Annotated in this window: 66 protein-coding genes and 1 riboswitch; of the genes, 40 read left to right on the top strand and 26 right to left on the bottom strand. The window is 59.3% G+C overall.

What is annotated here, in order from left to right:
* Both AB1S50_RS06260 and AB1S50_RS06255 read left to right on the top strand, forming a co-directional pair.
* A partial coding sequence (locus tag AB1S50_RS06260) for an IS3 family transposase (protein WP_367149665.1) occupies positions 1-109 on the top strand: 109 nt, incomplete at its 5' end.
* A 53-nt stretch (positions 110-162) separates the two neighbouring features.
* Positions 163-1,383 (top strand): helix-turn-helix domain-containing protein, encoded by a 1,221-nt coding sequence (locus AB1S50_RS06255; protein WP_367149664.1) that lies wholly within the window; start codon positions 163-165, stop codon positions 1,381-1,383.
* Between the two features lie 701 nt (positions 1,384-2,084).
* Here AB1S50_RS06255 and AB1S50_RS06250 read toward each other — a convergent pair.
* From AB1S50_RS06250 to AB1S50_RS06225, 6 genes are all read right to left on the bottom strand, one after another.
* Complete coding sequence (locus AB1S50_RS06250) at positions 2,085-2,777, bottom strand: aspartate/glutamate racemase family protein (protein ID WP_367149663.1); 693 nt, start codon at positions 2,775-2,777, stop codon at positions 2,085-2,087.
* A 47-nt stretch (positions 2,778-2,824) separates the two neighbouring features.
* Positions 2,825-3,439, bottom strand: coding sequence for a DUF1287 domain-containing protein (locus tag AB1S50_RS06245; protein WP_367149662.1), 615 nt, complete (start codon positions 3,437-3,439; stop codon positions 2,825-2,827).
* 727 nt (positions 3,440-4,166) lie between these two features.
* On the bottom strand, positions 4,167-5,012 hold the full coding sequence (locus AB1S50_RS06240) for a universal stress protein (protein WP_367149661.1): 846 nt from the start codon (positions 5,010-5,012) through the stop codon (positions 4,167-4,169).
* 327 nt (positions 5,013-5,339) lie between these two features.
* Positions 5,340-7,217 carry an alpha-amylase family glycosyl hydrolase gene (locus tag AB1S50_RS06235; protein WP_367149660.1) on the bottom strand — a complete coding sequence of 626 codons (1,878 nt, stop codon included), beginning with the start codon at positions 7,215-7,217 and terminating at the stop codon, positions 5,340-5,342.
* A 51-nt stretch (positions 7,218-7,268) separates the two neighbouring features.
* Entirely contained in the window at positions 7,269-9,662 is a 2,394-nt protein-coding gene (locus AB1S50_RS06230; RefSeq protein ID WP_367149659.1) for a glycoside hydrolase family 31 protein, read from the bottom strand.
* Positions 9,663-9,996: 334 nt separating this feature from the next.
* Positions 9,997-11,853: a glycoside hydrolase family 13 protein gene (locus tag AB1S50_RS06225; RefSeq protein ID WP_367149658.1), complete on the bottom strand. Its 1,857-nt coding sequence runs from the start codon at positions 11,851-11,853 to the stop codon at positions 9,997-9,999.
* A gap of 408 nt (positions 11,854-12,261) precedes the next feature.
* Here AB1S50_RS06225 and AB1S50_RS06220 point away from each other — a divergent pair, with 408 nt between their 5' ends.
* The 3 genes from AB1S50_RS06220 to AB1S50_RS06210 all read left to right on the top strand — a co-directional run bounded on the left by AB1S50_RS06220 (position 12,262) and on the right by AB1S50_RS06210 (position 17,587).
* The gene (locus tag AB1S50_RS06220; protein WP_367149657.1) at positions 12,262-14,403 is read left to right on the top strand and encodes an alpha-amylase family glycosyl hydrolase; all 2,142 of its coding nucleotides are present in this window, start codon (positions 12,262-12,264) and stop codon (positions 14,401-14,403) included.
* A gap of 144 nt (positions 14,404-14,547) precedes the next feature.
* Positions 14,548-16,056, top strand: coding sequence for an MFS transporter (locus AB1S50_RS06215; RefSeq protein ID WP_367149656.1), 1,509 nt, complete (start codon positions 14,548-14,550; stop codon positions 16,054-16,056).
* A 130-nt stretch (positions 16,057-16,186) separates the two neighbouring features.
* Entirely contained in the window at positions 16,187-17,587 is a 1,401-nt protein-coding gene (locus AB1S50_RS06210; protein ID WP_367149655.1) for an alanine/glycine:cation symporter family protein, read from the top strand.
* Between the two features lie 73 nt (positions 17,588-17,660).
* Here AB1S50_RS06210 and AB1S50_RS06205 read toward each other — a convergent pair whose 3' ends face one another.
* The 3 genes from AB1S50_RS06205 to malT all read right to left on the bottom strand — a co-directional run bounded on the left by AB1S50_RS06205 (position 17,661) and on the right by malT (position 23,392).
* The gene (locus tag AB1S50_RS06205; RefSeq protein ID WP_367149653.1) at positions 17,661-18,422 is read right to left on the bottom strand and encodes a L,D-transpeptidase family protein; all 762 of its coding nucleotides are present in this window, start codon (positions 18,420-18,422) and stop codon (positions 17,661-17,663) included.
* A gap of 513 nt (positions 18,423-18,935) precedes the next feature.
* Positions 18,936-20,579 (bottom strand): alpha-amylase family glycosyl hydrolase, encoded by a 1,644-nt coding sequence (locus AB1S50_RS06200; RefSeq protein WP_367149651.1) that lies wholly within the window; start codon positions 20,577-20,579, stop codon positions 18,936-18,938.
* A 92-nt stretch (positions 20,580-20,671) separates the two neighbouring features.
* The gene (malT, locus tag AB1S50_RS06195) at positions 20,672-23,392 is read right to left on the bottom strand and encodes an HTH-type transcriptional regulator MalT (protein WP_367149650.1); all 2,721 of its coding nucleotides are present in this window, start codon (positions 23,390-23,392) and stop codon (positions 20,672-20,674) included.
* Positions 23,393-23,615: 223 nt separating this feature from the next.
* Between malT and AB1S50_RS06190 the strand changes: the two genes are divergently transcribed.
* The 7 genes from AB1S50_RS06190 to AB1S50_RS06160 all read left to right on the top strand — a co-directional run bounded on the left by AB1S50_RS06190 (position 23,616) and on the right by AB1S50_RS06160 (position 28,468).
* On the top strand, positions 23,616-24,512 hold the full coding sequence (locus AB1S50_RS06190) for a hypothetical protein (protein ID WP_367149649.1): 897 nt from the start codon (positions 23,616-23,618) through the stop codon (positions 24,510-24,512).
* A 120-nt stretch (positions 24,513-24,632) separates the two neighbouring features.
* Positions 24,633-25,283, top strand: coding sequence for an MBL fold metallo-hydrolase (locus AB1S50_RS06185; RefSeq protein WP_367149648.1), 651 nt, complete (start codon positions 24,633-24,635; stop codon positions 25,281-25,283).
* A gap of 45 nt (positions 25,284-25,328) precedes the next feature.
* On the top strand, positions 25,329-25,757 hold the full coding sequence (locus AB1S50_RS06180; RefSeq protein WP_367149646.1) for a hotdog fold thioesterase: 429 nt from the start codon (positions 25,329-25,331) through the stop codon (positions 25,755-25,757).
* Positions 25,757-26,464 (top strand): M48 family metallopeptidase, encoded by a 708-nt coding sequence (locus AB1S50_RS06175; protein ID WP_367149645.1) that lies wholly within the window; start codon positions 25,757-25,759, stop codon positions 26,462-26,464. Before AB1S50_RS06180 ends, AB1S50_RS06175 begins: the two co-directional genes overlap by 1 nt.
* A gap of 255 nt (positions 26,465-26,719) precedes the next feature.
* On the top strand, positions 26,720-27,088 hold the full coding sequence (locus AB1S50_RS06170; RefSeq protein ID WP_367149644.1) for a DUF2750 domain-containing protein: 369 nt from the start codon (positions 26,720-26,722) through the stop codon (positions 27,086-27,088).
* A gap of 52 nt (positions 27,089-27,140) precedes the next feature.
* The gene (locus tag AB1S50_RS06165; protein ID WP_367149642.1) at positions 27,141-27,533 is read left to right on the top strand and encodes a VOC family protein; all 393 of its coding nucleotides are present in this window, start codon (positions 27,141-27,143) and stop codon (positions 27,531-27,533) included.
* Between the two features lie 5 nt (positions 27,534-27,538).
* Positions 27,539-28,468 (top strand): SDR family oxidoreductase, encoded by a 930-nt coding sequence (locus AB1S50_RS06160; protein ID WP_367149641.1) that lies wholly within the window; start codon positions 27,539-27,541, stop codon positions 28,466-28,468.
* Between the two features lie 29 nt (positions 28,469-28,497).
* On the opposite strand, the gene mnmH is transcribed toward AB1S50_RS06160, so the two are convergent.
* Positions 28,498-29,580: a tRNA 2-selenouridine(34) synthase MnmH gene (gene mnmH, locus AB1S50_RS06155; protein WP_367149640.1), complete on the bottom strand. Its 1,083-nt coding sequence runs from the start codon at positions 29,578-29,580 to the stop codon at positions 28,498-28,500.
* An 85-nt stretch (positions 29,581-29,665) separates the two neighbouring features.
* Between mnmH and AB1S50_RS06150 the strand changes: the two genes are divergently transcribed.
* Positions 29,666-31,549 carry an SLC13 family permease gene (locus AB1S50_RS06150; RefSeq protein WP_367149639.1) on the top strand — a complete coding sequence of 628 codons (1,884 nt, stop codon included), beginning with the start codon at positions 29,666-29,668 and terminating at the stop codon, positions 31,547-31,549.
* A 19-nt stretch (positions 31,550-31,568) separates the two neighbouring features.
* On the opposite strand, the gene AB1S50_RS06145 is transcribed toward AB1S50_RS06150, so the two are convergent.
* Positions 31,569-32,015 carry a CBS domain-containing protein gene (locus AB1S50_RS06145; RefSeq protein ID WP_367149638.1) on the bottom strand — a complete coding sequence of 149 codons (447 nt, stop codon included), beginning with the start codon at positions 32,013-32,015 and terminating at the stop codon, positions 31,569-31,571.
* A 673-nt stretch (positions 32,016-32,688) separates the two neighbouring features.
* Here AB1S50_RS06145 and AB1S50_RS06140 point away from each other — a divergent pair.
* The gene (locus AB1S50_RS06140) at positions 32,689-33,159 is read left to right on the top strand and encodes a hypothetical protein (protein WP_367149637.1); all 471 of its coding nucleotides are present in this window, start codon (positions 32,689-32,691) and stop codon (positions 33,157-33,159) included.
* Positions 33,160-33,445: 286 nt separating this feature from the next.
* Here the strand turns inward: AB1S50_RS06140 and cobB are convergent, their stop codons facing one another.
* The 3 genes from cobB to selD form a co-directional block, all read right to left on the bottom strand.
* Positions 33,446-34,162, bottom strand: a complete 717-nt coding sequence (gene cobB, locus AB1S50_RS06135; RefSeq protein ID WP_367149636.1) for a Sir2 family NAD+-dependent deacetylase — start codon at positions 34,160-34,162, stop codon at positions 33,446-33,448.
* Between the two features lie 71 nt (positions 34,163-34,233).
* Positions 34,234-35,541 carry an NAD(P)/FAD-dependent oxidoreductase gene (locus AB1S50_RS06130; RefSeq protein ID WP_367149635.1) on the bottom strand — a complete coding sequence of 436 codons (1,308 nt, stop codon included), beginning with the start codon at positions 35,539-35,541 and terminating at the stop codon, positions 34,234-34,236.
* A 134-nt stretch (positions 35,542-35,675) separates the two neighbouring features.
* Positions 35,676-37,991 carry a selenide, water dikinase SelD gene (gene selD, locus AB1S50_RS06125; RefSeq protein WP_367149634.1) on the bottom strand — a complete coding sequence of 772 codons (2,316 nt, stop codon included), beginning with the start codon at positions 37,989-37,991 and terminating at the stop codon, positions 35,676-35,678.
* A 192-nt stretch (positions 37,992-38,183) separates the two neighbouring features.
* On the opposite strand from selD, the gene AB1S50_RS06120 reads away from it, so the two are divergent.
* From AB1S50_RS06120 to AB1S50_RS06100, 5 genes are all read left to right on the top strand, one after another.
* The gene (locus tag AB1S50_RS06120) at positions 38,184-43,340 is read left to right on the top strand and encodes a DUF748 domain-containing protein (RefSeq protein ID WP_367149633.1); all 5,157 of its coding nucleotides are present in this window, start codon (positions 38,184-38,186) and stop codon (positions 43,338-43,340) included.
* A 183-nt stretch (positions 43,341-43,523) separates the two neighbouring features.
* The gene (gene parC, locus AB1S50_RS06115; protein WP_367149631.1) at positions 43,524-45,770 is read left to right on the top strand and encodes a DNA topoisomerase IV subunit A; all 2,247 of its coding nucleotides are present in this window, start codon (positions 43,524-43,526) and stop codon (positions 45,768-45,770) included.
* 922 nt (positions 45,771-46,692) lie between these two features.
* The gene (locus AB1S50_RS06110) at positions 46,693-48,018 is read left to right on the top strand and encodes a S8 family peptidase (protein WP_367149630.1); all 1,326 of its coding nucleotides are present in this window, start codon (positions 46,693-46,695) and stop codon (positions 48,016-48,018) included.
* A gap of 631 nt (positions 48,019-48,649) precedes the next feature.
* Positions 48,650-49,591, top strand: coding sequence for a DUF5996 family protein (locus AB1S50_RS06105; protein WP_367149629.1), 942 nt, complete (start codon positions 48,650-48,652; stop codon positions 49,589-49,591).
* Positions 49,592-49,856: 265 nt separating this feature from the next.
* Positions 49,857-50,363 (top strand): YybH family protein, encoded by a 507-nt coding sequence (locus AB1S50_RS06100; RefSeq protein WP_367149627.1) that lies wholly within the window; start codon positions 49,857-49,859, stop codon positions 50,361-50,363.
* A gap of 324 nt (positions 50,364-50,687) precedes the next feature.
* Here AB1S50_RS06100 and AB1S50_RS06095 read toward each other — a convergent pair whose 3' ends face one another.
* On the bottom strand, positions 50,688-51,983 hold the full coding sequence (locus tag AB1S50_RS06095; RefSeq protein ID WP_367149625.1) for a hypothetical protein: 1,296 nt from the start codon (positions 51,981-51,983) through the stop codon (positions 50,688-50,690).
* A 502-nt stretch (positions 51,984-52,485) separates the two neighbouring features.
* On the opposite strand from AB1S50_RS06095, the gene AB1S50_RS06090 reads away from it, so the two are divergent.
* The 6 genes from AB1S50_RS06090 (at position 52,486) to AB1S50_RS06065 (ending at position 60,273) form a co-directional block, all read left to right on the top strand.
* Positions 52,486-54,276, top strand: coding sequence for a VCBS domain-containing protein (locus tag AB1S50_RS06090; protein WP_367149623.1), 1,791 nt, complete (start codon positions 52,486-52,488; stop codon positions 54,274-54,276).
* 107 nt (positions 54,277-54,383) lie between these two features.
* Positions 54,384-54,683 (top strand): hypothetical protein, encoded by a 300-nt coding sequence (locus AB1S50_RS06085; protein ID WP_367149622.1) that lies wholly within the window; start codon positions 54,384-54,386, stop codon positions 54,681-54,683.
* Positions 54,684-54,971: 288 nt separating this feature from the next.
* Positions 54,972-55,445 carry a MarR family winged helix-turn-helix transcriptional regulator gene (locus tag AB1S50_RS06080; RefSeq protein WP_367149621.1) on the top strand — a complete coding sequence of 158 codons (474 nt, stop codon included), beginning with the start codon at positions 54,972-54,974 and terminating at the stop codon, positions 55,443-55,445.
* Positions 55,446-55,480: 35 nt separating this feature from the next.
* On the top strand, positions 55,481-56,560 hold the full coding sequence (locus AB1S50_RS06075) for an HlyD family secretion protein (protein WP_367149620.1): 1,080 nt from the start codon (positions 55,481-55,483) through the stop codon (positions 56,558-56,560).
* A gap of 151 nt (positions 56,561-56,711) precedes the next feature.
* Positions 56,712-58,211: a DHA2 family efflux MFS transporter permease subunit gene (locus AB1S50_RS06070; RefSeq protein ID WP_367149619.1), complete on the top strand. Its 1,500-nt coding sequence runs from the start codon at positions 56,712-56,714 to the stop codon at positions 58,209-58,211.
* Positions 58,212-58,281: 70 nt separating this feature from the next.
* The gene (locus tag AB1S50_RS06065) at positions 58,282-60,273 is read left to right on the top strand and encodes an alkyl/aryl-sulfatase (RefSeq protein ID WP_367149618.1); all 1,992 of its coding nucleotides are present in this window, start codon (positions 58,282-58,284) and stop codon (positions 60,271-60,273) included.
* A 50-nt stretch (positions 60,274-60,323) separates the two neighbouring features.
* On the opposite strand, the gene AB1S50_RS06060 is transcribed toward AB1S50_RS06065, so the two are convergent.
* The 3 genes from AB1S50_RS06060 to AB1S50_RS06050 all read right to left on the bottom strand — a co-directional run bounded on the left by AB1S50_RS06060 (position 60,324) and on the right by AB1S50_RS06050 (position 63,796).
* Positions 60,324-60,740 (bottom strand): DUF2147 domain-containing protein, encoded by a 417-nt coding sequence (locus AB1S50_RS06060; RefSeq protein WP_367149617.1) that lies wholly within the window; start codon positions 60,738-60,740, stop codon positions 60,324-60,326.
* A gap of 126 nt (positions 60,741-60,866) precedes the next feature.
* Positions 60,867-62,333 carry a protein adenylyltransferase SelO gene (locus tag AB1S50_RS06055; protein ID WP_367149616.1) on the bottom strand — a complete coding sequence of 489 codons (1,467 nt, stop codon included), beginning with the start codon at positions 62,331-62,333 and terminating at the stop codon, positions 60,867-60,869.
* The gene (locus tag AB1S50_RS06050) at positions 62,330-63,796 is read right to left on the bottom strand and encodes a Ppx/GppA phosphatase family protein (RefSeq protein ID WP_367149615.1); all 1,467 of its coding nucleotides are present in this window, start codon (positions 63,794-63,796) and stop codon (positions 62,330-62,332) included. Before AB1S50_RS06050 ends, AB1S50_RS06055 begins: the two co-directional genes overlap by 4 nt.
* A gap of 205 nt (positions 63,797-64,001) precedes the next feature.
* Between AB1S50_RS06050 and ppk1 the strand changes: the two genes are divergently transcribed.
* Positions 64,002-66,059 (top strand): polyphosphate kinase 1, encoded by a 2,058-nt coding sequence (gene ppk1 / locus AB1S50_RS06045; RefSeq protein ID WP_367149614.1) that lies wholly within the window; start codon positions 64,002-64,004, stop codon positions 66,057-66,059.
* Positions 66,060-66,087: 28 nt separating this feature from the next.
* Here the strand turns inward: ppk1 and AB1S50_RS06040 are convergent, their stop codons facing one another.
* Both AB1S50_RS06040 and aceK read right to left on the bottom strand, forming a co-directional pair.
* Entirely contained in the window at positions 66,088-66,567 is a 480-nt protein-coding gene (locus AB1S50_RS06040) for a hypothetical protein (RefSeq protein WP_367149613.1), read from the bottom strand.
* 198 nt (positions 66,568-66,765) lie between these two features.
* On the bottom strand, positions 66,766-68,520 hold the full coding sequence (gene aceK, locus AB1S50_RS06035) for a bifunctional isocitrate dehydrogenase kinase/phosphatase (protein ID WP_367149612.1): 1,755 nt from the start codon (positions 68,518-68,520) through the stop codon (positions 66,766-66,768).
* Between the two features lie 88 nt (positions 68,521-68,608).
* Between aceK and AB1S50_RS06030 the strand changes: the two genes are divergently transcribed.
* Positions 68,609-69,217: a MarC family protein gene (locus AB1S50_RS06030; protein WP_367149611.1), complete on the top strand. Its 609-nt coding sequence runs from the start codon at positions 68,609-68,611 to the stop codon at positions 69,215-69,217.
* Between the two features lie 35 nt (positions 69,218-69,252).
* Here the strand turns inward: AB1S50_RS06030 and pstS are convergent, their stop codons facing one another.
* Positions 69,253-70,407: a phosphate ABC transporter substrate-binding protein PstS gene (gene pstS / locus AB1S50_RS06025; protein ID WP_367149610.1), complete on the bottom strand. Its 1,155-nt coding sequence runs from the start codon at positions 70,405-70,407 to the stop codon at positions 69,253-69,255.
* Positions 70,408-70,810: 403 nt separating this feature from the next.
* Entirely contained in the window at positions 70,811-72,727 is a 1,917-nt protein-coding gene (locus AB1S50_RS06020) for a PhoX family protein (protein WP_367149609.1), read from the bottom strand.
* A 195-nt stretch (positions 72,728-72,922) separates the two neighbouring features.
* On the opposite strand from AB1S50_RS06020, the gene AB1S50_RS06015 reads away from it, so the two are divergent.
* Positions 72,923-75,529 (top strand): TonB-dependent receptor, encoded by a 2,607-nt coding sequence (locus AB1S50_RS06015; protein ID WP_367149608.1) that lies wholly within the window; start codon positions 72,923-72,925, stop codon positions 75,527-75,529.
* Positions 75,530-75,664: 135 nt separating this feature from the next.
* A complete protein-coding gene (locus AB1S50_RS06010) occupies positions 75,665-77,605 on the top strand; it encodes a phytase (RefSeq protein WP_367149607.1) in 1,941 nt (646 codons plus the stop codon).
* 57 nt (positions 77,606-77,662) lie between these two features.
* On the opposite strand, the gene AB1S50_RS06005 is transcribed toward AB1S50_RS06010, so the two are convergent.
* From AB1S50_RS06005 to AB1S50_RS05995, 3 genes are all read right to left on the bottom strand, one after another.
* Positions 77,663-78,379, bottom strand: a complete 717-nt coding sequence (locus tag AB1S50_RS06005; protein WP_367149606.1) for an outer membrane beta-barrel protein — start codon at positions 78,377-78,379, stop codon at positions 77,663-77,665.
* 160 nt (positions 78,380-78,539) lie between these two features.
* A complete protein-coding gene (locus tag AB1S50_RS06000; RefSeq protein WP_367149605.1) occupies positions 78,540-79,187 on the bottom strand; it encodes a replication protein P in 648 nt (215 codons plus the stop codon).
* The gene (locus AB1S50_RS05995; RefSeq protein ID WP_367149604.1) at positions 79,096-80,424 is read right to left on the bottom strand and encodes a DnaT-like ssDNA-binding domain-containing protein; all 1,329 of its coding nucleotides are present in this window, start codon (positions 80,422-80,424) and stop codon (positions 79,096-79,098) included. The genes AB1S50_RS06000 and AB1S50_RS05995 overlap by 92 nt, the downstream gene beginning before the upstream one ends.
* 159 nt (positions 80,425-80,583) lie before the next feature.
* On the opposite strand from AB1S50_RS05995, the gene AB1S50_RS05990 reads away from it, so the two are divergent.
* From AB1S50_RS05990 to cobO, 10 genes are all read left to right on the top strand, one after another.
* Positions 80,584-82,824: a heavy metal translocating P-type ATPase gene (locus AB1S50_RS05990; RefSeq protein WP_367149602.1), complete on the top strand. Its 2,241-nt coding sequence runs from the start codon at positions 80,584-80,586 to the stop codon at positions 82,822-82,824.
* Complete coding sequence (locus AB1S50_RS05985) at positions 82,821-83,189, top strand: cupredoxin domain-containing protein (RefSeq protein ID WP_367149601.1); 369 nt, start codon at positions 82,821-82,823, stop codon at positions 83,187-83,189. The genes AB1S50_RS05990 and AB1S50_RS05985 overlap by 4 nt, the downstream gene beginning before the upstream one ends.
* 180 nt (positions 83,190-83,369) lie before the next feature.
* Positions 83,370-84,152, top strand: a complete 783-nt coding sequence (ppk2, locus tag AB1S50_RS05980) for a polyphosphate kinase 2 (protein WP_367149600.1) — start codon at positions 83,370-83,372, stop codon at positions 84,150-84,152.
* A gap of 400 nt (positions 84,153-84,552) precedes the next feature.
* Complete coding sequence (locus AB1S50_RS05975; RefSeq protein WP_455363738.1) at positions 84,553-85,932, top strand: catalase; 1,380 nt, start codon at positions 84,553-84,555, stop codon at positions 85,930-85,932.
* Between the two features lie 434 nt (positions 85,933-86,366).
* Positions 86,367-87,740 carry a DNA repair protein RadA gene (gene radA / locus AB1S50_RS05970; protein WP_367149597.1) on the top strand — a complete coding sequence of 458 codons (1,374 nt, stop codon included), beginning with the start codon at positions 86,367-86,369 and terminating at the stop codon, positions 87,738-87,740.
* Complete coding sequence (locus AB1S50_RS05965) at positions 87,737-88,552, top strand: ABC transporter substrate-binding protein (protein WP_367149596.1); 816 nt, start codon at positions 87,737-87,739, stop codon at positions 88,550-88,552. The genes radA and AB1S50_RS05965 overlap by 4 nt, the downstream gene beginning before the upstream one ends.
* Positions 88,542-89,537 carry a FecCD family ABC transporter permease gene (locus AB1S50_RS05960; RefSeq protein WP_367149594.1) on the top strand — a complete coding sequence of 332 codons (996 nt, stop codon included), beginning with the start codon at positions 88,542-88,544 and terminating at the stop codon, positions 89,535-89,537. The genes AB1S50_RS05965 and AB1S50_RS05960 overlap by 11 nt, the downstream gene beginning before the upstream one ends.
* A complete protein-coding gene (locus AB1S50_RS05955) occupies positions 89,534-90,307 on the top strand; it encodes an ABC transporter ATP-binding protein (RefSeq protein WP_367149593.1) in 774 nt (257 codons plus the stop codon). Before AB1S50_RS05960 ends, AB1S50_RS05955 begins: the two co-directional genes overlap by 4 nt.
* 88 nt (positions 90,308-90,395) lie before the next feature.
* Positions 90,396-90,560, top strand: a riboswitch (cobalamin riboswitch).
* 122 nt (positions 90,561-90,682) lie between these two features.
* Complete coding sequence (locus tag AB1S50_RS05950; protein WP_367149591.1) at positions 90,683-92,542, top strand: TonB-dependent receptor plug domain-containing protein; 1,860 nt, start codon at positions 90,683-90,685, stop codon at positions 92,540-92,542.
* 48 nt (positions 92,543-92,590) lie between these two features.
* The gene (gene cobO / locus AB1S50_RS05945) at positions 92,591-93,220 is read left to right on the top strand and encodes a cob(I)yrinic acid a,c-diamide adenosyltransferase (RefSeq protein WP_367149590.1); all 630 of its coding nucleotides are present in this window, start codon (positions 92,591-92,593) and stop codon (positions 93,218-93,220) included.
* 45 nt (positions 93,221-93,265) lie between these two features.
* Here the strand turns inward: cobO and AB1S50_RS05940 are convergent, their stop codons facing one another.
* Positions 93,266-94,285 (bottom strand): AraC family transcriptional regulator ligand-binding domain-containing protein, encoded by a 1,020-nt coding sequence (locus tag AB1S50_RS05940; protein WP_367149588.1) that lies wholly within the window; start codon positions 94,283-94,285, stop codon positions 93,266-93,268.
* Positions 94,286-95,334: 1,049 nt separating this feature from the next.
* On the opposite strand from AB1S50_RS05940, the gene AB1S50_RS05935 reads away from it, so the two are divergent.
* The gene (locus AB1S50_RS05935; protein WP_367149587.1) at positions 95,335-96,036 is read left to right on the top strand and encodes a glutamine amidotransferase-related protein; all 702 of its coding nucleotides are present in this window, start codon (positions 95,335-95,337) and stop codon (positions 96,034-96,036) included.
* The last annotated feature ends 871 nt before the right edge of the window (positions 96,037-96,907 follow it).

Genomic DNA, 96,907 nt, shown 5'->3' with positions numbered 1-96,907 from the left:
GGAGTACATCGAGATTTTTTATAACCGCCAACGTCGCCACTCACGGCTTGGCAACTTGGCCCCAACTGAATTCGCCAAGAAGTATTGGGAATCAGCCAAAGCGGCTTAAAGCGGGACTGTCCAGTATTGTCAGGACACCCCACAAAACCAAGGAGCCAACTGATGAGTGACCAGCCGATTCTCTTTTCTCTCAATATTGCAACGCTTTGCATCATCCTTTTTAGCACTCATCAACTGGTTTTGCGTGCACATGGCAGGCAGATGTACTGGCCACTGGCGCTGTGCTTAATGTCTATTGGTATGGTCATTTGTCTGCCTTCAGTTCAGCGGCTGATACCTCAGTTTCAAGTGATCAGCTTGATACTTTCAATGCCCGCGCTACTGTTGATTGCCCCTTGCTTATGGCTCTATACCAATGGCCTGACCAGCCAGATACCATGGCAGCTTAAACTAAAGGACGGTATGCATTTAGCACCCGCAGCTTTTGGCTGTTTGATAGCTTTAGTCGCGCTTTGCTTGCCAGCACAGTACTTAAATGCAATATTAGTCACAGAAGAACACAGTGTTATTGAGCAAGCACCTGGCCTTGTTCGCAATACCATCTATGGCTTGCTGATCTCAGCGTTTCTGATTGTATTAGGCTGGGTATTGCAGTCTGCTTGGTACGCCTGCAAAATCGTCTTTAGGCTAAGGGTTTATCGTGCTCAGCTTCAGGATGTATTTGCCTCCACCGAACAAAAAGAACTGCGTTGGTTAAACTGGCTATTGATAGTAGTGGGCGGAGTTTGGATGTTTACCGCGTTCAATTTGGTGCTCGACAACCTTTTCAGTCCAATGCACTTTGACGCTCGGCTTTATGCTTTGATGATTTTTATGGTGATCTATAGCCTCGCACTTTGGGGGCTAAGACAAAAACCAGGTTTTGCAGAGCTTTATGTCGTATCGCCCTCTGCCGGCAGCACATCTATCGAACTGAAATCCATCAGTGGAAGTTCAGATAACGGTGAGCAAAAATACCAGCGCAGTGCATTGAGTGCGAAGCAGGCGACCAAAATTGCGGAAAAAATAGAGCTTGCCATGAAGAGTGATAAACTCTACCTTGATGCAGCTTTATCACTCCCAAAACTGGCTACACATATCCACACTTCACCAAACTATATATCACAAACGTTAAACGAAACATTGGACGTGCGTTTTTTCGATTACGTAAATCAATATCGAGTATCAGCGGCTAAGACACAGCTAAGAGAAACGGACTCCACGATACTCGAGGTGGCCATGGCAGTTGGTTTCAACTCAAAGTCGGCATTTTATACTGCGTTTAAGAAGTACGTCAAAATTACACCTAGCCAATATAAAAAGCAATATCACCCAGCCAATTAGTAAAGTAGGCGGATAGGTTTTATTTAAGCTAGTTTTTCTAAATCGTCTATCCCATTTTGGAAAATTGACGATTAAGATTAATTATTGATTAGGTATAAAAAATAAATAGGCACTTTAATGCTTTGGCTTATACTATATTTAATTCCGGTAACTTAGCCTTGAAATGCTGGGTATGTTTTTTTGTGTCTAATGGAATTAAATGTTTCAAATCGACAAATTTCTTAATAGTTTGGATTGATTGAAAAAAACAGCCAAAAGTATGACGAGTCGAAAACTAGAATAGATTTGAAAAATTGTCCTTAGACAGCGCTATCTGGAGGGGCTACATCTGAAGAGGTTTATGTGGTGTCAAGACACAATGGGTATCCAGAATCCGTTAAAAAGGGCGAAAGCCACGCAGGTGGCGGTTAAAGGGTAAGCGTGGTCCGGGAACACTCGAAAAGGAGAAGCTACTGACTGGGGGTGATCCAGAGAGGCAGTGCGGTTGTTATTCGTATGCTTGAGAATGTTAAACAGGAGATCATTCGCCCAATTCTAGAAAAATATGCCGGAAAGAGAACAAGCGCCTATACAGATGAATATGATATTAATAACCGGGTCAATGACTGGGAATATAAGCGACTTTCAGTTTGTTATTCGGATGGTTGATATGTAAAGGATTATGGTCGCGATGGGTTTAAGGGTAGGAAAAATCTTGCATTTTATTTGATTGCCAATTCTACAGCTTTATCCGCATGGATTTTCATTGTATCGTAAAGCGGAATGCGAGTGTGTTGTTGTTTAACTAGCAGTGCGATTTCAGTGCAGCCAAGAATCGCGGATTCCGCGCCTTTTAAATGTAAGTTATCAATTATCTGAAGATAAGCTTGTCTGGATGAATCACTGATTTTACCGAGGCATAGCTCTTTATAAATCACCTGATGAATGATCTCTTGTTCATGATTATCTGGTATAACGACGTTAATCCCATACTTTTTTGATAATCTGGTTTTAAAAAAATCTTGCGTCATAGTGAATTTTGTTCCAAGAAGACCGACTTGCCTGATTCCCTCAGAGATAAGTTTTTCGGCTGTTGCATCCGCGATATGGATGAGAGGAATAGAAATGGCAGATTGAACCTCCTCTGCCACCTTGTGCATAGTATTTGTGCAGATCAGAAGGAAGTCGGCTCCACCTGCCTGGACAGATTGCGCCGCCCTGGAAAGGATGTATGCAGTTTCTTTCCAGCAACCTTTGTGTTGCAGTTTTTCTATTTCATGAAAATCAACACTGTAGAGACAAATTTTTGCGGAGTGTAATCCACCTAGGGCTTGCTTTACGCCTTCGTTTATGGCTTTGTAATAGCTCAAAGTTGACTCCCAACTCATTCCCCCTAGCAGGCCAATTGTTTTCATTGCTCACCTAATGAATTCATATGTCAGATAAATTTCCTGGTTGTGGTTTATTCATTAGTCCCCTGGCTAACAGCTTGATATGTCTCTGGAATATAACGAAAATGTCCAGTAATTTCATAGGTAAAGAGCATGTCATCCAATACTGGACCTGCGCCAATGTTGTGAGCGACAAGAGGATTTCCGCTGTGTTTGGAAATTCTGTCTGTGATGATACCAATATGGGGTAAATTGCCTGGAAGCATCCAGGTAACGATATCCCCTGGAGTATAATCTGTGGGTAATTGGCTTATCTTCAATGTGATCCCCTGTCGGGAGAAAAATGACTGAAGGTTTGGTACCCGTCGATGATCTATATTGCGATCTGGCTTATTGAGCCCCCAAATTCGCTTCGAAGGATAGTCATTAAAATGAGCCGAAATATCCTCGTGGACAAGTTTTTGCAAATCGACGCCGACTGCGCGATAGGATCGTATAACTACATCAGTGCAAACCCCAATATGGCTTGGTACATCGCCGTTAGGATAAGGGATTGAGTGGTAAGAGCCGTCATAGACAATTTGTTGAGTGGTCCGAAAGAGAGCTGCTTCGACCAGCTTGTCTTCAAAGCTGGCGTATGAATTTTGCGAAAACGCTAATATTATCAGAAGCAGGAATTTACGCATAAAGCCCCCTCTCTCAATATTTGTATAATAAATCTACAAAGTTTTTAAAATGGCAATGTTCAAATTAGAGGCACAATAGCTGTTTGCAATTTACCAGCTCATGACTTACATGGAAGATTAAATTTCTAAGTTTATAAGTCGGTTTAATGGGCGACGCGTCTATTTGCCGGTTTCCCAGCTGTCAATCTATTATTGCTTTCTATATTTCCAAATAATTGATTAGTGCGTCAGGCAATGTATCCCACCAATTCAAGTGGGAGTGCCCCTTTTGTACTCCCTGTAACTTAGCTTATATCCTTGATGGTTATGGATGGATTTACCATTAATCCTTTTTGCGAATTTGCTCAAAGAGAAAATAATCAATCAGTTAACAGAAATTGGCACAAATGTCCCATATAGAAAACTGGTTATTGTTACCAGTATTCCAAAAAATGGTATTGAATGTCACCCCCTGTATTTATTGGTTTTTTGGGGGCGCTGTTCCTTTTGCAGAGGAACCGTTGCGATGATCGAAAGTGCCCCTAAAGCGGGGTTCAGTTAAAAAGGGATCACGGAGTCCAGTATCACCCAGCCTATCTTTTCGGGTGACTACTTGTGATTGGATGGGTATGGGAGATGACACGGGCCTTTATTGACCCTCGAAGTGTCATTGGTAAATTGGATCAGGTTGCTTGGGAGCTGGTGGACAAGCCGGAGGGTGTCGGCTTCTCCACCATGGTCTGGGGAGTCAGTCGGCCTCGGTAGTGGTGAATTCGTTACACACCACCACGTCCACGTCCAGGTTGCCGATGACGCGTTCTGCTGTGTTGCCGCGCAGCAGGGAGCCGGTGGCCCCGTACTGGTTGAGGGTGCCCATGACCACCACATCCGCATTGATTTCGCGGGCCACTTCGGCCACCACGTCGCTGGTGTAACCCTGTTTGACGTGGATGCGGTCAGTGGGGACGCTGGTCTTTTGAGCCAGCTTTGCCAGGGCACCGCGATCCGGGTAGAGCATGGAGTCCAGGTAGGCATTGACCAGGTGCAGCTCGGCACCGTAGTTGGCGGCGATATAGCGCGCCCGCTCGCTGACCTGGCGGTTGAGCTGGCGCTGCTGGGTGGTCTGCGCCTGGTAGTTGACGGTAGCCAGTACCACCTGGCGCCGGTCTTTGGCACCGGGGCGGATCAATACCACCGGACACTTGGCCTGCTTGAGCACCTGCCATTTGGACTCGGCAAAGGTGAAGCGGCGACTGGCCTTGGCGTGTACCGGCAGGTAGATCATTTCGGCGTTGCAGCGCTTGGATTCCTGGATGATGGCGTCCTGCCAGTCACTGGACCAGCAAACGGTGATTTCGCACTCAAGCCCGGCGCTGGTGATGGGCTCGCGAATCTGCTCGCGAAACCAGGATTCATCGCGGAACAGGTGGTCGTTGACGGCTCGGGTGTCGACGGCTTCGCCATCGACGGCCACAAATACGGCGAGGCGCGGTTGCGGGTCGCGCAGCTGTGAAGTGGCCAGGGCACGTTCCAGTGCAACATGCCGGTCATCATTGGGGTCGACGACGACGAATAAGGTGTGCTGCTGTTGCATTTTTCCTCCAAGTATCGCTGAAAATAGAGATCAGGCGGCCATCCCTCCGGTGGAGATCTTTGTCCCCGGAGCCGGTATTGGTATCGCGTGATTCGCAGTCCGGTAAGCCAATATAAACCCGGATAAATCCCGTGAAGCGAGGCATTTGTGTCTGGGCCTGCCGGGAGTGGGCACTGGGTGGGTCTGTTGCACTGCCGGATGCAGAGTATCTCCGCCGGATGTTGTTACTTTGTGGCGGGATGATAGCAGATCCCGGGGGAGGGGTCTTGAGGCAGGTCAACGGAAATGCGAACCGCGGCTGGCCGCGGTTCGCGGGCGATTGAGGGATTAGTGACCGACCCGAAATATACGGTAGCCGAGAGGCGCCAGGTGGACTGTGACACTGCCCTCGCCGTTCTCCACCTTAAGCTCAGCGGTAGCGGTCTCATCGAGCTGGCCTGTCAGCGGATAGCTGCCATCCGCCAGTTGCCACGCCTGGATCAACTGCGGGGGCAGGCGCAGGGCGATCCGGGTCTCCTGAGGGGCAAAATTGGCGATGACGATGAGCCGCTGGGCACCGGACCAGCGTGCGAAACTGTAGAGTTTTCCGGTGTAGTCGCTGTTGTGCCTGCGGTTGAATTGGTGCAGGTCGGCGAACTCCCCCCGCAGGGCCGCACTGTGGGTGGAGAATCTCAGCAGGCGGCGGTAGAAGTTCCGCAGGGCTCTCTCGTCACCGCTCAGCTGGCCGCCGTCGAAGCGGCCGTGGTTGTTCCAGCGGCGGACGCTGGGTACCGAGCCATAGTCGAAGATGGAGGTGCGGCCGGCCTTGCCGAAACCGGCGTCCTCGCTGGCGGTCTCGCCCAATTCCTGGCCGAAATAGATTAGGGTGGGGGCGGGGGAAAGCGTGGCCGAGACCACCATTCCGGGCTTGCCCGCCGCGGCGCTGCCGGCGAAGTCCGCGCTGGCAATACGGTGCTCGTCGTGGTTTTCCAGGAAGTGCAGCATATGTGGGGCGATATCGGTCAGGTCGGTTTGAACCCGGGCGATGGCGTCGGTGCTGCCCCCGCCCTCCATCACCGCGCGGATTGCATCGTAGGTGCCAACCTTGTCGTAGAGGTAGTCCATTTTGCCCAGGTAAATGTAGTCCCGGTAGCGGTCGGGATTGTATATCTCCGCCAGCAGCAGTGCCTGGGGGTTGCGCATCTTGATGGCGGAGTTCAGGTAGCTCCAGAACTCCACCGGTACCATGCCGGACATGTCGAAGCGAAATCCATCCACACCGAAGTCGAGCCAGTAGAAGGCGATATCGCGGAATTTGTGCCAGGAGTCGGGCAGGTCCTTGTCCGCCCAAAAAGCCGCGTGCTCAGCGACCGTTTTGTCGCCGTATCGGGGCGGAAGTTTGGGAAAATCCCTGCTGCCGTCCGGGCGCAGGCCAAAATTGATCTTGACGGTTTCATACCAGTCGTCGATGCGCGGCTGTGCGGCCCGGGCGCCATTGCCGGTCCATTTGGCCGGGCTCTCCGCGAAGGCGCCGTCCACCAGTGGGTGCGGCTCGCCGTTGAGTGGTCGATAGTCCCCACTGTCGGGAACCCTGAAATCCTCGCCGGGGACATAATAAAAGTTGTTGTCGCGGGCATAGGTGACCGAGGTATCGTCATCCGCCCCGAAGTCGCGCACCCCCTGGGGTTTGTCCAGGGAGTGGTAGGCGCGCGCCACATGGTTGGGCACTATATCGATGATTACCCTTAGGCCGGCATTGTGGCTGCGTTCAACCAGTGCGCGAAATTCTCCCAGGCGTTGCGCCGGGTTGTCGGCCAGATCGGGGTTCACACTGTAATAATCCCTGATGGCGTAAGGGGAGCCCGCCCGGCCCTTCACCACGTCCGGGTCGTCACTGTCGATGCCATAGGCGGTGTAGTCCCCCACCAGGGCGTGGTGCAATACCCCCGTGTACCAGATATGCGTGGCTCCCAGATCGCGAATTTCCGCCAGTGCCCCAGGGGTGAAATCACTGAACTTGCCGACGCCATTGTCCTGGATGGTGCCCCAGGGTTTGTTGGTGGCATTGGTGTTGCCGAACAGGCGCGTCATCACCTGGTAAATCACCGGTTTTTGCACCGGCGCGCCTGCCGCAGCGGTCTGTCCGGTGTCCGGGTCCCCGCCGTCGCAACCCAGGGCGATCAGTGCCAAACCCGCGGTAAAAAGTTTTTTTAGCATCATATCCATGGCAGTAACGTCGTTGTTGTCATCAGTTGCAATCGGACTTGGTGGCGTCTGTCAGAACTCCACTTTCAGGGTGCTTTGTGTTTGCTTCCAGTCGAACTTGATCCGCAGCTGCCGGGCTCGCCAGTCGAACCAGGCACCGGTGGTCGCTCGGGCAAATTCCTTTTCCCGCTGGAACAGTGTCAGTCGTCCACCGTTGGCGGTCACTTGTGCGGGCGCATCTGTCCAGTTGTGCAGATTCAGGCTTACCCGGCGTTGCTCAGGCTCCCCGGTGTAGCCAGCCCCCTCCCGGTGGAATAAAAACCGGATTCCGCTCTGCTCCCGGTTGGCGTCGAAGTGCAGTTTGCGATAGCGGCCGGCTGCAAAGGCATTGACGGTCTCGCCGTCGTCCTCGTAGATATAGCCACTGGAGCGCGGGGACGAGGGATGGGCATAGTAATCCAGCGTGAGTTCCGCGCTGGAATAGTCCCGTGTGTTGGCCATGTCGGCCACGGTTGGGATAAAGGCGCCGGCACGCACCAGCACCGGGATTGTCTCCAGGTCTGCGGGGATAGAGGCGGTATCACCGGAATATTGATTGTCGTTCCAGTAATCGAACCAGACACCGCCGGGCAGCTTCACGTCCACTTTTCGGACGCCGGCGGCGGTGATCGGTGCCACCAGAAATTCGTCGCCCCACAGGTAGGCGTCATGGCGATCCATCAGCTGCGGTTTGTTTTCATCAGTGAAAAACAATGGGCGCATCAGCGGCATACCCGTCTGGCTGTTTTCGAATGCCAGGGTGTAGTTGTAGGGGAGCAGTCGGTAGCGCAGTTTGATAAATGCGCGGGTGATATCGCGGGTTTTGCGGTCGTGGAATACCGGTTCAGAGGCGATGTGTTCCTGCGCATGGGGGCGGTAGACGGGCTGAAAAACTCCGTATTGCAGCCAGCGGATATAAAGCTCCCGGTCAAACTTGTCGCCGCCGGCGAAGCCGCCCAGGTCCGAGTGGGTGTAGCCGAAACCCAGCAGACCCATGGACAATGCCAGTTCCACCTGGGGTTGCAGGCCGCCCCAGGAGCGCGCCACATCGCCGGTCCAGGGAATCATGCCGAAGCGCTGGGAGCCGGCAAAGCCGGCGCGCATCATAATAAAGGGGCGGCGCTGCGGGTAGGCGGCGGTTTGCCTATCGTGTAGCAACTGCGCCCAGCGGTGGCCGTAGGCATTGTGTATTTCGTCGGCCATGCCGATGGCGTGCACCGTGTCCGATGGGTGCACCTCCGGCTCGCCGAGGTCGCCCCACCAGCCGCTGACGCCCTGTTGCAGCAGGCCATCGTAGATATTCCAGAACCAGTCGCCGGCACGCTCGGAGAAAACGTCGATCAGTCCGGTGTTGCCAAAGTAGAAATCGAACCGCTTGGGCTGCCCGGCAAGGTTTTTTGCCAGTGCGCCGGCAGCCACCGCCTGGTCCCATCGTTCCGATGTAGAGAGTACAAATGGCTCGGTGACGAGAATGGTATGGATTCCGCGCCGATTGAAATCCGCTATCATTTCTTCGGGCTGCGGGAAGGCGTTTTTGTCCCAGGCCAGGTTGCCCATATGGCCCTGGATATCCACGCCGAACCAATAGAGATCCAGTACCACCGCATCCAGGGGGAAATCCTCCGCGGCGAATTTATCCACCGTAGCCCTCACCTCCGCTTCGCTGTGGTAGCCGAAGCGGGAGGCGAAATTACCCAGTGCCCAGCGCGGCGGCAGTGGTTGCCTGCCGGTCACATCCACATAGTTTTCCATCAGTTGAGGATAGCTTTTGCCGGTGGCGATAATGTAGGAGGTGCGGCCGCCGACGGCCTCGAACTGCAACACATCGTCTTCGCTGGCACCGAGGTCGAGATTGCCGGTGGCACTGTTGTCAAACAGCAATATATATTTGTTGCTGGACAGTATCGCGGGCAGGCCAAAATACATTTGTTCCGATTCGGTGCTGTAACCATAGTGTGCCCGGTTGTAGAGGGGCAGGCGTTTGCCGCGGCGGTCCATACCCAGTACCCGCTCGCCGCCACCGAGCAGCTTTTCCCCTTCTTCCAGCGAAAAGCGGAAACCGCGCAGTGTCTGGTTGGCGAAAAATCCCGACTCCTCCTGAGTCAGCAGCTTGCTGCCGCGATAGTACTGGATTCTGAAAGGTTGTTTGTGAATAACGGCGCTGAGGCCGGCGAGGCTATAGGTGAGCTGGTCAGGTTGCTCACTCAGCTGGGCGGTGAGCGACGCCCGCTGCCCTCCGGCGATGGCAAAGGAAGGCAGTTGCCGGACGCCCTCGCGCTGGTAGTGTACCTCCAGGGCGCTGTCGTTGAGGGGCCTGAGGCTGACGGTGGCATCGCTGAGTTGCACAGTCAGTGCACCCTCGCTCAGCCGGTGGTGGAGGTAGTGGCGTTCGCCGGCATTTGCCAGCCCCGCGATCAGCAGGGCCATTATTATTGTGCAGCTGCGTATTACATTTTTGCCGGTCATCGTCACCTCTTATTTTGGTCTTAGCGGTTGTTGTCCTCACGGCAACCCTCCAGGAAAATTATTACCTGCGCGCCCTTTGCTGCCTGGACAGTGGCTGGGGCGGCAGGGTATCGCCTGTATTTCTGCAGCGGTGCAATTGATCCGCCGGGAAAATCCTCGCAGGTTGCTGCATAATCTTTTCCTGGCTTTCCTCAATGCGGGTTTGAGGTGCATGTCCGCAAACCCTTTGCGATAAATCGAGCAGCTACACGCTTGATTTGCTGATCCTTACTTTGTTCCTGGATGGGCTGGGGGCTCAATAGATCTCAGCAACCAGAACGTCCCTGGCGGGCAGCTCCAGACGGGTCAGGGGGTATATGTTGCCGCTCACGATATCGCGGGCTCTCTTTTTCCCCGCGAGGACCTCGGAAAAACGATCGATATCCACTGTTGCCGGCTCGCTGCCTTTGTTCATGGCCACCATGACGATTTTTTCGTCGTCGTAGCGGAAATAAACATAGGTATTGTCGTGGGGCGCAAACTGCATCAGGCTGCCCCGGTGAATGACCGGGTTGTCCCGCCGCCAGCGAAACAGGCTCCGGACAAAATCCTGGGCCTGTTTCCGCTTGCCACTGAGCCCTTTGCCGTTAAAGGCATTGACGGAGTCTCCCTTCCAGCCGCCGGGGAAATCTCCGCGCACAACACCATCGTCGCGGTGCTTGGGGCTTTCCATCAGCACTTCATCGCCGTAGAAAAACTGGGGTATGCCGCGCATGGTGGCGAGATAGGCGATCGCCATGCGATAAAGCCCCGGGTCGTCGTCGAGTTGGCTGAAGAGGCGGCTGGTATCGTGGTTGCCGCCAAAGATCACCAAGCGCTGCGGATTGGGGTATACGAAATCGTGGGCCAACCCCTGGTAGAGGGAGGTCAGTCCGCTGTTCCAGTTATCGTCCTGGGCCAACCCCTCGCGCAAGGCGTAATGCAGGGGGAAATCCATCATGCTTTTCACGCGGCCGCCGGTGACTTCGCCGTTTTCTTTTCGCTGCCAGCGGGCGATTAGCGGGGCGCTGCGGGTCCACTCCTCACCCACGATATTGAAGTTGGGGTACTCGCGGTGGACACGCTCGGCCCAGGACTGCAGAAAGTCCGGGTCCGGGTAGGTATAGGTGTCGGCGCGAATACCACTCAGGCCCGCAAACTCTATCCACCAAATGGTGTTCTGAATCAGGTAATTGGCCACCAGTGGGTGGCGCTGGTTCAGGTCGGGCATGGAATCCACGAACCAGCCGCGCAGAAACTGGCTCTTGTCGGTTTCGCTTGCATAGGGGTCTGCCAGTGCAATCAGGGCGTGGTTGGTGATGGTGATCTCATCCGCGCCTGTGCCGTTGAGCCAGTTCTGGTCCGGTAAGTCGTCCATCCACCAGTGCCCGTCGCCAATATGGTTGAGGACCATATCCTGGATAACGCCAATGCCCTTGGCGTTCGCAGCGGCGACAAACCGGCGAAAATCCTCGTTGGTGCCAAAGCGCGGATCGATACGGTAGTAGTCTGTGGCGGAGTAGCCGTGGTAGGAGTATTCCCTCTGGTCGTTTTCCACCAGCGGATTGGGCCACAGGGCGGTAAAGCCCAGGTCGGCAATGTAGTCCAGGTGCCGCTGCATACCGGCGATATCGCCGCCGTGACGGCCGCCGGGAGCCTGGCGGTTTGGGGCTTCCTGCATCCCGGGCACTGTGTCGTTATCCGGATTGCCGTTGGCAAAACGGTCCGGCGTGATCAGGTAGATGGCGTCGCGACTGTCGAAGCCGCGGCGGCCGGCGGAGCCCGACCCACGCTCGCGCAGGGAATAGGCGAAGCTGGCGGCGATCCGCTCACCGTCGAGCAGGGCTATGTCCACTGTGCCCGGCGCGGCCTGCGCGGAAATGGACAGGTTGATGAACAGGTAGTTGGGGTTGCCCAGGGTTTCCGAGCCCAGGAGGGTGACTCCCGGGTAGGACAGGCTGGGCTTCAGACCGGCCAGATTTTCTCCGTAAAGCAGCAACTGGAGCTGCGGCTCATGCATACCCGCCCACCAGAAGGGAGGCTCCACGCGCTCCAGCGGATCCGCCGGGCGGTCTATTGAAACCTGCGGCAGGCAGAGCAGCGCAACAGCCAGGCCCCAGAGCGCTTTTGTCATGGATTACCTCCAGGTGCCACCTCGGCACGAATTTATTCTTTTAAGCCGCCAATCCAACCGATGGTCCACACATCGTTTGGATTGACGCCCTTGAAAACCTGCGTAATTACGTAAAATCGCCCGCTTTTCAAGAGGTTGCGCCGGCCTCTGTCCGGCGACGACACATCCTCGTACCCCATTAACCCGGCAACTTATAGAGTCGCCGGGTTAATAACAGCCCATTGTTGCCCAGTGGCACAGCTTTTCACTCCCCCCCGGCACAGGGGGAGTCTTGGCGCATAAATCATCCACCACCCCCGGGGGGAGGATGTGTCGCTCGATTCGGGTACTTGAAACTGCCGCTGAGGTTCGCGGGGTGGTCGGCCGCGAGGGGCAATGCTGAGACACATAGTAATGGTGAGAAACCCTATGAATAGAATCTTTTGGACAGTGGCGCTGATGACTGTCAGCCTGGCCGCACAGGCGGAATGGTACCTGCGGGGCACACACAACAACTGGCAGGCCGACCCCATGCAGGATGTCGGTAGCAATACCGTCGTCACCAACAGTGTGGTTTTTATGACCGCCGGGGAAATCAAGTTCGACCGCTGGGGGGACTGGAGCGAGAACTACGGCGCGAACCAACAGCAGAATGGCGCCAATATTCCAGTCGCTGCCGGCACCTGGGACATTTCCTTTTATACCGATACCAAGGATTACCGCATTGACCCGGCCAGTCCGACCGGTGGCGGTCTGCAATTGCACCTGCGCGGCACCCACAACGGCTGGGCAACCGGTGATCTGCTCAGTGACCTGGGTGGCGGCCAGTACGGGGCCTGTCGCAACTTCGTCGGTGGGGATGGAAACGGTGGCCCGCGCTTCAAGATTGACCCCAACGGTGGTTGGGGCGGTGACGAATTCCCAGCATCGGATGTGGCAGCGAGTGGCTGGACTGAAATAGTAGTGGATGGAAACAGCCTTTCGCTGGTTAGTGTCACCACTGATCTTGGCGAAAACTGTGGTATGACGGACTTCCGTTCGCGCAGCATGTATTTTGTGTTTGTGGATCGCTTCGCGAACGGTGATTCCACCAACGACAATGGCAACAATGCTGCCGCCACCTCGACAGTGAAACAGAACGGTGGCTTGTCCGAGTGGAAGAAGTACTGGGGTGGCGATATCCAGGGGTTGATCGATAAGCTCGATTACCTGCAGGCCCTGGGTGTCTCGGCGATCTGGGTCACGCCCCTCAATAACAATATCGACAACTCTGGCAGCGATGGCGCCTACCACGGCTACTGGGGCCGCGACTTTTACGAAGTGGATGAACATTTGGGGGACTGGGCGCTGGTGGACCAGCTGGATGCGGCGATGGAGGCGCGCGGCATGAAGCTGGTGTTGGACATTGCCCTCAACCATTCCAACCAGGATGACCAGTACGAGTTCGGTGCCCTGTATAAAGAGGGCGTATTTGTTACTGATTATTTGCAGGATAATGGTACCTGGTATCACCGCAACGGCGCTATCGCCGACTGCGGTGACAGTGACCCGGCCACCCAGTGCCCCGGCGAATGGAACGACCCCTGGTCCTTTCGCAACAAGACTTTGTTCAACCTCACCGATTTCAACCATGGAGTGAGCGCAAACAGCACTGCGGACCAGTACCTGATCGATGCGGCGCTCAAGTGGATGTCCCACGGTGTCGACGCTTTTCGGATCGATGCGATCAAACATATAGAGCCGGGTTTTATCAATCGCTTTAGCGCAGCGGTACGGGCAGTGAATCCGGATGTATATATTTTTGGTGAATGGTATGGCGCCGGTGCCGGTGACAGCCTGTCGATGCAATTTCTCAACGAGGGTCGGGGTTCGGAGTTGCTGGACTTCCGCTTGCGCGACCATATAGAGAACGCAATCGCCGGTGACATCACCATGACCGCACTCAATGCCCATATCGAATCGCGCACCGGTGCCATGGGTGGTCGCGAGAGCTGGCAACCGATATTTCTCGACAATCACGATGCCACCCGCACCAGTGTCTATCTGCAGACCAGTGGTCCGGTGGACAATGGCCGCACCGGTAAGGGGTTTAGCAAGGCACTGGCGGATGCGCGCCAGAACCTGGGTATGGCACTGGTGATGACGCTCCCCGGCATCCCCACCGTTTACTACGGCAGCGAGCAGAACTCTACCTGGTTTACCGCCAATGGCGATGGTCAGATAGGGCACGACCCCTACAACCGCGAGGCCATGCCGTCGTTCAGCCAGACCACCACCGCATTTCAGTGGATCAAGGCGCTGGCGGAATTGCGCGCCCAGAGCCCGGCGCTGGCAAGGGGCAGTTACACCGAGCGCTGGATCAATAGCGATATCCTGGTATTCGAGCGCCAGGCCGCCGGTGACTCCGTGGTGGTGGCGGTCAATCGCGGGGGCAGCACTTCCATAACTGTCAGTGCCTTGGGACTGGCGGACGGGCAGTACAATAGCTTAACCAGTGCCGATGTGGTGAATGTCAGCGGTGGCTCGGCGGTACTGAATCTGGATGCCAACGAAGTGATAGTGTTGCACTGATAACCTGCTGTTGAGGAAAGCCAGGGAAGGCTTTTTCAACAACCCGGCCCTCCACCCCCGGTGGGGAGGAGGGCCGGGTTGTCCGCGCCTGCGACAATCCGGGCATAACCATAAGCGCGTGCAACAGATTCAGCGGTGATTGCTATGTCCGATCCGGTAGCCGGGGCCCCGGCCCAGCCCAAACTCCCCTTCTGGCAGGTGTGGAATGTCAGCCTCGGATTTCTCGGGGTGCAGTTCGGTTTTGCCCTGCAGAATGCCAACGCCAGCCGGATTCTGTCCGACCTGGGGGCGGACCTGCATTCGCTATCGCTGTTCTGGATAGTGGCCCCACTGATGGGGCTGATTGTGCAGCCGATCGTAGGCTCCGCCTCCGACCGCACCTGGAACCGCTTTGGCCGCCGCAATCCCTACATACTGTTTGGCGCAGTCGCGGCGGCATTGGGGATGGCGTTTATGCCCAATGCCAGTATCGCCGTGGTCTTTATTGCACCCATCCTTTTCGGTGGTGTGATGCTGGCGCTGATGGATGCGGCCTTTAATGTCACCATGCAACCCTTTCGCGCCCTGGTATCCGATATGGTGCCCTCGCAGCAGCGCACCCTGGGCTATTCGGTCCAGTCCCTGCTGATTAATATCGGCGCCGTGCTGGGTTCCACGCTGCCGTTTATTCTCACCAATGTGGTGGGGCTGGAGAATACTGCGCGGGCCGGTGAAGTGGCGCCCTCGGTGATTTGGGCCTTCTATGTGGGTGCTACCGTGCTGCTGGGCAGTGTCCTGTGGACGGTGGTGCGCACCCGGGAATACCCGCCCAAACAGTACAATGCTTACAAGGGCATCGATGAGGCACAGCTTGCCCGGGAGCTGGCGGAGCGCCAAACCCTGTGGCAACGGCTGCGGGGTTTCATGGGGTTGCTTTGGGATATGCCTAAAACCATGCGTCAACTGGCGCTGGTGCAATTCTTCTCCTGGTTCGCGCTGTTTATCATGTGGGTATACACCACCCCCGCCATTACTCAGCATGTGTGGGGTGTGGAGGCCAAATGGTTCGATCACGATTACCTGGCCACCCTGGACCAGATCCCCGCCCATATCGCCGCGGCCAAAGGGGCAGCCGGAGACTGGGTGGGGATTATCTTTGCCGCTTACTCGCTGTTTGCGGCGGTTTTTTCTATCGCGCTGACCCGTATCGCCACTGCGCTGGGCCGCAGGGCGACCTACTCCCTGTCCCTGTTGCTGGGCGGCCTGGGGTATATCAGTTTCCTGCTGTTTCGGGGTGGTGAGGCGATCCAGGTCAACCTGCTGATTACCCAAGTGACCGTGCCCTCCGGTGCGCTGGGTCTGTTGCTGCCCATGGTGGGCGTGGGCATTGCCTGGGCGGCGATCCTGGCCATGCCCTACGCGATCCTGTCTGACGCCCTGCCCGCCAGTAAAACCGGTGTCTACATGGGCATCTTCAACTTCACCATCGCTGCGCCGCAGGTTCTGTCCGCCCTGGTGGCGGGCCCGATACTGCACGGTGTGTTCGACAACCGGGCCATCTACATCATTGTTTTGGCGGGGGTATTTATGCTGTGCGGTGCCGTATCTGTGTGGTTTGTGCGGGAAACGGGCACTGCGGCGGGTGAGCTGGAGCCGGGGGCGGCCACTGCCTGACTCAAGATTCTTCCGGACAGGTTTTGCGCTGTCTCAATGGCGGTTCCCTTGGCGTTGGCGCGGCAGTTTTGACAGAGGCGGGTGCCTCTTCATAGACTCGTTGGTTTGCTGACTGGCACCCGAATTTCCTATGTCTTTGTTAGAGTCCATCGATGCGGCGCTGGCCGCCTTCGCTTCCTTCGTCTGGGGCACGCCCCTGCTGGTACTGCTGGTGGGGGGCGGTCTGACACTGCTGCTGCTCTCCCGGGGCAGGCCTTACCGGCATCTCGGCCACAGTGTCGACTTGCTGCGGGGAAAATACGACCGCCCGGATGACCCCGGACAGGTACCGCACCGGCAGGCACTGTCCACCGCCCTGTCGGGCACCCTGGGCCTGGGCAATATCGCCGGTGTGGCGATAGCCATCAGTACCGGTGGCCCCGGTGCCATCTTCTGGATGTGGGTAACGGCGGTGGTGGGCGTGGCCACCAAGTTCTATACCGCGACGCTGGCGGTTATGTACCGCGGCCACGATGCCTCCGGCGAGCTGCAGGGCGGCCCCATGTACGTGATCCGCGAGGGACTGGGGCGGCGCTGGATGCCGCTGGCGCTGCTGTTTGCGGTGGCGGGCCTGTGCGGCATGTTGCCGGTTTTTCAGTCCAACCAGACGGCGCAGCTGCTGCGGGAATCCTTCGCGGTACCGCTGGGGATCGTGGGCGGGGATGGCTCACTGTGGTTCGATTTTGCCATAGGTCTGGTGCTGGCGCTGGCGGCTGCGGTGGTGATTGCGGGCCGTATCCAGCGCATCGGCAAATTCGCCGAGCGATTGGTGCCGTCCATGGTGCTGTTTTACCTGGCGCTGACCGCTATCGTAATCGGTCACTTCTGGCGCGACGTGCCGGCGGCCCTGGCAATGATCTTTGATGACGCTTTTTCCGGTCAGGCGGTGGTCGGTGGCACACTCGGTACCGTGATTGCCACAGGTATCAGTCGCGGAGCCTTTTCCAACGAGGCGGGAATCGGCACTGAGTCGCTGGCGCACGGTGCGGCCAAGACCAGCGAGCCGGTGCGCGAGGGTGTGGTGGCCATGGTGGGGCCCATCATCGACACATTGGTGGTCTGTACCTGTACCGCCCTGGTGATTCTGCTCACCGGGGTATGGCAGCAGGGAGTGGGCATGGAGGGGATCTCGCTGACCGCGGAAGCCTTTTCACAGGTCTTCGGCCAGTGGGGGCCGCTGCTGCTGCTGGCCATGGTGTTGCCACTGGCGTTCAGCACCATCGTCACCTTTTGGTACTACGGCGTGAAGTGTTTTGTGTTTCTGTTCGGAACCCGCTTTCAGGCTTTCTACACTGCGCTCTATATCGTCCTGATTGTGATCGGCGCCGTGGCGTCCCTGGACGCGGTCAACAGCATCATTATCGGTATGTACGCGATTATGGCGATACCCACCATGACCTCTACGCTGCTGTTGGCGGGCAGGGTCAACCGCGCGGCGCACGACTATTTCACCCGTCACCAGTTGGAGGCCCCGCCGGTGGCGGCGAATTAAGGAACTCAGCACAGCAAGGCCGGGGTATATACCCCGGCCTTTTTGGTTGCGGAATCCGAATCGCGAGCCTTTATCAGGGCACCACGCTGACCTTGGTGCCCATGGGCGCATTGGCGAAGAAGACCTGCGCCATATGCCAGGGCAGCCGTATACAGCCGTGGGAGGCGGGATAGCCGGGCACATAGCCGGCGTGCATGGTGATGGCGCCGTTGATACGCATCATGTAGTCCATGGAAGCACCGCGGAACACCGAGCCGGGAGGGCGCCGGTGGCGGCGTACATCCACATTGCTGCGCAGCACATAGCCCCGCCGGCTCACATAGTGGCCGTAGAGGTTGGAGCGGTGGTTGAGTTTCTTTTCCGACACGCGAAAGCTGCCGGTGGGGGTGCGGTGGCCGGCCATACCGGTGGAGACCGGAGACATGCCCACCAGGCGGCCGCCCTTGTAGAAATAGGCCGCCTGCTCGCTCAGGTCGATACGGATGTGCGCCGCGCCGCCGCCCGCACCGTGGCGCCACCAGGAGCGGGCCGTGTACCGGGAAGCACCCTGTTGCATATGGCGGGGGTTGCGGTAGGAGCGGTTATAGCGCCCACCGTAGTTGTTGGAGTTGCGAAAGTAGCGTTGGCCCCGGTAGCCGCGGGGATTGCGGTAGGCACGACCGTGGCGGGCATTCTGTTGGTTCAGTTGCCGGTAATACTCGCGCACATAGGGCGGTGGATTGTTGGGGTCGCGGTAATCCCGGCCCTGCGCCTCCGGCGTCATCAGGGGCGTACCGCCGAGAAGCAGCAGCGCGACCAGTGAAGATCGGGTTAACAGTGATGAACGGCTTTGCATTGCGCACCTCTCTGTTGGGCAGAAACGGCGGGTTGCGAGCTGCAGCTTCGGCGCGCGCCGTCGCGGGGCACAAAGTGACCCGGCGCCGGGGCGGCGCGGCAACAGGCATTGATTTCCCCAGTACAGCGCCGGTGTCTCCCGACTTGTGCCGCTGAATGGGCCCGCAGTGGTCGCAACCGCAGCGGGTGCGAACGATGTTAGGGTGGCGCAAATTGCCCCATTACAACGAATGGGTATGAATGGCGTTGTGGATAGTCCGAAAGGGGCGTTGGCGGACCCAGGGGCGGACCACTCAGGGGGAGTGCGGGAAAAAGTGCTTCTGCCGCGTCTGGGCTGTGTCGGAAGTCCCCGCCGATTTATTTGGTGACCGGATTAATGCGCTGCAAGGAGGTACTGCCGTCGGGCGGGGGCCGGCGCAAGTCCATGAGCAGCCAGTGATTTTGCGGAGTTGTGCAGGCTTTCAGGAGCGACAATCCAACGGATAAGAGATCGCCTATTGGATTGCCGGGTTCCCTATTGGCTTATGGGGCGGCGCAATACCCGCGCGCCGGCCATGGGCAGGTCCAGTTGGCCGGCACTGCAGCGGCCGGGCAGTATAGCGGGGGTGATGTCCTCAGCGTCGGCAAACCGGGCCGGCAGGGTCAGGGTTTCGTCGCCGGCGCCCAGGTTCAGGCCCACGAAAAATTCTTCGGTTTCAGCGCGGCGACAGAACAACAGCAGCGCGCCGCCATCTTCAATGGCTTCCTGCTCCGCCACCGCCAGCCCAGGCCACTGGCGATGCCAGTTGAGCAGGGCGCGAAACTGGTTCAGCGTCGAGCCCGGGTCTTCTTCCTGAATACTCACCGCCTTGCCGCGATGCACCGGCGGAACCGGCAGCCAGGGCTTGACCCTGGAGAAGCCGGCGTTGATCTCGCCGTGGTCGACCCAGGGCATGGGGGTGCGGCAGCCGTCGCGGCCCTTGAACTCCGGCCACAGGCTGATGCCGTAGGGGTCGCGCAGATCCTCGAAGGCGATATCGGCCTCCTCCAGGCCGAGTTCCTCGCCCTGGTAGAGACACACGCTGCCGCGCAGGGTCAGTTGCATCAACAGGAACAGCGGCAACCGGGCCCTGGCCTGTTCGTTGCTGAAGCCTTTGTTCCAGCGGGTCATGGGGCGCGGTACATCGTGGTTGGCGATGGACCAGCAGGGCCAGCCCTGAGCGATTACGCGGCGGTTCTTGTGCAGGGTTTCGCGCAGAAAGTCGGCGCTGCAATCCTCCGCCAGCAGGTCGAAGGAATAGGCCATGTGCAGCCGCTTGCCACTGGTGTAGTCGGCCATGATCTCCTGGGTTTTGTCGTCGCACACTTCACCCATGGCCACCGCGCCCGGATACTGCTCCAGCAGCTGGCGCACCCGTTGCAAAAACAGGAGGTTTTCCGGCTGCGACTTGTCGTAGACATGCCACTGGTAGCGGTAGGTGTTGACGGGCGGCAGCCCTTTCTCGTCCAGTGCCGGCGGTCGTGGGGGGTTGTCGGCCAGGGACTGGTGATGGAAGGCGTGGTTGATGGCGTCCAGGCGAAAACCATCCACACCCCGGTCGAGCCAGAATTTCAGGTCCGCCAGCAGCTGCGTCTGCACTGCCGGGTTGTGCAGGTTCAGGTCCGGCTGCTGTTCGAGGAAGTTGGTCAGGTAGTACTGACGGCGGCGACTGCACCAGCGCCAGGCGGTGCCGCCGAAATTGGACATCCAGTTGTTTGGCACACTGCCGTCCGCTTTGGGGTCGGCCCAGACGTACCAGTCGGCGCGGGGGTTGTCGCGGCTGGAGCGGCTCTCCCGGAACCAGGGGTGCTGATCGGAGGAGTGGCTGAGAATCTGGTCGATAATGACTTTGAGATGGCGCTGGTGAGCCGCCTCGATAAGACGGTCGAAATCGTCCAGGTCGCCGAACAGCGGGTCCACATCCCGGTAGTCGGATACGTCGTAACCGAAATCCGCCATGGGGGATTTAAAAAACGGCGATATCCAGATGGCGTCGACCCCGAGAGACTGCACATAGTCGAGTTTCTGCGTTATGCCGGGCAGGTCCCCGATACCGTCGCCGTTGGCGTCGCAAAAGCTGCGCGGGTAGATCTGGTAGATAACACTGTTGCGCCACCATGCGGTGCTTTTACCACTCATGACTACTGCCCATAGGATTGTCGCTTCCAGGATTGATTATGGCGCTCCCCGCCGGGCCTGTGCCTCCTCCCTGGGTGGGGGAGGAGAGGGCATCAATCCAGAGGCCGGTCCTGGATCGAGCGCAACATCTGTTCCGCCAGGGCTATGGCCTCCTGCCGGTCCTTGACGTCCAGCTTTTGGTAGAGGCTGCGAATGTGGGTCTTGATGGTACTCGGTGCCACTTTGAAATGACGGGCGATGCGCTCGTTTGACAGCCCGGAGTGGATGGCATTCAACACCTGCCACTCCCGCGGAGTCAGCGGGGAGTGGCGCAGAAAGTCGGGTACTGCGTCGCTGTCGAGTATCTCGCGGATAATGGTTTCATCCAGCTCGATACGGATACCGCCGTCCAGCTCCGGCTGCTGTTGCGCCAGGCGGATCAGCCCCTGGGCCTTGTCGCGCTGCGCATCGCTGAGATCCCGGTCCGGCAGCGCTTTCAGGATGACGATCAGGGGCTTGCCCAGCTGCAGGAAACTGGCGGTAAAGTCCCGCTCCACGGCGATGCCCAGCGCCTCGCGCATGGCTTCCAAAGCGTTATCGCGCTGCCCGCGCAGCCACAGCAGCTGCGCTTCCAGCACAAGGTTGCGCAAACCGTCCGTGACCAGTCCACACTCGCTCGCCATCTGCTGCAGGCGGCTCAGCAGCCGGTTGGCATCGGACCAGCGGTGGAGCTCGATCAGGGCGCGCACATGGTTGCGCCCGTGGCACTGTTCGAAGTGGTTGCTGGGGCGGTCGGACACCGGCTGCGTCTGTTCCAGCCAGGCGGCGATGTCGGCCTGCTGGCCCAGGACGCGCCAAACGCGGATTCGCACGGCGTCCGCGTTGGCGACCCAGTCGCGATGATAGCGCTCGCCCGCCAGCAACCGGTCGATACGCGCCAGCCACTCCAGGGACTCGCCGCGCTCGCCCCGGGCAGCCGCCACCTTCAGCAGGGTGGTGTATTCCGGCAGCAGCCAGCGCTCCCCTACCTTGCGGTTGATCTGCATACCGCGGCGGGCGGAATTGGCGGCCGCGTCCAGGTCGCATCTCTCCCACTCCAGCAGGCTGCGTAGCCGGTAGATAAATTCCGAGATCGGCAGGCTGCCCAGCCGCTGGTCTTCCACCAGCTGGTGGGCGCGTCGCTGCAGTCCGGCGGCCTTTTTCCACAGGCCCTGGGCGATGGCGATCTCGGCCTGCTGGCAGATGGCCCAGGCGGCGCTGGGGTAATCCTGTTCCGCTACTGCCAGTGCCTCCACTTCGAGCAGGTGGGTGTTGGCGGTCTCCACCTCGCCCAGGCAAAAACCGGTTTCGCCGGTGACTAACAGGGCGGCGATACGCTCGCCGAGCTGCTCCGGCCGCAGCAAGCCCAGGGCCTCCTGGGCGTATTCCTTTGCCTGCAGAGTCTGGCCGCGGGCCACGGCAGTCTGGGCGCGCATGGTGGCGAAGGCGCCCTCGAAGTCGCGCCACTGTTCTGGGTCCTCCCGCTGCAACCAGCTCTCGGCGGCGGCGAGGAATTTTTCGCACTGGGGGTATTCGAAATTGTCCCTGGCCATCTTGGCGGCCAGCAGGGTAAAGCGGGCGCTGCGCTGCAATTCGCCGGGCCCCAGCCAGCGCAGACAGTCGCTGAGCAGGCGTGTCTGCCCCTCGCGCAGAAACTGTTCGCCACGCTCGCTCAGGAGTCGCTGCAGTCGCTCGCCATCCTCCGCCGCGCGGGCGTGGCGCAGCGCTTCCAGGGGCTGGTGCAGCTGCAGCCAGGTGTCGCTGGCGCGGCGGTGCAGATCCTGCACGCGGCTCGCGTCGGTGAGCTGGCGCTGCAGGAAGCGGGCGAAGACCGGATGGTAGCGGAACCACTGGCGGCTGGAGTCCTGAGCCTGCAGAAAGAGACCCCGCTGAGCGGCCTGTTCCAGCAGCAGCTGTCCGCCGCTCTGGCCGCTGAGCGCCTGAGCCAATTCAGCGTTGATCCGGGTGAGAATCGAGGTACAGGCGAGCAGTTCGCGCAATTCCGGTTCGAGTCGTTCCAGCACTTCCTCGGCCAGGTAGTCGAGGATATGGCTATGCCCCTGCTCCAGCTCGCCCAGGTAGCGATCCACCGCCTGGCGGTCGCGCACGGACAGGGCGAACAGCTGTACCGCCGGCGGCCAGCCCTCGCTCAATTGCAACAGCTGTTCGACGCGATCGCTTTCCAGTGTGAATGGCAGGCGTTGCCGCAGCAGCTGTGCAATCTCCCCGCTGTTGAGCGCCAGTTCGGCGCTGTCCAGTTCCAGCAGGCGCCCCTGCACCCGCAGCGCGGCCAGGCCCAGCGGCGGCTGGCTGCGACTGGTGAGGGCGATGCCCACGCCGGCAGGGGCGTGTCGCAGCAGGAAGCGGGTGGCGCTGTGTACTTTGTCGTTGTCGATATGGTGATAATCGTCCAGCACTATGCGCAATTCACTGGGCAGGCTGCGCAGCTCCGCCAGCAGCTGGCTGATCATCAGCGCTGGGTCTGGACGCTGCTGTGCAGCGAGCAGGGCGTGGGTCTCGGGTACGCCATTGCCGGTGGCCCTGTGCACACTCTCCACCAGGTAGCGGCAGAACTGGCGGGGGTCATTGTCGCTGGCATCCAGGGAGAACCAGGCGATCGGGGATTCCAGGCCCGCCGCCCAGGAGGAGATCAGCGTGGTTTTACCGTACCCGGCGGGTGCCGTGACCATCAGCAACTGGTCAGCGGAGGTTTCCCTCAACCGCGACAGCAGGCGGGGTCTTTCCAGCGTGTGTTCGGGGCAGTCGGGCAGGCTGTATTTCGAGGTCAGTAACATCGCTCAGCGCGGATCGCTCGCATGGATTGAAGTGGTGGCCACATTATGCACCAAGAAACCGGCTTGGCTATTACTGCCGCCCACCCCGGGGTGCGTGACCGCTCGCTTTTCAACTGTCGGTGTAAGTGTTACTTTCACTCGATTCAGCGGTGCCGGCTTTCTAACAATAACGAAAGGCACTGAACGGTCTTCCTCAGTGCCACAATATCTATCAGGGGCGAATATGGCCGATATAGTCATCCTGGCGGCACAGGGTATGGGTGCGGTGGACGAGAACGTTGCCGAACCTCTGTTTACCGCACTGCGGCAGGGTCTTGGGGATGAGGACTGGTCGCGCTTGTACTGCGGCAGCATTCTGTGCAAGGGACATCTGCAAAACAATATCGAGCGGGTGGGCGAGGCGATGCAAAAGCGCGATATGGATTTCATACGCGCGCGCAAATTCCTGCTCCACGGTATGGCCGAAAGCGCCGCGCAGCTGCAGGATATACAGCAGCGCGGCGGCAACTACGACAAGGGCCAGCAGGCGATCTACGCCGGTTTGGAGAAGGCCGCTGCCGCGGCGGGCGACCAGGCGCCGGTGATCCTGCTGACCCATTCAGTGGGTTGCGTGAACCTGTCCAACTACCTCTGGGACGCACAGCGCCCCACCGTCAACCATGGCATCTGGCGCGACGGCGGCCCGCGGGGCGTGCACAAGGGGTCGGGGCGGGATCTGTTCCTGCGCTTCAAAACTCTCAGCCATTGGTACACCCTGGGGCCCACCAATCCGCTGTGGTGCGCGGGCCTGCCGCGGGACCAGATCCAGGCGGTCACTGCGGATACCCGCGGTTATCATTTCCGCTGGAAGAATTTCTATCACCCGGACGACCCATTCGGCTGGCCGCTAAAGCCGTTGAGCCCGTCGTACAACCAGGCAGTTTATCGCGACTACGAGACCCGGCCCTTGTCCGATTGGAGCGGCGGCCACTGGGGGCCGCAATGGACTGCCCACGCTGGCTACTGGGACAGTGCACTGGTACAGCAGGCGCTGTTGGAGGACCTGCGCCAGTTGTTAAAAAAGGCCGGCGACAGCGGCCGCTCCTCGCGCAGGGCTGGAGTTGTAGAGGCGGTAGTATAATATTGTCGCGCATATTTTCCGGTTAGCAGGTTGCTGCAAGGCTTCTCTGGCTTTTAAGCCCGGATTTGCGGCCTATGTCCGCAAGCTCTCCACAACAAATCAAGCAGTTACAGGCTCTAGATGGCTCTTCAATTTCACACGGTTCCGGTTACCCCGTTTCAGCAGAACTGTACCCTGTTGTGGTGTGAGGACACCAAGCGCGCAGCGGTGGTGGACCCCGGCGGCGATGTCGAGCGGATTCTCGCCGCGGTGGCGGAGCGCGGACTGAAGCTGGAAAAAATTCTGCTCACACACGGCCACCTGGACCATGTGGGTGGCACAGTGGAACTGGTGAAACAGTTGCAATTGCCTGTGGAAGGGCCCCACAAGGAAGATGCTTTTTGGATCGAGCAGTTGCCTTTACAGGCACAGATGTTCGGATTTCCCGCAGTGGAGGCGTTTACACCGGACCGCTGGCTGCAACAGGGCGACACAGTGACCCTGGGGGACGAGACATTGGAGGTCCATCACTGCCCCGGCCATACCCCGGGGCATGTGGTTTTCTTTTACCCACCGGGCAAGCTGGCGCTGGTGGGGGACGTATTGTTTGCCGGTTCCATCGGCCGCACGGATTTCCCCCGCGGTGACCAGGATACCCTGATCCGCTCCATTACCGAGCGGCTGTGGCCACTGGGGGATGCGGTGCGCTTTATTCCCGGCCACGGTCCCATGTCCACTTTTGGCCAGGAGCGTCGCAGCAACCCCTTCGTGGCGGACAAGCGCTTCGGCTGAGAAGGGTGATGGGTGCGGCGGCAACCACAAGGAGCCTCTGTAGAAATGGCAATCTGGAAGAGTCGGGCTTCCCTTGAGGAACTGAACCTGTTGGTCGCCGATGTGATGCCCGGCCTGCTGGGCATGGTATTTACCGAGTTGGGTGACGGACACCTCACGGCCACTATGCCGGTGGACCGGCGCACCCGTCAGCCCCAGGGGATTCTGCACGGTGGCGCCAGCGTGGTGTTGGCGGAAACCCTGGGCTCCGTTGCCGCCAACCTGGTGGTGGACGCCGCGAGCTTTTATTGCGTCGGTCAGGAAATCAATGCCAATCACCTGCGCCCGGTGGCGGAGGGATTGGTGACGGGCACGGCCAGGCCGGTGCATATAGGGCGCAGCAGCCAGGTGTGGGAGATTCATATCAGCGACCCCCGTGGAAAGCTCTGCTGTATCTCCCGCATCACCATGGCGGTGGTGGCCTACCAGCGGTGATGAGCGAAGCGCAGCGGTTTACGTTTGCAGGCATACCCTATCGGCTGGTCCGTTCGACCCGGCGCAAACGGTTGGGTTTGGTAATGGCGGCGACAGGTGTGGAGGTGCGCATTCCGCAACGCTGCGCCGAGCGCCACGGACACCAGTTTTTGCGCGACAATATCCAGTGGGTGCGCGCCCAGCTTGTACGCGCCGATGAGCGCGCGCGGGAAATCCCCTCCTATCTCTACCAGTTGGGTGAAACTATTCCCTGGCTGGGGCGTGCACACCGTTTGCAGCGCGCTGCAGACCCCGCCGACAGCGGAGTGAAAGACGGCGTCCTGGCGGTGTTCACCCGGGCGCGGAAACCGGATGCCGCCCAGCTGCGCCCGGCCCTGCACCGGTTGTTGAAGCGCGAGGCGCTGGCGCTGCTGACACACAAGTCGCAGGAGCTGGCGGCCCTCACGGGGGCGCAGTTTTGCGCGGTGAAAGTGCGGCGCACCAAGACCAAATGGGGTCATTGCAGCCTGGGCGGCGAACTGCAATACAACTGGCTGGTGTGCCTGGCCCCGGAGGCGGTGGTGGATTATCTGGTGGCACACGAGGTCAGTCACCTGCACCATCACAACCACAGCCGCGCCTTCTGGCGGCAGGTGGAGAGTGTCTGCCCAGATTACCGCGAACTGCGGCGCTGGCTGCGCGACAATGGCCACCGGCTGGTGGTCTAGGGAACCTCTGATTAAGTCAGTACTGTCTCAGCGGAGCCTGTGGCACCGCTTGGCAAGGCGCTGCGCGAAGGTCAAGGCTGGTTGTCCTTGACGAGCGGAGCAACAAGGTCCAAGTGGCGCCACAGGCTCCGCTGAGACAGTACTGACTTAATCAGAGGTTCCCTAGGGCCTGTGGCACCGTTTAAAGCTGCTGAGCCCTTACCCAGTGGCGCCGATCTGACGTACACTGCGAAAAACTCCCGAGGTCCCGGTGCCATGCAAGTCGAGCCCCTGACAGACGATTTCGAAGCCAACTGCGCGCGCTTTCTACCGGAGGCGACCGCCCAGGGCTGTGTCTGGGCACTGCAGGGGGAGGAGGGATTCGCGCTGTGCGAATCCGAGCGACATCCGCAAACCGATGTCATGCCCTTCTGGTCCCTGCAGGCTTTTGCCGAGGTGCACGCGGGTGGCGAATGGAGTGGCTACCAACCGGTTGCCATAGCCCTGGAGGAATTCATGGACGACTGGCTGACGGGTATGCACGAGGATGTCCTGCTGGTGGGTATCAACTGGAACGGCGCCCTGGAGGGTGTGGAGCTGGAGCCGCTGGACCTGCTGGAACAGCTGGAGCAGGCGCTGTCCTGAGTGGGAGCCTCCCCGAGCGGGGGGAGAAAACAACAAGGCACGAGGTCTCGGGATGGGACAGTTTCTCGGTTTGCGCACGGTGATTTACGGTGTCACGCGGATCGCCGACGCCAGGGCCTGGTACTGCGAATTGCTGCAGCAGGAGCCCTATTTTGACTCTGAGTGTTATGTCGGCTTCAACGTCGGTGGCTATGAGCTGGGGCTGAATCCGGACGCTCGCAGCGCCACCAGCCGCGCGGATGGCGTAGTCGCCTATTGGGGTGTCAGCGATATGGCCGCCCAGGTCGAGCGTATCAGCGCCCTGGGGGCCAGGCAGCACAGCGAGGTGGTGGACGTGGGGGATGGCATTCTGATGGCGACTTTCCTCGATCCGGACGGCAATATCTTCGGGATCATAGAGAACCCTCATTTCCAACCGGGGGTAGGCGAGACACAACCGGAGTAGTTTCTGTGAGCAAGGCACCGGCGTCCAGATTTCGCCCGTCCGATCACCAGTTTGCCGCCGACAGCCTGGCGCAGATAGGGCGGGGCTATGTGGTGCCGGATAGGGTCGCACTGATCACCGGCTGCTCCAGCGGCATCGGGCGCGAACTCGCACTGGCCCTGCACCGCCGCGGCACCATAGTGATCGCCACTGCGCGGCGCCCGGAGAGCCTGCAGGAACTGGCGGACCTGGGCATTGCCACCGAGGCGCTGGATGTGAATTCACCGGCCGATATCAGTCGGGTGGTGCACGCCCTCCGGGCCGCCTACGGCCGTCTCGATATCCTCATCAACAACGCTGGCTACGGACAGATGGGGCCGCTGCTGGAGTTGGATACCCGCACCTTCGAACACCAGTTCCACACCAATGTTTTTGCACCCATGGCGCTGATCCGCGCCTGTACGCCGCTGATGCGCTTGGCGCGGCGCGGCATCATCTGCAATATCGGTTCCGTGTCCGGCGTGATGCCGACCCCTTTCTCCGGCGCCTACAGCGCCTCCAAGGCGGCGCTGCACTGTCTCTCGGATGTGCTGCGGCTGGAGCTGAAACCTTTCGGGATACGGGTGATGACGGTTCAGCCGGGCGCCATAGCGTCGGAGTTCGGCCGCCATGCGGAAGTGTCCCTGCGCGGTTTGCTGGCGCCGGACTCCTGGTACAAACGCCAGGAAGAGGCGGTGCGCGCGCGCGCCCAGCTGTCGCAGCAGGACGCCACCCTGGCCAGTACTCTGGCGCGCAGGCTGGTGAGCGAGCTGCTGCGCAAGCGCCCCCCGGCAGTGGTGCGGCTGGGGAACAAAAGCCGCCTGTTGCCGTGGATGGTGCGCTGGCTGCCGCGGGGCCTGCGGGACTGGATCATGGCGCGGCGCTTTGGGTTAAACCGCAGCGCGGCCAGCCCCTAGCAGGCCATTTTAATGTCAACAGGCCCTGGCTAGGAGCCTGTCACCAGCCACTGGGCCACTTCATCGAAGTCGCCGCGAAACAGAATTTCCCCGGGCCGCTTCTGCATCAGGTAGTCGTAGGCGCCATCGTAGTAGTCCGTCAGCAGCGCCATCACCAGCGGGATAAAGGCTTCGGTGGTGCCGTTTTCACGCAGCTCCCGGTTGGCGTCCTGCAACTGGGCGTCCAGCTGCCGGTGGCGCAGGTCGCCGAGGCGCTTGCGAATCCGGCCCAGGCTCTCTCTCAGTTCCTCTCCCAGGGCCAGCTCGGGGCCCTGATCGGCATCCGCAAAACGCTCCAGGGCGTCGGCGACGTAATCGCGGACTATGCGCCGCGCGCGTTTTTCCACCGACTCCAGCACCAGCACCCTGGGCGCCGCCGCCATGGCCTGCTGCAATACCGGCGGCAGTGCGCAGCGGCCGATCAGGCGGCTCTCGTCCTCGACAAAGACAGGTCCTCTGCCCTGCGCGAGTTTCAGCAGGTCGATGCTGACCCGGTTTTCAAAATCGATCTGAGCCGGTTGCGCATGTCGGGTGCGGCCAAAACTGGAGCCACGGTGGTGGGCTATGCCCTCCAGATCCAGTGCGCGGCCGGCGCGCCGGATCAAATCCGTCTTGCCGCTGCCGGTGTGGCCGCCAATCACCACCAGCGGTAACCCGGCGCAATGTGCTTCCAGCTGTTGCAGCAGAAAGGCGCGCATGGCCTTGTAACCACCCTTCACCAGCGGCATTTCGATACCGCTCTGCCGCAGCAGTTGCTGGGCGGTGCGCGAGCGCAGACCGCCGCGGAAACAGTAGAGGTGAGCAGCCCGATGGCGGGCTGCGAAGGCGCGCCACTGCGCCAGCCGCTGCGCCAACACCTCCTCGGTGGCCAGCTTCCAGCCCAGCGCCACCGCCGCCGCCTGGCCGGCGCGCCGGTACTCGGTACCCACCAGCTCGCGCTGCCGGTCGTCCAGCAACGGCAGGTTGCGTGCCTGGGGAAAGGCGCCGCGCGCGAATTCCACCGGCGCACGCACGTCCATCAGCGGAGTATCGTCGAGAAAAAGCTGTCGATAGTCAGCCGTGTTCTGGCACAAATTACACCTCCCAATTTCCCCCGCCAGTGTAACCTGAATGAATGGGTTTCTCTCCTGTCACCGGCGTGGGTAAGAAGTGCCGCTTATGACCGCAGCTCAACTGATCATCCTGGTGATTCTCGCTGTTACCGTGGCCCTCTTCATCTGGGGGGCCTGGCGGCACGATATGGTGGCCCTGGCATCCCTGCTCGCCTGTGTCTTTACCGGCCTGATCGATCCGCAGGACGCGTTTGCCGGTTTTGCCCACCCGGCGGTGGTTACCGTGGCCTGTGTACTGGTGCTCAGCCGCGGCCTGCAGGGCACCGGGGCACTGGATGCGCTGGCCCAGCGGATGATTCCCAGCGGTGGCGGCAAGGTGCTGGCGATCGGTGCGCTCACCGGCGTGGGAGCGTTGCTATCGGGATTTATGAATAATGTCGGTGCCCTGGCGCTGCTGATGCCGGTGGCCGCGGATGTGGCGGAGAAGCATGAATTGCCGCCCGGCAAAGTGCTGATGCCCCTTTCCTTTGGGACCATCCTCGGCGGTATGACCACTCTCATCGGTACGCCGCCAAACCTCATAGTGTCCGGGTTTCGAGCCACCGCCGGGGTCGGCAGCTACGGCATGTTCGACTTCACGCCGGTGGGGCTGGTGGTGGCTATGGTGGGGGTGCTGTTCGTGTGCCTGATCGGCTGGCGGCTGGTGCCGGCACGGGGTCAGGTGGGTGCCGCCACTTTTGATACCGGCACCTACCTTACCGAGGCATTGGTGGGGGAGAAGAGTGCCGCCGCGGGCAAAACGGTGTGGGAGATCACCCGCCTGCTGGTGGAGGAGGACGCGCAGGTGGTCGGTATAGTGCGCAACGACGCGCGGGTTGCCGCCGCCCGCGCGGGGCAGCGTGTCAACGCCGGTGATATTCTCGTGATCGAAGCGGAGCCGGAGGCGCTCTCATCGGTTATATCGAGCCTTGGTTTAACCCTGGCCGGGGGGCCGGCCCAGGGCGATGCGCAAAAGGGGGCGCGGGAGGCGGAGGCCAGGGGCAGTGCGGGGAAGTCCGTCGCAGCGAACGCCGACGGGAAAACAAGCGGCGCGACCAAGCGCGGCAAGGAAAGGGACAGAGCGACCGGTGGCGAAGAGGTACAGTTGCGGGAACTGGTGGTGATGCCGGATTCGTCCCTGATCGGCCGAACCGTCCAGCACCTCCACCTGCCCAGTCATTACGAAGTCAATTTGCTCGCCCTGTCCCGCCAGGGGCGGCGCACTGTGCGGCGACTGCGTTCCACACCGCTGCTGGCCGGGGACGCGCTGCTGATGATGGGCACCGACGACGACATCAATACGTTGGCCGCCGACAAGGGCTGTGTGCCGCTGGCGTTTCGCGATATCAGTATCCCCAACAAGGAAAAGGCGGCGGTGGCACTGGTGGCGATGGCCCTGGCGGTGGCGGGGGCCACCTTCGGCCTGCTGCCTGCCGCCATCTCCTTCGCCACCTGTGTACTGGCTTTCATGGCCCTGAAAGTGGTGCCCTGGCGGGGTGTCTACGACGCCATCGACGGCTCTGTGCTGGTCCTTTTGGGTGCGCTGATCACGGTGGCGCAGGCGATGGAGACCACCGGCGCCGCGGACCTGGTGGCCCGGGGCCTGCTGGATACCCTGGCTCAGGGAGAGCCGCTGGTGGCGCTGGTACTGATTCTGGTGATCACTATGACCCTGTCGGATTTTATGAACAACGCCGCCACGGCAGCGGTGATGTGTTCCATCGCCATCGGTGTCGCGGAGCAGCTACAGGCGAATCCGGACAGTTTCCTGATGGCGGTGGCCATAGGCGCCTCCTGTGCGTTTCTGACCCCGGTGGGGCACCAGAACAATATGTTGATACTGGGTCTGGGGGGATTCCGTTTCGGCGATTACTGGCGCATGGGCCTGCCGCTGGAAATTCTGGTGGTGCTGGTCAGCGTGCCCATGCTGTTGTGGGTGTGGCCGCTGTAACTGCGGCCGGCGCCAGCTGTCAGGCGACGGAGTCGTCCACCGGTTGCGCCAGCTCGGCGAGATAGTTGCCACAAAAACGCAGGGCGTCGGTGACTGTGACAATGCCCGCCAGGTCGCCCTCGCGCATCACCAGGACCGAGCCAATACCGGTATCGGCCATCGCCAGCAGTATGCGGTCCAGGGGGTCGTGAATGTCGGCTATGTAGGGGCGTCGCGCACAGAGGTCGGAGACATAGAGTTGCTGTTCCTCCAGCCGGTGACCGGGGGAGCTGGCCCGCTCGATATTGTTGCGGGATATGACCGTTTCCAAGTCGCCGTCGCGGGTCACCGGCAGATGGTGCACATTGTGTTCTTCCATCAGCGCCAGCGCCGACTCCGCAGTGGCGTTAATATCGATATGGTAGGGAAACGGCGTCATTAGTGCCGCCAGGGTCGGAATATGGTGCATATCTCGCTTTCTGGACATGGCATCTGGAGCTGTTGTGGTTCGAATTGAAGCTTAGGTCAGTAATGGCGTTCGACCAAGCTTCAAATATCACATGTATATCACAGGTGTCACATATCCCCTTATCAAATGGTAATTGCCGGCTACAATAGTGTCATTAGCGGTTGATATCTGACGCAAAGCCCTTATTATGCGCAACGACGACCAGGGGAATTTACTTGCAGTCGGTCGTGGTGCCTTGAATGTTTTGCGTAAGGCGACTCCAAACTCCGGAAAGCGAAGTAACGGTATTGCAAAGGCTCATGTGGTTATATCAGTGCCGTTAATTCCACTGACAGTTTAATTAGGATGATACCCGTATAGCCATTGCACATTGCAATCGCGACGTCAATACGGTTTTGTCCGCAATGACAATAGCTGTTAATCCGGGGATCAAATAAGTCGTATATGACTTATCTGATGATCGCTCTTGAAATACCGGCGTAATCCTGAGGATTTGCCTGTATTTCAGGGGTCAGCCGGCATTTGGCTGGTTGTGGCACCGCCCTGTGCCGCGTTGATCCGACGAGTGGTTTGTTTGTCGGGTCAATAACCCGGGCAAATGTTCGTTATTACGAATAGCCGGGCCGCAGTCAGGTGGTGCCCGGAATTTATACTTAATTATCAAAATTATGGTCCCAATGAGGTTGTTTTAATGTTTCAAGAGTACGATCAGATCGAGATGCAGATTGCTGAACACCAGGCAAAGATCGAGGAATTGCAGGAGCAAAAGGCCCTGGCGGAACACAGGAAGGCGGGTGTGATCGCTTTTGATAAAGCACTGGTAAACCTGGCAGCCGAATACAAAATGGAGGAGGAGGAGCTATACGTCGCGCGCGGGGAGCAAATCGTTGAATGGCTGGTGGCGCAACTGGATAATGAAAACGCGCCGGATTATGTCCAGACCCTGAAGACGCGTGTGGCCCGCTCGCTTAAGAGAAGCAGCGAAACGCCCCGCCGTAAACGCGCCGCGACCGCCAAGCCGAGTGAGCCAAAACTGGAGACCGGCCACTATCGCAATCCCTATACCGGTGCCACCATCGAGAAGAAAAAGCGCAATCCCAAGCAATTGAACGAATGGATCGAGGAGCATGGTCTGGAAACTGTGCAGGAGTGGAAGATCTGAATTCCCGGGCCAGGTAGGGCAATCAAATAGATTTGTATAATTATTTTATTAATGCGGGACCCTAATAAGGTGCCGCATTAATCGGGTACCAGGATATGCCGCCGCTGAAAGGCTGGTGTAGTTGGTAACGGATTGCTTCCATTTTGCCATTTCGAAATCAAACTGCGCGCTATCAGCTCTTATAGTCTGTTTGGCACTTAGAGAAGCTCTGATTAATTCAGTACTGTCTCAGAGGAGCCTGTGGCACCGCTGGCAAGGCGCTACCTTGCCCAGCGCGACGGTTTTTCTATGGGTTGCGGGGTTCCAGTAACTGCTGGACAAATGTTTCCACCACTTCTGAGGCGGGGCCGTAGCGGTGCTCGGCGAAAGCGTCGCCCACCTCGGACTGCTCCAGGTTCAGTTCGACACTGTGGGCTCCGGCCAAGTTAGCGCATTCGACGAAACCCGCCGCCGGGTACACATTGCCGGATGTCCCTATGCTGACAAACAGGTCGCAGTGGCTCAGCGCTTCATATATCCGCTCCATTTCCAGCGGCATTTCACCAAACCAGACCACATGGGGGCGCAGGGTGCCGGCCAGCTGGCAGCATTGGCACAGGGCTTCTGTGGACAAGTCTTCCCGTAACGGAAACAGGGTGCCGCTGCTGCTGCAGCGGGCCTGCAACAGCTCCCCGTGCATATGGATCAGATTGTGACTGCCGGCGCGCTCGTGCAGGTCATCGATGTTTTGCGTGATCAGTAAAAACTCGCCGTTAAATTCCCTTTCCAGTCTTGCCAGTGCCCTGTGGGCGGGGTTGGGCGCCGTGTCCCCACACAATAGCTGCCGGCGGCGCGCATTGTAAAAACGCTGTACCAGTGCCGGGTCGCGCAGGAAGGCCTCCGGTGTGGCTACATCCTCAAGGCGGTGGTTTTCCCACAATCCGTTGGCGTCGCGAAAGGTGCGGATGCCGGACTCGGCGGAAATCCCGGCGCCGGTCAGGACCACTATCTGCTGGTATTGCATTTGCTCTCCGGGGTGCAAGGCCGGGGTGACAGAACAGCGCCCCGGCGTTGGATGGGATTCTAGCGCGCTACTCAGTGCAGTTTCAGCGGCGGCTTCACAAAGCGGTTGGCCTGGCCGATCAGGTAGATCAGCATCGCCTTGGGCCAGCCGTGTATCGCCGCCAGGTGCATACGGTAGAGGGAACGGTAGGCGAGACCCGCCAGACGCCCCTCGATGGTCAGGCTGCCCTTTACCAGCGCGCCCATCAGGTTACCCACCGCAGTGTACTTGCTGAGGGATACGAGAGAGCCGCGGTCGCGGTAGCGGAAAGGTTGCAGAGGCCGGCCTTCGATCCTGGCGATGAGATTTTTCTCCGCAGTGACCGCCATCTGCTGGGCGGATTGGGCGCGCGGTGGCACCCGCTGCGAGGCGCTGTCGATACACCCGGCACAGTCCCCGATGGCGAATATATCCGCATCGGTGGTGGAGACCAGCTCGGGGGTGACTTCTATCTGGTTGAGGCGGTTGGTGGCCAGCCCGTCCAGCTGTGAAAGGAAGTCGGCGGCTTTTACCCCCGCGGCCCAGAGACGCAGAGAGGCTGGAATGAATTCCCCCTCCGTAGTGACCAGCCCCCTGTCGTCGGCCCGCGCCACGGTGCAGCCGGTCAACACACGCACACCCAGGCGGCTCAGCTCGCGCTCGGCATTGTTGCCCAGACGCGGCGGCAGCGCCGGCAGCAAGTGGGGCCCGGCCTCGAGCAGCGTCACCTGCAGCGAACCCCGCGGGATATGTCCGTAGCGGCCGATTTGGCGCGTCGCATCCATCAGCTCCGCGGCCAGTTCCACCCCGGTGGCCCCACCGCCGACAATGGCGACTTGTATTTGCTCGGTGATGTGGGTTTCCAGCTGCAGGAACCGGTCCAGCAACTGGCGGTGGAAACGGCGCGCCTGTTCGGCACTGTCCAGAAACACACAGTGCTCCCGCACACCGGGGGTATTGAAATCGTTGCTCTGGCTGCCCAACGCCAGCACCAGCAGGTCGTAGGGGATTTCGCGGGCCGGGACCAGCTCGCGGCCATCCTCGTCCTGCACCGGCGCCAGTTCGATGGCTTTGCGTTCCCGGTGGAGTTTTTGCAGCGCGCCCAGTTCAAACCGGAAGCCGTTGCGCCGCGCGTGCACCTGGTAGTTGAGGGCGTCCAGGCTGGTGTCCAGTGCCCCGGTGGCGACCTGGTGCAGCAGGGGTTTCCAGATATGGGTGCGATTTCTGTCCACCAGGGTCACACTGGCCACCGGTGTCTGGAGGCGCCGCTTCAGCAGGGGCGAAAAGTTGAAGTAATGGCCCAGGCGGGTGGCCAGTTGCAGGCCGCCGGCGCCACCGCCGACGATCACGATATTTTTCATTGGGGTTCTCCCTGTCGATTACCTAAATCCGACTCCCACAGCGAAGATAGCGGTGCAGTTTTGCCGCCGATAACGGCCGGGCTTTCGCCCAACAGCTTTGCTCCCAGATTATCGGGGTCCGGGCCTGCCTTACCTCACCGGCTGGGGGGGTAATTGTGGGTTAGCAGCTGCCGCCAGTCGCCGCTGCGCAGTAACCGTACAGGCCGCTGGTTGGATGTGTCATCCTCCCGGTCGGCCTGGTTGATTTCAGTGACACATCCTACAATGGCGGCGCTTTCCAGTCCCGCCTGGTGCAATTCCCGCAGGCATGCCTCCGCCCCGGCCGCAGGCACCGCTGCCAGCAACCCACCGCAGGTTTGCGGGTCTATCAACAGCGCGGCCTGCGGTATGCACTGCCACTCCCGGGGGTTGGCAATGCGGTCCATGGCCTCAGCGTTCTGTGGCGCCAGGCTGGACAGCCAGCCCTGTTCGATGCAATAGGCTGCGCCTTCCAGCAGCGGCAGCCGGTCCGCAATCAGCGTCACGCGCAAATCGACCCGGTCGCCCAGCATCTCCAGCAGGTGTCCCAAGAGTCCAAAGCCGGTGACGTCGGTCATGGCGTGAGCGCTGTGGGCAGCGAAAACGCGGGCGGCCGTGTCGTTACTTTGCAGCATGGAATCGATCGCCCGGGCGACCCAGCGGCCCTGTGCCTGGCCCTGTCCCTCAGCGGCGAAAATAGTGCCGACTCCCAGGGGTTTGGTGAGAATAAGACAATCGCCAGCACGCAATCCGGTCTTCTCTACAACCCCACCCGGCTGCGCCAGTCCATTCACTGTGAAACCTAGTTGCAGATCCGTGCCTTCCGCGGAGTGGCCGCCGCTCAGGACACAGTGGTGTCGGTTGAGTTCGTACACTGCCCCCCGCAGTAACTGGTACAGGTCCCGCTGGGTGAGTTCCGCAGCGGCGGCGGGCAGGGTCACCAGTGCCTGGGCGGCAATGGGCTGAGCGTGCATTGCGAACAGGTCCGAAAGTGCGTGCAGCGCCGCCAGGCGGCCGCATAGCCAGGGGTCGCTGACCGGCGCCCGCAACTGGTCGGAACTCTGTACCAGCAGCTGGCCCGGGGGCAGCTCCATTACCGCGGCGTCATCGCCGGCTCCACGCAGCAGGTAACGCGACTGTTGCCGGGGCAGACGCCGGAGTGCAGCGGACAGAACTCCCGCCCCGATTTTCGCGCCGCAACCGTTGCAGCGCATAGCCGCCAGACTGACTCCCTCCCGCTGATCGATGCTCTGCCGGTGGCGCGGTTGAGCCGCCCCGGCGGTGGACTCACTCATCGACACCGGCAGATCGCTGAAGCGGTGCATAAATTTTTGATCGATGGCGTCTTTCCAGCGCCAGGGGAGTTCACCCGCGAACGCCAGTCCGTTGCGCACCGCGACCGCGCGCCTGCCGCCGCAGGACAGCAGGCTCAGAAAGCGCTGTTGCGGGCGGTATTGCCGCATAGGACGATTAGTGAGGGCGGCGCGCAAATTGTGAAATAACACAGGTCCCTGGCGCACAGCATAGACCCCCGCCTTGGGCAGCGGAGAGGCGGCAAAACTGGCCACATCACCGACGGCGAAAACCGTCGGCTGCCCCAGTGCGCGCAGCTGCGTATCCACCAGAACAAAGCCGCGCTGATCCAGTTCCAGTTCCGAGTTCGCCAGCCAGGCCGGCGCACCGGCCGGTGTACACAGCAGCACCTCATCCAGTTGCAGCAGCTCGCCGCTGTCGCTGACCAGGCCCTCGGCGGTGATGGCGGACACCTTCCAGTTGCGGTGGACGTGCACCCCTAGCCGGGTCATTTCCCGCGCCACCTGCCTGCGGGCCATGGGCGGATAGCCTTGCGGTATCTGTTCACCGGAGTGAATCAGGTGGACCTGCACAGCGCCGGTCTCCACAGGTTCCCGCAGTGCCCAGGCCAGGGCCATGGCCAGTTCGCAACCGCCGGCGCCGCCGCCGACGACGCCCAGGCTGGTGGGGGTGGGGTTTTCCCTCAGCCGCTGTTGAAGGCTTTGCCAGCGGGCATAGAAACGGCCGACGGGCTTGATCGGAGTGGCGTGCTCAGCGCCGGGCAGGTTCTGCACCGGCGTCGAGCCCACGTCCAGCGACAGCAGGTCGTATTCCAGCTCCGGGCGCCCCTGCAGGTGAATTCTCCTCCGCACCGGATCGATATGCTCCGCCGCCGCGCGGATAAAGCGCGCTCCCGCCGCCCGACACAGCCGCATCAGATCGATATGGGTTTGGTCGAACTCGTAGTGCCCCGCGATCAGGCCCGGCACCATGCCGGAGTAGGGCGTCTGTATCTGCGGCGAAACCAGGGTCAGGCGTGCGCCCGGCAGCGGGTTCATGGCCCACATCTGCAGCACTATGGCGTGGGCGTGTCCGCCGCCTACGAGGACCAGGTCCTGATAATTTGGGTGCGCCTGCATCAACTGTCGTCTCCGTCTGGGTTCGATCGGTTCGGCACCTGCCACAGGGGTCGCCACAAGTGCGGGTGCATTATGGCGAAAAGGAAGCGGTGGCCCCAGTGGCGCTGGTCTTTAATTAAGTGGCACAAGTGCAGCCGCGACTTGCGTGAAATTCATTTCTGTAAGCCTTAACTGATAATGCCAACACCCTATATGGCTAATTCGACACACCGTCATGTGCGCCTGTTGTGGTGGCTCCTGGGTCTGTTGCTGGTGGTCGGCATCCTAAACATTATGGCCGGCGCCCTGTTGGTGAACCGTCTGGAAGCCTGGCTGGAACAGCGCGGCCTGACGCTGGAAGTGGGGTCTCAGCAGTTGTTTCTGCCCGAATTGCGTGTGCAGATGCAGGGGGTGTCTGTGCGCGGTGCAAGGGGGAAGCGCTTCACTGCCCGCGAGCTGATGCTCGATTACAGCTGGTGGCAACTGTTGCGCGGGCGCCTGCGCGCACAGCAGGTCTACCTGCGGGGCGTATCCATGGAACTGGAGTCCAGCCCCAGTGAATTTGGACGGGCCTGGGATATCGGTGGCTGGTCGCTGGTGCCGGGCGGCGAGCGGCGCGACCGCAACCTGCGCCTGGAGATCGGGCGGCTGGATATTCGCGACAGCCGTGTTTGCTATCGACACCGACCCCAGTGGTCCACCCCGAGCTGTGTGGGTGTTGGTCAACTCAGCGCCGCAGACTGGGTGCTGGACATGCGCCGCAGCGGCGACCAGCGCTTGCAACTGCAGTTGGGCGCGGATGCAGTGGACCTGCGCGACCTGCTGGCGGAGGAAGCGGGCAGCGGGAGGGCCGACGCCGTGCTGGTGCGGGCGCAGTTGTCGCGAAGTTTTTTTACCCGGCCCGACAACCGGATCTCCGTCGGCCATGCGCGCTTCAGCCGGTTTGGCAGCTGTCCGCCTCAGCGCTGGGCCGATGCACTGCCGGCGCTGGGGCGTTTGATCGGCCACTGCGCCACCGCCCGGCGGTTGCAGCTCAGCGGGGGGGCTGAGTTTGGTTTTGGTCCCGGCGCCGAGGTGCGCTGGCACAGTGCCGAGGGGCGGGACCTGGTGCTGCGCTACCAGAACCGCCGCTGGCAGAACTGGCGCGCCGGCTCGGTGGCGATCGGTGATTTTTCCTATGTGCGCGCGCAAAAAAAACTCGATTGGCAGCTCGGCCTGGCGCGGGAGTTCGACTGGTGTCCAAAACAGTGGCGCAACCACCGGCAGCATTTCTGTGTGCGCGCTGGCAAGCTGCAACTGCCGGCTCCTGTAAGCTTCGACTGGAAGGATTCCCTCCTTGTGGCGGTGGGACCCGGCCGCCTGCGGCGAACGCAGGTACTGGACGTCGCTGGGGACAACAGCGACCCCTTCACCGTCAACGCCGTGCAATTGGAGGGTGTCGGCTACCGCGCCGCCAGCCGTCAACTCTCCCTCTCGGGACTGGACCTGGACAGCGCCGCCGGCTGTCTGCCGGGGCGCCTGTCGCAGGGGGATTTTTACTGTCTGCGGCTGGAGAGTTTGCACGGGACTGAAGGTCTGGATCTGCGTTTTCCCTCCCGGGCCGCAGACAGCTCCTGGGGGCTGTCCGGCGGTCCCTTGCAGCTGGCCGGGTTGTGGTTGCAAAAGGGTGGTGAAACACAGTTGCAGTTGCGTGCGCTGCATTGGCGGCAGATTGATGCCATGCGCGGAGAGGGCCCTCTGTTGTTGCAGGACTTTTCCGCGCAACTGCTGCGGGGATGTGTACCGGCCGGGATCTGGGGGCAGGTCGACGAGCCCCTCTGTGCCGATGTCAGTGCGCTCAGTGGCGATGGGGGCTTTGTCTGGCAGCCGGGAGCCAGGGGTTATTGGGTAATGGGGGAACTGCGCGCCGAAAGAGCGCTGTTTGCCGATAGCTTGCGGGGCCAGGGGGGCCTTTTAGTGGAGAAACTCCACACCGGGGCGGGATTCTATCGTGTGCGGACCGGTGCCAAGGGCCTTTGGCAGCATTCCCCCGGGCTCGCGTCCGGGACAGTTGCGGGTGCGGCCGGGATTCGCTCCAACGCCGGTGTGCCGGGGGCGGAAAAGGGCCTGTTGCCGGAGGAGCTGGAGCGGCGCCGCGCCCGGGGCAGCAAGGCGGCCGGTGGGCCTGGTTCGATTGCGGACCCCAGCGCCGAGCTGCACAGTCTGTCCCTGTCGCGGGTGTCCGGCTGCCTGTCGCGGGGCTGGGCCGAGGCTTTGTACCGGGATTTTACCCATATGCCCACCTGTATGGACCTGATTAATCTGCACCAGCGCCGGCCGTTGCGACTGGCCTGGAACCGCGCGGGGGAGGATACGGCAGCCGGTTTTGCGCTGGAGGGGGCGGAGTTGTCGCTGGATGAGGCTAGGGCGCGCAGCTACGGTGGCGAGCAGCTGCTGGAAGTGCAGGCGTTGCGTATGCCGGCAATGCGCCTGGGTTATGCCCCCGGGGACTTTCGCTTCGAAGCGCCGGACCTGTCCCTGCAGCAGTTGGAAGCCTGTCGACCCGGTGGCATGGCGACGCCGGGCAGTATTCGCTGTGTCGAGGTGCGGCGCGTCCGCTTTGGCAATCCATTTGCGCTTGTGATGAGCCGCCAGCAGGTGGTCGCCAAGGTGACGGAATCCTCTGTGTACCTTATTAGGGCGACAGATATAGATGGCACCGAGCTACTGGGTATGGAGCGGCTGCTGGTGCCGCGCTTGGAGGTGGCCTGGCATCGGCGGAGCGACAGCCCCGCTGAACTGGCGGTGGAAAAACTCTCACTGGAAAAACTGCACGGCTGTCTGCCGCCCGCCGGCGATACGGAAGGGACGCCCTACTGTTTGAGTTTGCGACAGTTAAACAGTACCGGGAACAACGGGTTCGAAATGGCGGACATACAGTTGCGCTCCGCGGTGGATAAGGAGGCCTGGGGTGTCGCCGGTCTCGCGGTGGACGCGCTTACCCTGTCCCCACAGGCGCTCGGGTTTGGCGCAGTACAGCTGACGGACCTGCGGGGATGTGGCGGCGCCGGGTGGCCCTCCACCGAGTCGCCGGAGGCCTGCCTGGAAATGCAGAGTCTGCACCTGCGGGCGGACAGCCGTATAGGCTTGATCGATGGCCTGCCACCGCTGCAGTTGGCGGCCCTGGAATCATCGCCGCTGGTCTACCGTTCAAGCGGCCTCGACGAAACTCAGTTGTCGCTGAAAAGTATTTCCTGGGAACAGATGCAGTGGCTCGGCGGTAGCCGCTACCGCCTGCAGGATTTTGCCCTGCGGGACTTCGACGGTTGTTTGCCGCCCTCCACCAGCGGTGGCCAGCGGCGCTGTGCCGCCTTGAGTGAGTTACGGCTGGCCGGTATCCAGACACTGTCCCTGGAAGCGCCTTTTTCGACCACCGGGGTGATTTCCGTGCGTGAGGCCAGTATCGGCAGTGGTTCGGATGCCTGGCGGATTGAAGAGGCCTACCTGGAGCAGCCGGTGCTGGACCAGAGCGCGGACCGGGTACTGAGCGGCAGCCTGACTCAGTTGCGCGGCTGCGCCACCTTAGTCGGCCCGGCGGGCCGGCGGATGCACCCATGTTACCGGATTGGTCCGGTCCGTTTCGCCGCTGTGGAGCGCGCCGACTCACAACTGGTGGTGCGCGACCTGGCGGTGGATGGAGTTCAAGTAACCCAGGCCGATCCTCCACTCGGCCTGCCCGCCCCGCTGTTGCAATTGGGCGCAGTGGCGCTGACGCGACTGACCATTGGAGATGCGGGGGTGGAAGTGGGCGGCATGCGGGTCGCAAATCTGGAAAGCTGTATACCCAATGGGGTTTTTGCGCGGGTGAACCACTGTGTGTCCGCGGAGCGCCTGGCCGCGAACGGGCGTATGGCGGACGGCGGGAAGTTTTTCCTGCAGGAGTTGCAGCTAGGGGAATTGCAGCTGCAAAACCACACTGGATGGCAGCTGTCGGAATTGCAGTCCGCCAGGTTGCAAGACTTCTCCTGGGATGGCGACAAGCTGACACTGGCCCTGTTGCAGGCGGCAGACTTAAAATTGATCGCCAGGCCAGCGCGCGGAGCTGAGGCTGAGCGGGATCCCTGGGTCATCGAAGTGGGGGGCTTGAGCATGGAACAGCTGCGGTACGGGCGCAGCGGCCGGGCACTGCAGCTGTCCCGTATCGCCCTGGGACAGCCCAAATTGATACTGGAGCGGGACCGGGATGGACATCTGCCGGTGAGAGCCGGCTTTGCGGCGCTGACCGGGGGGGACAGCCGGGCGGACAGGCCCGCGCGGAAGGCGGAGGGGCCGCGGTTCCGCTATCGCCTGGAGGAACTGGCGGTGCAAGAGGGGAATTTTGTCTGGCTGGACCGTTTGGGTGAGTTCGGTGCCCGGGTGCCGGTGGACGGCATAAACCTTTTATTGCGCGGGGCCAGCAATTACCCGCACCACGCGCCCGCGAGACTGTTCGTCAGCGGTCATCCGGGGCAGCAGGGGAAACTGCAGGTGCAGGGGGAAATCGACTATCTGGCAAATAAAAAGTGGGATGCGAGCCTCAGCGGTTATCTGCTCAACGCCAATCTGATTCCCGCCACACCTTATATTGCCAATCTGCTCGGGTTTAAGATTTTGCAGGGGCAGATGGACGCACAGTTCGAAATTGCAATCCGCTCCAACAAGGTGGACGCCAGCGTTGACATCACGCTGCACAAGCCGCGGGTACGGCGGGTGCGCGACAGCGACCAGTTGCAGGTGGAGTCCAGCATGATACCGCTCAACGTGGCCCTGCTGTTGCTGGAGGACGGTCAGCAGAACGTCAAATTTTCCATGCCCGTTAGCGGCGATCTGTACGACCCGAAATTTTCCTTCAGCTTTATTTTCAGCCACCTGCTGCAACAGGCTATCCTCGAGACCCTGTTCAGCTATTTCACACCCCTGGGCTTTTACACCCTGGCGAAACGGGCCTGGGCCAGATTCCAGTGGGTGCGCATAGCGCCGGTGGACTTTGCCCCCGGTAGCGCAGAGCTGGATAACGACGCCAAAGCGCAACTGGCGCGGGCGGTTGAAATTTTGCGCAGGCACCAGGTGGCACGCCCGGGGGTGTGCGGCATCGCCAATGCCCGCGACTGGCAGGCACTCTATCCCGGCCAGGCCGTCAGCCTGCGCGCCGCGCGCAAGGTGCGGGAGCGTTTTTACCGCGCGCCGAGCCCCGACAAGTATCGGGAGTTCGAGTGGCTGGCGGAGCAGAGGAGCCAGGCGGTAAGCCGCTATCTGCTGGATGGCGGTATACTCCCGGACCGGTTTATTCAGTGTGCGCCGGACTATGACGGCGGGGACTTCGGGCGGCCGCGGGTGGAGTTTTCCCGCTGAGAACGTCGCCGGCGGCCCTGGGGGTGGGAAGCCGTGAAAGCCCAGTGCAGACGCCGCTTGGGGGACTATCGGCGCGGGGAATATCTGTATTCCCGCGCGACCCGCCGCCCTGCACTTTGAACCCTCCGTCAATCGCCGCCATAATTCGTCTTTTGGCGAACCCTATATTGAGATCGACGCAGTATGACCGACACTTCCGTCTATGAGGCTTCCGAGCGCCTGTCGCTGAAGGAGTACACCGAGAAGGCGTACCTGGACTACTCCATGTACGTGATTCTGGATCGGGCCCTGCCCAATATCGGCGACGGCCTGAAACCGGTGCAGAGACGAATCGTCTACGCCATGAGCGAACTGGGGCTGAAGAACTCCGCCAAACACAAGAAATCTGCCCGCACCGTCGGCGACGTGATCGGTAAGTACCACCCGCACGGCGACAGCGCCGTCTACGAAGCCATGGTGTTGATGGCGCAGTCCTTCAGCTACCGCTATCCGCTGATCGACGGCCAGGGCAACTGGGGGTCGCCGGACGATCCCAAGTCCTTTGCTGCCATGCGCTACACCGAATCCCGCATGGGCAAGTATTCCGAGGTGCTCCTGTCGGAGCTGGGGCAGGGCACTGTCGACTGGCAGCCGAACTTTGACGGCACTATCGACGAGCCAATGGTACTGCCCGCGCGGGTACCCAATATCCTGCTGAACGGCACCACCGGCATCGCTGTGGGTATGGCCACCGACATTCCGCCGCACAACCTGCGCGAAGTGGTCGACGCTACCGTAGCGCTACTGGAGAACCCCAAAGCCTCGGTGGCGGAACTCTGTGGCTATATCCAGGGCCCGGATATGCCCACCGAAGCGGAAATTGTCACCTCTCGCGAGGATCTGCTGAAGGTCTACCAGCGCGGCCGCGGTTCTATCAGGATGCGCGCGATCTGGAGCAGGGACGAGGGCGACATAGTGATCACCGCGCTGCCTCACCAGGTGAGCGGCGCCAAGGTACTGGAGCAGATTGCCCAGCAGATGCAGGGCAAGAAGCTGCCGATGATTACCGATCTGCGCGATGAGTCGGACCACGAGCACCCCACCCGCCTGGTGATAGTGCCCAAATCCAACCGCGTCGATCTGGAGCAGGTGATGAGTCACCTGTTCGCCACCACCGACCTGGAAAAGAGCTACCGCGTCAACCTGAATATGATTGGCATCGATGGCCGGCCCCAGGTAAAACCGCTGGACAAGATCCTGGGGGAATGGCTCAGTTTCCGCACCGTCACCACCCGTCGCCGGTTGCAGTTTCGCCTCGACAAAGTGGAAAAGCGCCTGCACCTGCTGGCTGGTTTACTGGTTGCCTTCCTCAACATCGATGAGGTGATTGAGATTATCCGCACCAGCGACGAGCCAAAGCGGGAATTGATGGACCGCTTCCAGCTCAGCGAGGCACAGGCGGACTATATCCTCGATACCCGCTTGCGCCAGTTGGCGCGTCTGGAGGAAATGAAGATCCGCAGCGAGCAGGCGGAGCTGGAGAAGGAGCGCGATACGCTTAGCAAAACACTCGGCAGTGCGCGCCGCCTGAAGACCCTGATCAAGCGGGAACTACTGGAGGCCGCCAAAGAGTTCGGCGATCAGCGCCGTTCGCCCATTGTCGCGCGAACTGAGGCCAAAGCCTTCAGCGAGGAGGAGCTGTTGTCCTCCGACCCGATTACGGTGGTGCTGTCGGAGAAGGGCTGGATCCGCGCCGCCAAGGGCCACGAGATAGATCCCTCTGCACTCAATTACAAGGCGGGCGACGGGTTCAAGTTCGCCGCCCGCGGCAAGAGCAACCAGCCGGTGTTATTGCTGGACAGCAGCGGCCGCAGCTATTCCATCGCCTCCCACACGCTGCCCTCGGCGCGCGGTCAGGGGGACCCGCTCAGCGGGCGCATCAATCCGCCTTCCGGTGCCACCTTCGAGGGGTTGTTGATGGGGGCCGAAAATCAGCGTGTGGTGCTGGCCAGTGATGCCGGTTACGGTTTTGTCGCCAGGTTCGCGGACCTGCAATCGCGCAACAAAACCGGCAAGGCGCTGTTGACCCTACCCAAGGGTGCCCGTGTATTGCCTCCCTGCAATGTCGAAGACCCGGCCTCGGCCCTGCTGGCGGCAGTGACCAATGAGGGCCGTATGCTGGTGTTTCCGGTCGCGGAACTGCCGGAACTGGCTAAGGGCAAAGGTAATAAGATTATCAATATTCCGTCTGCGCGGGCTGCCAGCCGTGAGGAAACTGTAGTGGGCATTGCGGTTTTGGAAGGCAGTGCACAATTGGTAATTCACGCTGGCAGACGCCACACCAAAATCAAAATGAGTGAACTGGAGTACTACCAGGGAGAGCGCGGTCGCCGTGGCAACAAACTGCCGCGCGGCTTCCAGAAAGTGGACCGGATAACAGTGATGGAGTGAATAGGCTGCACCAGGCGGCGCTGTGACGATTACAACGGATAACCGGTAGCCTCCGGACTGCCAGGTACAAAGCAGTGTTCCGCTTGGAGTTGTCGCTATGGTTATGTGCCAGTCTTGAAAGATTGTTGCAAAACCTTGCCAGGCTTTCCTCGACCCGGGTTTGCGGAACGTACCCGCAAGCCCTCCACGACAAATCAAACAGTTATATGCCTGGTTTGCGACCCGAGCATCCCTGTTTTTAATAAGCTGCTGTAGGCTCACCGGAAATATGAATCCATGCTGGGGCCGGAGAGCAATTGTCTGCCCGGTGACTGGGTATTGGAAAAGGAATTGTAAACAATATTTCTGCGACAGAATTGAAGTTTGTTGGGCGTTGTTACCTTTTCAGCCTCACGCCAATAACCCTCTGCAATTTGGTAGCTTATGCAGACGCACTTTAAGTTTCGGTGTTTAAGAGTCTCCGTTCCGTGGGCCGGAAACGTCAGTGTTGAAGTAAAATTATACTTGTCAATAATTTCACGAAAATATCAACTCTAGCCGAAAACTTTACGACTGGAACAAATGTGCAAATCAGAGTCTTGCATACTTCACATTAAAAGAATCGTGCGCCGACCTTCTAATTTCTATCCTAAAAATATAAAAAAATAACACTCTATATTGCTTTTAGTGTGAGATGCATTTACTTCCAATATCTGCTCCGGGTTAGATAGCTTGATTGTGTTGGGTGTGCCGCTGTTACATGGAAGAGGGCTGGGCTCTCAGTGCTTGAAATTTTTTTGGTTATTCGGGTTTGTCACTACTCGATCATTGGCGACATCTGATGCAATTCATCCGGCAATCGCTATAGCCGCACAATTGAAAAATCATCTCCCAGTAGTTTGCAATAGGGAAGCCAAAAACAACTACTTTGACCGGAGGTTGTATGTTTAACAGAAGCTGTATTGCTCTATTTTCTTCGCTTGCTCTCTCCTCGGTGATTTCTGTCTCAGCCCAGGCAGATTCCTGGGTGCTGGTATCCCATGGCAATAGTATCCAGGAGGATACGCTCAGCGATATTCAGGCAGCCGGGGGCCAGGTGCAAAGGGCAGTCCCGGAAATTGGTATTTTACTGGTGGAGGCCGATGCGGAATTTGGTGCGCACGCCAATACAATTTCGGGCGTCAAGTATGTGGGGGCCAATTCCACGTTTGACTTTCAGTTGCCCGTGGCTACCGAGGGCCCTGGGTTCGATGATGTGGGCAATCCACCCAACAGCGGTGACGATGATTTCTACTTTGATCTGCAGTGGGGGCATGATGCAGTCAATGCTCCGGAAGCCTGGAACAAAGGTGTAACCGGTAATGGCGTAAGGGTCGCGGTGATTGACGGTGGCTATGATCTCGATCACCCGGATCTGATGCCCAATATCGACTTGGCTGCCAGTATGGACTTTACCGGCGAGGGACTCGAATACGCCCCGGCCGATACCTTTAGCCATGGCACCCATGTGGCGGGCACTGTGGCTGCGGCAGACAATGGCTTTGGCGTTATTGGAGTTGCGCCGGAAGCGACTTTAATTCTGTTAAAGGCACTGGGCGATGCGGGTACCGGATCATTTGGCGATGTGGCTGCGGCTATAGTACACGCCGCCAATATGGGTGCGGACGTGATTAATATGAGCCTGGGAGCTTCATTTCCCACCAGCGTGGAGGGGGCCGCCGCACTCAGAACTTTGATGTCCCGAGCCACCAACTACGCCTATCAGGCCGGTGTGACCATTATCACCTCTGCCGGCAATGACGCCAGGGACGGTGACAAAGATAGAGATACCATTACCCTGCCCGCCGATTCCCCGCATGTCATTTCTATTTCCGCAACCGGACCGAGGGGATGGGCTGCGGGCAACAGCGATTTGAATCAACTGGCCATCTACTCCAACTATGGCCAGTCCCTGATCGATTTTGCCGCACCGGGTGGCGATCCCGAGTACTTTCAGCAAAATAACGATGTGTGCCAAGTGGCAGGCGTCGTACAGTTTTGCGGAGTATTTGACTTTGTTTTCAGTACCGGCAACGGTGGCTGGTACTGGTCAGTGGGCACCAGTATGGCCTCCCCCCACGCCGCAGGAGTGGCAGCGCTTATCATTCAGGAGAATGGTGGCGAAATGCACCCCGCGCAAGTGGAAGCCAGGATGGCCAGATTATCCGCTGACCTGGGCAAGCCCGGCAACGACGATGATTATGGAGCCGGTCTGGTCCAGGCTCCTTAGCAGGCTGTTGAAATTCGAAGAATTTCGACACCTAACTTGCTGCCGGAATATGGATGTTCCGGCAAAATCGGCGACGCACAAACCGTTGATTTTGGGAAAAAAGTGCAAATCATATTTTTCGCTTTTGGTATTTTGAAACAGGCAGGATGCCTTTTTCAGCAGCCTGTTAGGGTAGTGGAGTTTAATCTTCAAGTAGCCGCTATCAATTGACAGAGTAAACGATAACTCCAAATCGTACCCCTTCCACTGCAAAGACAAAGTCCGCCGCTCGCCGTGGACTTTGTCTTGTTTGCTGAAAAACCTCCACCCTGTGATCTGGCGCCGACAACGGATGTCTATCTACTGCACAGGCCCCCTTCTGTTTCCCGTCCGGGGTATCGCGAGACCTGTTGCGCCGGAAAGGTTATGAGCCCTGTGCTGTCCGGATTTTCGGGCTGATAAAGTGAATGAGCGTTGAAGTACTTTATTGTAAGTTTGGAGAGGAGTTAGGGAATTGTCGCTTTTTAGCACACAGTCTGCACTACTCCAAAGCGTATATAGCCCAATAGAGCGCCAGATTGCCACTGTGCCTTGAGCTGCCCGATTTGTACTACACTGGTGTAGCTCAAAATAGCAGGAGGCTGAATTGACTATGAGCTTGCCAAACCGGTCCCATACCGCAGACTGGCCGGATCTCTCCTTAAAAAGTGGATCGGATACGGCAGCAACCCTCCATATGTTGACTCAAATTGTTGGCAAGATCCGACTGGCACAAACACCCTGGACAAACCACTCCTGGCATGTCCCCCTCTATATGACAGCGCGGGGACTCAGCTCGTCCCTGGTTCCCTATGATGGCAAGGCATTTGAAGTCAACTTCAACCTGCTCGACCACCTGCTGGTGATCCAGACAACGGATGGGGGGCAGGAGTCTATAGCCCTGGAGCCCCGGCCTGTTTGCGACTTCTATGGGGATATTGTCGGGGTGCTCGAGAAACTTGGGCTGGATATAAAAATCTTTACCGTACCGAGTGAAGTAAGTGATGGAATTCCATTCGAAAAGGATACCAAGCACTGTCACTATGACCGGGAATTCGCCACCCGCTTTTGGCGCGCATTGGTACAGATTGATCGGGTTTTCAAAGAGTTTCGCGCGCGCTTTATGGGAAAATGCAGTCCTATCCACTTTTTCTGGGGCAGTTTCGACCTGGCAGTAACACGATTTTCCGGTAAAGAGGCGCCGGTTCATCCGGGGCATGTTGCACACTGCCCGGACTGGGTGGCCCAGGAAGCCTATTCCCACGAAGTAAGTAGTGCCGGATTTTGGTTGGGCGGAGGCCCAATCAAGGGGCCATCCTTCTACTCCTATGCCTATCCCACACGGGGGGAATTCCCCAAAGCCAAAGTTGCACCGCCGGAGGCCTACTATTCCAGCGAAGTGGGTGAATTTATTCTTTCCTACGAGGATGTACGAACAGCGGCATCTCCTGACGAAATGCTACTGGAGTTTCTGCAAAGCACCTATGAGGCAGCCGCTGATAGCCTGGGCTGGGATAGATCCAGTCTGGAGTGTAAGCCTGTGCCAAGCCGTTAGCTTAATATTTGCAAAGCGGAATTTCTGTGAAATCTCGCGAGCGAAATTTTAAGTTATTTTCGTTCTGAAATAACTTATAAATAAATTTCTACGCATATCGATCAAGCTTAGAAGAGAAAATATATTCGATGGCGCGATATTATTCTGTGAAAATAGAAGGGTCATTTGATATTTAGAAGTGCAGGCAAATAAGATCTGAGGTGCTATATTATGCACAATCAGAGAGGTTTTCCTGTTTTGGCACTATAGACGGTGGTAATGCTTAATGTTTGTCCGGCAATTATTCCTTTCCCTTTTGGTTGCTTTTGCTGTCAATTTTGTTTCTGCGGAATCCTTTCCTGAGGAGCTGCGCTCTGATGACCCCGATGTCGCCAAAGAGCAAAATGCGATTTATGATCTGATTTTGAAATATCAAACGGCTTTGAATTCAGGAGATACAAAAACAATTCTAACCTTGTTTTCCCCTGAAAGTTATTCCCAATGGAATAATAAGCCGACGGATGATACCACTGAAGAGCGGCGCAAGCGATATAAGCGTCTGTTTGAAGAGGAAAAATTTGAAACGAATTTTCAATTTGACAGTATTGAGGTTCATGGAAATATGGCTTTTGTGCGTACCCACCATGAGCGCGGCGCCACGGTGGTGAATATAAAAACAGGGTATACCTCCATAGATCTAAACCGGGAGTTGTTTGTTTTGCAGAAGATAAATGGGGAGTGGCTTATTCGCGTTTATATGTTTAATACGAATCCCATTCAGGGGGAAGCCTAGCAGGTTGTTGAAAAAGGCATCCTGCCTGTTTGAAAACACGAAAAGCGAAAAATGTGATTTTCACTTTTCTCCCAAAATCAACGACTTAAGAGTCGTCGATTTTGCCGGAACATCCATATTCCGGTACCAGGCGTCGAAATTCTTCGAATTTCAACAGCCTGCTAGAGTTACCGAGCTTTAACGGGGGTAAGCTATAGTGGTATTAAATCCGGTTTCGAAAAATAAATTTTTATGTTTTTAGGTTTTATTTAAAATCTCGACCATTTTTAATGGTTGCTCTATAAGTTCTATTGTGTCATTCTGCAAATAATGAGTAAACAAAGGCTATCGCGGGTGCCGTTCCCGCCTGTTAACCCCGGAAGCTTCAAAAGTTACATTTTTCGCGACAGACACTGCATTGGAACCTTTGCCGAATGCAACAATCTCTTCCCCCACGTTTATTGATTTGATTTCTCCATTAACTTCAAGGGTGGGTGTATCATCCCCCATCGAAATCAGCGATCCTCCAATATTCAGTTCTTCCACAATACCCCCTTCTTTAATACTTACCGCAATGGCTTTAAGGTTAACGACAACACCCTTGACCAGGCTGGAACCGGACTGGCCGTAGGTTTTGACATCTTCGCAAATGGTGATGCGATTGAGTGGCTTGCTGATCTGAAGGCCGACACTACCGTCGCCATGAGTGGTGATTGAATGGATTTCGAGTTCCTGCAGAGAGCCGTCATACAGGTTAAAACCCCGTGAGCCATCGCCCCTTGTGATAATCTCTGCATCGATTTTAAGTTTGTCAATATTGCCAAAGTTCACAAACCCTATTGCGCTGGGGCCATAGGAGAGCAGTTGGTCTAAAACATGCCAGTTTTTGACATCGCCCCACAGGTCGAGCACCATATCGTTAGGGCCGAAAGTGACTACTCTTTCCTTATTCACCACTTTCTCAAAAAAGCTGCCGTAACAAATGAATACCCCGCCACTAATCAGGTTGGGTGTTGCCGGTGATATACCCCCATCGGTAAATATTTTCTTTGTTGATATCTCCTTTCCTTTAACGATGCCTCCTGCACCACTGCTTTCCGAATAGCCAGATACGAATATTCCACTACCTCGAACCGGCGTCGCCTGGGTGCAAATGGCAATATTGGTTAAACGAACCGTCAATTCCGTATTTTCGGGGCAGCGATTCCATACGTTAAATCCACCTTGCAGGGTCTCCACAGCATACTTAAACGGGCGCTGTTCCCGACCTCTAACATCGGCTTCAACCACATGGACGTCTTCAGCCACTAGAGTGCCCTTGTGGAAGCCCTGTGCTGCGATAATATTGACTTGGCCATAAGTCTGAACATGATTCATCGACAGTGTTCCGAAATCCTCGATTTCGGGGTGATTCCAGATGGCCTGCTCGACCGGAGGGCAAACTATGATGATATTCTTTAAGATATTATTCGACGTCAATCCAAGGCCTTTGGACTTAAATTCAAGGCGCCCGCCGGAAAGGCACTGGCTGTCGCCAAGTACCAGCACGCCAACGTCGGATATGGTTCCTTCTATCCGTATGTCCTTTTCTTTCTTTTCTATGGCTAATTGCAATTCGGACAGTGAGTGAACCCTCTTCATCTGCAATCTCCTTCGTATATGAGCCCAGCCCCTAATTACGTTAGTTGAGCAGAAGATTATTGTCCAATAGCTGCATCGGGAGTTTGCCGGTATGAGGCGATGCTCGAAGCGCAAGCAGTAGGGTAGGTAGCATTTATGCCTTTGGGGCATCGGATGGAAGGGAATTGGTAGAACTCCATGGTCCTGTTGCTGGACCTGTATCACAAATCCTGGCTCACTGCCGGACACCGCCCTTCTTCGGATAGCGGATTTTTCGGGAACTTTTATGCCGCAAGGTTTACATAGCTCCATGTCAAAGAAATTTCAGCATAAATGACAGTTTAAACCCCGGGGCGGCAATCCAATCGATGAGTAATCATCCATTGGGTTGCCAGGTTAACAGGCCCTGTCAACCGCTCTGTCGATTTGGCAATCTGTAGCCGGCGTCACAGAACAGCCCGGAGGGCCTCCCTATAATTTTGCTCTGATCCTGTCGCATACAACCAGATTGGTCGGAACCGCTATGAACAAGCCCTTGAAGTCATTCGCCTTATGCAGCCTGTCCGCGCTCCTTGTCGCCTGTGGCGGTGGTGGTAGTTCAGACAATGGGGATGATGCTGAAGAGGTTCCAACCAGTGTAATCAGTGGTGGAGAGGGCAGTGTGGTGGAAAACACCACAACCACAGCCTCCGGCAGGCTTGTGGACAGTGCCGATGGCGGCAGAGCTTTTGAGGCCAGTCACTTTCAGGGACTTTACGGTGAACTGGAGACATCTGCGGATGGCAGCTGGACCTATACGCTGGACAGTGAACTGGCGGACCCCCTGGACGGAGGTGAGCAGGTGGTGGATGCGTTTACTGTGGGTGTGGATGGCAGCGGCACAACTGCCACCGTTACCCTATCGGTCACTGGCTACGACGATCCTTACAGCTTTCAGCCTGAGTCGCCCCTGGCGTTGGTGGTCGCGGGCACTAAGACATTTGCTTCTGGCACCCTGACCCTGGAGGATGTGGACGGCAATACTCCGGAATTCACTCCGGGTGTCGTTTCCGGCAGTTACGGCGATTTCCGGCTGGACGCAGGCGGCGCCTGGGAATATAGCCTGAATAGCAACGTGGACAGCCTCAATGCCGGTGAGTCCGCAACGGACTCCGTCACTTTTACACTGAGTGATGGTTCAGAGCAGACGGTGGTCTTTTCTGTTTCCACCCTGGAGGCGACGGAAAACACTATTGTGTTCGTGCTGATGAATTTTTCCGACGGGTCGGCGACGGACAGGGCCAGTATGGCGGATATCGCGGATATGGTATTTAACGACGTGGATTCGCTGGACAACAGTTACCGGAAAAACTCCCTGGGTCAGTTGGGCTTCCTCCGCCATCGCACCAACGACAATTCCCTGGATTACTACTGCTATGGGGAGCCGGGTATCGAAGAGAGCTCCCTGGACTGTTTGAGTTTCGATATTCCCGACAGTCAGAATGGCGGTATTCTGAGTATGCAGGATGCCGCGGACCGCGCCGGTCTCGGCGGCGAGTATACCGACCGGGGGTTTACCTGGCGGGACAAGGCCTATCAGTGGGCGCGGGATAACTTCGTGGACGACCAGGGCCAGCCCTTGAATCTGCGCGACTGGCGCCATCAGGTGTTTATCTACCCACAGGCCGCCAGGACAGCGGGACTGGTGGGGACCGGCATCGCCAGCGTGACAGGCGGGATGAGCATGGTGGTCTCGTCTTCGGACCAGAATATCCTGGGGCATGAGCTGGGTCACAACATCGGTCTGGGCCATGCCGGCTGGGACAGCAACAATGACGGGGATGTCGAGGATAGCGGCGACAGTGAGTATGGTACCGACGGCGCATTTATGGGCAATCGCTTCCAGTCACGGCTTTTTGGCGGCGCGCACCGGGATTACCTGGAATGGTATAGCCTGTTTCCGCAATACAGCGTCAGCGTAGAGCGGCTGGCAAATAGCGCCCGGGATCTGGAGATACAGGCAATTGAGCTGACGGCCGGTGAACTCGCGGGCGACCTGCCCCAGCAGGTGAAGGTGGCGAGCGCCGGCAGCCGCAACGGTCAAAGCTATTATTATGTCAACTACCATGTGGCCCATGAGGTGCTCAATCCCCGGCCGCATTTTCAGCATTCAGTGACGGTTCACTATCTCAATGGTAGAACTTCCAACCATGTCGCTGTACTCAAAGAACCCGGCGACAGTTTTAGCGATGAGTCTGCCGGACTCAGTATCGCCTACAAGTCCAGGGATGCGGCCAGGCAGTCGGCTGTGATCACCGTTACCTATGGCGAGTGACAGCCCGGTGGTTTGCGCTGGTATTGCAGCGGTGGCGACTAACAAGAAGAGCGGGGGACCTTTTGATTGCCCGCTCAATGGGACAGAAAATAGACGGGGTGCAGAGTATGTTTAGAGTTTTGGCACTGACAGCAGGGTTGGCTTTTAGTCTCCTCGCCCAGGCGGAAGAGGTGGTTACCGGAACCCTGGAGGAGCTTATCTTCGAAGACTTTGAGAGCGGGAAGGTGGAGCGCCGCTTTTCCCTGAAGGATGAACAGAGCGGTAACTACTATTTTCTCGACGCTGGTGAACTCAAACGCAAGGGCATGAAGTCCGGGGACCGGGTAACCATCCGCGGTGAAATGGACAGCCGGCGCATTCTTCAGGTTCGGGAGACGCAAAAGCTCGAAGCTGTCCAGGAGGAATAGAAAAAAGGCGCGTGTCGCCGGGTCTGGTCCGGCAGGGTGCAATGCCGGGTCCACTTGCAATAGTGGTGACTGCAGTACCTTCAGCTCGGCGTCGCGGGCCCTTGCCCTGTTGGTGACATCGCCGGGCCCTGGGCGCCATTGTGCCTGCCTGGGGACACACAGGGTTTCCCGTATTTTCCCCTCTTCCTTGTTTCCCGCCATTTCCGGATGCCGCTGCACATATAGTTAGTCGGTTTGCGCAAATCATAAGGATGCTTATAATACGCGCCATTAAAATAAGGGAATATTATGAAAATCGACAACGAAAGCGCCCTGGGCGAGCCGGAGCCGCAACAGCCAGTGCAAGAGAGTGCGGCCAAAATGAGCTTCGAACTCCACAGTGCCGCGCGCCTGATGCGGCGCGACTTCGACCGGCGTGCCGGGGCCCACGGCCTCAGCCGCTCGCGCTGGCAGGTGTTGTGGCAGCTGGCGCGGGACCAGGGAGTGAAGCAGGCGGAGCTGGCCGAGCGTATGGATGTGGCGCCCATCAGTCTGGCGCGACAACTGGATAAATTGCAGGACGAGGGGTTGATAGAGCGGCGCCAGGATCCCAGCGATCGCCGCTGCTTCCGTATTTTTCTCACTGAAAGCGCCACACCGGCGCTGCAGGTGCTGGGCGATCTGGCGCTGAAGACCCGGGCCAGGGCACTGACAGGCTTCTCGGCCGAAGAAATACAACTGCTGCAGACGCTGCTGGGGCGGTTGCGGCTCAACCTGACGTGAGTTCTCTGAGCGGGGCCGAGCGGAGGAATATTCGCGTGATTAAAGAATGGACGAAAGTTGCGGCCCGGGTTTCACCCCGGCGCCTGGGGTTTGCCGCCGGAATTCTGCTGGCGGCACTGGTGACGGCCTGGTGCCTGTTTGGTGGCCGCGGCAGCGTATATACGGAGAACGCCTATATCAAGGCGGACAAGCTGTCGCTTTCATCGGAGGTGAGCGGCGTCATCGCCACAGTGGCGGTGAAGGCGAATCAACAGGTGGTCAGCGGTGAGTTGTTGCTGCAGCTGGACGAGACACCATTTCAACTGGCGGTGGAGGAAGCGGAGGCGCACCTGAGCCAGATACGCAATCGACTGTTGGCCCGCCGCGCCGACTATGCGGAGGCGGTGGCCACTCTGCAACAGGCGCGCAACGATGCGGACTACTTCCGGCGCCAACTGGAGCGCAACGAGAAGCTGGGCCGGGTGGCTCTGTCCGAGTCCCAACTGGACGACTCGCGCCAGCAACTGGAGCGGGCACAGGCCAAGATTGCCATCAACAGTGAAAAGCTGGCCAGTTTGCGGGCCGAGTTGGGGGGCAATCCCCAGGCGCCACTGGAGGCGCAGGCGGACCTGAAAGTGGCCCAGGCGCAGCTGGACAAGGCGCGCTATGAACTGACGCAGACCAGAATTCTGGCGCCGGTAGATGGGGTCATCGCCAATGAGGTACCCCAGGCGGGTGAGATGGCCCGCGCCGGTGTCGGCCTGATCAGTATGCTGGCGGCGAAGGGTATCTGGGTGGAGGCAAACCTCAAGGAGACCCAGCTGGCGCGGGTGCGCGCCGGCCAACAGGCCGAAGTGACCCTGGATGCCTATTCGGACTTTACCTGGCAGGCGCAGGTGGAGAGCCTGAGTCCTGCCAGCGGCAGTGAGTTTGCGCTGATCCCACCACAGAATGCCAGTGGCAACTGGGTCAAGGTGGTGCAGCGGGTACCGGTGCGCCTGCGTCTTTACCCGGTCCAGGATGCGCCGCCGTTGCGTGCGGGTATGAGCGCCCAGGTACGCATCGATACCAGTGAGGACGACACAGTGGTTTCGGCCCGTTCCGCCACGGATGAAAAAGACCGGGTGGTGCTTTAACTGGATTGGCCTTGTTGTGATAGAAAACGCGCCAATCGAGGCAGTAGGAGAGCGGTTTGGTTGCTCCAGATGAACCACAGGTAACGAAGGGTGGCGCTTTTCCCGTCGCAACCCCAAGGGTTGGCTCAGTTAGTGTGAGCAGGCCCTAGGCGTGGGGCCCGCCGCCGGCAGCCGGCGCGGCAATGAGCTGATGATCACGGTCAGTATCATGCTGGCCACCGTTATCCAAGTGTTGGACACCACCATCGCCAACGTGGCCCTGCCCCATATGCAGGGCAGCCTCGGCGCCGGCAGTGATCAGATCACCTGGGTGCTCACTTCCTATATCGTGGCCGCAGCCATTATGACGCTGCCGGTGGGCTATTTGTCCCGCCGCTTTGGCCGCCGCAACCTGTTTCTGTGGTCGGTGGCCGGATTCACCGCTGCCTCCGCCATGTGTGGCCAGGCCTCCAGTCTCGACGAGATGGTACTGTGGCGGCTGTTACAGGGTGTTTTTGGCGCGGCGCTGGTGCCCCTGTCCCAGGCCACGCTGTTGGATACCTTTCCCCGGGAGCGCCATGCGTCCGCCATGAGTATCTGGGGTCTGGGGGTTATGATCGGGCCGGTCCTGGGACCAACCCTGGGAGGCTGGCTCACCGAGTATCACTCCTGGCGCTGGGTTTTCTATATCAATTTGCCCCTGGGCATATTGTCGCTGATAGGCATCTATCTGTATCTGCCCGAGGACCGTAAAGAGGCGCCGCGCTTCGATGCCCTGGGCTTTGGCCTGCTGGCCCTGGCGGTGGGTGCCCTGCAACTGTTGCTGGACCGCGGCGAGCAGGTGCACTGGTTTGAATCGCTGGAAATTCAGGTTTATGGAATAGCCGCGTCACTGGGCTTGTATCTGTTCCTGGTCCACTCCCTGACCACCAAAACGCCCTTCCTGTCCCCCGGACTGTTTCGCGATCGCAACTATGTCTCGGGGCTGGTGTTTATCTTTGTGGTCGGCATCATCCTGCTGGCCACACTGGCATTGCTGCCCTCATACCTGCAGCAGTGGAAGGGTTATCCGGTAGTGACCACTGGCCTGGTGATGATGCCGCGGGGACTGGGAGTCATGGCGGCGATGCTGGTGGTGGGGCGGCTGCTGCGGTTTATCGACGGCCGGCTGTTGATCCTGGTGGGTATCCTGTGTGTGAGCCTGTCACTGCACTGGATGTCCGGCTTTACCCTGCAGGTGTCCCAGTCCGCGCTGGTATGGACCGGGCTGCTGCAGGGTGCGGGTCTGGGACTGGTGTTCGTGCCCATCTCCACCCTCGCCTACGCGACCCTGCCGGCGGCGCTGCGGGGGGAGGCGACGGCACTGTTCAGTCTGTCGCGCAACCTCGGCAGCAGTATCGGCGTGTCCGTGGTGACGGCGGTATTGACGCGCAATCTGTGGGTGAACCAGCAGCAGTTGGGTGCGCGTCTGCAGCCTCCGTTGGAGCTCTCGGACACTGCCACGGGAGAGGCATTGGCGGCGCTGCCGGCGCAGGTGGTACAGGAAGTCAGTCGCCAGGCGGCGGAGATCGCCTATGTGAACGATTTCCAACTGCTGATGTGGATCAGCCTCGCCGCTATTCCACTGCTGTTGTTGCTGTCCGGTCCGCAGCGGGAGGCAACTGCTGGTTGAGCAGTTGCCGGTAGGGCGCAGGGGCTTGGCTACACTTATCCCCTGACAGTGAATATGGGCAGACGCGGTGATGGGAAAGTCGATCTCAAGGGCGTTGATCCTGGCCAGCTCAGTGGCATTGGGTTTCAGTCTGGTTGCGGTGGTCCAGTCCCAGGAACCAAAGCCCGCAACTTCCGCCACCAAACGCGCGAATGCAAAAGTCACGGACGCGCTGCCCTTTAATGACCGGCAGGATTTTACCGACGTCAAGCGCGGCCTTATTGCGCCACTGCCCGACGGTGGTGTGATCAAGGATGCACAGGGCAATGTCATATGGGACCGGAGCGCCTACGACTTTGCCATGGACAGTGCCGCCCCGGATACCGTGAATCCCAGTTTGTGGCGCCAGCTGCAGCTCATCTCCCAGGGCGGCTTGTATGAGGTGATACCGGGAATCTATCAGGTGCGAGGGGCAGACCTTTCCAATATCACCTTTATCGAGGGCGATGAAGGGGTTTTGGTGATGGATCCCCTGATCTCTAAGGAAACCGCTGCTGCGGCTTTGGCACTGTATCGCAAACACCGCGGCAACAAGCCGGTGCTGGGGGTTATATATACCCACAGCCACTCGGATCACTTTGGAGGGGTCCGCGGTGTGGTGGACGAGGCCGATGTGAAAGCGGGCAAAGTGAAAATCATTGCACCGGAAGGTTTCGTCGAGGAGGCGGTGAGTGAAAACGTGTTCGCCGGCAACCATATGGGGCGCCGGGCGACTTTTATGTTTGGCAATCTGCTGCCCAAAGGTCCCAAGGGAGGGCTGGGCACGGGCCTGGGGCTGGGTACCTCAGCCGGCGAGGTGACTTTTATCGAGCCGACGGAGGTCATCACCAAAAACGGGCAGACGGTGGAACTCGATGGCCTGACCTATGAATTTTTGCTAGCGCCGGGATCAGAGGCTCCCGCGGAGATGCATTTTTATATACCCCAGCTGAATGCCGTAACGGCGGCCGAGAATGCCAACCACACGCTGCATAATCTGTATACCCTCCGGGGGGCCAAGGTCCGGGATGCGCGGGCCTGGTCCTCCTATCTGGATGACACATTGCGCCGTTGGGGAGACAAGGCCAAGGTGTTGTTCGGCCCACACCACTGGCCGACCTGGGGCCGGGAAAATGTGGTCAACCACCTTAAAAAACAGCGCGACCTGTATAAGTATCTCAACGACCAGACCCTGCGGCTTGCCAATCACGGCTACAACATGGTTGAGGTGGCGGAGATGATGGAGCTTCCCCCTGAACTAGCCGACTACTGGGCAAACCGGGGTTACTACGGCAGCGTCAACCACGACACCCGCGCGGTGTGGAATTATTATCTGGGTTTTTTCGATGGCAATTCGGCGCGCCTGTACCCCCTGCCTCCGGCGGAGGCGGGCAAGCGATTCGTGGAGTATATGGGGGGATCGGACAAGGTGATGGAGCGCGCCAGAACAGATTTTGATGCGGGCGATTACCGCTGGGTTGCGCAGGTGATGGACCAGGTGGTCTCTGCGGAACCGGACAATGATGCCGCGCGAAACCTGCTGGCAGATGCGCTGGAACAGCTGGGTTACCAGCAGGAGAATGGCTCCTGGCGCAACTTCTTTCTCAGCGGTGCCAAAGAACTGCGGGGCGGAGTGCAGAAGCTGCCCGTTCCGGTACCCGCCAGTGCCGACTCTATTCGCAGCATGCCCATAGAGGACTTTTTCGACTACCTTGCCATCCGGCTGAATGGCCCCAAGGCGGCGGGGAAAAACATCTCCGTCAACCTATCGCTACCGGACGTGAAGGGTAACTATTCTCTGGTGTTGGAAAATGGCGTACTGAATTACGGTGCGCCTGTCGATCGTCCGGACACGAGCCTGACTATCAACCGCAGCGATCTTAATGACATTATTCTCGGCACGGTGGCTGTGGAAGACAAGTTGCAGGACGGGTCACTAAAACTGACCGGGGATCGGGAACAGCTGAAAACTCTGCTGTCCCTGCTCGACACTTTCGAATTCTGGTGGAATCTGGTAACACCCAACCCGCCAATGAAAAACTAGCGCCCTTGATCCGGTGCTGTCACTGGTGTTTTAAGGGTGGCAATAGCCGCCTAGCTGGGCCGGGTCCAGGTCTGGGTGCGGTAGAAGAAACCCAGGTAGCCGCGCACTTTCAGCTGCCCGCCCTCGAGCCAGAGCTTGCAGTCGTAGACTTTGCCGTTGTTGGGGTCCAGAATCTGTCCGCCCTCGTACTTGTCGCCGCTTCTCACCATGCCGGTGATGACATCCATGCCCACGATGGGTTTGCCTTTGCGATCGCCGGGACATTTATCGCACACTGTGTCGTCGGGCCTCATCAAGAGGTCCACGACACGACCGTAATATTTTCCGCCCTTCTGATAAATCTCGACAATGGATTTTGCCTGTCCGGTTTCGTCATCGACGGTTTGCCAGTTTCCCAACACGTCGGCGGCGCTGGCCTGCAGCGCAAACAGCAGGGCGGATGTCGCCCACAGCAGATTTCTCATCATTGTTCATATCCTTAGCTATGCAGGTGACCAGGAGCATACACCAAGTCGCTGGTGGAAAAGAGAATCTATATCCATTGTAGCCCTGGCGCGTGAAGTTTATTGTCCATGCCTCGACTTACCTCGGGTTCAGGAGGAACAGCTGATGGGTATATGCTTGCCCGATGCCGGCGGGGCCGCCGCCCAGGTTTCATGCTCCGGGTGCTCGTCAAAGGGGGATTGCAGCAGTTCAAACAGGGTCTGCAGCGGCTGAAAGTCGCCGGCTTCGGCGGCGTCTATGACTTTCTGCGCCAGATAATTGCGCAGGATAAACTTGGGGTTGGCAGCCAGCATGGCGCTGTTGCGGTCGTCGCCACTGTCGTCCCGGGCCAGCCGTTCGTCATAGTGGTGCAGCCAGTCGAGCAGTGCCTGGTGGTGCGGTTCCGGCAGCAGATTTATCAGGGCGCCGGGCGGGCGTTCGCCACCGTAGTGGGCCAGGGCGCGGAAGAACAGCGTATAGTCGGCCCGGGCCGCGGCGAGCAGTTGCAGCAGATCGGCACAGAGTTTGTGATCCCCCTCCTCGGGTTTGGCGAGACCGAGCTTGCGTCCCATGAGCGCGGCATAGTGTTCCGTAAGCTGTGGCTGAAAATCCTCCAGGGAGTCCCGCAATGTGTCGGTGCTGACCAGCGCGGAAAAAGCGTGCGCCAGGGCGTTCAGATTCCACAATACCACCCCCGGTTGTTGTTCGAAGGCGTAACGGCCCGTGTGGTCGGAATGGTTGCAGATAAATTCCGGCTCGTAATCGTCGAGAAAGCCGTAGGGACCGAAATCGAAAGTGTCGCCGATAATCGACATATTGTCGGTGTTGAGCACCCCGTGGGCGAAGCCCTGGGCCTGCCAGGCGGCCGCCAGCTCGGCACTGCGCCTCACCGCGAAGCGCAGCAGTGCCTCGGCCCGCTCCGGCGGCGGCAGGGAGAGACTCTGAGGCAGGAAGCGCCGGCAGACAAAGTCAATCAGTTGCTGTAGTGCCTGCAGTTGCCGGGTGTAGAAGAGGTACTCGAAATGGCCGAAGCGCACATGGGTGCGCGCAACCCGAATCAGCATGGCGCCGGTTTCAATGCTTTCACGGGTCACCGGTTCGTCGCTGCCGACCAGGCAGAGGGCGCGGGTGCTGCGGATACCCAGGCCGTGCAGTGCTTCTCCGGCAAGGTATTCGCGAATAGTCGAGCGCAGCACCGCGCGCCCGTCGCCAAAACGGGAATAGGGCGTCTTGCCGGCACCTTTCAGGTGCAGCTCCCACAGTCGCTGGTCCTGTTCTATCTCGCCCAGCAGCAGCGCGCGACCGTCGCCGAGGTCGGGGTTGTAGACCCCGAACTGGTGGCCGGTGTACTTCATGGCGAAGGGCCGGCTGCCCGGCAGCAGACGCTTGCCGCAGCCGATGGCGGCCCAGGCCGGGTCGCCGGCTGTGGCGGGGTCTATACCCAGCAGCGCCAGTACCGATGGATTGACGTGCAGCAGGCGGGGGTGTTCAAACGGCGTGGGTGCAACCCGGCTGCCAAAAACCTCGCCGAGGTCGGCGTAGCGGTGGCTGAGGGCAACTTGGGTCAACTTCTTCATTGTGGGCTCAATTGCAGGCTGAGGGGCTGGTTCTGCCAATGCTCCGACTCCTGGTACAACAGATCCTCGATAGCGGGATGTCGATCCAGCCACGACTGGTGTATGCGCAGAGTGTAGCCGCCCGCGTGGGCAACCAGTTGCAGCTCGCCGGCGTTGCGGTCACTGCGGTCCCGGTGAATGGTACAGGCCAGCCGCAGGCACAGCAGCAGGTCCGGACTGGGGTGGAAGCCGTAGTGCTCCCGCGGCGGTTTGATGCGCCCGCGCTGATTGCGCACCAGGTGTGCGATGTTTTCCTGCTCGCTGGTACCGAAACCCGCCAGGTCCGCGTGTTCGATCATATAGGCGCCCAGCCTGCGGAAGTCGCTGTGGGACAGGGCCAGGCCCAGCTCGTGCAGTTGCGCGGCCCAGCGCAGGCGCCGGTGTTCGTCGTCGGACTGGGGGCGCAGCTGCGACAAAAAGTGCAGGGCTGTGTCACCGATGCGCTGCGCCTGGCGCCGGTCCACCCGGGATTGCTGCATCAGCGCTGTCACCGTATCGCTGCGCCTGTCGCCGCCGTGCAGGCGACCGGCGAGATCGTGCACTATGCCCTCGCGGATGGCGTAGGGGGAGACGCGCATGGCGCGGATATCGAGTTCACAAAAGATACCGTGCAGTATCGCCAGGCCGGCGGCAAACACCGGTCGTCGTTCCGGCTCCAGGCCGGCCAGGTCGATCTCCTCCACCCGAGGGGTGTCGGCCACCTTTGCGGCGAGTTGGTCCAGCGCCCGCCGCTCGATCTCCCCCGGCTCGCCGCGATTGAGAATCCGGGCGACGGATTTGATGGTGCCGGAAGCGCCGATCACCTGTGCCCCGTCGGCCAGGTGCTGCAGTTCCTGCAGCTCCGCCCGTGCGGCGCGGCGCGCGCGCTGGAAATTATTGCCATTGGCGGTGCGAATTCTGCCGTCGGTGAAAAAGCGCCCGCTGTATGAGACGCAGCCCATAAACAGGCTCTGTAACTGCTGTGGGGTTTCGACCCCGCGCACCAGCTCGGTGGAGCCGCCGCCGATATCGATGACACAGCGCTGTTGCGGAGGGCCGGTGGCAGCGGCCATCACACCGCTGTAGATAAGGCGCGCCTCCTCGATGCCGCTGATAATATCGATGGGCACGCCGAGGATGGATTCCGCCCGCTCCAGGAAGTCGTCGGCATCGCGGACCAGGCGCAGGGTATTGGTGCCGACACAGCGCACATGGTCCGCCGGCAGGCCGGCCAGCACCGGGCGGAAGCGGTGCAGTGCCGCAAGGGCCCGTTCTGCCACCGCCGGGTCCAGGTGGCGCTTTGGGTCCAGGCCCTCTGCCAGGCGCACCATGGCGCGGTCGGTGTGCAGGCGCACCATACGCTGTTCACGAAACTCCGCCAGCAACAGGTGGAAGCTGTTGGACCCCAGGTCCGGTGCGGCATAGCGTTCGATGTCCTGCTCCATGCACTACTCAGTCAATAAACTGTCATCTGAATGTAGCAAACTGCCCTGCTATGATTAACCCGGCAGTCAATCAGTCCCCTTGTTCCCCCGCTGATTGCCGTCCCTGAAATCCACTGAGGTAAGGGTATGCAGGCACTCACTTCCAGTGCCGGGGCCCGACCGGGAATCGGATTGGCCCGGGTCCATTTTGATCGGACGCTTTTGCATGCCCAATAATACGCCCCTCTACCCCAAAGAGCTAAGCTGGCTCTCTTTCAACGAACGTGTGCTGCAGGAAGTGGAGGATGAGAGTGTGCCCGTTATCGAGCGGGTGCGCTTTCTCGGGATCTTTTCCAGCAACCTGGATGAATTCTACCGTGTGCGGGTGGCGGATGTGCGCCGCCTGGCCGCGTTTGCCAAGGGGCCGGAACAGAGAGACAGGTTCCGCGAACTGTTGAACAGGATCAACGAAAAGGTGTTGCGGCTTCAGCACCGCTCCTTTGCCGCCTACAGCAAGGTGTTGGCGGATCTCGACAGGCACCAGATCCACATAGTCAACGAAGATCAGTTGTGTGAACGCCAGCTCAGTTTTGTGGAAAATTATTTTCACGACGAAGTACTGCCGGAGCTGGAGCCCTTCTTTATCGATGACCGCGACACCATGCCGCTGCTCAATGAGGTAAGTATTTACTTCGCCATTTACCTGCGCCTTGAAGACGGCTCAGAACGCTTCGCGGCGATGGAGATCCCCACCGACAATCTGCCGCGTTTCGTGACGATTCCACCGCGCCGGGACCGGCAGGAAAAAGTCTACATAGTGCTCGACAACATCATCCGCGCCTGTCTGGCGGAGGTGTTCCGCTATGTGTTGCCGATCAAGTCCGCACAGGCCTATATGTTCAAGATCAGCCGCGACGCGGAACTGGAGCTGGGGGAGTATATAACCCAGAACATCGTCGACCGTGTGACCAAATCCCTGAAAAAGCGCAAACAGGCGGACCCGGTGCGCCTGGCCTACGATGCCAGCATGCCGGAGGTACTGTTGCAGCTGGTGAAGAAGAAACTGAAGATGGGGCGCTACGACAGCTATACACCCGGAGGGCGCTACCACAACTCCAAGGATTTTATGGCCTTTGCAGCGGACTCGGCGCGGCTCTGCTACAAGCGCCCGAAACCGATTCTGATCCTGCCGCGGGGGGAAAGTGTATTCGACCAGCTGAGGCGGCGCGACCAGCTGCTGTATTACCCCTACCACAGCTTCCGCGCCATCACCAACCTGCTGATATCGGCCGCCATCGATCCCCAGGTACGGGAAATCCGTATCAATCTCTACCGGGTGGCGAAAAATTCCCGTGTGGTGGCGGCACTGGTGAACGCAGTGCGCAATAACAAGCGGGTCACGGCGGTGGTGGAATTGCAGGCGCGCTTCGATGAGCTGGCCAATATTCACTGGTCCAATGAACTGCGTGACGCCGGGGTCAATGTCATCTACGGCGTTCCAGGACTGAAGGTGCACTGCAAGCTGATTTCCATCCTGCGCCAGGAGGGCGGCGAGCGGGTTTACTACAGCCACCTGGGTACGGGCAATTTCAACGAGAGCACTGCCAGGGTCTACTGCGATATCAGCCTGCTTACCAGCGACCAGGGGCTGGGGCAGGATGTTTACCAGGTGTTCGAGTTTATCCAGTACACACATCAGCGCCCCACCTACAACTATATCGCGGTGTCGCCCTACACCAATCGCCCGGCGCTGATCGCCGCCATCGACCGGGAGATCGAAGCCGCCGAGGCGGGCAGGGAAGCGGCGCTGTTTTTCAAGTGCAACAATCTGGTGGACAGCCAGGTGGTGGAGCGGCTCTACCGCGCCAGCGCCGCCGGGGTCAGGGTTCGTATCATAGTGCGGAGCATGTGCTCACTGGTGTGTGAAACCCCGGGGTTGTCCGACAATATAGAGGTGATCAGCCTGGTGGATAAGTATCTGGAACACGCGCGGGTATACCTGTTCCACAATGATGGGGACCCCCAGGTGTGGCTGTCGTCCGCCGACCTTATGACCCGCAATCTGGACCACCGGGTGGAAGTGACTTTTCCCATCACCGATGAAATGCACCGGGATTCCATCAAACAAATTATGGAACTCCAGTGGAGCGACAATCATAAGGCGCGGGTGCTGGATGCGGAGCAGAGCAACACCCGTATCGCCAACCGGGGCACTGGGCGGGACCTGCGGGCCCAGGATGCTATCTATACCTACCTGAAGCGGCAGAGGTTGTCGGAGCAATGACTTTGGTGCCGGCTTTTTCAGCAACCTGTTAGCGATTAAAACCCACCATTTGCCCGCGGCTGAACGAGAACCGGTAGCGCTCGCCGGTCCTCAACTGGTCCCGACAGCGGGATTGGACCACTATCCGCGGGTATTGGGGGGTCACCACCCAGGTGCCGTAATCCCCCCTGGGGCCCCGCTCAATCAGAGTGAAATAACCGCCGCCCGCGCAGTTAGGGGTGCCTTCGCAGGATTTGTAACTCCAGACATAGGTGCTGACATCGTATTCCTGTGGGAGCTTGTCCGATGCGCGGAAAGGAGTGTCCGGGTCGCCTGTGGTGATAAAGAGGTCGGCAAACGTCAAATGGCTGAAGCCGCGCGCCCCGTTGCTGCACCTGGTTGTGTGCCGGAGGACGCCGTTGCTGTCCCTGCCTTTGACCCCGGGCATTTCACTGGGCAGGTAGCCACAACCCTGGGCGAGCAGAAGGTATAGAGCGCAGATAGCTGCCGCTGGGGCGCGAAAGCGCACACCTTTCTCCTTTGGGGAAAATTCCTTGCCTATTAACCCTGCAATCCAATGGATGATCCCTCAGCGATTGGATTGTCTCCCATGAAAACCAGTGCAATTACACGGAATCGCCTGCTTTTCAAGGGCTTGCGCCGGCCTGTACCGCATTATCCTGGCAACTTGGTTTGTCGCCGGGATAATAAAGACTATAGCGCTAAATTATTGCGCGGGTTGGGCAGTGTTACTGCGGCGTCGGAAGCGCCACTTGCGCCGGTAGGGAAAGGCGCTCTCGATATGTCCCGCGCGTATCCGCTCCTGCAGGTGCTGCCAATAGCGGTAATCGTATAAGTCGCTGTGCTCATCTTCGAATGCTTCGCGGGCGGCGTGATTGCCGGAGAAGAAGAGGCGGAACTCCTGCGGAAAGACGTCATTCTCGTTCACAGTGTACCAGGGGATATCCGCCAGCTCCTGTTCCGGCATGTGGGTGTCGGGAATCCTGCGGAAGTTGCAGTCGGTGAGCGGGCAGAGTTCGTCGTAGTCATAGAAAACCACCCGCCCGTGCCGCGTTACGCCAAAGTTTTTCAGCAGCATATCGCCGGGGAAAATATTCGCCGCCGCCAGCTGCTTGATCGCGTTGCCGTACTCCTCCATGGCTTCGCGCACCTGGTCCCCGCTGGCGTGCTCGAGATAGAGGTTGAGAGGCTCCATGCGCCGCTCTACATACAGGTGCCTGATGATGACCCACTTGTCGTCCATATGCAGCTTGGAGGGCGCCAGCGCCTGCAGTTCCTCCAGCAGTTCGTCGCTGAAACGGTTGCGGTAAAAAATAAAATTGGTGTACTCCTGGGTATCCGCCATACGGCCGACCCGGTCGGAGCGGGATACGAACTTGTATTTGTCCCGCACTATTTTTTCGGTGACCGTCTTGGGCCGGTCGAACCTGTCCTTGATCACCTTGAACACCACCGGATAGGAGGGCAGCGTGAAGACGCTCATGACCATACCGCGAATCCCCGGCGCCACCACAAACTTGTCGTTGCTCGTTTTCATATGGGCGAGAATATGCCGGTAAAACTCGGTTTTGCCGTGCTTGTGAAAACCGATGGAGTTGTACAGTTCCGAGCGCTCTTTCAGTGGCATTATGGTGGACAGGAAGCGTACAAAGCGGGATGGAATAGGCGCGTCCACCATGAAGTAGGAGCGGGTAAAACTAAAAATGATGCTGGCGGAGTCGTTGCGGTACAGCACAGTGTCGACAAAGATTCCGCCGCGGCCGTTGTTCAGACAGGGCAGCAGCAGGGGAATCACCTGTCCGTCGAACATCATGCGCCCCACCAGGTAGGCGGCCTTGTTGCGGTAAAATACCGACTCCAGCATATCCACCCGCAGCAGCCTGTCGTCCGCCAGCCCGGCCAGCGGCCGGGCCCGCAGCACGGCGCAGATATTCTCAACATCCCGCGGCAGCTTTTCCCAGGGGATGGAGAAGCCGTAATCAGTGAGAATGTCCTCGATCATGGATTCGAGGCCGTCGGCACCACTGTAGCTGATGTAGATGCTGTAATCCCGCAGCGGCTTGTCGTCAGGGGTGCGCGAAGGCTTCACAAACAGGTTGCTGTCATGGATATGCGCGTGCTGGAACTGGCTGCAAAACACCGAGTTGAAAAAGGTTTCGGCAATTTCGTAGTTGCTGTGATTGGCGATCAGTTGGGCAAAGGTGTGGCGGGCGTCGCGCCACAGCGCCAGTGCCGCCGTGTCCTTGCTGGTGACCGAGTGCACCAGCTTGAGCACCTGGTTGACTTTGGTTTTATAGAGGTCGATGCGCTCCCGGTTGGCCTGGTGCGCCTCGTGCCAGGCGGCCCTTTCGAAGCGCGCCTTGGCCCCCAGGGTGATGTTCTGAAAATCGGCGAAGTAGGCGTCGAAGCCATTGAGGATCGTCTTGGCGATGCGCCGCGCTGTCGGAGAGTGATTGGTCATGCGCTAAACTCTTGCCATTGGTGCGGCTTCTCGGGTAGTTTGCATTGCCCTCTACGGCGGATGTTAGCACGGTGAGCGGGAGTGGGACTTGGACGATTGGATCAGTAGCTTTGTCTTTTTCTTTGCGGTGATAGACCCGGTGGGAACACTGCCGGTGTTCATTGCGGTGACGGCCCGCCATTCGGAGTGGCAAAAGCGCAAAATCGCTTTTTTGTCCGTGGCGGTGGCGACCGGCATTCTGCTGTTCTTTTTGGTTGCGGGCCAGTTTCTGCTGGAGAGCATCGGCGTGCCCCTGTCCGCGTTTCAGGTATCCGGCGGTGTGGTGCTGTTCCTGTTCGCCCTCACCATGATCTTTGGGCCGGGCAAGCCGGAACAGGAAGTGGAAATGGTGCAGAGCGGCCACGAGACCGCCATTTTTCCCCTCGCCGTGCCATCCATCGCGTCGCCGGGGGCCATGCTGGCTGCGGTGGTGTTGACCGATAATCACCGCTTCGACCCCATCCATCAGATGCGCACCGCTACCGCCATGCTGCTGGTGCTGGGCCTGGTTTTGCTGCTGTTGCTGACCGCCCGCTGGGTGTATCGCTGGATTGGTGATGCCGGTGCCAGTATCGTCAGCCGGGTAATGGGACTGATCATCGCCTCGGTGGCGACCACAAATGTACTCCTGGGGGTGCAGCAGTTTTATGCCATGTAGCCAGGCCCGGTTCGGGGGTAGCGGACTAATGCGGATCAGCGGATGTACTTGGCAGCCTCACGCGCTTTGGCGCGAATTTCTTCCGGTAGTGGAATATAGCCCAACTCGTCCGCCAGTGCCTGCGCCTCGTCACTCAGCATGTAATTCACCAGCAGGTTGAGGGCCTCCGCCTCGTAGCTGTTGTCGTGCTCGGTGGGGATTATCAGCCAGGAGAAGTTGGTGATGGGGTAGGCCTGTACATCCTCCGGATCCCAGGTCCAGGCAACCAGATCGGGTACTTCACTGGCTGGCAGTGTGTCATTGGGGAAGCTGACGTCGGCCAGTGCCGCAGCTCCTGTATGCAGTCCCGGGTCGATATAGGTGCCGGCGCGGTTTTCCAGTTTGGCCACTGGGAGCCCGGTCAGTTTGGCGTAACCGTAATTGAGGTAACCGATGGCGCCGGGTTTTTGGGATATCCGCGCGGACACACCGTCGTTTTTGGGCGCCTTGATGATATTGGCCTCGCTGGGCCAGCTGGGTGTGATTGCAGGGCCCACTTTGTTCCTGAACTCCTCGCTGATGGCGCTCAGGTGGCCGGTGAACACATAGCTGGTGCCGGACGCGTCGGAGCGGGTCACCAGGGTGATATCCAGGTCCGGAAGGTCGATATCGGGATTGGCCGCCGCAATCTGTGGGTCGTTCCACTTGGTGATTTCACCCAGGAAAATCTTCGTATACACCTTTCGGGGCATATACAACTCCTCCACACCCGGCAGGTTGAACGCCAGTACGATTTTGCCCGCAGTCACCGGCAGCAGCACCAGGCCGTGGGTTGCCTGCGCCATCTCCTCGTCGGTCATGGCAGCGTCCGATCCAGCGAAATTCACCACATCGTGGATAAAGTCCAGCACGCCGGCGCTGCTGCCCTTGGCGTGGTAATCAATAGTCACCGTCTTGTATCTGTCGGTGAAGTTTTTGAACCACTGGGAAAAAATCGGATGTGGGGAAGAGGCACCGGATCCATACAACTGCACTGACTTGGTGAATTCCGGGGCCGGTTCCTCTTGTTTGGGGGGATCGGCCGCGGGTTCAGGGACCGGTGCTTCGCTCTCTTTTTTACCAGTGTCGCAGCCGCACAGGATCGCCAGTGCCAGCAGCAGGGAGGTAAGTCCCGGGGAGACGGCGTTGCGGATCCTGGCGGTGGCGTGCATGCAGCGGCTTCCCCGGATTTAAGACAGGCGCTGTTGTGAACACTAGGGCCTGTTGACATTAATTGAGATAGCCCTGCTGCCATTGGCTTTGTGGCCTGCAAGGCAGGAATTGCGCTGTGTGGTGGGTCCACATAAGCTATTTCTAACGCCGCAGGGCGCGAAACCAAGGACAGCCCTTCGGGTTGTGCCGGAAAAGGCGCCACTCTTCGTTGCTCGTCGCTCATTTGGAACAACCAAACCGCGCTCCTCTTGCCTCGATTGGCACCGTTTCTGTCACAACAGGGTCAACTCAGTTAGTGTCAACAGGCCCTAGCGACAGCGCGGATTTGGCAGAGATACCCTAGGATTCTAGTTCAGTGGATCGATAGGGGCCGGGGTGCCGGCATTTTGGCTGCGGGGAAATTCAGCTGCCCACGGGACCGCCGTCCCGCCTGCGGATGGCCATTACCGAGGGCCTGGGGGGCAGCTCCGGATCATTGTCCGGCCAGCGGTGCGCCGGCTTATCGAATGTGGAGTCGCGGCTGTCAGCGGGGTGTTGCACCGCCACGAACAGAGTGGTGCCATCGGGGGTGAATTCCGGGCCACAGGCTTCCGCCCCCAGAGGGCAGCCGAAGAAGTGTTTGGGTATGGCGCGCCCCTCGCCCTCGGTGGCCATGGCCCAGAGGCCGTCGTGGAAACCGAAATCCTCGCAGCCATCGGTGGCGATCCACATGTTGCCACGCTGGTCGAAGGCGACATTGTCGGGGTTGGCAAACCAGCCGTGGGGTGAAATGTCCCCGGCGGACTGCTGTCCGTAGGCGCCCCGCTCGGCCGGGTCTTCGGCCTGGGGGTTGCCCCCCAGCAGAAAGAGATTCCAGCGGAAAGTGTCGCTGGTGTGATCGCGGTTGCCCTGTGTGCCCGGCGGCACTATTTCCAGGACGTGGCCGGCGCTATTGCGCGGCCGAGGGTTGCTGGCATTTAACCCATCGTCGCCGCGCCGCTTGTTTTTGGTCAGCATGACATAGGTGCAGTCATTGACGGGGTTGGTCTGCACATCTTCGGGTCGGTCCATGGGCGTTGCACCCAGCAGTACGGCGGCGCGGCGCGCATCGATAAGCACATCGGCCTGGCTGTGAAATCCGTTGTCGGCGGTGAGGGGGCCGAGACCGAATACCAGCGGCAGCCAGCGTCCACTGCCATCCCGATCAAAACGACCGGCGTAGAGGGTACCCTCGCTGAGCAGCTGCCGGTTGTCCGCCTGGATTTCATAGCGGCCGCTGGACAGGAAGCGGTAGACAAACTGGTGCTCATCGTCATCGCCCCCGTAAGCGGCGATGAGCTGGCCCGGCTTGGCCACCAGGGTAAAACCCTCGTGCTCGAATCGCCCCAGGGCGGTCAGTTTGCGCGGTGTGCTTGTGGGATCGTAGGGATCTATTTCCACCATCCAACCGAAACGATTGGGCTCATTGGGCTCCCGCTCAATATCGAAGCGGGGGTGGTGGTCGCCCCAGTTGCGGTTGTCCGGCCCTACGCCAAAATCCCGGTGGTTGCGGGCTTCCGCCGGGTCGGCGACCTTGTCCGGATTCCCCTGAAAGGCGCCGCCAAAACCCTCTTCAGCAATTAACAAGGTGCCCCAGGGTGTTTTGCCGCCGGCGCAGTTGGCGATGGTTCCGACCGGTTGCCGCCCGCTGGGATCGGCACTGGTGCGCAGTCTGGCGTCGCCCGCGGCGGGGCCGACTATTTCCATCGGCGTGGTGACGGTGATGCGGCGGTTGTAGGCACTCTCCAACACCGGCCGCCAACCTTCATCGGTTTTTTTTACCTCGACGATGGAGTGGCCGCAGGCGGCCATTTCGATCGCCACATGCTCCGCGCTCACTATGCGGCCGGCACTGCGTTTATCCGCGTAACCGGGAAACATCAGGTGGGGCAAAGTGTATTCGTGATTGACACACAGCAGGCCGGAGCGGCTGTTGTGGCTGCGGCTGTGGCGCAGCCCCTCGGCGGGGCCAGCATCGCTGTCCAGGGGCATAAAAGCGATAAAGTCGTTGTTATAGCCGAAGCGCCTTTGCTGTTCAGCGGGGGTCAGCGCCGCGGGTTTAAAAGTATCGCCCCCCGCGTCGATAGGGTCACCCCAGCGCAGCAGTATGTCGGCGGTATAGTCTTTCGGCAGGTGGTGCCTCGCGTCCAGCCTATGGGGAATTTCCGCAAAACCCAGGTTTTTTTCTGCGCTGCGGTGTCCGCTGCTACAGGCCGTCAACAGGGCCGCGCCGCCACCGGCTGCAAGCCCCAATGTCTTTATAAAGTGCCTTCGAACTGGATTTCGCGGATTCTTGCTCATTAGTTTTCACCTTTTGCCGGCCGGGCGGTATGGACCGCCGGGTTAATAATCAGCTAAGCCGGAGCAAAAATTCTGCCGCCCTTTGGTGAACTTTGTATGACAACCGTAAAAAAAGTGTCACGCAACGTTAATCATGGCCCACTAGGCTGCGCCTCATCAAATTTATGGCCTAGCACAAAATGGCAAGGGGGTAAGGTGAACAATAAATCAGTCTGCGGTGTGAAGGGAGGGGCGCCACTCACCACCCTGGCGGTCTTCGCAATCAGTGTCAACCTGGGTGCCCAGGAAACGCCAGACGATAGCCCCCGAGCGATGGAAACCATTGAGGTGACGGCCCAGGCGGCCAACGCCAGCAGTGCTATCGAACGGCAGCGCGCATCCGACAAGGTTGTCTCGGTGTTGACTTCAGAGGCCATCGGCTCCCTGCCGGACGCCAACGTGAGCGAAGCGCTGCAGCGGATTCCGGGCGTGTTTATCGAGCGGGACCAGGGCGAGGGCCGCTTTGTCGGCGTGCGTGGTATAGCCCCGAATCTGAATGCCGCCAGCATCAACGGCATGGGCATCCCGGCCCCGGAGCGGGACCGCCGCTCCGTTGCGCTGGATGTGATTCCGTCGGATTTGCTCTCCAGCCTGGAAGTGTTCAAGACGCTGACCCCGGACATGAGTGCCGATTCCATCGGTGGCGCCATCGAGATCAAGAGTCTGAACGCATTCGATCGGGATGGGCGCAGCGTCAAAGTGACGGTTGAGAACGGTTACAGCGCCCTGCAGGAGGAGACCAGCCCCAAGCTGTCGGGCGCTTTTACCGAGGTATTCGAACTGGACGGGCGCGAGCTGGGCGTGGCGCTGGCCGCCAGCTGGCAACAGCGTAACTTCGGTTCCGAGAACATTGAGACCGATGGCGTGTGGCAGCCACTCACGGCTCTGGATGGCAGCGAGGCCGTTGGTGCCACTGAGCTGGAGCAGCGGGACTACACAGTGACCCGTGAGCGCACCGGCCTGGTGGCCAATTTTGACTATCGCCCTAACGACAGCACTGAATTTTCCCTGCGCAGCCTCTATTCCGATTTTTCCGACGAGGAACAGCGCCAGCGCAATTCGTTTAAGTTGGACGAGGAGAACGACGAGCCGGACACCATCTCCGACGGCTTTGCGGTCTGGTCGGATGCCGCACTGGAAAAAGAGCTGAAAGACCGCTCCGAGGAGCAGAAGATTCTCTCTGTGGTCGCCGGTGGCGAGCACAGCTTTGCCCAGTGGGGCGTGAATTACTCGCTGGGCTATTCCCAGTCAGAGGAAAACGAACCGGGCCGTCGGGATACCACATTCGTGCAGGAAGGGCTGCAGCTGGGCTACGCCGGTGCCGGTGAGAGACCACAACTGACGGCCGGAGAAGCCGCGTTCACCGCGGCCAATTACGAATTGGACGAACTGGTGGTTGAAAACAATTTCACCGAGGACGAGGAAACCAGCTTCCGTCTGGATATCAGCCGCGAACTGCAGCTGGCGGGTAACCCTTCGTCGCTGCGGTTTGGCCTCAGCGAACGTCGCCGCAAAAAGAGTGATGACGTCAATGCAACCGTCTACGACGGTTTTGGCGGTGACTACACACTGGCGGAGTTTGCTGCGGACAACCTGGATTACAGTCTGGCCGACTTCGGTCCGGCGGTGAATCGCAGTGCCCTGAATCGTTTTATTAGTGCCAATATCGACAGCTTTGACATTGACGCCACCGATACGGCTCTGAATTCCACCCGCGACTATAAGGTGGAAGAGGATGTTTCCGCCCTCTATATCATGAACAGCATCGACTTTGGCAACGGCAATCTGGTCTATGGCCTGCGTTACGAGGCGACCGAGTTTCGCGCCAATGGTTGGCGCACCGTGGAATCCGGTGACGCTGTAGAGGGTGCCACCGAGGTGGCGGAAGATGTATATGTTTCCGCGACTGCCTATCAGCGGGAATATCACCACATCTTCCCCAGCGTAAATCTGAAGTACGAACTCAGTGACAATATACTGCTGCGCGGCGCCTATACCGAATCGCTGGCCCGCCCGTCCTTTGGTTATTTAAACCCGTCCCCCGCAGCCGTCGAGTACGATGATGGAGAGCTGGAGGTGGAAGCGGGCAATCCAAACCTGGATCCATTCGAGTCGCAGAATCTGGATTTTTCCTTTGAGTATTACGCCGATACCCTGGGGATGTTTTCCGTGGGTGTTTTTTACAAGAACATCGATCACTTCATCGCCATTGCGGATGTGGCCGATCGTGTGGATCTCACCCAGTTCCTGGGCGGCCTGCCGATCGAGGAGGCGCAGGTGTTGCAACCCATCAATGGGGACACAGCGACTCTGACCGGCGCTGAGTTCGCCTGGACCCGCGGCTTCGACAATGGCCTGCTGCTCAAGGCCAACGCCACCTTTACCGACTCAGAGGCGCAGCTGGACCTGGGTGACGGGACCAGCCGCAGCGAAACCATTTCCCTGCCGCAGCAGGCAGATACGGTTGCCAACCTGATTCTCGGATATGAACGCGACGCTTTCAGTATGCGCCTGTCCGCCGCTTTCAGGGGCGCACGCCTGCTGGAACTGGACTTGGAAGACGCGGCTTTCGATCTGTACGAGGACGACCATTTGCAGTTTGATCTGACTGCAAAATACAGTTTTCAAAACGGCGTGCAGTTGTCCTTTAGCGGTATCAACCTGACCGATGAACCTTTCTACGCCAATCGCAATGGTTTCAACGGTCAGTACGAGGAGTATGGCCCCTCCTATGTGCTAGGTCTGACCTACAGCAATTTTTAACTTCGTGCAGTAGCGCAGTTTTCAGCGCTGCTTGCTATCTGCGGCTATTGAGAAACAATGTCGAGTCCAGTGTCCACCGCGCCGGCGGCGGGGCAGTTTATGGAGGTTTAACTGGTGCGAGAGTCCGCAAACGCTATGAAAAAAAACGGTTGGCAATATGGGCTGGCGGTGCTGCTCGCTCTGGCAGTCACCGGTTGTCAGCGGGAGGCGTCCCAGGACCTTTCGCCGGCGCCCTGGCGCCCTGTAAAACAGTTGAGCTTTTCCCATCTGGAGGCCAGCCAATTGTCACCCGTCCAACTGGGTGATCTTGCCTATGTATTACTGGGCAGTGAGGTTCGGGGGTTGGTGCTGGTGGATGCCGGCGGCAGCCGGGTTCTGGAGTCCGGCAACGGCAGAGTGGAACAGTTCGCCACCCAGCGTCAGGCGGACGGCAGTTGGCTGATAGCTGCCTATGACGGCGATGCCGGTGAATTGCAGCTGCGCCGCCTCAGCGCTGCCTCTGGCGAAGCCGGACCGGCAATGCACTTTCTCGGAGCTGTTGATCTCTCCGCACCTCCCGCCGCTCTGTGTTTTTCCCAGCAGGCGCAGCGCTCGCACTTATTCGCGATCGGCGAAGACGGTCTGGGCCGTGAATTCATTGTGCATACAGCGCCGCAGGCTTGGCAGTTCAGTGAAGTGCGCCTGCTGTATTTTGGCCCCCAGGTCACCAGTTGCGTGGTGGATGATCCGCGAGAGCAGTTGTTGGTGGCACAGCCTCCCCTGGGTATCTGGGCTTTGCACGCCAGTGCCGAAGCGGATGAAAACCGCAGGGTTGTCGTCCCCGGCGGTGCACTGGGGGAGGAGTTTGGCGGGCTTTGGCTGGATAGGGGTAGGGATGAACTCTGGGTTGCCAATGGCGCGCGGGTGCGGGCTTACAGTCTCGGCCTGCCCCCGGACGCCCCGGTATTTGAGCGCACTCTGGCGGATATGGAGCCGATCTCCATCGCCTTGCAGCGGGATCTTTTGCTGGCGCTGGGTGAGGAGGGCGACCGGCTGCAGAAATACGATGTGGCACGGCCGCAAGCTGCCACCGGGGCACAGACCTTCGAGGCTGCAACGGCAATTACACAGGTGCTTCCGCGCGCGCAAACTCAGCCGGTGGCTTCCGGGGGCGATGCCGCCGACGATCCCGCCATCTGGGTCAATGGGCGTGACCCCAGCGCCAGCCTGGTGCTGGGCACGGACAAGAAGCATGGGCTCAACGTCTACCGGCTCGATGGCACTCTGGTGCAGCAGCTTCCGGTGGGCCGGGTCAACAATGTAGATCTGCGTCCGGTGGCGCAGGGGCGGTTCGCTGCACTGGCGGCCGCGTCCAACCGCACCACCGCTGGCATCAATCTGTTTGGCATCACTGCGGACGGGTTGGTGGAACATCTCGGGCTGCGCCCGGTCTCCATGGGCGACCCCTACGGTCTCTGTATGTACCGCCGGGATGGCAACTTCTATGCCTGGTTGTCCGACAAGGACGCAGGCCTGCAACTGCTGGAAATCCAACTGCAAGACAATGGGCTGGAATGGCAGCTGCGCAAGGTCGCCGAATTACAGGTCGCCAGTCAGGTAGAGGGCTGTGTGGTCGACGACGAGCGCGGCACCCTGTTTTTCGGCGAGGAGGATGGTGGGGTCTGGCGGCTGGATATCGCCGCATTCCTGGCCCACCGCGCCGGGCCGGAACTGGTGGCACCGGTGGATGGCGGGCAGCTGGTGGCGGATGTGGAAGGCATGGGGCTATACCTGGACGGGCCCCACAGCTATCTGGTGGTATCCAGCCAGGGCAACGACAGCTATGTGCTGTTCAGTCGCGATGGCAGCGAGTTTGTCGGCCGTTTTCGCGTCGCGGCCAATCTGCAGTTGGGAATTGACGGCAGTTCGGAAACAGACGGGTTGGATGTCACCAGTGCCATGCTCGGTGCCGATTACCCCCAGGGCCTGTTGGTGGTGCAGGATGGTCGCAACCGCATGCCCGGCGCGGCTCAGAATTTCAAACTGGTATCCTGGCAGGATGTCATGCGGCAGTTGCCTGCGGGTCACTCTGACTGAATTGGTGGCACCTGCGGCTGGCGGTGCTACAAGCACCGCCATAGTCGGGTTCATATCTCAGAAGTGGGTGCTCCAGCCAAGGGACAGTGTGTTGGCGTCGAAGGTGCCGCGCAGCTCATCGCTGCCCATGCTCTGCAGCGTCTCCCACTCCAGGCGCAGTGCCCAGGCATTGTCGTGCACATAACTGACACCGGCCCCATAGCCATACATAAAGCCTGTGTCGCCGTTGCTTCCCCTGCGATTGACGTTGTCCAGTTCTTCGAACACCTCACCCGTATTCAGGTCGACGAAGGTGACTAGATCCTGGCCGGTTTGTTTTTCGTGCAGTTGCCCGCTCCAGAAGCCGCCGCCGAGTTTTCCAAACAGACTGAAACTATCCCCTGCCAGTGGCCAGTGCCCCACTATATAGCCGGCGCCCAGATGCGTTTCCACCTTGTCGATGATATGCAGAAACTTTCCGAGGTCGTTGCTGAGATAGAAACCCAGTTCGGTCCGGTTCAGGCGCTGCAAACTGGCCTCCACGGCCAGATACGGCGACCAGCGCCAGCCGGCGTAGAGCTTCACACTGCTACCGGTATCGCTGCACTTGTCACTGGAAGCCATTTCGGGGCCGGCATCGACGCGCTGCACAAAGCGATCGGCGGCCTCGCAGAAGCCGCTTTGTCCGGTATCGCCAAAACTGATACCGGCGTAACGGTGGGAGTAAAAGTCGGCGCTGGCCAGGTTTGGCAGCGACAGAAGGGGTACCGCTAGCAGAAAAGAGGGTCTGGTCATGACGTCACCTGCTGGCTGGAAAAAAGTTTATTCTTGTGAGGCCCTCCGGGCCTGTTATTTATACGGCGATTCTATTGTTCTGAACAGGCCCTGGATCATCGCCCTTGAACTCTGCGAATTGTCCCGGGGCGGTGCACCGGGAAAAAACATCGGGGCCCGGTTAGAGACCCAGCTCAGCGCGCAATGCCGCCAGTCTTTGCGCGTTTTCCTCTTTGCCCAGGGGCTCGCCGGGACCGTCCTCCAGTTGCAGCCGCTCCGGCGGTGCAAGTTTCTGCCCCTCCAGTACCCGCGCGCATATCCTTTGATAGTGCTCGGCAAATACCGGGAAGGCAACCGATTCCGGGTTATTGGCGAGAAAAAACCAGTTGGCCTCGCGCCCGGCGTAGTAGACGGCGGGGTGGCTCCAGTGGCAGGCGGCCTTGGGACTGGGGGCATTGCAGGCCTCACGGTAGGCGGCGCGGGCCTCCGGCAGACCCCTGTCGCCGGCGGCGCAGAGCTTGAGCATCTTGTGCACTGTGGGCAGGTATTCGCTTTGCAGAATGGCGCGCTTGGCGCCGGCCATTATCTCTTCCGGGGTGAAGGCGGCCAGGGCTTCGAGCCACAGCCGCTGGGCATGGTGCAGTGTCTGGGTGTCCGGAAATGCCGCGCTGTACTGGTTGTGGTAGTTCAGTTTGAACAGGCCGAATACCTGGTTGACGGCGGCTACCTTTTCCCGGTCAGTTGGCCCAGCTCGTGTCTGCGAGGATGTCCCCGATGGAGCGGTCGCGGGTTCGCTGGTTTTCGTTGTTGGTACTTTGCTGGGTGCCATGTGCCCGTCCTATCGCCAGTTTGTTGCGCTCTGCCCATTGGTGGCGCGCGTGGCGCACAAACACGGCGTCCCAACTCTTGCGCGCCGCGTTTTGATCGCGCCAGTAGAGAATGAATTCCGGCACCAGTGCCAGGGCGAAGTCCCGTTCTATTTCACACTGGTTGACCAGGTGACTCAAGCAGTCGCCTCCCGGCTGCCAGTTGCGCGGAATAGGCTTGGCCACCGGATTCTTCTCGATCCCCTGGCAGAAATAGGCCCACTCCTCGCGCGCATACTCGATGAACAGTTCACCCCAGCGCGCACTGTGGCCGCCGCGCTCCAGCCATTTGTAGATAAACTCTGGCAGCAGCTCGGCGGCAAAACTGGGGTTGATGGCCAGGCGCCGCAGCTGCTCCCAGGTGTGCTCACTGGGCTGCCAGTCGCGGGTCATGGCGGCGGGCCTGCGCTTTTCGATAAAGGGGGTGTCCTGCTTCTCCCAGTCCTCCATCACCCAGTCGTTGAATTCCAGGTCCCAGGAAATGGATTGCTTGCCACTGGAGCTGTGGTAGTCGCGAAAACGCTGCAGCGCCCGCTGCACAAAAGTGCTGGGTACCCCCTCGTCCGCCAGCTTGCGCAATGTCTCGTCGACCGGGCGCCAGTCCGCCGGCAGCGGCTGCTTCCGCTGCGCGGTGGCCCGGAATGCCTCCCACTTGGTTTTCACCTGCTTGAGAAACAGGGCGCCGAAGGAGTGGCGCGGCTGGCCCCGTTCACGCCAGTAGGTGACAAACTCCGGCAGCTGTTCGCGCACAAAGTGTTCCGGCACCCCCAGTTGCGCAATGCGCGCAAGCGTCTCCTGATCCGGCTGCCAATTGGGGGCAATGGTGTTGGCGCTGCGGGAGCTGGGTGCGGCAACTGGTGGTATCTGTCGCGCCCTTGAGTCACCGGGGGCATAGTCGCCCGGCAGTGCGAATTTAAGCAGACCGCTTTCGCCGTAGGGCGCGGCGCCCAGCAGCAGGGCGCCCTGGTTGCGCAGGCTGGTGGCGATCCTCTGGATGTCCACCGGCTGCCAGAAGGGCAGTTGTAGCTGCAGCTGCCGGGCATCCGCACTGTACCAGTCCCGCCCCGGGTGGGACTCCGCCGGCAGGAAGGGCAGCAGATCACCCAGAGCCGTCAGCAACACCGCTTCCTCCAGGCCGAGGGTGGCGGCCAGAGCCGGTGAAATACTCAGGGGACGTTCGGGAAGCAGGGGGTGTCGCATAGGGGCATTCTAACATCCGCACACCGGCCTTGCGCGGTGTCTTTTGGTGCCAAACCATTCGTTCGACAGCACGGTGGGGTGGATCCGCGACCTTTTTCTTGCGCGGATTTTGGGCCGGGATTTAAGCTTGACTATCGAAGTACCAGTGGCGGAGTGGTTATGACCGGTCAAGCACTTAACTTTCGACTGCGCGGCATCCGCTGTGCCAGCTGTGTCAGCAAGGTAGAGGCGGCTTTGAAGTCAGTCCCCGGCATAGGAGAAGTCAGGGTCAACCTCGCCGATCGCTCCCTGAGTGTGGCGGGGCAGGTCAGTGAATCCCAGTGCATCGCCGCTGTCAGGGCGGCGGGCTACGATGCCGAGCCGGTGCACCCGGACGCGCGCGAGTCGCGGGAGAGGCAGCGCGAAGAAGAGCGGCGCCTATACCACTCCCTGTTGTGGCGCTGTGCCGCGGCACTGGGCCTGGGAGTGCCGCTGATGGCCTGGGGGCTGTTGGGCGGTGACATGACGGTGACCACTCTGGGGCAACAGTTGTTGTGGGGCCTGGTGGGGCTGCTGACATTGGCGGTACTGGTTTTCTGTGGCGGACATTTCTTTACCGGTGCCTGGCGGGCTTTTCTGCATCACAGTGCCACCATGGATACCCTGGTGGCACTGGGCACCGGTGCCGCCTGGCTGTTTTCCATGGCCGTGGTACTCATGCCCCAGGCACTTCCCGAAGCCGCGCGGCACGTTTATTTCGAAGCCAGCGCCATGATTATCGGCCTGATTAACCTGGGCCAGGCACTGGAACTCCGCGCCCGCAGTCGCACCGGCTCGGCGGTGGAGAAACTGCTGGAACTGCGGGATACCACCGCGCGGGTGCTGCGCGCCGGGTCCGAGGAGGATGTGCCGCTGGAGCTGGTGCAGGTAGGGGATCGCATCCGGGTGCGTCCCGGTGAAAAAATTCCCGTGGATGGTACCGTCGAGGAGGGAGCCAGTTTGGTGGACGAATCCATGCTCACGGGTGAACCGGTACCGGTGCGCAAGGCAGCGGGGGATTTTCTGGTTTCCGGCACGCAGAACCAAAATGGCAGCCTGCTGTTTCGGGCGGAAAAAGTCGGCGCCGACACACGCCTGGCCCATATCGTCAAGATGGTGCAAAACGCCCAGAGTTCGCGGGTCCCAATCGCCCGACTGGCGGACAAGATCTCCGGTATTTTTGTCCCGGTAGTCATCATTGTCGCTCTGTTGGCAGCGCTGGTCTGGTTTAACTGGGGACCGCCGCCGCAGGCTGCCCATATGCTGGTGGTGCTCACCTCGGTATTGATTATCGCCTGTCCCTGTGCCCTGGGTCTGGCCACCCCCATGTCGGTGATGGTGGGCGTGGGCAAGGGGGCCGAATACGGTGTGCTGATTCGCAATGGCAAGGCGCTGCAACAGGCCAGCAAACTGGACACACTGGTGGTGGATAAAACCGGCACTTTGACCGAGGGCGCGGCGCGGGTGACCGATATTGTCACCGGCGGTGACAGGTGCGAAGCGGAACTGCTCACCGTCCTCGGCAGCCTGGAGCTGGGTTCGGAACACCCGTTGGCGGCGGCGCTGGTGTCGGCGGCAAAGGACAGGCACCTGACGCTGAACGCGGCGACGGATTTCAATGCCGTTACCGGCCAGGGTGTGACGGGCACTGTCGAAGGCAAACGAGTGGCGTTCGGCAACCGGAAATTGATGCAGCGGGAAAGTGTCGACATCAGCCACTGGCAGGAACGCGCACACGCACTGGCGGATCTGGGGCGCACGGCCATCTTTGCGGCCATCGATGGCAGGGCCGCCGGCATTATTGCGGTTGCCGACCCGCTGCGGGCCGATGCCGGGGCGGCGGTGGCGCGGCTGCAGTCTCTGGGTTTGCGGGTAGAGATGCTTACCGGCGACAACCAGGCTACGGCGGAGGCGGTGGCGCGGCAGGTGGGAATCGAGAGGGTGTATGCGGATCTGCAGCCGGAGGACAAACAGCGTATCGTCGCCGAGTTACAGCGGGGTGGCGAGCTGGTGGGGGTGGCAGGTGATGGCATCAACGATGCACCGGCACTGGCGCGCGCGGATGTCGGTTTTGCCATCGGCGCCGGGACCGATGTGGCCATTGAAACGGCCGACGTGACCCTGATGCGCTCTTCCCTGCATGGGGTCGCCGACGCGATTGAACTGTCCCAGGCCACCCTGCGCAATATTCGCCAGAATCTGTTCGGTGCCTTTATTTACAACACTTTGGGAATACCCATAGCGGCGGGAGTGCTCTACCCCTTGACCGGCGCTTTGTTGAGTCCGGTGGTCGCCGGTGCCGCCATGGCTTTTTCATCGGTCACGGTAGTGAGTAATGCCGGCCGTCTGCGGTTCTTTCGACCGACGGAGGCTCGGGTATGATGCATTTATTGGTCAACCTCACCGGTTTGCTGTTGATTGGTGCCACCGTCTGGTGGTTCTGGCTGGGGCCGACAAAAGCCGCTGCCGTGGTGCTACCCTCAGCGTCGAAGCTGGAAATACTGGTCAAAGATGGCGTCTACCAGCCAGACCAAATCCTGTTGCCGGCGGGCCAGCCCACTGAATTGATTTTTCGGCGTGAGGACCCCAACCCCTGTGCCGAGCATGTCCTTTTCCCCGACCTTGAAATCAGCGCCCAGCTGGCATCTGATACCAGCACCCGCCTCCAGCTGCCGGCGCTGGAGGCGGGCGAATACCCGTTTCACTGTCAGATGCAGATGTACCGCGGCCGGCTGCTGGTGGAGTGATATTGGGTGAGGGGGCTCTCCGCAGTCTGTCGTCCCCAGCAGGGATTTAGGGCTCGCAAATCAAGCAAGTAACTGCTTGATTTGTTGTAGAGGGCTCGCGGACATGCACTGCAAACTCGCGTTGAGGAAAGCCAGAGATGGCTTTTCGACAACCTGTTAAAGGAATCCGAGAGACAGCCCATGGGTAAGGAAAGCGATGGGATGGACGATATTCGCGACTACAAAAAAAACCTTCGCCACTTACAGATTGAGTTGGTCAAGCTGCAGCGACACCTGATAGCCGAGCAGTTGCAGATACTGATTATATTTGAAGGGCGCGACGCCGCTGGCAAGGACGGCTGTATCAAGCGCATTGTCGAGCACTTGAGTCCGCGGGAAACGCGGGTGGTGGCACTGGGAAAACCTTCGGACCGGGATCAAAACAGCTGGTACTTTCAGCGCTACGTTTCGCACCTGCCGGCAAAGCAGGAGATGGTGCTGTTCAACCGCAGCTGGTACAACCGCGCAGGAGTGGAGCGGGTAATGGGCTTTTGCACCCAGCACCAGTACCAGGATTTTGTTATGTCCGTGGTGCCCTTCGAGCATATGCTGGTGGATGCCGGCATACAGATTCTCAAATACTATCTGGATATTGATCGCCGGGAGCAAGAAGAGCGCCTGCAGGCGCGGCGTCAGGACCCACTGAAACAGTGGAAGGTGAGCCCGGTTGACGAAGTGGCGGTAGAACACTGGCGGGCCTACAGTGTGGCCCGCAACGAGATGTTTGCCGCAACCCACAATGAAATCACGCCCTGGTACCTGGTGCGGGCCAACAATAAGAAGCGTGCGCGCCTCAATGTCATCCGCCATATTCTGAGCCGTATTGACTGGCCCGGCCGGGAGCACAGAATCGACCAACCCGATCAGCAGGTGGTGTTTCCCTACAATGTCAAGCACCTGTTGACTGAGACAATCGCTCCCTGATTGGCCCGGGTCCGGTGGGAACACGCCCTCATCTCGGTTGTCTTATCAGCCCGTGAGTCCAGTTCATGATCCGTCATCGATTGGATTGACGTCCTCAAAAAGCTACGCATTATCCCGGCAACTTTCCGCCCCATTGCGGGCCAGTTTGCCGGCAGGGGCAAACTCATCCTATAGGTAAATTCTATTGAGTGCATAATAACAATTGTCTTTATGCGTTCATTGGCCAGAGATAACCTGCAGCTATCCGGTGAGCGTCGAGTTGGCGCCCTGGTCCCCGGAGAGTGTACTGGCCCCACTATGCTTTTTGGGCATCTCTTTTTGCACCTGGAGTAGGAGAACAACCTTGAGCAAGAAACTAACCACAGCTGCCGGCTGCCCCGTAGCCCACAATCAGAATGTGATGACCGCCGGCCCCCGCGGTCCCCAGCTGCTACAAGATGTCTGGTTTCTGGAAAAACTGGCTCACTTCGACCGCGAAGTGATCCCAGAGCGGCGTATGCATGCAAAGGGGTCCGGTGCCTACGGTACCTTTACCGTGACACATGACATCAGCAAATATACGCGGGCAAAGATCTTCTCCGAAATCGGTAAACAGACGGAGTTGTTCGCACGTTTTACCACCGTGGCGGGCGAGCGCGGCGCAGCGGACGCGGAACGGGATATTCGCGGTTTCGCTCTCAAGTTCTACACCGAGGAGGGCAATTGGGACCTGGTTGGCAACAACACGCCGGTATTCTTCCTGCGCGACCCGCTCAAGTTTCCGGACCTGAATCACGCGGTAAAACGGGACCCCCGCACTAATATGCGCAGTGCCACCAATAACTGGGATTTCTGGACCTCGTTGCCGGAGGCGTTTCATCAGGTAACCATCGTGATGAGCGACCGCGGAATACCGGCCAGCTACCGCCATATGCACGGCTTTGGCAGTCATACCTTCAGTTTTATCAACGCGGATAACGAGCGTTTTTGGGTCAAATTTCACTTTAAGACCCAGCAGGGAATTAAAAATCTGACCGATGGGGAAGCTGGCGAATTAATTGGCCGCGATCGCGAGAGTCACCAGCGCGACCTGTATGACGCTATCGAGAACAAGGATTTTCCGAAATGGACCCTGTATGTACAAATCATGCCGGAATTGGAAGCCGATACAGTCCAGTTCAACCCGTTTGATTTGACTAAAGTCTGGTCGCAAAAAGACTATCCGCTGATTGAGGTGGGGGAGTTTGAGTTAAATCGCAATCCCGAAAACTTTTTTGCCGAAGTCGAGCAGGCCGCCTTTAATCCCGCTGCCGTAGTCCCAGGTATCGGCTTTTCCCCGGACAAGATGTTGCAGGGCCGCCTTTTCTCCTACGGCGATGCACAGCGCTATCGGTTGGGGGTAAACCATCACCAGATTCCGGTGAATGCACCTCGCTGTCCCGTTCACAGCTATCACCGTGACGGTGCCATGCGCGTCGATGGCAACCACGGTTCTACCATCGGTTACGAGCCAAACTCCCACAAAGAGTGGGCGGAGCAGCCGGGTTATACCGAGCCGCCATTGCGTATTTCCAATGACGCCGACCATTACGATCACCGCATAGACAGCGATTACTTTTCCCAGGCAGGGGATCTGTTTCGCCTGATGAGTGAGGAAGAGCGGCAGCGCTTGTTGGAGAATACTGCTCGTTCAATGGAAGGCGTGCCGGACTTTATCAAGCAACGGCATCTCGATCATGCGTATCAGGCCGATGAGGCTTATGGACAGGGCCTCGCGGCAGCTTTGGGGATGGAGAAATAATTCCTCCACAGGAACATTAGGTGCGCCCTGTGTGCTCCAGCGGATGCCGGCGAGCGGTGTATTCTGTTGCCGGTCGCCTCCCTTTGGCTGGCCTTGAACAGGCTCTAGCAGGTTGTTGAAAAAGGCATCCTGCCTTTTTCAAAACCCGAAAAGCGAAAAATGTGATTTTCACTTTTCTCCCAAAATCAACGACTTAGGCGTCGCCGATTTTGCCGGAACATCCCTATTCCGGTAGCAGGCGTCGAAATTCTTCGAATTTCAACAGTCTGCTAATCGATAGCTGAACAAGCCTTCCATGGCTTTTCCCAGTCCGGATTTGCGGCTTTAGCGGTCAAACCTGCCCACTGTTGGTGCGGCTGTTTTCCCGGTCAACCCCGGGCGGTTACACTGTGCCCCCTGTGCGGTGGCGACCGCGATCGACCGGGAGAGGGGCCTTGGCAAAAAAAAGCAAAACCGCCTACGTTTGCAACGAATGCGGAGCGGACCACACCAAGTGGTCCGGCCAGTGTGGTGCCTGTGGGGCCTGGAATAGTCTCAGTGAGGTGCGCCTGGGCCGCGGGCGCAGTGCTATCGATGGCCAGAGTGGGTACGCCGGGGCGGCCGGCGCGGGCGAGGTGCAGAAGCTTGCCGAAATCGATCTGAGCGAGCTGCCGCGCATTCCCACCAATACCGGAGAGCTGGACCGGGTGCTGGGCGGTGGATTGGTGCCGGGTTCGGTGGTCCTGATTGGCGGTAACCCGGGCGCCGGCAAATCCACCATTTTATTGCAGACCTTGTGCCATCTGTCGCAACAGATGCCGGCCCTGTATGTCACTGGCGAGGAGTCCCTGCAACAGGTTGCGATGCGTGCGAAACGGCTGGGACTGCCGATGGATCAACTGCAGGTGCTGTCGGAGACGGACGTGGAGCGCATCTGCCACATTGCCGGCACCGTTAAGCCGCGGGTAGTGGTGGTGGACTCGATCCAGGTCATGCACATGAGCGAAGTGCAGTCGGCGCCCGGATCTGTAGCCCAGGTGCGGGAAAGTGCCGCCTACCTGACCCGCTTCGCCAAACAGACCGGTACCGCCATGATTGTGGTGGGTCATGTCACCAAAGATGGCAGCCTGGCGGGCCCCAAGGTACTGGAACACATTATCGACTGCTCCATTCTGCTGGAAAGTACCCACGATTCCCGTTTTCGTACCCTGCGCGCGCACAAGAACCGCTTCGGCGCTGTCAATGAGCTGGGTGTCTTCGCCATGACCGAACAGGGTTTGAAGGAGGTTTCCAACCCCTCGGCAATATTCCTGCAGCGGGCGGAGGAGGTGGCAGCCGGCTCCGTGGTGACCTCCGTATGGGAGGGAACCCGGCCCCTGTTGGTGGAGTTGCAGGCGCTGGTGGACGACAGCAGTCTCGGCAACCCCCGCCGGGTGGCCGTCGGCCTGGACCAGAACCGGCTCAATATGCTGTTGGCGGTATTGCACCGCCACGGCGGCCTGCTGGTTGGTGACCAGGATGTCTTTATCAATGTGGTGGGAGGCGTGCGGGTGATGGAAACCAGCGCCGACCTGACGCTACAACTGGCAGTTGTATCCAGTTTTCGTGACCGGCCGCTGCCGCGGGATCTGATGGTCTTCGGGGAGGTTGGGCTGGCGGGTGAAATCCGCCCTGTGCCCTCCGGTCAGGAGCGTTTGCGCGAAGCGGCCAAGCACGGTTTCCGCAAAGCCATAGTGCCCGCCGCCAACCGGTTGAAAAATGATATCGACGGGATGGAGATAGTGCCCGTCAGAAGCCTCGCGGAAGCACTGGCGGCGATTGACGCGTGAAGTGGTGTTGTGGCCTTTTGTTGAGCTGCCTGGTACTGCCAGCCAGTGCCTATGAACGCATTGCCTCGCTCAATCTGTGTCTCGATCAATTGCTGCTGAACTGGGTGGCGCCGGAGAAAATCGCCTCAGTGACCTGGCTGTCCGCCAACGATCAATACCGGCGCGCACCACTGCCCGAGCATGTATATCTGAACCGCGGCCAGGCGGAGGAACTGCTGCACCTGCGACCGGACCTAGTGCTGGTTGGCCAGTACGGCGGCGGCCGCGCGGCAGCGCGGTTGCAGGAGTTGGGAGTACAGGTGGTGCGCATCCCCGACGCCCACAACCTGGAGCAGTTGGAGCAGCAGTTGCACCAGTTGCAGCAGGTGCTGGGGCCACTGCCCCGGTTGCTGGCCCAGCGGCGGCGACTGCGCCAGCTGCTGGACCGGACGGCAGTCGATACAAGCAGCCGGAACCGGCCGGGAGCGCTGATTCTGTCCGCCAACAACATCACTTACGGCGACGGCATGCTGGAGCACCAGTTGCTGCAACAAGCCGGGTTTGCCAACCTCGCCGCAGAGCAGGGCATTCACCAACTGGGTCGCGTCAGTCTGGAGCAGGTCATAGCGGCACAGCCCGAGCTGCTGGTGTTCTACGGTGGTGACAGCGCTTTTGCGCTGGCGCACCTGGCTAGCCGCCACCCGGTACTGAGACGCTATATCGATAGCGGCCGGATTTATACCCTACCCGCAGAACTGGGCTATTGTCCGGCGCTGGTGGCAGTGGAGGTACTTAGTCAACTCGAGGAAAAGAGAAAAACCCTTGGCGAGTAACCCAAAAGCCCCTCTGTTGTTGCTGATTTTACTGCTGCCGTCCGCACTGGTGCTGGCCTTGCTCAGCGGTCCGGTGGATATCGATCTGTTGCAGGCTCTGCAGCTCGGCTGGCGCAGTGAAGAGGGTGACGCTGTCATTCTGTGGCAGTTGCGCCTGCCGCGGGCACTGCTGGCACTGGCCGTGGGCGCGGCTCTCGGTATGGGGGGGGCGGCCATGCAGGGTATGTTGCGCAATCCTCTGGCGGAGCCTGCGCTGCTGGGGGTAAGCAGTGGTGCGGCGCTGGCGGCGATAATCCTGCTCTACTATGGCCTCGCCTGGCAGTCGGGCTGGTTGTTGCCGCTGCTGGCCATCGGTGGCGCCTTTGCCTCGGTGGCCGGGGTCTGGCTGCTTGCGGGGCGGGGCGCCAGTGCCGGGCGGCTGGTGTTGGCGGGGGTGGCCATCAATGCGTTTCTGTCCGCCTCTATAGCCCTGGCCCTCAATTACGCGCCGAGTATGTTCGCGATGCAGGAGATCGTCTTCTGGCTGTTGGGATCGCTGGCCAACCGGGGCTGGGACCAGTTGCTGTTGGCACTGCCATTTATGCTGTTTGGGGGCCTGTTATTGTTTGCAGCGCGCAACTATCTGCGTGCGCTTTCCCTGGGTGAGGCCAGTGCCGCCTCCCTGGGCTTTGGCGGTCGCCGCTATCCCCTGGCGATACTCTTGGGAATTGCCGCAGCGGTGGGGGCGGCGGTGGCGGTGGCGGGTACTATCGGATTTATCGGCCTGGTGGTGCCGCATCTAATGCGACCGTTGGTGCGTCAGGATCCGGGCCGGTTGTTGTGGGCCAGTGCCCTCGCCGGTGCCCTGTTACTTCTGTTGGCGGACATTTTCGTGTTGAATTTTATCGGTACCCAGGAATTGCGCATCGGCGCGGTCACCGCCTTTATCGGCGCGCCGTTTTTCTTCTGGCTGATCGCCGGTACACGGCGGGAGCGGTTCCTGTGAGCACAGATAGTCTGGAGGCCAGCTGCCATCAGCTGTGTTTGCGGCGTCACCGCCGGACTGTACTCACCGGTATCGACTGCGCTTTCGAACCCTTCCAGCTGACCGCCGTGGCGGGCCCCAACGGTGCCGGCAAGAGCAGTTTGCTGGCGACCCTGGCGGGAGTGTTGACACCTTCTTCCGGAAGAGTGGAGCTGGGTGGGCGCGATGCGGACCAGCTTTCAGCGCTACAGCGCGCGCGTATCAGTGCCTATTTGCCCCAGGCCGAGTCTCCGGCCTGGAGTTTTGTCGCTGCGGACCTGGTGGGGGTGGGGCTGCTGCCCTGGGGGCGGATTGCAAACCGGCAGCAGCGCATCCACTGGGCTTTACAGCAGGTGGATGCCGGCGCACTGGCCGGGCGCCCGGTGACCCATCTGTCCGGCGGCGAGCTGCGGCGGGTTCAGCTGGCCCGCCTGCTGGTGGGCGAGGCGCCACTTTTGATCGCGGATGAGCCCACTGCGGCCCTGGATATCCGCCACCAGTTGCAGCTGATGCAGACGTTTCGAACGCTGGCTGCCGGGGGGAAAACGGTGGTGCTGGCGCTCCACGACCTTCAGCTGGCGGCCCGCTACTGTGACCGTATCCTGCTGTTGGAACAGGGACAGCTGCGCGCCCAGGGCACCCCTGAGGAAGTGTTGACCCCGGACCTGGTCAGTGAGGTTTACGGCGTGAGCAGCAGCTTGCGGCGCCGCAATGGCGTGACTGAGTTTATGCCTCTCGACCTGCTGCTGTAGTCGGTAGCTATCGCCGGTTGGCCCCGACGGATCTGTGAAACCGGCGCGCTTTGCTGCGCTTGCGTTGACCCGGCCCCTCTGGCCCGCTAACCTTGCCGCCGCTTTGGGTGCCCAGCAGCACTGCCAGATGGGGTGGTGCTTGGTTGGGTTAAATGGGAAGTCCGGTATCAATTTACATAAATCCGGCGCTGCCCCCGCAACGGTGATTCGCGCGAGCGATCAGCCCGATACCAGCCCCGAGCGAAGCGTAGGATAAAGCGGAGGGCTTTGTCTGGTCCGTGTGAGGTGCCGGCCCAGTCCGCCGCCACCGCTGTATGCACTGATTGTACTCACCCTCCCTCAATTCGTTTTTGACTTCGAAATTGGGGAACCCCTGTGAAAAAAACACTTGTCGCTGCGGCTGTTATCGCCGCCAGCCAATCTGTGTCCGCCGACGGTGCGGACGACCTCGAACTGGTTTCGGTAACCGCGAGCCGTGTGGAGATCCCGCGCGAACAGCTCGGCGTTTCCGTTTCTGTGCTGACCCGGCCCGAAATCCAACGCCTTGGCTACACCAGCCTGATGGACGTGTTGCGCACTCTACCGGGCGTGTCCATCAGCAACAGCGGCGGCGCTGGCAAAGTCAGCTCCCTGTTTATTCGCGGAGAGAGCAATTACCGCACTTTGGTGTTGCTGGATGGCGTTAATATCGTCGACCCCACCAGCCCGCAGGTTTCCACTCAACTACAACATCTACTCGCGGCGGATGTGGAGCGTATCGAGGTTTTGCGGGGCCCACAGGGAATGATGTACGGCGCCGGTGCCGGCGGTGTCATCAATATAGTGACGCGAAAAGCGCAATCTGACCTGGAGGGGCGCCTGGCGTTGGAGGCGGGGCGCTATGGCACTACTACCGGTTCCGCCGGTGTCGGGGGCCGGAGGGGGGCATTCGATTATGCGCTCAATGTCTCCACCCTGGACACAGAGGGGTTTAACAGCCGTGCCATCGATTTATCCGGCGAGCGCGACGGCTACCGCAATCGCACAGCTGACGCCAAGCTGGGTTACCGCTTTAGCGATACCCTGGACTTGAGCTTGCAGCTGCGTCACAACGACAATGAAACCGATTTTGACGGTTGTTTTTTCTCGCCCAGCAACGATTGCGTGGACCAGTTCACCCAACAGAGTTACCGCCTGGGGCTGGGCTATAGCGGTGCGGGCAAGCACCAGCTGGATCTGGCGGAGCAGCGCATCGAGCGCGACAACCTGGATGATGGGATCAGCACTTTCGCCGTCGAAGGCACCATCCGCGAACTGAACTATGTGGGCAACACTGCGGCCGCAGGCGGTGAACTGGTATGGGGAGCGGAATACGAACAGCAGGAGTTCGCTGACGTCTCCAACGTCTTCAGTGGTGCCTCCAGTGGTCAAGAGATCGATAGCCTGGGGCTGTTCAGCGAGTGGCGTGGCGACATGGCCGGTAAGTTGTTTTATACCCTGGGGGTTCGCCACGAAAATCTCGAGACCGATGATCATGTAAGCTGGCGTTCCAGTTTGGCCTATCCACTGTTGTTGGGGCCGAATCAACAGTTGAAGCTGCGTGCCAGCTACGGCACTGGTTACCGGGCCCCCAGCCCTTTCGAGGTGTCCTACAACCTGGGTGGTGGTGTGGCGCCGGTGGGACCGGAAACCAGCCGGGGCTATGAAGTGGGTGCCGAGTATCGTCTGGGTAGCGCACTGGAAGCGGAGTTGGTGTTCTTCGACCAACAGATCAGCGATGCCATCGTGTTTGACTTCAGGCTCGGCAGCTCGGGCTTCGGTGCCTACCGCCAGGACCCAGGCGAGAGCAGATCCCGTGGCATTGAACTGTCCCTGGGTGGGGCCTTGGGGGAGCAACTGGACTGGTATTTTAACGGTACACTGCTGGACAGTGAGGATGCCGGAGGTAACCAGCGCCTGGGTGTTGCACAACAGGTCGCCAATCTGGGGGGCAGCTATCGCTGGTTGGGGGATGCTGTGGTCATGGGTGTCAACTGGCAGTATGTGGGGGACCGTAAGAACCTCGATCCGGAGGCTTTCGGCATCGTAGGGCTGGATTCCTACAACAAGCTGGACCTCAAGCTATCCTACCAGCTGTCGTCCCGTGTGGCGTTGAGCCTGCGCGGGGAAAACCTGCTGAATGAAGACTATCGGGAAGTGGCCGGTTTCAACACTGCCAGGGCCGCAGTCTATGGAGGGGTGCAGCTGCGTCTTTAGCAGCCTGCTGTCCCGAACCGGCGGTAGCGCGACCCGGGGTGAAGGAATATGAGCGATAACAGTAGCGACGAAAGCCAGCGCCAGCGCCATAAACAGCGTATGCAGAGGCGCAAGAAAATCGTCGACACGGGTATTGCCCAGGCACTGGAGCAGCGCGGGGTGGTGGTCGTCCACACTGGCGAAGGCAAGGGTAAAACCACCGCCGCCATTGGTACGGTCACCCGCGCCCTGGGCTACGGTTACAGGGTTTTCGTGGCCCAGTTCATCAAGGGCACCTGGGAGTGCGGAGAAAAAAACCTGCTGGCCGGTTTGCCGGCGGAACAGTACCCGCTGGAATGGCACCAGATGGGCACTGGCTTTACCTGGGAAACCCAGGATGATGAAGTCGACCGGGCGGCGGCGCAGGCGCTGTGGGACAAGGCCAGCAAAGCCCTGGCCGATCCTGACGTGTATCTGGTGGTGCTCGATGAGCTGACCTATGCGCTCAACTACCGCTGGCTGGACAGGTCCCGCGTGCTGGCGGCCATCGGCAGTCGTCCACAGGCGCAAACGGTGGTGATCACCGGTCGCGGAGCCAGACAGTACCTGCTCGATATAGCCGATACCGTCAGTGAAATGCGCTCCCACAAGCACGCCTTTGCGGCGGGTGTGGCGGCACGCCGGGGCATAGAGTGGTGAGGCCGGGTCTCGCGATGCCAGGGGTGTCCCGATGGGGCCTGCAGTTCAGGCCCCGGCAGGTTCTGCCTCCGTCAGCAATTGGCGGCGACGCTCCATGGGGGTGCAGTTGAACCAGCGGCGGCAGGAGCGATTGAGCGAACTCTGCTCGCGGTAACCCAGCATGGAAGCGATGTGAGTCATCGATGCCCCCGGCTGCGCCAGGTATATCTCCGCCTGTTTTCTGCGTGTGCGATCGATGATCTCTTCGAATACCAGCGACTCTTTAGCAAGCTTCCGCTGCAGGGTGCGTTTGTGTAGCCCCAGGTGCCGCGCCACTGCGGCGAGTGTGCACTGGTGGCTGGGCAGCAACTCGTATATCAGTTGTTTCACCCGGCGGATCAGGCCCAGAGGTTGGTGCAGCGCATCCCGGTCTCGATATTCCGCCGCCAGTCGATTCAGTTCGGCGTGGTCCTGTGGAATTGGCTTTGACAACAGTTCGGAGCGGAAAAGCAGGGCATCGATATCGCCGGAGAATTCTACCGGCGCGCCAAATACTGACTGGTAGCGGCGGTGCTGCAGTGGTACTGGAGCGCGCATCTGGACCTTTGTCAGAGGGAAGCTTCCGGCACCGATCAGCTGTAGCAGCTTGTGGATTGTGCGCAGTGCCAGCTCCACGGACTGGCGCTGACAAACCTCCCCCTGCCCCAGCTTTAGCACCATACGCGCAAGACCGCCCCGGTGGCTGGTTTGCACCTCCATCAGGATACCCGGGAAGGATTGGCCCAGATAGCCTATGATGGTTTCCAGGCCCTCTCTGACAGTGGCTTGTGCCAGGATGAGTGAGGCGATTTCTGCCAGGGTACGGGTATCCTGCAGTTCCGCCAACCGCAGCCCGAAGTCCGCGCAGTCGAACTCCTGTGCGGCGGTTTCGATAAGATGGATTCTTGTGTTCAGTGGCAGTTCCCGCGCCGTATTTGCCGCCTTTCCAGGGTCTATATCGCAACGTCGCAGCAGCGCATCGGGATCCTTGCCAAGACTGGCAACCAATGTGTAGAAGCCGCTAAATGAGTTGGTTTTGAGTAACATCACACTATCCTGGATTGTCCGGTCCATGCCGGGGCGCGGCGGGAGAACATTGACGGCCGCTGCCCCTCCCACCCTTATAGGTGTGAGAGCGGAGTACCCTTGTGGCTGTATGCAACCAAGGAGAATCCGTTTGAAAGCGGCTGTGAATGACTGTTACCGGAGAACGTCGAACGGGTAATTAGCGGGATTAAGAAAGGAGTCAGATACCAAGCTCCGCCAGAATTTCGTCAACCTTGCTCGCGGCTTTTTATATCGCCGAGATGCCTTGGCCTTAAGGCCAATGGTGCCAGCTATACCTTTTATGTTCCGAATCGGCTGTAATATTACTCGGTAATTTCCGGTGATGTTTTGACAATTGACGACATTTGCCTGCGGCAGTGCTGAAGTATTAAAAGTATCTGCGGACGGTTTTGCCGGGTTTTTGTTCTTATTGGAACGCTGTTCTCAAATAAAAATGCTATCGTCTCCCAAATCGAGTCAATTCTCATAGAGAGGAATATAATTTCCAGCACACAAATTTTTCTCAGTCACCGGGTTTATGTGGCCGTGTGCCGAAAACAAGCCATCCGGGGGACCCTGTCTGCGGAAAGCGCCCCTGCTGGCGCCGGCGCGGCCATAATGTGGCCGCCAATTGGAAGTCCGAGAGTAGCTCTTTCCTGTTATCCGGGCCGCAATGAGAAGTCATAGCCAGCACCGATAGAACCTATTCAGAGACAGGTCTCCGTATCCACTTTATTAGCCGGACTTGTATACTTTTCAATGGCTTGCGGCCGCCCCCGAACGGCGGCGGCAAACTCATGTGGACGATCACGTCTGTCAGAGAAGTGGGCCTGTGGCTCGCGGTTATCGGATGTAACTGCAGGGCCTGGGGCGGGCAGTTGGGTCGAAGTACAGTATGACTCGGCGACATAAGAGTACCCGGTAGCCGTTCCAGGTTGGGGAAGGCGCGATACCCTGCTGGGATGGAAGTTTGTCCGTTGGTGAGGGCCGCCAGTGGTGTGAATGTGCCATAATCGGCCAACTCAGCAGTCAATTTCAGCGGTGGAAGAATGAAAATTGGAGTATTGAAGACTGACGATGTGCGCGCAGAGCTGGTGGGAGACTTCGGCGAGTACCCGGAGATGTTCGCCGAGTTGCTGAACAGCCAGGACCCGGGTCTGGAGTTTGTAACCTACGAAGTGCAGCGCGGCCACTTGCCGGACCAAATCGATGAGGTGGATGCCTACTTGATCACCGGCAGCAAAACCGGTGTTTACGAGGACAAGGCGTGGATAGCGCCACTGATGGCGTTCGTGCGTAAGTTGCATGAGGCCCGCAAACCCACCATCGGCATCTGCTTCGGTCACCAGCTGATTGCCCATGCACTGGGCGGCAGGACGCGCAAATCCGACAAAGGCTGGGGTATCGGTGTGCACAGTTACGAGATGCAGGAAACCCCCGCGTGGATGTCCGAACCCATGCAGAGGTTCAGCCTGCTGGTCAGCCATCAGGATCAGGTGGAGGAGCTGCCGCCCGGCGCCCGGGTGCTGGCGTCCAGTGAGTTTTGTCCCATGGCGATGGTTCAGATCGACGATCATATGCTTACTTTTCAGGCCCACCCTGAATTTACCAAACCCTACTCCCGGAGCCTGATGGAACTGCGTCGCGAAGTCTTTGGTGAGGAGCTGGTGCAGAAGGGGCAGGCCTCTTTGCAGAACGATATTCACGAAAACACGGTGGCCAAGTGGATGCTGGAATTTCTGCGTAAGTAACGGCTGTTGCAATTAACCCGTCAATCCAATAGATGCTCTCTCCTCGATTGAATTGTCGCCCTTGAAAACCTGTGCAATTACGCGGAAGGGTTTGCGCTGGCCTCCGCCCGGTAGTGGTACATCCTTGTGCCACGTTAACCCGGCAACTAAGTAAGCTGCTGGGTTAATAAATGTGGGCGTGGTTCGGTGTTACCTCGACTTGCAGTTGCAGCCTGTGGAGGATGTTTGAGCACCGCTTTGCTCGCTCCAGAGAGAGTTGCTTTTGCCATTAGAGGTGAACGGCTTGGTTTGTGGTTGTTGAACCCAGACGCTAATCGTTGTTGCCAGGTGGATTGAATGGGAGGTGTTGTGGTTTGCTTTCTACCAGCCAGAACTGCTTTGCTGCCCGGTTTAAAAGCCGCTATAAGCTGCCATTTGTACGGGGGAAGATGTTCGGTTTCGAGGGTTTTCTCACCCAATGCTTGATACAAATTGCACAGGGTTGATGAATCTGCGGCAAAAAGCAGCCTGTCTCTCTGATAAATAGGCCGCGATTGTTCAGACTGGAAACCAGTAGGTATTTTCTATGAGGTCTACCGCAAGTTGCATTTGTCCCCCCACCGGTATCCTTTTTACTCTTTCGCCAGAGCCTGGTCACACTAGCTGAGCGGGCGGTCAATTGTGCCAGATGGATAATTTTTAAATTTTCTCCACTACTGATCCGGGTTGCGATTGCAGCAAAGTTTCCGCTAGGGAACGTCTGAATAACTCAACAATCGCTACGGCAGTATCAGTATTTTCTGGTGCGGGCCTGAATTTGACCAAAACAACCCTGAGATTGTTTGTTTTTTCACCTGGAATCTACTTCTCAGCAGATTCCAGGTGCACTGGC

The sequence above is a fragment of the Microbulbifer discodermiae genome, from assembly GCF_040742695.1.
Taxonomy (GTDB): Bacteria; Pseudomonadota; Gammaproteobacteria; order Pseudomonadales; family Cellvibrionaceae; genus Microbulbifer.
Note: the sequence above shows the minus strand (reverse complement) of the source record. Positions and strands in the feature narration are given on the sequence as shown.

Bases quoted from the DNA above. Each gene is read 5' to 3' on its own strand.
- AB1S50_RS06255 (WP_367149664.1), top strand. From the start codon at position 163: ATGAGTGACCAGCCGATTCTCTTTTCTCTCAATATTGCAACGCTTTGC.
- AB1S50_RS06250 (WP_367149663.1), bottom strand. From the start codon at position 2,777: ATGAAAACAATTGGCCTGCTAGGGGGAATGAGTTGGGAGTCAACTTTG.
- AB1S50_RS06245 (WP_367149662.1), bottom strand. From the start codon at position 3,439: ATGCGTAAATTCCTGCTTCTGATAATATTAGCGTTTTCGCAAAATTCA.
- AB1S50_RS06240 (WP_367149661.1), bottom strand. From the start codon at position 5,012: ATGCAACAGCAGCACACCTTATTCGTCGTCGTCGACCCCAATGATGAC.
- AB1S50_RS06235 (WP_367149660.1), bottom strand. From the start codon at position 7,217: ATGGATATGATGCTAAAAAAACTTTTTACCGCGGGTTTGGCACTGATC.
- AB1S50_RS06230 (WP_367149659.1), bottom strand. From the start codon at position 9,662: ATGGCCCTGCTGATCGCGGGGCTGGCAAATGCCGGCGAACGCCACTAC.
- AB1S50_RS06225 (WP_367149658.1), bottom strand. From the start codon at position 11,853: ATGACAAAAGCGCTCTGGGGCCTGGCTGTTGCGCTGCTCTGCCTGCCG.
- AB1S50_RS06220 (WP_367149657.1), top strand. From the start codon at position 12,262: ATGAATAGAATCTTTTGGACAGTGGCGCTGATGACTGTCAGCCTGGCC.
- AB1S50_RS06215 (WP_367149656.1), top strand. From the start codon at position 14,548: ATGTCCGATCCGGTAGCCGGGGCCCCGGCCCAGCCCAAACTCCCCTTC.
- AB1S50_RS06210 (WP_367149655.1), top strand. From the start codon at position 16,187: ATGTCTTTGTTAGAGTCCATCGATGCGGCGCTGGCCGCCTTCGCTTCC.
- AB1S50_RS06205 (WP_367149653.1), bottom strand. From the start codon at position 18,422: ATGCAAAGCCGTTCATCACTGTTAACCCGATCTTCACTGGTCGCGCTG.
- AB1S50_RS06200 (WP_367149651.1), bottom strand. From the start codon at position 20,579: ATGAGTGGTAAAAGCACCGCATGGTGGCGCAACAGTGTTATCTACCAG.
- malT (WP_367149650.1), bottom strand. From the start codon at position 23,392: ATGTTACTGACCTCGAAATACAGCCTGCCCGACTGCCCCGAACACACG.
- AB1S50_RS06190 (WP_367149649.1), top strand. From the start codon at position 23,616: ATGGCCGATATAGTCATCCTGGCGGCACAGGGTATGGGTGCGGTGGAC.
- AB1S50_RS06185 (WP_367149648.1), top strand. From the start codon at position 24,633: ATGGCTCTTCAATTTCACACGGTTCCGGTTACCCCGTTTCAGCAGAAC.
- AB1S50_RS06180 (WP_367149646.1), top strand. From the start codon at position 25,329: ATGGCAATCTGGAAGAGTCGGGCTTCCCTTGAGGAACTGAACCTGTTG.
- AB1S50_RS06175 (WP_367149645.1), top strand. From the start codon at position 25,757: ATGAGCGAAGCGCAGCGGTTTACGTTTGCAGGCATACCCTATCGGCTG.
- AB1S50_RS06170 (WP_367149644.1), top strand. From the start codon at position 26,720: ATGCAAGTCGAGCCCCTGACAGACGATTTCGAAGCCAACTGCGCGCGC.
- AB1S50_RS06165 (WP_367149642.1), top strand. From the start codon at position 27,141: ATGGGACAGTTTCTCGGTTTGCGCACGGTGATTTACGGTGTCACGCGG.
- AB1S50_RS06150 (WP_367149639.1), top strand. From the start codon at position 29,666: ATGACCGCAGCTCAACTGATCATCCTGGTGATTCTCGCTGTTACCGTG.
- AB1S50_RS06145 (WP_367149638.1), bottom strand. From the start codon at position 32,015: ATGTCCAGAAAGCGAGATATGCACCATATTCCGACCCTGGCGGCACTA.
- AB1S50_RS06140 (WP_367149637.1), top strand. From the start codon at position 32,689: ATGTTTCAAGAGTACGATCAGATCGAGATGCAGATTGCTGAACACCAG.
- cobB (WP_367149636.1), bottom strand. From the start codon at position 34,162: ATGCAATACCAGCAGATAGTGGTCCTGACCGGCGCCGGGATTTCCGCC.
- AB1S50_RS06130 (WP_367149635.1), bottom strand. From the start codon at position 35,541: ATGAAAAATATCGTGATCGTCGGCGGTGGCGCCGGCGGCCTGCAACTG.
- selD (WP_367149634.1), bottom strand. From the start codon at position 37,991: ATGCAGGCGCACCCAAATTATCAGGACCTGGTCCTCGTAGGCGGCGGA.
- AB1S50_RS06120 (WP_367149633.1), top strand. From the start codon at position 38,184: ATGGCTAATTCGACACACCGTCATGTGCGCCTGTTGTGGTGGCTCCTG.
- parC (WP_367149631.1), top strand. From the start codon at position 43,524: ATGACCGACACTTCCGTCTATGAGGCTTCCGAGCGCCTGTCGCTGAAG.
- AB1S50_RS06110 (WP_367149630.1), top strand. From the start codon at position 46,693: ATGTTTAACAGAAGCTGTATTGCTCTATTTTCTTCGCTTGCTCTCTCC.
- AB1S50_RS06105 (WP_367149629.1), top strand. From the start codon at position 48,650: ATGAGCTTGCCAAACCGGTCCCATACCGCAGACTGGCCGGATCTCTCC.
- AB1S50_RS06100 (WP_367149627.1), top strand. From the start codon at position 49,857: ATGTTTGTCCGGCAATTATTCCTTTCCCTTTTGGTTGCTTTTGCTGTC.
- AB1S50_RS06095 (WP_367149625.1), bottom strand. From the start codon at position 51,983: ATGAAGAGGGTTCACTCACTGTCCGAATTGCAATTAGCCATAGAAAAG.
- AB1S50_RS06090 (WP_367149623.1), top strand. From the start codon at position 52,486: ATGAACAAGCCCTTGAAGTCATTCGCCTTATGCAGCCTGTCCGCGCTC.
- AB1S50_RS06085 (WP_367149622.1), top strand. From the start codon at position 54,384: ATGTTTAGAGTTTTGGCACTGACAGCAGGGTTGGCTTTTAGTCTCCTC.
- AB1S50_RS06080 (WP_367149621.1), top strand. From the start codon at position 54,972: ATGAAAATCGACAACGAAAGCGCCCTGGGCGAGCCGGAGCCGCAACAG.
- AB1S50_RS06065 (WP_367149618.1), top strand. From the start codon at position 58,282: ATGGGAAAGTCGATCTCAAGGGCGTTGATCCTGGCCAGCTCAGTGGCA.
- AB1S50_RS06060 (WP_367149617.1), bottom strand. From the start codon at position 60,740: ATGATGAGAAATCTGCTGTGGGCGACATCCGCCCTGCTGTTTGCGCTG.
- AB1S50_RS06055 (WP_367149616.1), bottom strand. From the start codon at position 62,333: ATGAAGAAGTTGACCCAAGTTGCCCTCAGCCACCGCTACGCCGACCTC.
- AB1S50_RS06050 (WP_367149615.1), bottom strand. From the start codon at position 63,796: ATGGAGCAGGACATCGAACGCTATGCCGCACCGGACCTGGGGTCCAAC.
- ppk1 (WP_367149614.1), top strand. From the start codon at position 64,002: ATGCCCAATAATACGCCCCTCTACCCCAAAGAGCTAAGCTGGCTCTCT.
- aceK (WP_367149612.1), bottom strand. From the start codon at position 68,520: ATGACCAATCACTCTCCGACAGCGCGGCGCATCGCCAAGACGATCCTC.
- pstS (WP_367149610.1), bottom strand. From the start codon at position 70,407: ATGCACGCCACCGCCAGGATCCGCAACGCCGTCTCCCCGGGACTTACC.
- AB1S50_RS06020 (WP_367149609.1), bottom strand. From the start codon at position 72,727: ATGAGCAAGAATCCGCGAAATCCAGTTCGAAGGCACTTTATAAAGACA.
- AB1S50_RS06010 (WP_367149607.1), top strand. From the start codon at position 75,665: ATGAAAAAAAACGGTTGGCAATATGGGCTGGCGGTGCTGCTCGCTCTG.
- AB1S50_RS06005 (WP_367149606.1), bottom strand. From the start codon at position 78,379: ATGACCAGACCCTCTTTTCTGCTAGCGGTACCCCTTCTGTCGCTGCCA.
- AB1S50_RS06000 (WP_367149605.1), bottom strand. From the start codon at position 79,187: ATGGCACCCAGCAAAGTACCAACAACGAAAACCAGCGAACCCGCGACC.
- AB1S50_RS05995 (WP_367149604.1), bottom strand. From the start codon at position 80,424: ATGCGACACCCCCTGCTTCCCGAACGTCCCCTGAGTATTTCACCGGCT.
- AB1S50_RS05990 (WP_367149602.1), top strand. From the start codon at position 80,584: ATGACCGGTCAAGCACTTAACTTTCGACTGCGCGGCATCCGCTGTGCC.
- AB1S50_RS05985 (WP_367149601.1), top strand. From the start codon at position 82,821: ATGATGCATTTATTGGTCAACCTCACCGGTTTGCTGTTGATTGGTGCC.
- ppk2 (WP_367149600.1), top strand. From the start codon at position 83,370: ATGGGTAAGGAAAGCGATGGGATGGACGATATTCGCGACTACAAAAAA.
- AB1S50_RS05975 (WP_455363738.1), top strand. From the start codon at position 84,553: ATGACCGCCGGCCCCCGCGGTCCCCAGCTGCTACAAGATGTCTGGTTT.
- cobO (WP_367149590.1), top strand. From the start codon at position 92,591: ATGAGCGATAACAGTAGCGACGAAAGCCAGCGCCAGCGCCATAAACAG.
- AB1S50_RS05940 (WP_367149588.1), bottom strand. From the start codon at position 94,285: ATGTTACTCAAAACCAACTCATTTAGCGGCTTCTACACATTGGTTGCC.
- AB1S50_RS05935 (WP_367149587.1), top strand. From the start codon at position 95,335: ATGAAAATTGGAGTATTGAAGACTGACGATGTGCGCGCAGAGCTGGTG.